This window comes from Microbacterium alcoholitolerans, from assembly GCF_050408615.1.
Classification (GTDB): Bacteria; Actinomycetota; Actinomycetes; order Actinomycetales; family Microbacteriaceae; genus Microbacterium.
This window is the reverse complement of record NZ_JBNTKD010000001.1, coordinates 792,036-903,354: the sequence shown is the minus strand read 5'-3', so window position 1 is coordinate 903,354 and position 111,319 is coordinate 792,036. Positions and strand designations below refer to the sequence as shown.

Sequence of the window (111,319 nt, the reverse complement as noted above, 5' to 3'; positions counted from 1 at the left end):
CTCTGGGCGCTGGCGCCGATGTTCCTCACTGCGCTCGTGCAGGGCAGGCCCGCTGCCGTCATGCTGCACCTGCTGCTGCCCTGGGTGCTGCACTCCGCGGTCGTCGCGCATCGTTCCTGGGGTGCGGCGGGTGCGGCCTCGCTGCTCACCGTCGCAGCTCTCGCGTGTGCGCCGTCCCTCGCGCCGGCCTTCGTGCTGCTGTGGTCGCTCGCTCTGATCCTGATGCTGGCCGCCGGCCGTCTGCGGGGCGCCGCACGCCTCTTCTGGCTGCTGGTCCCCTCGGCGGTGCTGTTCGGACCGCTGATCATCTGGCAGCTCCGAGACGGCGACCCGCGCGCTCTGCTCGCCGACCCGGGGGCGAGCCGGATCATCGAGCAGGCGGGTGAGGCGGTAAGCCGGGTGGTCGTCGCCGGAGGCTTCCCCTCAGCAGACCGGGCCGGATGGGAGTGGTTCGCCGGTGCGGAGTTCGCGGTCTGGGCGCCGCTCCTGCTGGCACCCGTCGCCCTCCTCGCCCTCGCATCCGCCCTGTCACCGCGCTGGCGCGCCGGTTTCGCTCTGCTGCTGACCTCGGTCGTCGGACTGCTGACCGCGATGATGGCCACGGGAGTGGTGGTGTCGTTCGTTCATGGCGCCGGTGTCGCAGTGTGGCCGGGGACAGGACTGAGCCTGGCTTGGCTCGGCGCCGTCGGGGCCGCGCTGGTGACGCTCGACGCTCTTGTCGCTCTCACTCCGCTGCGCGTCGGTGCGGCTCTGGTCGCCGGGATCGCGGTCGCAGTGTGTGCCCTGCCGGCGCTGCTGGCCGTCCACACCGCACACGCCGAGGTGCGCAACGGCTCGACCAGCACGCTTCCGGCTCTCGTCGTCGCGCGAGCGTCCGGTGACGACGACACGGGCACACTCGTGATGACGCCGCTGAACGACGGATCGCTGGCCGTCGAGCTGGTGTGGGGCCCGAGTGAGACCCTGGGCGCGCAGACCACCATTCTCAGCACCGCGACGCGCCCTCAGGGCGTCGACCTGTCGCAGAACGCGGTCGACCTGCTCTCGGCACGCGACTTCGAAGCAGCCGAGAGCCTGGCGGAGGAGGGCATCAGCTTCGTCCTGCTCGAGCGGACGCCGAACGAGAACGACCGGGCCCGGAGCATGCGCAACGAGGCTGTCACCGCGATCGATCAGCGCACCGGCTTCGTCAAAGCCGGCGAGACTCCGCACGGTCTGCTGTGGAGCATCGATGTGCCGATCGCTGACCGCATGAGCGCCACGGCGATGCAGCAGACGATCACGACCGTGGTCGTCACAGTGCAGCTCGTCATCGTCCTGGCGGCGCTGCTGCTCGCCATGCCGACGCGCGCCTCACGGCGCGCAGCGCGCAGCCGCTCGCGTGTCGTCGGACGCGCGCCGGAGGAGCCGATGGTGCTGCCACGTCGCGCCGCCCGCGACGAGGAGCAGCACCGCCCCGAGGAATCGGACACGCAGGATGCCGCGGCCGCACTCGAACCCGCGCCGATCCCCCCCGAACAACCTGACTCCGTTCCGACCGAGGTGCCCACGGCCGAGGCGACGGACACCCCCACCGACGCGACGGACATCCCCGCGGCCGATGCGGCGGACGCACCTGCAGCCGAGGCGACGGAGGACGAACGATGAAGCAGCGGACTCTCCGCCTGGCCGCCACCGGAGCGCGCGTCGCCACGGGGGCCGTCGTCGCGGCCGCGTGCGTCCTCGGCGTCGGGGTCGCCGTGGCGGCGCCGTGGCCGACTGTCGAGACTGAGCCGGCCGTGAGCACGGTGCGTCCGGTTCCCGGTGACGCGACTCTCGTCTGCAACGGATCCTTCCGCGTGCTCGGGCGGGACTCGAGTCGTGCCGACCTGATGGTCTCGGCGGCCGCGCCGCGCCTCAACGTGGCGGCGGACGACGATGCCTCCAGCATCGAGCCGCTGGAGATGCCTGATATGACCGGCGGGGACGGCGCGCAGACGATCACCGGGCATGTGAAGGACCGCGAGGCGCCGCTGATCGCGGCATCCGAATCCGCGCGCATCTCGGACGACGACCTGTACGGATTCGCGGCCGCGCCGTGCCGTCCGGCCGGACAGCACACCTGGCTGGTGGGCGGCGACGTGTCGATCGGAGCGTCCGACATCATCCTGCTGGCCAATCCGGGCAGCGTCCCGGCCACGGTCGACCTGAACATCTACGGATTGCAGCGCTCTGCGTCGACGAGGATCGTCCCGCCTCGCACACAGCTCGGCGTGCCCCTGGCATCCGTCTCAGGGGGCGAGCAGCGCCCTGTCGTCGAAGTCGTATCGACCGGTGCACCCGTGCGCGCCACCCTGCAGTCGGCACTGATGCGCACGCTCGATCCGGTGGGGATCGACCTGCAGGACGGCGTCAACGGGCCGCAGACCGATCTGATGCTCCTCGGGGTGCAGTCGACCCCGACTGCGACGACCGACGACGCCAGCGGCGTGGTGGTGCGGATGCTGGCGCCGCATGCCGATGCTCAGGCGACCGTCCGCGTGCGCGCGGCGGGAACGGAGGAGGTGCGGGAGGAGTACTCAGTGGAGCTCCTCGCGGCGACGCCGGCGGAGATCGCGCTGTCGGGTCTCTCGGCCGGCGCATACGACATCGAGGTCACGGCGACGGAACCGGTCGTGGCGGGGGCGAAGCAGACCGTGCGCGACGGAACGCGCGCCGACTTCGCCTGGATGCTGCCGGCGCCCGAGCTGAACGGCAAGACGATGTTCTCGGTGCCCTCCGGTGCGGAGAGCACGATGCATCTGCGCAACAGGGGATCCGAGTCGGTGACCGTCACATTGGACGGCGCGGAGCAGCGCACGATCGAACTCGCGGCATCCAGCGGTGCGGAGGTCTCCCTTCGCGCCGGCTCCTACACGCTTGAGTCAACCGCGCCCGTGCACGCCGCGATCACGATGCAGGGGGCGTCGGGTCAGGCGCTGATGGCCGGCTGGCCGCTGTGGGCACCGGCCGCGACACAGCAGCCGATCATCGTCCGACCCTGAGCGGAGCGCAGGTCCCTGAGCCGCTCGCAGTGGACGTCCGTGCTCCGGGACGAGTGCGCGTCAGTGGTCGCGTCCCTCCGGGCCGAGCTCCCACGGATCCCGCCCGACATACTCGGCAGCGGCGTGGAACACCGCGCTCTCGATGGCGGCACGCCGATGCAGTCCGTCGTCGTGCCCCTTGGGCAGCAGCCGCTCGATCGGCACGCGGAACAGCGTGACCCGCTGGGTGAGATGGTCCACGCGCCACAGCGGGATGCCATCGCCGCGGTCATGCGTCGGCATCGCGGCGATCTCGAAGCGAACCTCGCGGAGTTCCTCCCACGATCCGCGCAGGAACTCGACGGCGCTGCCGACCGTGATCTCGAATCGATCGATCCGGCCGTCCAGCGGTGGCAGGGGAGGGCGCACGACCTCGCTGCGTCCGAGTCTGCCGTGCCGCCCGTGACGCGCGCCGCGACGAGCCGGTGCAGAAGATGAACGAGGGCGGGGCATGCCGAAAGTCTAGGCGCTGCCGCGCGGCAGCGGACCAACCTGCCAGCCGCGTCCTACGCTGGAGGCGATGAACGATCGACTCGGCGTGGAAGAGCGCCTCTGCTCCAAGGTCGCCTGTGCGCGTGAATCCGTGGCCACGCTGACGTTCGACTACGGCGACCAGATGGCCGCGCTGGGGCCACTCGGACCGGGAGGCGATCCGCACGCGCACGATCTGTGCGCGCAGCACGCCGATCGCCTGTCCGTGCCCGCGGGCTGGCTGGTGGTCCGGCACGAGGCGCTTCGCGGCTGACGCGCGCAGCCGCTCAGAGCCGGATGCGACTCCCGGTGAGCCGTTCGGCCCGGTCGTCCGCGATCGTGAGCGCACGCTGCTCGCGCTCTCGCCGCAGCACGGTGATGCCCCGAAGCAGGTCCTCCGGCGCGACCGCCGGCACAGGCGAGACGAAGGCACTGGCCTCGGTCGCCAGCTCGTCCGCGACACTCAGCCGGGCGGCGGGGGAGAGCCGGTCGGCGTTGAGGAGGAACTGCGAGATGCGCCTGGCCAGTCGGTCCGGCAGCCGGGCGACGTCGGCCAGCGGAGCCCAGGTCACGAGGGACTGGGGCAGGTTCGGCGCATGCTCCGGCAGCCGCGGCGTGCGCACCCGCTGCGAGTAGGTGCCGGCGACCAGGTCGCCGAGGCGCTGTGAGCGTGCGGTGAGTGCGCCGACGATCACCGCGATCCCGCCGACGGTCAGGTAGATCTCGAGCACACCCAGCAGTGCACGGATGAACGAGTGCCGGAAGGTGATGGCGCCGCCGTCGAGCCGCACGATGCGTCCGCCGACGGCGAGCTTGCCTGCGCTTCGGCCGCGCGTCGCCATCTCGACCGTGAGCGGCAGGACGAGGAAGCTCACCACGGACGCCCAGATCGTGAGGATCCGGAACAGGTGCTCGTCCATCACACCGATCGACATCAGCCACACCTGCATCAGGATGAAGGCGATGAAGACCCCGAAGCTGATCAGCATGTCGATCAGCGCCCCGGCGGCTCGCAGCACGAACCCGACCGGCTGCACATCGATGGCGACGGCCTCGCCGGAGAGGATCTCCTGTTCATCGGCAATCGCATCGGACATGAGTACAGTAAATCAGGTGGATGCCGATGCTCTGACCGACGCCCGCCGACCCGAGTGGGCACGGCTGGACGCACTCAGCCGCAAGCGGCACCTGAGCGGCGCGGAGGTCGACGAACTGATCCTCCGCTATCGCGCAGCATCCGCCGATCTCGCCGAGCTGAAGACCTCGGTAGGCGACTCGCCTCAGGGAGCCTATCTGTCGACGATCCTCGCCGCGGCGCGCCTGCGCTTCACCGGCGCTCCGGACAACATCCTGGCCCAGGCCGCACGCTTCTTCACGCTGCAGTTCCCGGCCGCGCTCTACCGCATCCGGTGGACGACCGGCGTGATCGCTGTGCTGTTCGTGCTCACTGTGGCGATCACGGCCGCGTGGATCACGTCCGACCCTGCGCGCATCGCGGCCCTCGGCACGCCTGAGGTGCTGCGGCAGTACGCCGAGGAGGATTTCGTCGACTACTACGAGCCGATGGCCTCTTTCGCAGGCATGGTGTGGTTCAACAACGCCTGGATCGCCATGCAGTGCGTCCTGTTCGGGGTGACCGGCATCTGGCCGGTGTGGATGCTGATGCAGAACGCGTTCGGACTCGGAGTCTCCACGGCGGTGATGACGGCGTACGGCCATCTCGACACCATGATGCTGCACATCCTTCCGCACGGCCTGCTCGAGCTCACGGCGATCTTCGTGGCTGCGGCGGCCGGACTGCATGTGTTCTGGTCGTGGGTGGCGCCGGGACGACGCACCCGGGGCGAAGCGCTGGCGGCCGAGGGTCGCGCGCTCGCGACAGTCGCGATCGGCCTCGTCTTCGTGCTGTTCCTCTCGGGTCTGGTGGAGGGATTCGTCACCGGGTCGGCGCTGTCCTGGCCGGTGAAGATCGCGATCGGCGCCGCGGCGCTGGGCGTCTTCCTCTTCTACATGCTGGTGATCGGACGGCGTGCGGTGCGCCGAGGCGAGAGCGGCGACCTCGTCGAGCACGAGGCGGGCACGCCGACGCTGACTGCGGGTTAGGGCTTCCGCGTCACCGCCGTCGTGGTGTCGAAGAGAGCCCGGTAGGCGAAGCCGGCGAGCAGCGCGCCGATGATCGGGAAGACCAGGAACACCCACAGCTGTGCCAGCGCTTCCGATCCGCCGTAGATCGCGGCGGCGATCGAGCGGGCCGGGTTGACCGACGTGTTGTCGACGGGGATGGCGATCAGGTGGATGAGCGTCAGCGTCAGACCGATCGCGACACCCGCGAAGAGCGAACCGCGCTTCGGGTGCGTCGCGCCGAGGATCACCAGCAGGAAGAAGCCGGTGAGGATCACCTCGATGATCATGGCCGCCGGCATGCCGAATCCGCTGGGGGACAGCTCATCCCAGCCGTTGCTCGCGAATCCGGCGTCCTGGGCCGCGGTGAGCCAGCCGTCGGGACCGAACATGCCGATCAGAGTGAGCGCCGTCGAGGCGATCACACCGCCGACGATCTGCGCGATGATGTACGGCCCGACATCGCGCCACGGCGTGCGTCCGGCGGCAGCGGCGCCGAGCGTCACCGCCGGGTTGAAATGGCCGCCGGAGATCGGGCCGAAGGCGTAGACGCCCGCGAGGACCGTCAGGCCGAAGGCGAGCGCCACGGCGACGTAGACGGCTGAATCCGCTCCCGGGTCGGTGAAGTGGTTCGACGCGAACACCGCGGTTCCCACGCCGCCGAACACGAGCAGGAACGTGCCGAAGCCCTCGGCGGCGAGCTTCGCGCCCAGTGACGCCGTCAGCGGTGCACCGGGTTCAGGTGCGGAGGAAATGGAGGAATCGCTCATTGCCCAGCCCTTTCTCATCGGGTCGGCAGAGCGCCGGCCTGTGTCCGATGATCCTGCAAAAACCGGCGCGTCGCCATGCGTACACGCCGAAACCCCTCCATCGGCCGGCGATGGAGGGGTTGCGGGAGGACGGTCTTACTCGCCGACGCCTACGGGCTCGGGCTCACCGAGAGGTGCTCCTGCGAGCGCGCGGAGCGTGGCGCCCAGCTGTGCGTCGACCTGACCCCAGTACCAGAAGAAGCGCTCCTGGATGGCGGGGACGGTCAGCGCGTTGTACTGGCCGGTGAGCGTCTCGACGAAGCGAGCGCGCTCCTCGTCGTCGAACACCTCGCGATAGAGGATGCCCGCCTGGACGAAGTCGCCGTCGTCCTCGCGGAGCGTGGCGGCCGAGCGCACCAGCTCGCCGTCGGACTCCCAGCTGGCCTCGACGCCCAGCAGCGGGTCGGCCTCGGGGCCGCCGGCTGCGCCGTACGAGTTCGGGGTGTACACGCGGTGATCGGCCGGGGCGTAGTGATACTGCATCTGACCCTCGTGCATGTAGTTGCGCACCTCAGCCGCGTGCGGCTGGTTGACCGGCAGCTGGTTGAAGTTCGCGCCGATGCGGTAGCGCTGCGCGTCGCTGTACGAGAACACGCGGGCCATCAGCATCTTGTCGGGCGAGATGCCCGTGCCCGGAACCTGGTTGCCGGGCGAGAAGGCGGCCTGCTCGATCTCGGCGAAGAAGTTCTGCGGGTTGCGGTTCAGCGTGAAGGTGCCGACCTTGATGCGGGGGTAGTCCTTCTTCGACCAGGTCTTGGTCAGGTCGAAGGGGTTGTAGCGGTAGGTCTTGGCCTCTTCGTAGGGCATGATCTGCACGTAGACGTCCCACTTCGGGAATTCGCCCCGGTCGATCGCCTCGTACAGGTCGCGACGGTAGTGGTCGGAGTCCTCACCGGCGATGCGCTCGGCGTCCGCGGCGTCCATGCGCTCCACGCCCTGCTGGGAGAGGAAGTGGTACTTGACCCAGAAGCGCTCGCCCTCGGCGTTGACCCACTGGTAGGTGTGCGAGCCGTAGCCGTTGAGATGACGCCAGCTGCGCGAGAGTCCGCGGTCGCCCATCACGTAGGTGACCTGGTGCGCCGACTCGGGCGAGAGGGTCCAGAAGTCCCACTGCATGTCGGCGTCGCGGAGGCCGGAGGCGCCGAGGCGCTTCTGCGAGTGGATGAAGTCCGGGAACTTCATCGCGTCGCGCAGGAAGAAGGTCGGGGTGTTGTTTCCGACGATGTCGAGGTTGCCCTCGGTGGTGTAGAAGCGCAGGGAGAAGCCGCGCACGTCGCGCCAGGTGTCCGGGGAGCCCTGCTCGCCGGCGACCGATGAGAAGCGCAGCAGCGTCTCGGACTTGGCGCCGGGCTGGAACACGGCCGCGCGGGTGTATGCCGAGACGTCCTCGGTGACCTCGAACTCGCCGAACGCGCCGCCGCCCTTGGCGTGCGGGTTGCGCTCCGGCACGCGCTCGCGGTTGAACGAGGCGAGCTTCTCGACCAGGTAGCGGTCGTGCAGCGCGGTGACGCCGTCGGCGCCCACGGTGAGCGAATGTGCGTCGCTGGCGACCGGGGTTCCTGTCTGAGTGGTGGTTGCGGGCTTGTCAGCCATTGCCGTTCCTTTCGCATTCGGGACAGAGGGCTCGATAGGTGACCGCGGCTTCGAGGATCCGCATGCCGTGGTCATGGGTGGGATGCATGCAGGGCGCCGCGCCGACAGCGCAGTCCACGTCCTCGACGCGGCCGCAGCTGACGCACTGCAGGTGATGGTGGTTGTCGCCGCTCTGCAGCTCGTACAGGGCACTGCCGACGTCGGGCAGGCTCACCCTGCTGACGATTCCCGCGGCGGTGAGGTCGTTCAGGATGCCGTGCACCGTGGCCGGTGCGATGCCCGGGAGGCTGTCGCGGATGCCGGCATGGACGATGTCCGCCGAAGCGTGCGGACGCAGCCGGAGCGATTCGAGCACGTGCACTCGCTGCGTCGTCACTCGCAGCCCGACCGCGCGCAGGCGCGCGGGGAAGTCGGTGAGAGTGTCGGCGGGCATGGCCCCATTGTAGCTTATTCTGACTGATTCGTAAAACTGAGTCAGTTGGAATAAGTGGCTAAAGTCGGCCGGCTGCCTTCAGCTCGAGGTAGCGATCCGCGATGCGCGGGGGCAGCTGATCCGGGTCGGCCGCGATCGCCTCGCCGCCGGCACGGCGGATGGCATCCGCGACGACTTGCGCGTCGCGCATCGTCTGCTCAGCCGCCGCTGCCAGGTACACGTCGGCTCGCGAGTCGCGCTTGCGAGCGAGGTCGCCGATCGCCTCGTCCGTGACCGATCCGACCAGGACGGTGGTCGCCCTGGACGCATCGGGGAACGCGCCGAGAAAGCTGCGCGCCGACTCGGCCGCATCCTGCGCGGTGAGCACGACGATCAGTGAGGGGCGGGTCGTCAGCGAGCGGACCGCTGCGAACGCGCCCGCCCAGTCGGTATCGACCAGCTGCGCGTGCACCGGTGCCATCGCGTCGGTGAGCGCGGGCAGAAGGGATGCGCCGTCGACACCCGTCACCCGTGCGCGCGCCACCCGGTCGTACATGAGCAGGTGCACGTGGTCGCCGGCTCGCGCGGCCAGGGCGGCCAGCAGCAGGGAGGCCTCCAGCGATGCATCCAGCCGGGTGCTGTCGCCCACTCGGGCAGCCGCGGTGCGTCCGGTGTCGATGACGATGACCACCTGGCGGTCCCGCTCCGGGCGCCACGTGCGCAGCATCGTCGTGCCGGCCCGCGCCGTGGCGCGCCAGTCGATGGAGCGGATGTCGTCCCCGCGCACGTATTCGCGCAGCGAGTCGAACTCCGTGCCCTGACCGCGAACCTGGATCGAGGTGTTGCCGTCCAGTTCGCGCAGCCGCGCCAGCCGCGAGGGCAGGTGCTTGCGCGAGGCGAACGCCGGCAGCACGCGCAGCGCGCCGCGCGCATCATGGCGCGCCTGCCGGCCGGCGATCCCGAGCGGACCGCGCGAGCGCACGATGACGAAGTCGCTGCGCAGCTCTCCGCGCCTGCGGGGGAGTAGCGGCACCTCCACGCGGCGACGCTCACCGGGCGGGATGGTCAGCTGCTGCCTGCCGTCCGGTGCACCGGCGGTCGGCTGCCAGGCATCGCGCAGCCAGCCGCGCAGTGCGCGCGCGCCGAGGTTCTGCACCGCGACGCTGGTCGTCACCGGCTCGCCGAGGCGCGCTCGCGCCGGCACTCGGCGTGTGACGACCAGGGCGCGAGCGTCGGCCGCGAGCAGCACGTCGAGCGCCACCAGCACCGCGCACAGCAGCATCCAGACGCCGAACACCGCCCACGCGGCGAAGCCGATCGTGCTCAGCAGCACGATCGGGATGACACCCAGCGCGACGAGCGGCGCCAGCAGTGCGGTCACGAACATGTCAGATCGGCACCCGCGTCTGCTGCACGACGGACTGCAGCACCGCATCCGCCGACACGCCCTCCATCTGCGCGTCCGGACGCAGCTGCAGGCGGTGCCGCCACACCGGCATCAGCATGGTCTGCACGTGGTCGGGGGTGACCGCCGACGACGAGTTCAGCCACGCCCACGCCTTGGCGGCGGCGAGCAGTGCGGTCGAGGCGCGCGGGCTCGCGCCCAGCTCGACCGACGGCGACATGCGGGTCGCGCGGGCGAGGTCGACGACGTAGCCGAGCACGTCGTCGTTCACCTGGACGCGCGAAGCGGCGTCCTGCGCCGCGCGGATCTCGCTCTCGCTGACCACGGCTTCGATCCCGGTCAGCAGGCGCGGTGAGAATCCGCCGGCGTGCAGACGCAGCACCGAGACCTCGGCGTCGCGCTCGGGCATCCCGACGACGAGCTTCATCAGGAACCGGTCCAGCTGCGCCTCGGGCAGCGTGTACGTGCCCTCGTGCTCGACGGGGTTCTGCGTGGCGGCGACCAGGAACGGGTCCGGCAGCGGACGGCTCTCGCCGTCCGCGGACACCTGGCGCTCCTCCATCGCCTCCAGCAGTGCGGCCTGCGTCTTGGGAGGGGTGCGGTTGATCTCATCCGCCAGCAGGATGTTGGTGAACACCGGCCCGGCGCGGAACTCGAACTCACCCGTGCGCGCGTCGTAGACCAGCGAGCCGGTGACGTCTCCGGGCATGAGGTCGGGAGTGAACTGCACCCGCTTGGTGTCGAGGCCGACGGCACGCGCGAAGCTGCGCACAACCAGCGTCTTGGCGACGCCGGGGACGCCTTCCAACAGCACGTGACCGCGAGCGAGCAGGGCCACCAGCAGGCCCGTCACGGTGCCGGCCTGACCGATGACAGCCTTGTCGACCTCCGTTCTCACACGGTGCATCGCCTGGCGCAGCGCGTCGTCATCGATGGTGGGGGGAGTGCTCTCGTCGCTCACGGGAGTTTCCTTTCGGTGTGGACGGCGGCATCGACGGCCGTCTCGAGTTCGGCGAGTCTGCGGGCGAGGTCGATCAGGTCGCGGTCGTCGTGCGGAGGCGCGCCGTCGAGCAGCTCGAGCAGCGAGCCCCGCGGCACCCGCAGGCGATCGGATGCCGCGTCCGCGACCTCCTTGGCGGTGGCGCGCGGACTCAGGGCGAGGCGGGCCGCGAGCCTGCCGCGCGTTCCGGCGCGGATTGCGGCGGCCGCGTGCGGTGCATCCGCGGCCTTGGCCGTCAGCCGCGCTCGGCCGTGCATCGTCTCGGATGCCCGGACCGTGACGGGCAGCGACTCGGCCACGAGGGGGCCGAATTTCCGGCCGCGCCACCAGATCGCGGCGATCCCGGCCAGGAGCAGCAGCACGATTCCCGGGGTGACCCAGTCGGGTGTCATCTCGCCGAGGCCCACCGGCTGATCCCCGGTGCGGTCGCTGTCCTCGAACGAGGGCACGTACCAGACGAGGTCCTCGCCCTGGGCCAGCAGCGCCAGGCCGAGCGCCGCGTTCCCATCCTCGGCGAGATGCTGGTTCGACAGCAGCGCTCCTCCTTCGAGCAAGGTGACGGTGGTGCCGTCGACATCGCCGCGCAGCACTGCGGAGTCACCGATGTCGTCTCTGAAGCAGCCGGAGACGTCCGGACCAGGGGTGAAGAGCCGCTCGGCGTCGATGCTTCCTACGCGGGAGAACTCCCGCAGGCCGCATTCAGCCTGCACGCGGCCTGCGGCCGGGCCTGCCTCGCCCAGTTCGAGCAGACGCAGCATCCGCGTGCTGCTGGTGAGGATCACCGCTCTGTCGGCGCTGGTGATGAGTTCGAGCACGGCGTCGTCGCTCAGCGCGGGCGGATCGGTGAGGACGAGCGTGGCGTCCGAGGTCAGGGCCGCCGCCGCGGTCGCCCGGCTGCGGGTGGCTTCGATCTGCACGCCCTGCTCACGGGCCAGCTCCGCGATCGCCTTGGCGCCGTTCGGTCCGGGATTGTCGGGATGCAGAGTTCCGCCGAGGTTCGGCGAGGCCGTGGCCAGCGCCAGCGACAGCAGGGCGATTCCGATGAGCAGCACGATGACGAACACCCAGCCGAGCACACGGCCGATGCGTCCTCGCGGGGGCGCGGCGGCCGTCGACGCCGCAACTGCCTCATCGGATGCCATCGGGCCGATGACCGGCGCGATCGCGCTCATGCGTGCACCGCCGGAGGAGTGGTCGTCTGCGGATTCGACGCGCGAAGGGCGTCTTCTGTCTCAGCGAGCACGCGGTAATCGTGCTCGCTGGCAGGGGATCCGAGATAGCGCACGGCATCGAATCCGGTTGCCGCATCGTGCAGGCGCTCGAGGAACGCGGGGAACGGAACGACCGCCTGATTGGCGATGCCCTGCGCGGTCGCGCCCGGAGCGGGATCGATCAGGTCGCGCTCGAGGAGACTCCGGGCGAGGGCGCGGAAGCGCAGCACCACGGCGCCGTCCCAGTCCTGGGCCTTGGCTCGGCGCTCCGCCTCGGCGCGCAGCTGAGCCGCGGTGCGGTCGTCGCGCTCGCCGAGCAGGTCGGCGCGTCGGCGCACCGTTCGCGATGCGCGAGGACGGCCCCACACCAGCAGCGCCACGATCAGTGCAGCCACGATGACGATCACGATGACCGTCACAGCGACGGGTGCCGTGCCCGGGACTCCGTCGCCGGTGAACAGGCTCAGCAGCCACTCGAAGATGTCCGAGGCGAGTTGATCGAACCAGTTCGGCTTCGCGGCCTGGTACTCCGCTCTGCTGAGCTCCTCCTCCGCGCGCTGTCGGGTCTCGTCGCCATCGGGGATGAAGACATCGGCCGCGGCGAGGAGTCCGATCATGCGGATCCGCCGGGCGCGGCCCAGGGGTTCTGCTCCGCGTCCGCGGAGCCGGCCGGAGGCGCGGGGGGCGGGGGCACCGGGGGCTGCCCGGGTGCGGGCGCATACCCGGGATTCTGCGGGTACCCGGGTGCCGGAGCGTAACCGGGTGCCGGTCCATACCCGGGTGCCGGTCCGTACCCGGGCGGCTGTCCGTAGCCGGGAGCCGGAGCGTATCCGGGAGCCGGGGGCAGGTTCTGCTGCACCGGCGCGTTCTTCGACACCGCGCGCGCCGGATCGAGCGCGTACGGGTCGCCGAGGTCTCCGTGACCGCCCTGGGCGCTGCGTTCGACATGGCTGATCAGGGTCTGATCCAGACCCTCGTACCGCATCCGGCTGTCGAGGTAGATGAGCGTCGCGCCGGTGCCCTGCACGACGAGGGTGATCGCCTGTACGGCGAGCACCAGGATCTGGGGCAGGATCGTGGCCGCCAGGATCGCCACCACTGCGCCCGCGTCCGGATCGCCGGTCGGAGCGAGCAGTCCGGTCAGCACCGTCGTGATGAGCGAGCCGGGGATGCTGACGACCTGGGCGGCGAGGCCCATGATCGCGCCGATCAGGAACATCACGCCGAAGGCGGGCCAGAACCGTCCGCGGATCAGACGCCACGAGCGGACCAGAGCGCTGCCCAGCGTCGCGCGCTCGAGCACGAGGACCGCGGGCACGACGAGCAGTTTGGTGCCGAGCCACACCAGCAGCGGGATGCTGCCGAGCAGCAGCAGCACGCCGAGAAGCACACCGATGCCGATCGCGGCCGGATCGAATTGACTGGCGGACATGATCGCGAAGATGATCCCGAAGATCGCACCCAGCCACACGACCACGGCGAGTCCCTGCAGCAGCGCGTATCCGAACAGGCGCCAGAACGCGGGGCGCATCCTCGCCCACAGCATCCGCAGTGGGGCTTTGCGTCCCAGTGCGGCGTAGGAGACGTCGGCGGCGACGAGGCCCTGGATGATGGCCGTGAATGCCACGCTCGCCAGGGTGATGACGATCGTGATCACGATGCCGAGCGCCACTGAACCGGCGATGATCGGGCCGAGGTCGGGCGATCCGGCCGGCACGCTGGCGATGCGCGCCGCGGTGAATCCGGCGACCAGCACCATCACGGTGACCGCGATCGCGCTGATCGCGAACTGCACGACGACGGCGAAGCCGAAGAGCACCTTGGGATTGTGTCGCAGCGCGCTGAACGAGCGGCCGAGGATCATGCCGAACGTCATCGGATGCAGCGGAATCGCGCTCTTCTTCGGTGCGGGGGTCCAGGTCTGGCCGCTCATCCACACTCCCTCCCATGTGCCATCCCATCGTGTCATACCGCGGCACGCCGTCACGCGCGCAAACATGTCCGGGAAGTGATCGTCTTTCTCAAGTAGGCTCTGAGACACGTTGCGGCCGCGTGGGGAAATCGCCGTCGCATAGAAGAGAGAAAGCGGAGCTGGGCAGAAGATGACCTCTCGAATCCTCGTTGTCGACGACGACACGGCTCTGGCCGAGATGATCGGCATCGTGCTGCGCACCGAGGGATTCGAACCGCTGTTCTGCGCCGACGGCGCCAAGGCCGTCGACGAATGGCGCGAGACCCGTCCCGACCTGGTGCTGTTGGATCTGATGCTTCCCGGCATGGACGGGATCGAGATCTGTTCTCGCATTCGTGCCGAGTCCGGGGTTCCGATCATCATGCTCACGGCTCGCACCGACACCGCCGACGTCGTCCGCGGCCTCGAGGTCGGCGCCGACGACTACATCGTCAAGCCCTTCAACCCGAAGGAGCTCGTCGCACGCATCCGCACCCGGCTGCGCCCCGCACCGCAGAGCGCCGCCGAGGTGCTGCGCGTGGGCGATCTGACGATCGATGTCGATGCGCACGAGGTGCGCCGGGGCACCGCCCCCATCGCCCTGACGCCGCTGGAGTTCCAGCTGCTCGTCGCCCTCGCGTCCAAGCCGCAGCAGGTCTTCTCCCGCGAGATGCTGCTCGAGCAGGTGTGGGGCTACCACTACAAGGCCGACACCCGCCTGGTGAACGTGCACGTGCAGCGACTGCGCGCCAAGGTCGAACTCGACCCGGACAACCCCAGGATCGTCATGACGGTGCGCGGCGTCGGCTACCGCGCCGGGAGCGTCAGCTAGGAGACCGCGCGTGACCGCGACGAACCCGACGCGCGTGCAGGCGTCGTTCTGGCGCACGTCACGTCAATGGCCGGACTCCCTGGTGCTGGCCTGGCGCCGCTCCATGCGCTTCCGGGCGACGGCGATCACGATGCTGCTCACCGCATTGGCGATCTTCATCACCTGCGTCATCATGGCCCTGGTGATCCGCAACGACCTGTTCGAATCCCGCAAGGACGAGGCGCTGCACAACGCACGCATCTCGGTCTCGCAGGCGCAGAAGCTGCTTGACTCCGGTCAGGTCGGCGACGACCGTGCCGCCACCGCGGCGCTGTGGGGCGAAGCCCAGCGGGTTCTCGGGCGCGCGGCATCCACCGACCGCATCGTCGGGTTCTTCGCCGAGAGCGAGGGGGACGGCTTCGCGCCGTCCGGCTTCCGCAGCCTCCGGCCGTTCCCGACGCTGAGCACCGAGCTGCGGACCAGGGTCATCCAGGTGCCGGGGCGTCAGGCGTGGCAGTCCGTCGAACTGCCGCAGGATGACGGCACGAGCACCGCCGGCATCGTCGTCGGCCAGCTGCTGACCATTCACGACGTCGGCAGCTACGACATCTACATGGCCTACGACCTCGCCGACGCCGACGAGACCCTGCTGTTCGTGCAGCGCACGCTGTGGCTCGCCGGCATCTCGCTGGTGGCCATCATCGCCGGCATATCGTGGCTCGTGATGCGTTCGGTGTCGACCCCGATCATCGAGGCGGCCGAGACGAGCGCGCGCCTGGCATCGGGCGACCTCGAGGTGCGTCTGCCGGTGCGCGGCGAGGACGAACTGGCCACGCTCGGCCGATCGTTCAACGCGATGGCCGACAGCATCGAGAACCAGATCAGCGAGCTCGCCGAGCTCTCACTCGTGCAGCAGCGGTTCGTGTCCGATGTGTCGCATGAGCTGCGCACCCCGTTGACCACGATCCGGCTGGCGGCCGAGATGATCAACGACCAGAAGGACGGTTTCGATCCCACGACCGCCCGCACAGCCGAGCTGCTGCACACTCAGGTGCAGCGCTTCGAGACGCTGCTGTCGGACCTGCTCGAGATCAGCCGCTACGACGCGGGATCGGTGCAGCTCGAGGTCGAGGCGACGAGCCTCGCGCAGCTGGCGGAGGAGATCGTCGAGCAGCTGCGTCCGCTGGCGAGCGCACACCATTCGGAGGTCCGCATGGTCGCTCCCGGCGGATACTCGCCCGTCGACATGGATCCGCGGCGGGTGCGGCGCGTGCTGCGCAACCTCGTCGGCAACGCCATCGAACACGGCGAGGGCAAGCCCATCGTCGTCACGGTCGACAGCAACCAGTACGCAGTGGCCGTCAGCGTCCGCGACTTCGGGCTCGGGATGCGTCCCGAGGACGCCGTCAGGGTCTTCGACCGGTTCTGGCGGGCCGATCCGTCGCGCAAGCGCACCATCGGCGGCACCGGGCTCGGCCTGTCCATCGCGCTGGGTGATGCCAAGCTGCACGGCGGGAACCTGGAGGTCTGGTCCGAGCTGGGCGTCGGCACGAACTTCGTGCTCACCATCCCGCGCGGCGGCACCGTGCCCAGCGGGCAGGGACCCGTGCCGCTCGAGCCGCAGCCCATGCTCTCCGACATCGGCGACCTCACCCAGCCGATCGCCGTGCGCGCGGCATCCGATGCGGCGCCGCGCGGGCGAGGGGGGAGTGAGCGGACATGAGGCTGCGCACAGGCATCCGACTGCTCGCCATCGCCGTGGCGGGACTGCTGCTAGCGGGCTGCACCGGGCTGCCCACGTCCGGTCCGCCGAACGCCGGGCTGACCGTCGGGGAGGACGGCGAGGAACCCGACTTCACACCGATCGCGCCCGACCCCGAACCCGGAGCGGGGCCGGAGAGGATCGTCGCCGGATTCCTGGAGGCGTCGATGACGCCGGCGAACAACTGGGAGATCGCCCGCAAGTTCCTCACCGAGGACTTCTCGCGCGAATGGGACCCCGAGGTCGGCGTCGCGATCGACTCATCGGTGCTCAAGCGGGAGTTCGATCCGAGCGTCGAGGCGGATGACGAGGCCGCGACCACCGCCGAGGTGAACGTGCAGCTCGACCAGATCGCCAGCGTCGATGCCGACGGCGCCTACAGCGCGGCGACGGGACAGGCGAAGGCCACCTACCGGCTCGTGCGCGCCGAGGGCGGCGAATGGCGCATCTCGGAGGCCAAGGACGGAATCACCCTCGATATCGAGACGTTCGCGAAGGTGTACGAGAAGTTCTCGCTGAAGTACTTCGACCCGTCGTGGAGCCACCTGGTGCCCGACGTGCGCTGGTATCCGCGCCGCGCGGCGATGGCGACGACGATAACGCGAGCGGTGATCTCCGGCACGCCGACCGACTGGCTCGCCCCCGCCGTTCAGACGGCTTTCCCCGCAGATGTGGCGCTTGTCGGCGACGCGGTGCCCATCGATGCCGATCAGGTGGCTTCCGTCTCGCTCACGCGGTCCGCGCTGTCGGCATCCTCCGCCGTGCTGGCGCGGATGCGCACCCAGCTGGAGGCGAGCCTGGCCGGCGCTGGTGTCGCCGAGGTGCGATTCGTCGTGGACGGATCACCGCTGTCGGCCGATACCGTCTCACTCGACGAGTCGATCGTCGACCCCGGCGTGCTCGTGCTCACCGACGAGACGTTCGGCACCGCCGGCGCTGGTGGCGACATCGCCCCTGTGACAGGACTCACCGCGCAGATCGACAAGATCTCCTCACCCATCCAGGCGATGGACATCAGCAGGGATGCCCTGCTCGCCGCCGTGCAGCAGGGAGACGGACGCGTCTTCGCCGTCAGCGACGGCACCGCCAACGAGGTCGACAGCAGGTCGAACCTGGTCACGCCGTCGCTGGATCCGTTCGGATTCATCTGGACGGTGCCCCGGCACGAACCCGGTGAGGTCAAGGCGTGGGAGGCCCGGGTCGTCGAGCACAACGTCGTCGCGGATTGGCCGGAGACCGACTCGATCAGCCATCTGCGCGTGTCGGCGGACGGTGCGCGCGTCGCGGGCGTGGTCGCCTCCGGAGGACAGCACCGCCTGGTGGTCGCCTCGGTCGTGCGAGGCGAGGGCTCCGCGCCGGTTGAGCTCGGCGACGTGCAGGAGATCGCGCTGCTGTCGGGCCCTGCCGACGGGATCGCGTGGATCGGCGCCGATTCGATCGCCGTGCTCTCAAGCGCCCCCGGGACAGCGCTGACCACGTACATGGTCGGTGGCCCTGCGGCCGTGTCGCCCGCGCCGGAAGGTGCGACTTCGCTCGCCGGTGCCAAGACGACCACGGGACTGCGCGTGCTGACCTCTGACGGCGCCGTGTACGCGCTGCGCGGCTCGTCCTGGCAGTCGTCCGTGCAGGACGTGCTGGTGCTCGGCACCCGCGCCGGATACTGATCCTCCTGCACATCCGACCGCGACGTCGAGTTGTCCACGGTTGCCGCGCCGAGTGCTCGACCGCCCTCGTGCAGGCACGAAGATCAGCGGATGGATGCTGATCAGTGGATGCGGATCGGACAGGAGGCGCTCGCCTTCCTGCTGGCGGCGAGCTGCCCGGGCTGTGATCAGCCGGGAACGCTGCTGTGCGACCGATGCCGGCAGCTGCTCGAGCCTCAGCCGCAGCGGCTGACGACCCCGCAGGGGCTCGAGGTGCGCGCGGCGATGACGTTCGAGGGGGTGCCGGCGCGCAGCATCCGGCGTCTCAAGGAGGACGGCGCCACGATTCTCGCCCGACCGCTCGGATGCGCCGTGGCCGGCATCCTGGGCGAGGCGGCGCGCGGCGCCGTCATCGCGCCCGTGCCGACGAGCTGGGTGAGCTTTCGACGTCGGGGCTTCCGGGTGCCCGAGCTGCTGATCCGCCGCGCCGGATTCGAGTCGCGACGCACGCTGCGGCCGGTGCGGCGCACGGCCGATCAGCGCGGCCTCGGAAGGGCTGCCAGGGCGCGCAACGTCGACGGCAGCATGCGCGCGCATCCGGCGCCTCGCAGTCACGCCCGGGTCGTGATCTTCGATGACGTGGTGACCACGGGAGCGACGCTGGATGAGGCCGCGCGGGCGCTGCGCGCAGCCGGATGGCACCCGGTCGGCGCCGTCGCGCTCGCCGCGACCGCTCGTCTCCGCGGCACGGATCCGACACGCTCGGAACACACGGTGAACTGGTAGTGACATCCGCCGATTCGCCGACTAGCGTAGGGGGTCACAAGGCGACCACGGTCCGCCCTTGGCCGGGTGGACCGGGACAAGGAGGCAGTGATGGAAACGAGCATCGTCGGCGTCGGAGTGAGCATCTCCGATCGGTTCCGGACGGTTGTCGAGGAGAAGACAGCCCGTATCCAGACGCTCGCACCGCGAGCGCTGCGACTCGAGATCAAGGTCACGCACCGTGCCTATCGCAACGGGCGCGTCCCGGACGAGACGGTGGAGCTCACACTCCTCGGGAAGGGACCCGTCGTCCGCGCTGAAGCGGTCGACTCCGACAAGTTCACCGCGCTCGACATGGCTCTCGACAAGCTCTCCGAGCAGCTGCGCCGGGCGAAGGAGAAGCGCATCGACGGCCGCAACCAGGCTCGTGGCGCGCACTTCGAGAAGGGAAGCGGCGCTCTGGCCGGCATCGACGTGCAACCCGCATCCGTCGACGTGCTGCAGGCAGTCGCGACCGGTGCGATCCCCGTGCAGAACGATGAGGACGAGGCTTACTCGCCCGTCGTCATCCGCACGAAGAACTTCGATGCGGAATGGATGACCGTCGAGGAGGCCGTCGACCGCATGGAGCTCGTCGGCCACGACTTCTTCCTGTTCGTGGATGCCCGCAGCGACCACCCGAGCGTCGTGTACCGCCGCAAGGGCTGGGACTACGGCGTCATCTCGCTGACGACCGCGGCCCCGCCATCCGAGGCGCTCGCGTCCTGATCAGATCAAAGAGGCGCCCCTCTCAGGAGGGGCGCCTTTCTCTGCCCGCTGCGACGCAGGACGCCTCAGTCGAAGATGCCGTCGAGGATGCTGCCGATCACCAGACCGCCGAGCACACCGCTGACGATGTCACCGCCACCGCCGCCGCGTCGTCCGCCGGGGCCCCAGCTCTGACCGCCGCCGCCCCAGCCCTGATCCTGCGGGCGGGAGGAGTCGATGTCGCGCTGCGCGAGCTGCAGCGCTTCGGCGGCGAGCTGCGCGACGCGCCGTGCTGAGGACAGGGCGAGGTCGCGGGTCTCCTCCGCCGGGAGCATGGCCGGAACGTCGACGCGCAGCCGTTCTGCTTCGGCGAGGCGCGTGCGGGCGTCGGCGCCGATCCAGCCGCGATGTCCGGAGATGAGCCCGCGTGCGACGCCCAGCTGACGATCCGCGTCGTCGATCGCGTGCTGCACCTGGTCGAGGGAGGGGAGCGGATGCTGCGCGCGGTAGTGCGCCTTGTCGATCGCCGCGTCGAGCGCGGTGTTGGCGGTGCGCAGTTCGCTCAGCTCGGCGAACGGGTCGTTGCGGGCACCTGCGGGCGCGAGGGCACGCAGGGCTGTCTCCAGGGCCGCGGTGGCTGCCACCACCTCCGGCACCTGCGGTGCGTCGCGTGCGGCGATGATGTCACCGCGGGAATCGGCGACGACGTCCGCGAGGGTCGACTCGGCGCGCAGCGCCTCGATCTCGAAGTCCTCGACGGCGTCGAGGATGGCTGACGTGCGGCGCACCGCCTCGGTGGCGGTCTCCATGGCGAGGTTCGCCTCTTCGTTCTGCCCTGCAGCGCGACGTCGCTCGGACACATCGGCGCCGTGGGTGGCGAATGCGATCAGCTGCTCGGCCTCGTCCGCGGCCGAGGCGATCCGCCGCATCGCGGATTCCGCGTAGCGGGACGAGAGTCGCTCGATCGTGGTGCGCGCGTGCGGGACGCGGCTGCTCAGCGACTCGGCATCCCGTCGCACCTGTGCGACGATCTGCGGAGCCCGCCGCACCTTGGCGACGGCCTCTGCGAGCACCTCGGTCTTCTCGTCGAGCAGGCCCTCTGCCCACTCGCAGAGCTGCACGATGCGGGCGTTGCGGGTGCGCAGCTCCTCTTCGGTGTCGGGGATCTCGTCGTGATTCAGCTGGTGCAGCTGGAACGCCTCGCGCATGTGCGTGCGCACGGCATCGAGAGCGGCTTTCAGGTCACCGGTCAGCGACTCGCCGAGCTCGGCCTGCGCGAAGGCGAGCTCGTCCGTGGTCGTGCGGATGTGCTCGTCCGCCGCGACCAGCGACTGCTCGGCGTGGCGCGCGAGATCCGCGTCCTGCGCCTGCTGCGCTTCCTGCTCACGTTTGCGTCTGCCCCAGAATCCGGCCATTCCTCGATCCTACGGTCGACAGCCGATGCTCGTGCTGTGCATCGCATGCGCCTTCGGCGAACAAGATGCGCTCCGCGTCAGACAGCTGCTCCCAGAGCCGGCACTCCGCCCTTCGCGCGGGGTGGTCGCCCGCGACGCGGCGTCTGCGTGCTGATCTCCAGATGGAGGGTCTGCGGGGCGTGCGTCCCCAGCCGCGACTCCACATGATCGAGCCAGCGCAGCTCGGCCTCCGCCCGGAAGATGAGCGAATCAGCCACCAGCTGCCAGGCGAGCGCCTCGCCGCCCGGCGCTCCTCCGGACTCGCGCCGCCGCAGCTCATCCAGCGCGGCCAGGGACGCTTCCCGCTGTCGGTGCACGATCGTCTTGACGTCGACCCCGGGAAGCGTCGCAGCGAGTGCCAGCTTGATCGGCAGCTCGTCCCGCGTGCCGCTCTGCCTGGGCACAGGGGAGTCCAGCCAGTCACGCACCTCCGCACGACCGGCGTCGGTGATCTCGTAGTAGACATGCCCCTGGTCGTTCACGTCTCCCTTGCCCACCAGACCGTCGCGCTCCAGCCGCTCCAGAGTGTTGTAGATCTGGCCGACGTTGAGAGGCCACGTGGATCCGGTGCGGCGATCGAATTCGGCGCGCAGCTGGTAGCCGTAACACGGTCCCTGTTCGAGGATCGCGAGCAGGCTCTGGCGGACGGACATGTGCGCTCCGATCGTTTCCCGGTATTGCATTTCTGAGTATATGCAGAACCTGCTCGTCCACAGCATGCGCAGGTCACTGGCCGGTAACATGGCACGGTATGTCCGGCGTGGAACGTTCGCCGGGCCGAATACCCAAGGGAGACATCCGTGGCGAATCCTCTCGAGAAGCTGCTGCGCGCCGGTGAAGGTCGAATCCTTCGGCGCCTGAAGCAGGTCGCGAAAGCCGTGAACGCGCTGGAAGACGACTTCGAGAAGCTCACCGATGACGAGCTGCGCGGCGAGACCGCGGAACTGCGCGCGCGCTTCGAGAAGGGCGAGACCCTCGACCAGCTGATGCCCGAGGCCTTCGCCGCCGTCCGCGAGGCCGCGCGCCGCACGCTCGGAATGCGCGCCTACGATGTGCAGATCATGGGTGGTGCGGCGCTGCACTTCGGCAACATCGCCGAGATGAAGACCGGTGAGGGCAAGACCCTCGTCGCCGCCTTCCCCTCGTACCTGAACGCCATCGCGGGCAAGGGCGTGCACATCATCACGGTGAACGACTTCCTCGCCTCGTACCAGTCGGAGCTGATGGGCCGCGTGCACCGCGCGCTGGGCATGACCACCGGCACGATCGTCTCGGGTCAGAACCCCGAGGTGCGTCGCCAGCAGTACGGCGCCGACATCACGTACGGCACCAACAACGAGTTCGGCTTCGACTACCTGCGCGACAACATGGCGTGGCGCAAGGAAGACCTGGTTCAGCGCGAGCACTTCTTCGCCATCGTCGACGAGGTCGACTCGATCCTCATCGACGAGGCGCGCACCCCGCTGATCATCTCGGGTCCGTCCTCGGGCGAGGCCAACCGGTGGTTCACCGAGTTCGCCAAGATCGCGCGCACTCTCGAGGCGGGGGTCGACTATGAGGTCGACGAGAAGAAGCGCACCGTCGGCGTGCTCGAGCCCGGCATCGAGAAGGTCGAGGACTACCTCGGCATCGACAACCTCTACGAGTCGGCGAACACTCCGCTGATCTCGTTCCTGAACAACTCGATCAAGGCGATCGCGCTGTTCAAGAAGGACACCGACTACGTCGTGATGAACGACGAGGTCATGATCGTCGACGAGCACACCGGCCGCATCCTGGTCGGCCGTCGCTACAACGAGGGCATCCACCAGGCGATCGAGGCCAAGGAGGCCGTGCCGGTCAAGGCCGAGAACCAGACGCTGGCAACGGTGACGCTGCAGAACTACTTCCGCCTGTACGACAAGCTCGCAGGCATGACCGGCACCGCCGAGACCGAGGCCGCCGAGTTCATGTCGACGTATCAGCTCGGCGTCGTCCCGATCCCGACGAACCGCCCGATGATCCGCAAGGACCAGCCGGATCTCGTCTACAAGAACGAGCAGGCCAAGTTCGCCCAGGTCGTCGAAGACATCGCCGAGCGTCACGTGACCGGCCAGCCGGTCCTGGTCGGAACCGTCAGCGTCGAGAAGAGCGAGTACCTCTCGCGCCTGCTCGCCAAGAAGGGCGTCAAGCACGAGGTCCTCAACGCCAAGAACCACGCTCGCGAGGCCGAGATCGTCGCGCTCGCCGGAAAGCTCGGTGCCGTCACCGTTGCCACCAACATGGCCGGCCGCGGTACCGACATCATGCTCGGCGGCAACGCCGAGTTCCTCGCCGTGCAGGAACTGAAGTCCAAGGGCCTCGACCCGGAGGAGACTCCGGAGGAGTACGAGGCCGCGTGGGACGAGACCTACGAGGCGATGAAGAAGAAGGTGGCCGAGGATGGCGAGAAGGTCGCCGAGGCCGGTGGCCTTTACGTGCTCGGCACGGAGCGCCACGAATCCCGCCGCATCGACAACCAGCTGCGCGGACGCTCTGGTCGTCAGGGCGACCCCGGCGAGAGCCGCTTCTACCTGAGTCTCACCGATGACCTGATGCGGCTCTTCCAGTCGGGTGCGGCGGAGGCGATCCTCGCCCGCACCAACTTCCCCGACGACGTGCCGATCGAGTCGGGCCTCGTCAGCCGCGCGATTCGCAGCGCCCAGTCGCAGGTCGAGGCGCGCAATGCCGAGATGCGCAAGAACGTCCTCAAGTACGATGACGTCCTCAACCGCCAGCGCGAGGCCATCTACGCCGATCGGCGTCAGATCCTGCACGGAGACGACATCGCCGACCGTGTCCGGCACTTCATCGAGGACGCCATCGGGGGAGTGGTCGACGACCACACCAGCGAGGGGCACACCGAGAGCTGGGACTTCGACGCGCTGTGGACCGAGCTGAAGACCCTCTATCCGATGGATGTCTCCATCGACGAGGTCGTCGCCGAGGCCGGCGATCGCAAGGGCGGCATCAGCGCCGCCGGTCTCAAGCGAGAGCTGCTCTCCGACGCGCTGATCGCGTACGAGAAGCGCGAGGAGACGCTCGGCGAGGCCGCGACCCGCGAGCTGGAGCGCCGCGTCGTGCTGCAGGTGCTGGATCGCCGCTGGCGCGACCACCTCTACGAGATGGACTACCTGAAGGACGGCATCGGACTGCGCGCGATGGCGCAGCGCGACCCGCTGATCGAGTATCAGCGCGAGGGATACGCGATGTTCCAGTCGATGATGGGCCAGATCAAGGAGGAGTCGGTCGGCTACCTCTACAACCTCGAGGTCGAGGTGCGCCGCGCAGGCGACCAGCCCGAGGTCGAGGCGAAGGGGCTCATCGACGCCCAGCCCGAGCAGAAGCTCGAGTACTCCGCCCCGAACGACTCGGGCGACGTCGAGGTGCGCAACGAGCGCGGCCAGGTGCAGCAGGCGGCCACCGCGAGACTGCGCAAGGCCGGCGACGCAGGCGAGACACGCGGCGCGTTCGGACAGCCGACGGATGCCCCGGCCGACGCCCCCGCGGCGAACCGGCAGCAGCGTCGTGCGCAGGAGCGCCGGAAGAACTGACGCCCACTCCACGTGGACCGGGGCGCTCGCGCGCCCCGGTATCCTGGGCGAATGACCCGCCGAACCCTGGACCAGTCCTCCAAGCTGAAGAACGTTCTCTACGAGATCCGCGGCAAGGCACTGGTCGAGGCGGCGCGGCTGGAGGCCGAGGGCCACCAGATCCTCAAGCTGAACACCGGGAACCCGGCGATCTTCGGCTTCGAGGCACCTCACCAGATCGTCCGGGACATGCTCGCGGCGCTGCCGAGTTCGCACGGCTACAGCGACAGCAAGGGCGTCATCTCCGCACGCCGCGCCGTCGTGAGCCGCTACGAGGAGATCGAGGGATTCCCGCGCTTCGACCCGGATGACGTCTACCTCGGAAACGGTGTGTCCGAACTCATCACGATGGTGATGCAGGCGCTGTTGGACGAAGGCGACGAAGTGCTCATCCCGGCACCGGACTATCCGCTGTGGACGGCGATGACCTCCCTCGCCGGCGGCACGCCGGTGCACTACCTCTGCGATGAGGAGAACGGCTGGCAGCCCGATCTCGAGGACATCCGCTCGAAGGTGACGCCGCAGACCAAGGCGATCGTCATCATCAACCCGAACAACCCGACCGGAGTGGTCTACTCGCGGGAGGTCCTCGAAGGACTCGCGCAGATCGCCCGTGAGAATCAGCTGCTGCTGCTCTCCGATGAGATCTACGATCGCATCCTCTTCGACGACGCTCAGCACATCCCCACCGCGACGGTCGCTCCCGACCTGCTGTGCCTGACGTTCAACGGCCTGTCGAAGACGTACCGCGTCGCCGGCTACCGATCCGGCTGGCTCGTGATCACCGGTCCGAAATCGCACGCGAAGGGCTTCCTCGAGGGGATCACACTGCTCGCCTCGACCCGGCTGTGCCCGAACGTCCCGGCGCAGCATGCGGTGCAGGCCGCGCTCGGCGGCGTGCAGTCGATCGATGCGCTGATCGCACCGACCGGTCGGCTGCACGAGCAGCGCGATATCGCCTGGGAAGGCCTGGAAGCCATTCCGGGCGTCAGCTGTGTGAAGCCCGAGGGAGCGCTCTACGCGTTCCCGCGGCTCGACCCGAACGTGCACGAGATCCGCGACGACGCCAAGCTCGTCTACGATCTGCTGGTGTCGGAGAAGATCCTTCTGGTGCAGGGCACCGGTTTCAACTGGCCGACCCCCGATCACCTGCGCATCGTGACACTGCCCGAGGCGCGGGTGCTCAGCGAAGCCGTCGAGCGGCTCGGGAACTTCCTCGCGAGCTACCGGCAGTGACCGGCTGCCGTGCGCCGAGGCTGGCTGCCACGCGCCGCACGGCCGACACGAGCTGGGAGCGGGGCATCACATCCGCGATCGCTCTGGCGTGCAGCGCAGCAGCGTCCGCGGCGCGCTGGTCGTAGGGGACGAACGCGACGTCCTGGATGCCCGCGAAGCGGTCGAGCGTGCGGCGGATCTGACCTCGGGAGTCGATTCCCAGCGGCCCGGGGCGCACGCGGTTCGCGACGACGGTGACCGGGGTGTCGCCGACGAGATGGCGCAGCTCGGCTTGGCCGCGCAGGAACCTGCTCACGCCGAGCGGATCGGCTGACAGCACCGCCACGACCTCATCCGCCTCCAGCAGCGTCGCGGCGGTGGCGGCATGGCGGGCTGGTGCGAGCGGATCGAGCGGATCGTCATCCTCGTCGAATGCGGCAGACACGTCGACGACCGTCTCGTCGAGCGCGCTCCGGCATACACCGAGTGTCGTGCGCAGACGGCCGCCGGCGAGCTCGGGCCATCGGCTCGGGCGGTTCAGTCCGCTCAGGACGTCGATCGTGCCGCCCGAGGTCTCGACGGCGGTCGACAGTCGCGAGAGCTCTGCGACGTCGAGACTGCCGAGCTCGGCACGACGACACGCTGCGGCCAGGCCGGGCGATTCGTCGCCGAGACCGAGCTGCAGCGCCACCGACGGGGCCACGCTGTCGGCGTCGACGAGTGCGGTGCGCCGTCCCGCGCGGGCGAGTTCGACCGCGAGCTGAATGGCGAGGGTGGAGCGCCCCGGCGCCCCGTGCGGGCCCCATACGGCGATCACCCGAGACGGCCGCTGTGCGCCGGCATCGGTTGTGGAGGCCGGCTCACCCGCGGAGAGCGCCTGGACGAAGCGCGACGCGGGGGAGTCGTACGGCAGCGGATCGGCCAGGCCGAATCGCGCCGCCAGACGGCTGTCGGCGGCGCCGATGGGGATCAGGCGCACGCCGGCGCGATCACATGCACTGACCAGATCGGGCGTCAGCATGCCGCGGGTGGGCTCCAGAAGCAGGGCGTCCCGGCCGACGAGTGAGGTGTCGGTCAGCTGATCGGGGGCGATGAGGTCGACCTCGACGCCCTCCAGCTCGAGATCGGATGCCAGCATTCGCGCGTCATCACCGGCGGCTGCGATCAGAACCGATGTCACGAGCCCGATCCCGCCGGGATGATCGAGATGGCATCCTCGCCGGTGATCGCAGCGAGAACGGCGGCGACATCAGCGCGGTCGATCACGACCTCGACATCGGTGCGGCTCTGAGCCAGCATCCCATCCGCCTCCGCGACGGCGACGACCACGGCGTCGCCGACGAGGATCCGCGGTTCGTCGAAGGAGCGGCCGTCCTTGTGCAGCGGCGCGTGCCACAGCTCGACAACGGTCCCGGCGCCAACGCCATCGGGCGTCGTGATGCTGTTCACGACGACGGTGGTGGTGCGGGCGTCTTCGGCGGGTCCGACGGCGGACAGCGGTACGAGCTCGCCCGAGGACAGCGTCCTGATCGCCACGGAACCGGGCTCGAGATCCTGCGGGGCGAGGTACGCGTCCGTGAGCACACCCAGACCGACATCGACGACCTGGAGGTCTCCGGAGTCGATCGTCTCGCCCAGCACCACGGTTCGGGTCGCCTGCAGCACGGGCGTGGTCTGCCGCGAAGACGAAACGAGCAGCCAGACGCCGGCGACGGAAGCGATGACGAGGACGACGCCGATGATGAAGCGGACATCGCCGAAGACAGGCCTTCGGGCACGGGAGTGCATCATGCAGTCATCGTCACAGATCCACCGGAGTCGCGGAAAAGTTATCCACAGGTGCGGACACGGCTGGTCGCGCGCGGACCGGACGGGGGACAATGAGAACATGCCCGAAGCATCCGGAACGGCTCCTCGCTTCCTCGCGCCCGCGCAGGTCGCCGAGCTGCTCAGCATCGAGGTCGATGAGGTCATCGCCCTCGTGCAGGACGGGCGACTGCGCGGGTCGCAGCTCGGCTCACCACCCCGATGGCGGGTTGAGGAATCGAGCCTCGCCGAATACCTCGCCGAGCAGTCCGAAGAGGCCCGGCGCATGGCGCTGTGGCGGCAGGCGAACGAGGCGAGCTTCCCCGAGGTCTGGGGCACCACTCCGCTGCGCCGCGACTGAGCCACAGCTCACAGCTCAGAGGTCGGCTGCTCCTTCGAGCCGCACCCAGGCGACGGCCGTGAACGGGATGCTGCGGAAGCCGCGGACCGCACGGGCTCGGCGGACCTCGTCCGCGTCATGCAGCGCGAGATCGAGGTGATCCGCTCCGGCGCGGTCGATCGAGCCGTGCATCGGATCGCCGGAGCCGAGGCCGACGGTGACGGGAGTGCGGCGGCGCGCGATGTCCCGCAGGACGAACCCGAACGACATCCGTCCGCGCAGTCCCGCCTCGCCCGTCGGCGCAGTGAGGCTGGACAGCAGGGTGCCGTGATCCACGCCCAGCGACACGATCGCCGGAATCGGCACGATGCGCAGTCGGCTGTCGTCATCGGACCCGATTCCGATCCAGTCGGCGCCGACGGCGCGCACCGACGCGCTCCGACGTGATCCGTCGACGAGTTGCAGCTGCACGGGGCTGCCGGACGCGGCCATGACCCGCAGTCGGTCATGCAGGGTGAGCTTCGAGATGCGCAGTCGCTCGGACTCGGCATCGAGGGCGGCGCGCTCGGCCTCCCACTCCGCTGCGAGCTGACCTTCCAGGTCATCGAAGAGATGCTCCCAATCCACCCGTATGACAGTAGGGGACGCGGATGAGGCCCCGCGGGAGTTATCCACAGATCCGGTTTCGCTCTTCCGTCTCGCGTTTCACCGTGGTCTACTCTTCTGAAGTTCGCTACGCAATGGATCATCGATGAGCTGCACGGCCGGGGGCACGAGAATGACGACGACGTTGAGTGAGTACTTCGCTCCACAGCCCACTTCTGCCGCTGATCTGCCCGATCCCGTGCCGCTGCTGCGGAGTCTCACTCAAGGCGTGCTCGAAGTTCTCGCCGGCGTCCGAGAGGTCGACCAGCTCGCCCGCTGGTTCAGCGAAGAAGCCTTCCGGGCGCTCGTCACCCGAGCCAACCTGTCGGCCAGGGCGCGCAGCGCCAGGGGCCTCGCGCCGACGCGGCCCGCATTCCGCATCCTGTCCATCCATCAGAGCTCTCCGGTCGACAGCGCAGTCGAGGCGGCGATAGTGGTCGCCGGCCCGGGTCGCACGCGTGCGGTCGCCATTCGCCTGGAGGGTCTTGACGGGCGCTGGCGCGCCAGCTCGCTGGCGGTGCTCTGAGCGCGCGCATCCACGGCAGCGCGGCGGCACCACAGTAGGCTGAACAGGTGTCAACGCTCAGTGATCTCGTCCACGCCCAGGGCCTTCTGACCGAAGCAGACGTCGAATGGCTGCACCGGCTCGCCGGCGACGGACAGCTGCTCGCCGACCTCGCCTCGGCCGACATGGTCATCTGGATCCAGACGGCCGATGGATCGTTCATCGCCGTGACGCACTCGCGCCCCAGCGGGGCTGCGACGCTCTTCTACCGCGATCTGGTCGGCGAGAAAGTGCGCCCGCAGTGGCGCACACAGGTGCAGTCCGCGTTCGAGTCCGGCACGATCGTCGACTCATCCTCCCCGGATTGGTTCGAGGAGACCCCGACACGCGTTCGGGCGGTGCCGATCGTGCGCGTCGCGGGAAAGGACGAGCGGGAGGTCATCGGCGTCCTCTCGCGGCACACGAACCTCGGCGAGGTCCGCACGCCGTCACGTCAGCAGATCAGCTTCGATGAGTGTGCCAACGACCTGTTCCGGATGATCACGTCCGGGGAGTTCCCCGACCTCGCGGCACCGACGGCGCCGCGGCGCGGCGCACCCCGGGCATCCGATGGTCTGATCCGGCTCGACGTCGACGGCATCACCACGTTCGCCAGCCCTAACGCGCTGTCGGCGTTCAACCGGATGGGCTTCGACGATGAGCTCGAGGGGGAGTCCCTCGCCGAGGTGACCACGCGCCTGGTGCCGCCGGCGCGGCAGGTGGATGAATCCCTGCCGGTGGTCGTCACCGGGCGGGCGCCCTGGCGCACCGACATGGAGGCGCGCGGTGTCACCGTGTCGCTTCGCGCCATCCCGCTGAAGGATCACGGCACGCGCATCGGTGCGATCGTGCTGTGCCGGGACGTGTCAGAGCTGCGGCACCAGGAGCAGGAGCTCATCACCAAGGACGCGACGATCCGCGAGATCCACCACAGGGTCAAGAACAACCTCCAGACGGTGGCCTCGCTGCTGCGCATCCAGGCGCGCCGGACCCACTCCGAGGAGGCCCGCGAGGCCCTGACGCAGGCGATGCGCCGCGTCGAGTCGATCGCAGTCGTGCATGACACCCTCGCCAGCGGACTGGCGCAGACGGTCGACTTCGACGAGGTCTTCGACCGGGTGCTCAAGCTCGTGGCAGAGGTGGCCGCAGCGCCGAACACCCGCGCACGCACCCAGCGAGAGGGGCGATTCGGCGTGCTGCCGAGCGAGTACGCCACACCGCTCGCCCTCGCGCTCACGGAGGTCGTCACGAATGCCGTGGAGCACGGTCTGGCGGGTCAGGAGGGCATCGTCAACATCGAGGCGACCCGCACCTCGGAGCTGCTGCGCGTGACGGTCACGGACACCGGCCACGGGCTGCCCGAGGGCAGGGTGGGGCAGGGACTCGGGACCCAGATCGTCCGCACCCTCATCCAGGGCGAGCTCAGCGGCACCATCGAGTGGAAGGGCAACGAGGGCGAGGGCACACAGGTGATCATCGAGATCCCGATGCGGTGGATCCTCGCCTGAGGCGCGCTCGCCCGGCCCTGCGCGGGCTGAACGCAGAAGCGCCGGGTGGATCCTGACGGATCCGGCCGGCGCTTGTGCGTTCGTCTCTCGGTGCTTCAGCCTGCGCGGCGGGCGCGCGCTGCGCGGCGCTTGAGAGCGCGGCGCTCGTCTTCGGAGAGACCGCCCCACACGCCCGAGTCCTGCCCGGACTCCAGGGCGTACTGCAGGCAGATCTCGGTCACCGTGCAGGTGGCGCAGACGGCCTTGGCCTTCTCGATCTGGTCGACGGCCGGTCCGGTGTTCCCGACGGGGAAGAACAGCTCGGGGTCGACGGTCAGGCAGGCGGCTTTATCGCGCCAGTCCATAGATGGCTCCTCAAATAGGTGTTCGGTGTGGTTGCCGATTTCGCGGCACTCTAGTTAGGGCGCGGATCGGGGGTCAGCTACCCTGGTGATGCAGGCTGATGCCCGCCCCACTCCGATGTGGGAGCACATGGCTTTGTCTATTGTGTTACAGAAACAATCTGAGATCAAGGGTTTTGTGACAACTCTTGGGAGGAGTTCGCGTGCGCCCTTCCGGCCCCGCCATCGCCGCAGCAGCCGTGCTCACATTCGAAGCCATCGCCATCGCCGTCGTCGCGCTGATCGAGCTGTTCGCTCTCGGCTCGGGGGCGACGGGGAGCACGATGAGCGCCGTGGCGCTGATCGTGCTCACGCTGGTCGCCGCGGCTCTCCTCGGCGTGTTCGCGGTCGGGACGCTCCGCAAGGCATCCTGGGCGCGCTCCGGTGGGATCCTTGTCCAGGTGCTGGGTCTGGCCCTCTCCCTCGGTGCGCTGAGCATCGAGCCGAAGCCGTGGACCTTCATCCTCGGCGTCGGCGTCACCGCGCTGGTCGGCTTCGCGCTCCTGATCGCCACGACGCGCAGGGACGGGTCATCCGATCCGCGTCTGCAGCAGCGCGCCGCCGACAGCGAGGACTGATCAGGCGTCGACGCCGAGCGTCTTGCGCAGACGCGCGACGTGGCCGGTGGCTTTGACGTTGTACTGCGCCACCTCGATCACGCCGCCCTCGTCGATGACGAAGGTCGAGCGGATGACGCCCTCGACGACCTTGCCGTAGTTCATCTTCTCGCCCCACACGCCATAGGCGCTGTGCACGGCGTGATCAGGGTCGCTGAGCAGCGTGAACGGGAGCCCGTCGCGCTCGCGGAACTCGCGCAGCTTGGAAGGCTCGTCGCGCGAGACGCCGACCACCGTGTAGCCGGATGCCTGCAGCGAGGCGATGCTGTCGCGGAAGTCGCACGCCTGGGTGGTGCAGCCCGGCGTCATGGCGGCTGGGTAGAAGTACAGGATCACCTTCTGCCCGCGCAGCGATGAGAGCGCGACGGTCTCGCCGTCCTGGTTGAGCAGCGAGAAGTCGGGGGCGGGGGTACCGGGTTCGAGGCGCGTAGTCGTCACACCTTCACCCTAGCCGCCGAAGGTCGTCAGCAGCCTCTGCAGCGAGTCCAGCCTGGCCCTGCCCGTCTCGCCGAGCGTGCCGTCGGCCGCCGCCTCGTTGAGGGCGCAGTCCTCGGCATCTGCGAGGTGTGTGCACCCACGCGGGCAGTTCTCGGCGATCTCGGCGAGCTCGGTGTACGCGGCCAGGATGTTCGCCGGATCGACGTGCCCGAGGCCGAACGAGCGGACACCGGGGGTGTCGATCACCCAGCCGCTGCCGCTCGCTGAGGTGTAGCGCAGCGAGACTGTGGACGACGAGGTGTGCCGCCCTCGCCCGGTGACCTCGTTGACGTGCCCGGTGGCGCGGCGGGCATCCGGAACCAGCGCGTTGACCAGCGTCGACTTGCCGACGCCGGAATGGCCGACGAAGACCGTCGAGTGGCCGATCAGCGCGGCGCCGATCTCATCCAGCGGCATCTCGCCGCGGGAACTGGTGAACACCCGCAGATCGAGTCCTTCGAAGTGCGAGAGGAAGTCTGCGGGATCGGCGAGGTCGGTCTTCGTCACGACGAGCAGCGGACGGATGCCGGCGTCCAGAGCCGCCACCAGGTAGCGGTCCACCAGACGAGCGCGCGGTTCGGGGTCGGCGGCCGCGACGACGACGAGCATCTGGTCGGCGTTCGCGACGATGACGCGCTCCACCTGGTCGGTGTCGTCGGCGCTGCGTCGCAGCAGCGACGTGCGCTCGACGATGCCGACGATGCGCGCGAGGGTGCCCTCGTCGCCGGAGGTGTCGCCCACGATCCGCGCGCGGTCGCCGGTGACGATCGGGGTGCGGCGCAGCTCGCGGGCGCGCGCGGCGATGACGGCGCGCTCGTCGGGGCCGTCCTCGTCGAGCAGCACGCTGTAGCGACCGCGGTCCACGCCGAGGATTCGGCCGATCTGAGCGTCTTCATGGGCAGGTCGGCGCTTGGTGCGCGGGCGATTGGCCTTCGGATTCGGGCGAGTGCGGATGCTGCTCTCGTCGAACTCCTCGAAGTCGTCGAGCTCGTCGCCCAGCCAGCTCACGCGATGGCGCCCTTCAGCATCCGCTCCCACAGCTGGGTGAACTCGGGGAGCGTCTTCGAGGTGGTGCCGATGTCATCGACCTCCACGCCCGGCACCCGCAGACCGATCAGCACACCCGTCGTCGCCATGCGGTGATCGTGGTGCGCCGGCCACACGCCGCCGTGCAGCGGACGCGGGATGATCCGCAGCCCGTCCGGCAGCTCCTCGGCTTCGCCGCCGAGCGCGCGCAGATTGCCGATCAGAGCCGCGATGCGGTCGGTCTCGTGCGTGCGGATGTGGCCGACCCCGTGGATCGTGGTGGGGCCGTCGGCGAAGGCGGCGAGCCCGGCGATCGTCGGAGTCAGCTCGCTCGCCGCGGAGAGGTCGAGATCGAGACCTCGGATGCCGTCGCCGGCGCGCACCGTGAGTGCGCCGGCATGGCGACTGGTGTGGGCACCCATCGCGTGCAGGATCTCCGGCAGCAGCGCGCCGGGCTGGGTGGAGTGCAGCGGCCAGCCGGAGACGGTGACCTCGCCGCCGGTGACAAGAGCGGCGGCCAGGAAGGGCGCGGCATTGGAGAGGTCGGGCTCGATCGCGATGTCCTTGCCGCGTGGCGTTCCCGCCTCGACCAGCCATTCGCCGACGGCGGGACGCTCGATGCGGATGCCCCGGCGGCTGAGGCACTCGATGGTCATGTCGATGTGCGGCAGGCTCGGCAGCGACTTCCCGGTGTGCACGAGGTGCAGACCGACGTCGAAGCGGGGAGCGGCCAGCAGCAGACCCGAGACGAACTGGCTGGAGCCGGAGGCGTCGATCTCGACGCGTCCGCCCCGCACGCGGCCGCGACCGCGCACCGTGAACGGCAGCGACCAATTGCCCTCGTCGTCGACGTCGACGCCGAGGTCGCGCAGGGCGGTGATGATCGCGCCCATCGGGCGGTGCAGAGCATTCTCGTCTGCGGTGAGGTGCACGTCATCGCGTGCGATCCCGGCCAGAGGGGCGATGAAGCGCATGACGGTGCCGGCCTGACCGCAGTCGATCGTGACGCCCCCGCCGAGCGGTGCGGGCGTCACGAGCAGGTCGGGTCCGAATTCGCCGTCGGACGGCACCTCCTCGATGCCGACGCCGAGCAGACGCAGGGCGTCGATCATGCGGCGGGAGTCGTCGGAATGCAGCGGGCGCAGCAGACGGCCGGGACCATCGGCGATCGCTGCGATCATCAGCTCGCGGTTGGTCAGGGACTTCGAACCGGGGATGGTGACGGACGCGTGCACAGGCAGGTCGACGTCCGGCGCGAGGTACGAGCCTCGGGCTGGGGCGGGGGAATACCGTGGAGTGCTCATCGGTTCATAGCCTAGTGAAGCCTGCGACATCCGGAGAGGGGCGTGACCGATGACAGCGATACTGACTCGTGATCCAGTCGACTTCACCGACATCGCCGAGCTCGCGCACCTAGACTGGCCGGTGATGGACGAGACAGCATCCAGCGATCCTCGACGCGATTTCGAGGAGCAGGCGATCCCCTTCATGGATCAGCTCTACGCCGCGGCGATGCGCATGACGCGCAATCCCGCCGACGCCGCTGACCTGGTGCAGGAGACCTTCGTGAAGGCGTACGGGGCATGGTCCTCGTTCGCACAGGGCACGAACCTCAAGGCGTGGCTGTACCGCATCCTCACGAACACGTACATCAACATCTATCGCAAGCGTCAGCGCGAGCCGTTCCAGGGAACCATCGACGAGCTCGAGGACTGGCAGCTCGGCGGCGCCGAGTCGACGACCGCCACGCACGGCCGCTCGGCTGAGGCGGAGGCGATCGACCGCATGCCGGCATCCGTCGTCAAGGATGCGCTGCAGGAGGTGCCCGAGGACTTCCGCCTCGCGGTCTACCTCGCCGATGTCGAGGGATTTTCCTACCAGGAGATCGCCGACATCATGAAGACGCCCATCGGCACCGTGATGAGCCGTCTGCACCGTGGCAGACGGATGCTGCGGGAGCTGCTGGCAGACTACGCCGCCGAGCGAGGGATCGTCGCGGCTGAACCGAGGAGCAGGAAATGAGCGACTGCGGCTGTGAGAAGGCGCGCAAGGATCTGGAGGAGTACCTCCGCAACGAGATCTGCGCGACCGAGCACTCCGACATCCGAGAGCACCTGGACAACTGCGTGTCGTGCCAGGACGAGGCGCTCGTGGCGAAGACCCTGACCGAGGTCGTCGCCCGCGCCTGCAAGGAGACCGCGCCCGAAGAGCTGCGCGCGCAGGTCTTCGCGCGACTGCGCATCGTGCAGAGCACGTCTCACTAGGTAGGCATCGTGCAGAGCACGTCTCATTAGGCATCGTGCAGAGCACGTCTCACTAGGTGGGCCGGCGGCGCGCTGCCCGTAGTCTGGTTGGATGACCGCACCGGAAGAGACCATCGTCCCCGTCGACACCGAATCGCAGCGCCGCCTGCACGAGAGCGGTTTGGACTACCGCATCGCCGATATGACGGTCGATGCCGACGCCGAGGGCTTCCTGCGAGCGGACGCCCGTGGCTTCCTCGATGAGGATCCCACCGAGGCGGTCGTGGCGCAGATGCGCGAGACGATGCGGGAGCGCCGGAACATCGGCGTCTACGACGAGTCCGCAGGCAGCTGGCCGATCGCCACGGTGAACTCCTGGGTGACTCCGCTGACCGTGCCCGGCGGGGAGATTCCGATGTGGGCGATCAGCTCGGTCACGGTCTCGGGAACCCACCGCCGCCGCGGGATCGCACGCGCACTGCTGGAGGGCGAGCTGCGCGCCGCTGCCTCGACCGGTGTCCCGGTCGCGGGTCTCACCGTGTCCGAGGCGACGATCTACAGCCGCTACGGCTTCGGATCCGCCGTCCCGGTCGCGCGCGTCACGATCGACACCAGGCGAGCAGGATGGACGGCCGAGCCGACACTGGGCCGTGTGGTGTACTCCGACAAGCAGACTCTCGCCGACGACCTGGAGACGCTGCACGAGCGCTCGCGCACGAGCCGCGCCGGTCAGGTCGCCGGCTGGCGAGGACGCTGGCAGCGCATGGCGGGCCTCGCCGAGGGCGACAAGGAAGCCGCGGAGGTCCGCGGCATCCGCTATCTCGACGCCGACGGCGTCGTGCAGGGAGCCATGGCGTACCGGCTCGCGGAGATCCCCGGCGCCTTCCGGGCCGAACTGCGGATCCGCACCATGCAGGCCGCCACGGATGAGGCGTTGCGCGCGCTGTGGCAGTTCACGGTCCAGCACGACCTCGTCGATCGTGCCGTGGTCGACCTGCGCCCGGTGGACGACCCGCTGCCGTGGCTGGTCGCCGACCAGCGCGCCGTGACGACCGAGGTACACGATCACGGCTGGCTCCGCGTGCTCGACGTGCCCGCGGCGCTTCAGGCGCGCACCTACCGGGCATCCGTCGATGCCGTGCTGCGGGTCGAAGACGTCCTCGGCTTCGCCGATGGCGTCTGGCGGATCACGGTCGACGCCGAGGGACGCACGACGGTGACGGCGACGGACGCTGACCCGCAGGTCACGCTCGGGATCGTCGAGCTTTCTGCGGCCTACGCTGGGGGAGAGCCGCTGTCGCGCCTGGCGGCGGCGGGCCGGGTGCACGGCGAGGACACCGCGATCGCTGCGCTGAGCCACGCCTTCAGCACCGACCCCGCACCCGTATTGGGCATCTGGTACTGACTCACAGGAGATGACGGATGCCGTCGCCCCGGATGGGGAGCGACGGCATCCGTCATCTCTGAATTCGAGCGATCAGCCGAGCGTCAGCGCCTCCTTGAGCAGCGCGACCTGCTCGACCGCGTGCACCTTCGACGAGCCCGTCGCCGGCGAGGCGGCGGCGGGACGCGTCACAGCGCGGAACTGACGGCTTCCGGGCACCGGCGCGAACTCGAGCGCCAGGAACGGCCACGCACCCTGGTTCTCGGGCTCGTCCTGCACCCACACCAGCTCGGCATTCGGGTACGAGTCGGTGATCGCCTTGAGCTCGTCGATCGGCGTCGGGTACAGCTGCTCCAGCCGCACCAGGGCGATCTCGGGGTTCGGGTTCTTCTCCAGCTCGGTGCGCAGATCCCAGTGGATCTTGCCCGAGTGCACCAGAACGCGCTTGACCGCGTTGCGGTCGAGACCGCGGTCGTCGTCGATCACCGGCTCGAAGCGGCCCTGCGTGAAGTCCTCCACCGCGCTGGTCGCACCGCGCAGACGCAGCATCGCCTTCGGGGTGAACACGATCAGCGGCTTGCGCGGACGACCGTACGCCTGGCGGCGCAGCAGATGGAAGTAGGACGCCGGCGTCGACGGGCGCGCCACGAACATGTTGTCCTGCGCGCACAGCTGGAGGAAGCGCTCCATCCGCGCGGACGAGTGGTCGGGGCCCTGACCCTCGTAGCCGTGCGGCAGCAGCATGACGACGCCGGACTGCTGGCCCCACTTCTGCTCGGCGGCCGAGACGTACTCGTCGATCACGGACTGGGCGCCGTTCGCGAAGTCGCCGAACTGCGCCTCCCACAGCACCAGCGCCTCGGTGTTCTCCACCGAGTAGCCGTACTCGAAGCCGAGTGCGGCGTACTCGCTGAGCAGCGAGTCATACACGAAGAAGCGGCCCTGGCTGTCGGAGAGGTTTGACAGGGGGAGCCATTCCTGACCGTTCGCGCGGTCGTGCAGCACGGCGTGACGCTGCACGAACGTGCCGCGACGCGAGTCCTGACCGGCCAGACGCACAGGCGTGCCCTCGACCAGGAGCGACCCGAAGGCGAGCAGCTCGCCGAAGCCCCAGTCGATGTTGCCCTCGCGGCTCATCTTCACGCGCTTCTCGAGCTGCTGCTGGAGTTTCGAGTGCACGGTGAAGCCGTCCGGCTTGTTGGCGTGCGCATCGCCGATGAGGTGGACGACCTCGAGCGGGACGCCGGTGACCTCTGGTGAGCCGACCTGCTCGCCCACCGGGCTGAGCTCCGGAGCGATCGGGGTCGCGCCGGTCTCGACGGCGTGCGTCTCGGCGAACGCGATCTCCAGACGGTTCTGGAAGTCGGCGTTGGCCTGCTCGTACTCCTCCTCGGTGATGTCACCGCGGCCGACCAGGCCGTCGGTGTACAGCTTGCGAACCGAGCGCTTCGCCTGGATCAGGTCCGTCATCAGCGGCTGCGTCATCGACGGGTCATCGCCCTCGTTGTGACCGCGACGGCGGTAGCAGACCAGATCGATGACCACGTCGCGGTGGAAGCGCTCGCGGTACTCGAAGGCGAGCTTGGCGACGTGGATGACCGACTCGGGGTCGTCGCCGTTCACGTGGAAGATCGGGGCCTGGATCGTCTTGGCGACGTCCGTGGCGTACACCGAGGATCGCGAGTCGTTCGGCAGCGTCGTGAAGCCGACCTGGTTGTTGACCACGACGTGCACGGTGCCGCCGGTGCGGTAGCCGCGCAGCTGCGACATCTGCAGCGTCTCGACGACGACGCCCTGGCCGGCGAAGGCCGCGTCGCCGTGCACGAGGATCGGCAGCCAGGCGAAGGTGCCGATGGGCTTGCGGTCCTGCTTCGCGCGGACGATGCCCTCGAGCACGCCGTCGACGGTCTCGAGGTGGGACGGGTTCGCAGCCAGATAGATCGGCAGCTCCTCGCCGTCCTCGGCGATGAAGGTGCCCTCGTTGCCGAGGTGGTACTTCACATCGCCGGAACCGCGCTGATTGCCCGGGGTCAGAGAGCCCTCGAACTCGCGGAACACCTGCCCGTAGGTCTTGCCGGCGATGTTGGTGAGCACGTTCAGACGGCCGCGGTGCGCCATTCCGATGGCGGCGCCGTCGAGGCCCGCTGTGGCGGCGCCCTGCAGGATCTCGTCCAGCAGCGGGATCAGCGACTCGCCCCCCTCGAGCGAGAAGCGCTTCTGGCCGACGAACTTCGTCTGGAGGAAGGTCTCGAACGCCTCGGCCTCGTTCAGCTTGCGGAGCACCCGCAGCTGCTCGTCATGGCCGGGCTTGACGTACTTGACTTCGACCTTCTCCTGGAACCAGCGGCGCTGCTCCGGATCCTGGATGTGCATGTACTCGATGCCGAGCGTCCGGCAGTACGAGTCGCGGAGCACCCCGAGGATGTCGCGCAGCTTCATGACGCGCTTGCCGCCGAAGCCGCCGGTGACGAAGTCGCGGTCGAGGTCCCAGAAGGTGAGGCCGTGGCTCTCGATCTCGAGGTCGGGGTGCGAGCGCTGCACGTACTCGAGCGGGTCGATGTCGGCCATCAGGTGGCCGCGCACGCGGTAGGAGTTGATCAGCTCCTGCACACGCGACTGCTTGTCGACGCGCTCGGCGAGGTCGACGGCGATGTCGGGGTTCCAGCGGATCGGCTGGTACGGGATGCGAAGGGCCGCGAAGACGTCGTCGTAGAAGCCGCGCTCGCCGATCAGCAGCTCGTGCACCTTCTTCAGGAACTCGCCGGAGCCGGCACCCTGGATGACGCGGTGGTCGTAGGTGCTGGTCAGAGTGATCGTCTTTCCGATTCCGAGCTCGGTGAGGGTCTTCGTGCTCGAGCCCTGGAACTCGGCCGGGTAGTTCAGGGCGCCGGCGCCGATGATGCAGCCCTGGCCCTTCATCAGGCGGGGCACCGAGTGCACCGTGCCGATGCCGCCGGGGTTGGTGAGCGAGACGGTGGTGCCGGCGAAGTCGGCCGCGGTCAGCTTGTTGCCTCGCGCGCGAGCGATGATGTCCTCGTAGGCGGTGAGGTACTCGCCGAACGTCATCGTGTCGGCGCGCTTGATGCTCGGCACCAGCAGAGCGCGGCTGCCGTCGGGCTTGGGCACATCGACGGCGATGCCGAGGTTCACGTGCGCGGGGGCGACGACTGAGGGCTTGCCGTCGACCTCTGCATAGAAGACGTTCTGGCTCGGGAACTCCTTGAGCGTCTGGATCAGCGCCCAGCCGATCAGGTGCGTGAAGCTCACCTTGCCGCCGCGGGTGCGGGCCATGTGGTTGTTGATGACGATGCGGTTGTCGATCATCAGCTTCGCGGGGATGGTACGCACGCTGGTGGCGGTCGGGACCGTCAGCGACTGGTCCATGTTCGCCGCGAGGGTCTTGGGCAGGCCGCGCAGCGGCGTGACCTTGTCCTCGTCGGTCGATGCTTCTTCGGCATCCTTCGTCTGCGGCTTCGGTGCCTGCGCGGGGATCGGGGCCTGCTTGGCGGGCTTGGCCGTGGTGCGGGCCACGGGCTGCGCGCCGATCACCGGGATGGGAGCGGTCACGGGGTGCGAGGGCTGTGCCGCGGCCGTCTGGCCGCTGGACTCGGGCGTGTAGTTCTCGAGCACAGGCCACCACTCCTTGTCGACGGAGTTGCGGTCCTTCTTGAACTGCTCGTACAGCTCGTCCACGAGCCACGAGTTGGCTCCGAACCCCCCGTCGCCACCGACGCCGGTCACCTGGTTCGACACGCTTTATCGCCCTCTTTCGTCGCTGAAGCTGTGCACGCGAACCGATGACGAGTGTTCCCCGCCGGTCGCGCACGTATAACAGTCATCAAGCCTAACGCCAATCCGCCTGTGGGACGCGTGCGCAACGGCCACAGCGCGCCCTGCTGCGAGTAGCGTGACATGCATGAAGTTCTCGGGTGAGCGGCCAACGGTGGATCTGACCTACTCCGATGTCTTCCTGGTGCCACGGCGTTCGGCCGTCAGCAGCCGCCTTCAGGTGGATCTGACGCCGCACGACGGCACCCCCGCGACGCTGCCGCTGGTCGCCGCGAACATGAACTCCGTGACCGGGCCCCGCCTCGCCGCCACACTGGCCAGACGCGGCGGGCTCGGCGTGCTGCCCCAGGATCTGCCGCTGCAGGAGCTCGACGAGGCGATCCGCTGGGTGAAGCGCCAGCCCGCCCGATGGGACTCGCCGCTGGTGCTCTCGCCGAGGGCGACGGTCGCCGAGGCGCTGCGGCTGCTGCCGGCAACGCCGGGGCACGGCATCGTCGTGGCCGAGAGAGCCGGAAACGCCCCGCTCTCGCAGGACGAGATCGTCGGCATCCTTCCAGCGACCAGACTCGCGACCGCGTTGCCGGATGCCGCTCTCGGCGACCTCGTGCGAGAACGCGCCCACGCGGTGTCGGCCGAGGACATCGAGGAGGGACGCGCCGCGTTCGATGTGATCGACGCGGTGGACGCTGAGATGGTGCTCATCCTCGAGCGCGGCCACCTCGTCGGAACCCTGAGCGCACGCACGGCACTGCGCACGACGCTATATCGACCGGCGGTGGATGACAGCGGCCGGCTGGCCGTCGCGGCGGCGATCGGCATCAACGGCGACGTCACCGGCAAGGCCAAGGCACTGGCATCCGCCGGCGTCGACGCGCTCGTGGTCGACACGGCGCACGGGCACCAGGAGGGCATGCTGCGGGCGCTGGATGCTGTCGCGAAGCTGGATCTGGGCATCCCGCTGATCGCGGGCAACGTCGTCACCGCCGACGGCGTGCGCGATCTGGTGGGCGCCGGCGCGTCGATCCTGAAGGTGGGCGTCGGACCCGGCGCCATGTGCACGACCCGGATGATGACGGCTGTGGGACGACCGCAGTTCTCCGCGGTGCTCGAGACCGCAGAGGCGGCGCGAGCCATGGGTGCGCACGTCTGGGCCGACGGCGGAGTGCGCTACCCGCGTGATGTCGCGCTGGCGCTCGCCGCCGGAGCCGCCTCCGTGATGGTCGGATCGTGGTTCGCCGGCACCATCGAGGCTCCGGGCCGGCTGCTGCACGACGAGCACGGGCGCGCCTACAAGGAGTCGTGGGGGATGGCATCCACCAAGGCGGTGCATGCGCGATTCGAGCGTCTCGATCCGTTCGAACTGGCCCGCAAGGAGCTGTTCGCAGAGGGCATCTCGTCGTCGATGATCTACCTCGATCCGCTGCGCCCGAGCCTCGAGGATCTGCTCGACATGATCACCTCCGGTGTGCGGTCCTCGTTCACCTACGCCGGTGCGGAGACGGTGCCGGAGTTCCACGAGCGCGCCCTCGTGGGGCTGCAGTCCAGCTCCGGCTACGAAGAGGGCAAGGCGCTGCCCGTCAGCTGGTAGCGCGCGTCCGATCATTCGTCACTGGTCGTCCTGTTGCAGTTTCCTGCATCTGCCGCATCGTTCGATGGCGCAGATGCAGGAAACTGCAGCGGATGCCACGATCGATCGTTCTGCACAGCGAGCGGCATTCCAGGAGTTGTGCACAGCCTCCGTGATCCGCGGACCACTCACTGTCCGTGTTTGCCACGATTCCGGGATGATCGACGAAGAACGCCCAGCTATCGACATCCGACGTGTGCGTGATCAGCCCGACGATCGTCCCGACTACCGAAAGCTGCGTCGCGCGATCGAATCGGAACGGGTGCACAGAGTCGGTCCGGGAGCCTTCGTGCGCACCGCCGAATGGCAGAAGCTGTCGCGGATCGACCGGCACAGGCTGAAGGTCATCGAGGCTGCCGACCGCATGCGGCGTCCGGCCGTGATCTCGCACTTCGCCGCCGCCAGTGTGCACCGCATGGACATCCTCGGTGCCTGGCCGGAGCGAATCGACGTGCGCGTGAGCGCGAGCAGCGGCGGTCGCTCATCAGGCCTCATACGTCGCCACAGCATCGGCATCGATGATGTGGATGCCGTCGCCTGGCGCGATCACCTGATCACGACACCAGCGCAGACGGCCATCGACATCGTGGCCGTGACCGATCATCTGCAGGGTGTCGTCGTGCTCGATCAGGCGCTGTGGGCGAATCGTCCGGGAGGGCCGCTGGCATCCATCGAAGAGCTCCGCGCGCTTCTTGAGAAGCGGGCGTCTCCGAAGGGTCGTGCGCGCATCGAGCATGCTCTGTCCGACGCGACCGCGTTGTCCGACTCCGTCCGAGAGACGCAGAGCAGAGTGTGGATCAGGCGTCTCGGCTTTCCCAGACCGATCCTGCAGAAGCCGTTCGCGCTGCCGCATGGAACCGCGCGAACGGACTTCTACTTTCCCGATCATGACCACATCGGCGAGTTCGACGGTGTGGGCAAGTACCTCGATCCTGCGCTGCTGGACGGGCGGACGCCCGAGCAGGCGCTGATCGAGGAGAAAGATCGGGCGGATGCCCTGGCGCGGCTCGTCCGTCGCGTGTCTCGCTGGCGAACGCCGGCGCTGCGACGACCCCGCGAGCTGTACGACATCCTGACCGCTGACGGGCTGCCGAGCACGCAGCCACCGCCTCCACGCTCGCTGTACTTGCGTCGCTGACGATGCTCGAGGGCGTTCTGCTGCAGTTTCCTGCATCTGCCGCATCGTTGGATGGCGCAGATGCAGGAACGTGCAGCGCGAGTGATGAGGGCGGATGCCCGGGCATCCGACTCCGCGAAGCGAACTGCGAAGACGCAACTCACACGCGCGTGTCTCACATCAGGATTCTGTAAGATCGAGCGCACTATGGACGACCCTCCCTCTTGTAGTACATCGCCCCACTGCCCGCTCCTGGTTGAGGTCGAGGACTTCAGCTGATGGAATTCCTGATGCTGGGCGTGGGGCTCCTGCTCATCGTGGGGACGGGACTCTTCGTCGCCAGCGAATTCGCGCTCGTCAATCTCGACAGGGCTGAACTCGAAGCGCGTCAGGCCCGCGGCGAGACCCGCCTGGGAATGACGATCCGGGCGCTGAAGATCACCTCCACCCACCTGTCGTCCGCGCAGCTGGGCATCACGCTGACCACGCTCCTGACCGGTTACACGATGGAGCCGGCGATCAGCACGCTGCTCGCGCCCCTGATGGAAGCGTGGGGCGTACCGGATGCCGCTGCCGTGCCGATCTCGGTGACGGTGGCCATGTTCATCGCCACCGTGCTGTCGATGATCATCGGCGAGCTGGTGCCGAAGAACTTCGCACTCGCGCTGCCGCGGCAGACAGCGAAGCTCGTCATCCCGTTCCAGACAGTGTTCACCGCGGTCTTCAAACCCGCGATCCTGCTGCTCAACGGCAGCGCCAACGGCGTGCTTCGCGCCATCGGCATCGAGCCGAAGGAGGAGCTGTCCGGGGCGCGCAGCGCCGAGGAGCTCTCCTCGCTGGTGCGCCGCTCCGCCAGCCAGGGCGTCCTCGAGAAGGACACGGCGACCCTGCTCGACCGCAGTCTGACGTTCGCGCGCCTGACGGCGGACGACATCATGACCCCGCGCCCGAGCATGCACCCGATCTCGGTCGGCGACTCCGCCGATGACGTCATCCAGCTCGCCCGCCGGACCGGCCACAGCCGGTTCCCGGTGTACGGCGACGACCTGGACGACATCACCGGAGTCGTGCACGTGAAGGCTGCCGTGTCGGTCCCGCGTGAGAAGCGCGCCGACGTCCCAGTCGGCGCTCTGGCCACCGAGCCGCTGCGGGTGCCCGAGACTGTGCACCTGGACGGGCTCGTCGCCGAACTGCGCTCGAAGGGCTACCAGATGGCCGTCGTCGTCGACGAGTACGGCGGCACCGCCGGCATCGTCACCCTCGAGGATCTGGTCGAGGAGATCGTCGGCGAGGTCTCGGACGAACACGACCGCTCCCGCGCCGGCATCGTCCGCCGCGAGGGTTCGATCACCTTCCCCGGTGAGCTGCGCCCAGACGAGCTCCTCGCCCGCACGGGCATCGAGGTGCCCGAGGGCGATGTGTACGACACCGTCGGCGGCTACATGATGAGCCTGCTCGAGCGGGTGCCGATCCTCGGCGATCAGGTGCGCGTCGAGAACGGCACTCTCGTCGTGGTGCGGATGGACGGCCGACGCGTCGATCGCGTGCGGTACACCGCCGATCCTGTTGAAGACGAGACGGAGGTGGACCGATGAGCGACTGGATGGGACTCGTCTGGCTGGTCGTGCTTCTCGCGGCCAACGCCTTCTTCGTCGGCGGTGAGTTCGCGGTCATCTCCGCGCGCCGCTCGCAGATCGAACCGCTCGCCGAGCGCGGCTCCCGCGCCGCGAAGACCGCACTTTACGCCATGGAGCACGCGACGCTCATGCTGGCGACCTCGCAGCTGGGCATCACGATCTGCTCGCTGCTGATCCTGAACGTCTCAGAGCCGGCGATCCATCACCTCCTAGAGATCCCGATGCACGCGATGGGCTGGGACGAGTCGGTCGTATCGGTGACGTCGTTCATCATCACCCTCGCCCTGGTGTCGTTCCTGCACGTGGTGTTCGGCGAGATGGTGCCGAAGAACCTCGCGTTCTCGATCCCTGATCGCGCGGTGCTCGTGCTCGCACCGCCGCTGGTGTGGGTCTCGCGCGTGTTCCGCCACGTGATCTGGGCGCTCAACGGCATCGCCAACGCCGTGCTGCGCCTGTTCCGGGTGGAGCCCAAGAACGAGGCCGCATCGACATTCACGATCGAGGAGGTCGCGACGATCGTCGACCGCTCCCGCCGTGAGGGCGTGCTGGCCGACACCTCGGGCGCCGTCGCCGCGGCGGTGGAGTTCACCGACAAGAAGGCACGGGATGTCGCTGTGCCGTTCGGCGAGCTCATCACGCTGCCGGAGACCGCCACCCCCGACGACGTCGAGAAGGCGGTCGCGCGATACGGGTTCTCGCGGTACGTGATCGTCGATGCGGAGGGCGCTCCGGTCGGCTACGTGCACCTGAAGGACATCCTCCGGGCATCCGAGGGAGCCGACTCGAGCGGCGTCGTCGATCAGCCGCTGCCGTCCAAGCGCATCCACCACATGGTGCCGGTGCACGAGGACACCGACCTCGAGGACGCGCTCGCCGCGATGCGCCGCGCTGGCCGCCACCTCGCCAAGGTGCGCGACAGCAGGGGCGAGACGACCGCCGTGCTCTTCCTCGAGGACATCCTCGAGGAGCTCATCGGCGAGGTGCAGGACGCGACTCGTCGCGGATATCCGGGACGCTGAGTTCACTCCGGCATCCGGTGCTCACCGCATCGGATGCCGGGGTGCGCCGCTCAGCGCCAGCGGGCGCGCAGGTACTGCGAGGGCCACTGGACCGGCGCGCCCAGCTCGTGCGCAGCGCGCAGGGCGAAGTGCGGATCGCGCAGCCACTCGCGGCCGGCGAACACCGCGTCCGCCGCGCCTGAGGCGAGCACCTGCTCGGCCTGTGCACCCGAGGTGATCACGCCCACCGCTCCGGTGCGCACGCGCCCCTCGGCGCGCACGGCCGCCGCGAGCGGCACCTGATAGCCGGGATGGATATCGATGCTCTGGTGCGCGACGAGTCCGCCGCTGGAGACGTCCACCAGGTCGGCGCCGGCCTGGGACGCCCAGCCGGCGACCTGCGCGGCCTCCTCGGGGACGAACCCGCCGTCGGCGTGGTCGGTCGCCGAGATCCGCAGGAAGGTCGGGATGCCCTCGCCGGCGCTCTCGCGCACGCTGCGCAGCACGCGCAGCACCAGGCGGGCGCGGTTCTCCAGCGACCCGCCGTATTCGTCGGTGCGCAGGTTCGACAGCGGCGAGAGGAACTGATGCAGCAGGTAGCCGTGCGCGCCATGCACCTCCAGCACGTCGAATCCGGCATCCACTGCGCGCCGGGCGGCATCGGCGAATGCGGCGACGACCTGGTCGATGTCCTCGGCGTCAAGGGCCTCCGGCCGATCGAACCCCTCGTACGCGACAGCGGACGGCGCCTTCGTCACCCAGCCGCCCTGTGCATGCGGCACGGAGCCGCGCTGCTCGGCCCACGGCCACCACGTCGACGCCTTGCGGCCGGCATGGGCCAGCTGCACCCCGATCAGTGCGCCGCGCTCGTGCACGTCATCGACGATCTCGCTCCACGCTTCGCCCTGCTCATCGGTCCACAGCCCCGTGTCGCGCGGCGAGATCCGCCCCTCGGGCACGACGGCCGTCGCCTCGGCGAGGATCAGACCGGCACCGCCGGAGGCAAACTGCGAAAGGTGGGCGCGGTGCCAGCGCTGCGGCACGCCGTCGACTGCGCTGTACATGCACATCGGCGAGACCCACAGCCGGTTGCGGAAGGTGCGCTCGCGCAGGGTCATCGTGGAGAAGAGGAGGCTCACACGACGACGCTACCGCGCGTGGGCGCGGGCGGTCCGCGCTAGCGTGGAGGCATGCTCCGCGAGTGGACGAGGGACGACACCATCGGATTCCTGCGCGTGCCGACGGCCGCCGATGACAAGTACTCCCGCGGGGTCGTCGCGCTGCGCACCGGATCCGCCGCGTACCCGGGCGCCGCAGTTCTCGGTGTCGAGGCGGCATGGCGAGCGGGCGCGGGGTACGTGAGATATGTGGGCGACGCGAAGGATGCCGTGCTCGCGCGGCGCCCGGAGACGGTCGCGACGACCGACCTCGGCGACGCTCGCGTCGGTGCGTGGGTGATCGGGTCGGGAACGGATGCCGCCCATCGCAGCGACCATGAGCAGCTCCTGCTGCGGCGGGTCCTCAGCGGAAAGGCGCCCGTGGTGGTCGATGCGGGTGCTCTCGACCTTGCAGTCGACGCGAGCGCACCGGTGCTGCTCACACCGCACGCAGGAGAGCTCGCGCGCCTTCGCGAGCAGCTCGGCCTTCGCTCGCCCGACGTGACGGATGCCCCTGATGCCCGGAATTCGCTGCAGCGCGCGGACGCGGTCGCGGAGACCTCTGAGCGGGTGGGGGCAGCCGTGCTGCTGAAGGGGGCGCGGACGCTGATCGCCGCACCGCATGCCGTCACCATCGCCGTGAGCAACGCCCCGCACTGGCTCTCGACGGCCGGCACCGGCGATGTGCTCGCAGGCGTCCTCGGGGCGCTGATCGCCGCGAATCCCGACCGCCCGCTCGCTGAGACCGCCGCGGCGGGCGCCTGGCTGCACGGGCATGCGGCCGCGCTGGCATCCGGCGCCGTCGGCGGGGCGGTCGGGCATCCGATCGTGGCACTCGACGTCGCCGAGGCTCTGCCGCGCGCCATCGCGGACCTGCTGTCATGATCGCCGATCGCGGTCGACGGGCGACCGCATGAGGATGCGCGCCGCCGCACTGTGGATCTCGTTCATCGCGGCGCATGCCGTGGTGGCCTGGCTGGGCTGGGTGCTGCCGAATCAGCCGATGGGCGACGTCGTGCTCGTGTACGAGCCGTGGTCCACCGCCGCGGTCAGCGGCGGCGCAGTCATGGGCATCACCGCCGTGTGGGTGTATCCGCAGCTCGCCCTCGTTCCCATGCTGCTGGCCCGACTGCTCGCCGTGCCGCTCGTCCCGCTGCTCGGCCTCGATCAGGCCTATCTGATCGGCTGGGCGATGCTGGTGACGCTCTGCGACCTGCTGGGATTCGCCGTGCTGGTGGGGCGGGCTCGGGTGCGCCGACGCCGCGCGGCGGGGTGGTTCTGGACCGCCGGACTGGTGCTGCTCGGCCCGATCGCGCTGTATCGCCTGGACGCGATCACCGTGCCGATCGCGATCGTCGGCGGCCTGTGGCTGGCCCGGCGACCCGCGGTCGGCGCCGCGCTGCTCACCGCGGGCGCGTGGATCAAGATCTGGCCGGGCGCGATCGCGCTCGCCGCGATCGCCGCGGGGCGTCGATCCCTTCGCATCGCCGTCACGGCTGCGGCGGTCAGCGCGGCCCTGATCGTCGTCTTCTTCCTGCTCGGCGCCGATCAAGAGCTGTTCGGCTTCCTCACGACCCAGAACGACCGCGGTCTGCAGATCGAGGCTGTCGCGGCGACGCCCTTCCTGTGGATGGCTTCGGCGGGCGCGGCAACCATCGACTACAGCATCCACATCCTGACGTTCCAGATCGGCGCACCCGGCGTCGAGATCATCGCCTCCTGTCTCACGCCCCTGATGCTGATCGCCGTCGCGGCGATCGTGGCACTCGGTGTGTGGCGTGCACGGCAGGGCGCGCCCTGGCAGCGGCTGCTGCCGCCACTCGCTCTCGCCCTGGTCACGGCGCTGATCGTGACGAACAAGGTCGGCTCGCCGCAGTTCCAGACCTGGCTGATCGCCCCTGCCATCCTCTGGATCGTGTTCGATCGAGCGCGCGCACACATCGCGGCGGCACTGGTGCTGATGCTGTGCGCCCTGGCCTTCGCGGTCTACCCGCTCACCTACGACGGTCTGCTGCACGCCCACGTGCTGCCGATCGCACTGATCACTCTGCGCAACGTACTGCTGATCTTGCTGCTCGTCATCGCGGTGCGCGCCGCGTGGCGCGTCCGCCCGACGCGCGTGGCGCGTTCCGCACAGCTCACCCGTTCCCGCTGACCGAATCATCCCGCTCGACACCACGCACTCGAATCACGGAGGAAATCATGCTCGTCGCATTCTCAGTCGCCCCATCCGGAACCGGCCGCGAGGACGGCTCGGTCCACGATGCCGTCGCCGCCGCGGTGAAGATCGTCCGCTCCTCGGGGCTGCCGCACCGCACGACCAGCATGTTCACCGAGATCGAAGGACCGGACTGGGACACCGTGATGGATGTCGTCAAGCGCGCCACCGAGGCGGTCGCACCGTTCGGATCACGTATCTCCCTGGTGCTCAAGGCCGACATCCGCCCCGGCTACGAAGGGGAGCTGACGGGAAAGGTCGACCGTCTCGAGGCGGCGATCGACGCCTCCGAAGATCGATAGCATGGTGGGGTGACTCCCTCGACATCCTCGAGGGGTGCGGCGAAGAGGGCGCTCCTCTCTCTCGCCATCGGCAGCTTCGGCATCGGCATGACCGAGTTCGTCGTCATGGGCCTGCTGCCCGACATCGCCGCCGACCTGCTGCCCGCTGTGTGGGAGGTCAGCCCCGAGGATGCCCTGAGCCGTGCGGGCTGGCTGATCTCGCTGTACGCCCTCGGCGTCGTGATCGGCGCACCGACGATCGCCGGATTCGCCGCGCGATTCCCGCGGCACCGCGTCATGATCGTGCTCGCACTCGCCCTGACGCTGTTCAACGCGCTCACCGTGGTGCTGCCGACCTTCGAGCTGGTCGCGCTCTCGCGGCTGCTGGCAGGGCTCCCGCACGGCGCCTACTTCGGCATCGGCGCGCTCGTCGCCGCCGACGTGATGGGGCCGGGCAACCGCGCCAAGGGGGTGGCGTTCATCCTCACCGGGCTCACCCTCGCCAACGTCATCGGCGTGCCGCTCGGCACGTTCCTCGGTCAGCAGTGGGGCTGGCGCGCCGCGTTCGCGGTGGTGACGCTCGTCTTCGCCGTGGGTGCTCTCTGCATCGGGCTCTTCGTGCCGGCGCACCCCGGTTCGCCAGGGCGCACCATGCGAGAGGAACTCGGGGTGTTCCGCATCGGGCAGGTGTGGTTCACGCTCGGCGTCGGGGCCATCGGATTCGGCGGGTTCTTCGCGGTGTACAGCTACATCGCCCCACTGGTGACCGAGGTGTCAGGCGCCGACGAATGGGTCGTGCCGATCGTGCTGGTGCTGATGGGCATCGGCATGACCGTCGGCAACCTCGTCGGCGGGCATCTCGCCGACATCGATCTGCGCCGTACGCTGCTGTGGGGGCTCGCCGCGATGGCGATCGTCTTCGCGGTGCTTGCGCTGGTCTCGCCGTGGATCTTCACCCTCGGCCTGCTCGTGGTGGTCGTCGGTCTCGTCTCATCGGTGCTCAGCCCCACCATCCAGACGCGCCTGATGGACGTCTCCGGCGACAACCAGTCGATCGCAGCGGCGCTGAACCACTCCGCACTGAACGTCGGCAACAGCCTCGGGGCGCTGCTCGGCGGCTCGGTGATCGCTCTCGGCTGGGGTTTCACGGCCCCGGCGTGGGTCGGCGCTGGGCTGGCCGGCGCGGGGCTGCTGATCGCGGTCGTGTCGTACCGCGTCGAAGAACGCCGGGCGCGCACCGCGGTCCCGACCGGGCCGTCGCTCGTAGTGCGCGTCGTAGAGTGACGGGGTGAGCACCTCGCAGCATCCCGCGCCGGATCGACCGTCCGGTTCCGAGAGCGTCCGCACGGGCATCCGCGTCGCCGGCACCGCCGTCGTGCTGCGCGACGGCCGGGAGGGGCTGGAGACCCTGCTGCTGCGCCGTCCGTCGACGGGGTCGTTCGCCGGGGCGTGGGTCTTCCCCGGCGGCCGGGTCGATCCCGCTGATCGCGCGGGCGCGGACGCGGAGTCGGATGCCGCGCGAAACGCGGCAGTGCGCGAGACGGCCGAGGAGGTCGGCATCCGCGTGCATTCCCTGACGTCGCTGTCGTGCTGGGTGCCGCCAGCGGAGACACCCGTGAAGTTCCGCACCTGGTTCTTCCTCGCCCGTGAGCAGGGGGATGAGATCCGCGTCAACGTCGGCGAGATCGAGGACGCCACCTGGATCACTCCGGAGCGCGCGTTCGAGAAGCATGCCTCGGGTGAGCTGACACTCTTCCCTCCCACCTGGGTGACCCTGCACGGACTCCTCGCGCACCGTACGGTCGACGAGGCGATGGACGGCATCCGCGAGCCCGCGCGCTTCGAGACGCGCATGCTGCCGACCGCGGCCGGGATGCGGGCGATGTGGCTGGGTGACGAGGACTACCCGGATGCCCGCGGCGCGGTCGGTGCCCGTCACCGCCTGACGATGGACACGCTGCCCTGGCTCTACGAGCGCAGCTGAGCGGGCTCGCGCATCGGATCAGGACGCGAGCAGTCGCTCCAGATGCTCGCCGACCGGATCGGTCTCGATGAGGAAGCCGTCGTGCCCGAAGTCGCTGGCGAGCACGACCGCCTCGTCGTCGATGAGGTTCGGGATGCTGCGGGCGATGCGCTGCTGCCCATCGACGGGGAACAGGCGGTCGGTGTCGATGCCGAGTACCAGGGTCTTCGCGGTCACGGTGTGCAGCGCCTGCTCGACACCGCCCCGGTCACGGCCGATGTCGTGCGAGTTCATCGCCTCGACGACGGTGAGGTAGCTGTTCGCGTCGAATCGGCGGGTGAACTTGTTGCCGTGGAAGTCGAGGTACGACTCGACGGCGAAGCGCCCGCCGCGCCCCAGCGGTGACACCCCGGACTGCCAGGAGCGCTGAAAGCGCTGGTTCAGCTCGATCGGACTGCGGTAGTTCAGCAGCGCCATGCGGCGTGCGAGTGCGAGTCCGCGATGCGGTCCCTCGCCGAGGCCCGCGTCGTAGTACTCGCCGCCTGCGAAGCGGGGATCCATGCGCACCGTCTCGAGCTGCACGAAGTTCAGCGCGAGCTGGTCGGCTGTGGTGACCGGGGGAGAGGAGAGCACGGCCAGCCGCTCCACGCGCTCCGGTGCCATGACGGCCCACTCGAGCGCGTGCATGCCGCCCATCGATCCGCCGACGACCGCTGCCCAGCGATCGATGCCGAGGTCGTCGGCGAGGCGGAACTGCGCTGCCACCTGGTCGCGGATGGTGAGGTACGGGAAGCGGGATGCCCATTCGCGTCCGTCCGGGGCGATGCTGGCGGGGCCGGTCGATCCCTGGCATCCGCCGAGCATGTTCGGGGCGACCACGAACCAGCGATCGGTGTCGATCGCGGCGCCGGGGCCGACGACGTCGTTCCACCAGCCCGCCGTCGGATGCCCCGCGCCGGCGTCCCCGCGTACGTGGCTGTCGCCCGTGAGCGCGTGCAGGATGAGGATCGCGTTGTCGCGCGCATCGTTCAGCTCGCCCCATGATTCCCAGGCCAGGCGGGCGTTCGGCAGCAACTGGTCGTTCTCTGTGCGGAAGTCGCCCAGGAACGTGAATCGGCGATCTCCGGCGGGATCGCCGTCGCGCCAGGCGCCGGTGGCGGGCGGACGCGCACGCAGCAGGCGCACATCGGCTTCGGTCACGGGTGCCGAGGGCACCGTGTCCTCAGAGGTCGTCTGCCAGTCCATGCGTCCATTCTCGCCTGCCCGGTTGCGGTGCGCTGGCAGGTTACGCGCTCTCGCGTGTGGCGCGTCGGGGGTGGCGCGCGGGGACGTGCGCTTGCGTGCGCGCGTGGCGTGCGCGCTTGCGTGGCGTGCGCGCTTGCGTGCGTGCGTGCGTGTGTGCGCGTGACGGGGAGCCGGATGCTGGTTATGAAGGCCTCATGGACGACATCTGGCTCCCCGCCACGGAGACGGGGAGCCAGATATCGGTAGAGCACTCTTCCTGCACAGAACGGCGAATCGCACGAGTTGTGCACGGATGCTGGAATAGCGCCTTCACGGAGAGCCGACGGCACCCACGATGAGGGGATGCGTCGTTCCCAGCCTCTGCCCCGCCGACTCGGCGACCGATTCACCACGCGTGCCGCTGTTGCCGCGGGAGTGAGCAGGTCGAGGCGCGATGCCCGCGATCTCGCCCGTCCCTTCCACGGCACCCGTGCGGTGCGTGTCCCGGTGACCTTACGCGATCTCATCGACAGCTATCGCACGATAATGCTCGCGGGGCAGACGTTCGTCGGCCGGACGGCCATGCGTCTGTGGGGGCTGCCGCATCCCGTCCTGTGGAACAGATCCGAGCCGCTGCACATCTGTGTCGTGCCGCATGCCGCACCGCCGCGGGGAGCGGGAGTGCGCGGGCGCCGGCTGTCACCGCGGCGGGCGGGGCGGCGGGTGTTCACCGGCGCGGCGGTAGTGGACCCGGTCGCAGCGGTGCTGACGAGCATGCCCGACCTCACGTTCGCGCAGTTGGTGGCCGCGTTCGACGCGCTGCTCACCGACGCCGACAACTATCCGGGGATCAAGGCTCCACGACCATTGGCGACGCGCGAGCAGGTGCGTCAGCGGCTTGAGGAGTGGGGCCGGTTCAAGGGCTGCGCCACAGCGCGCACGGCATTCGGGCTTGCACGCGAGCATGTGGAATCGCCGAAAGAGTCCGAGACGCGAGTGCTGATTGTGCAGGAAGGACTACCGGAGCCTGTCGTGCAGTGGGACGTCTTCGACGGGTCGCGGCTCGTCGCCCGCGTGGATCTGGCATACCCGGACTTGAAGATCGCCATGGAGTATGACGGCGACGGTCATCGAACGGACAAGGAGCAGTGGCGCACGGACATCCGTCGACAGCGCGATCTCGAGCACCTGGGGTGGATCGTGCTCCACCTCACCGAGTCCGACCTCGAGGATCCGGCTGCGTTCATCGCGCAGCTCCGCCGCGCGCTCGCGATCCGTCAATCTTCCGTCGCGTGACGTGAACGCGCGCCTGGCGGGGAGCCGGATGCCGGTTATCGAGGCCTCATAGACGGCATTTGGCTCCCGGCTATGGAGCGGGGGAGCCAAACGCAGGCGCGTGGGGGCGCAGGCGCGTGGGTGCGGCGTGTGCGGAGGCGTGGCGCGGTGCCGGACGCGCAGATGGGGTGCGCGGCGGTGTGCGCGACGCCCGCGTGATGCGGCGCGTGGGTGACGCAGGTGGCCTGGCGGGGAGCCGGATGCCGGTCACGAAGGCCTCATAGACGACATCTGGCTCCCCGACAACGCGTCGGGGAGCCAGATGAAGGCTTGACGATCAGGCGCGAGCGGCCTCGGAGACGCGACGCGCGGCCGCGAGAGCCTGGTCGAGGTCGGCCTTGAGGTCTTCGATGTTCTCGAGACCGAGCGAGAGGCGCACCAGGCCGGGGGTGACCCCGGCGGTGAGCTGCTGCTCGGGGCTCAGCTGCGAGTGGGTGGTGGATGCGGGGTGGATCACCAGCGAGCGCACGTCGCCGATGTTGGCGAGGTGGCTGAACAGCGACAGGCTGTTCACGAATTCGCGACCGGCCTCGACGCCGCCCTTCAGCTCGAAGGACAGCACCGCTCCGACGCCCTTGGGCGCGTACTGGTTCGCCTTCTCGTACCAGGGCGACGTGGGCAGACCCGAGTAGTTCACCGTGGCGACGTCGTCGTGGTTGTCGAGCCACTCGGCGATCTCCTGCGCGTTCTGCACGTGGCGCTCGATGCGCAGCGACAGCGTCTCGATGCCCTGGATGAGGTTCCATGCGCTCTGCGGTGCGATCGCCGAGCCGAGGTCGCGCAGCAGCTGCACGCGGGCCTTGATGATGTATGCGAGTCCGTCGCCGACGGCGGTGGTGTAGCTGGCGCCGTGGTACGAGGGGTCGGGCTCGGTGAGACCGGGGAACTTGTCGACGTGCTTGGACCACTCGAAGGTGCCGCCGTCGATGATCGCACCGCCGATGGTGGTGCCGTGGCCGCCGAGGAACTTGGTGACCGAGTGGATCACGATGTCGGCGCCGTGCTCGAACGGACGGATCAGGTACGGCGTGGCGATCGTGTTGTCGACGATCAGCGGGACGTCGTTCTCGTGCGCGATGTCGGCGATGGTGCGGATGTCGAGCACGTTGATCTTCGGGTTGCCGATGGTCTCGGCGAAGAGCAGCTTGGTGTTCGGACGCACAGCGGCGCGCCACTCCTCGGGGTCGTCCTGGTTCTCGACGAACGTGACCTCGACGCCGAGCTTGGCGAGCGTGTACTTGAAGAGGTTGTAGGTGCCGCCGTAGATCGAGCTGGATGCCACGAAGTGGTCGCCGGCCTGCGCGATGTTCAGAATCGCGAAGGTGGAAGCCGCCTGGCCGCTGGAGAGCACCAGTGCCCCCGTGCCGCCCTCGAGCGCGGCGAGGCGCTGCTCCAGCACGTCCTGCGTCGGGTTCTGGATGCGGGTGTAGATGTTTCCGAACTCCGCCAGCGCGAAGAGGTTCGCGGCGTGGTCGGCATTGTCGAACACATAGGAGGTGGTCTGGTAGATCGGCGTCGCCCGGGACTTGGTCACCGGGTCGGGCGCGGCGCCGGAGTGGATCTGCTTGGTCTCGAAGCGCCAGTTCTCAGCTGCGGACATGAGGTTCTCCCGGAGGTCAGGGTTTCGGGTACGAGGTCGTGCGGCGGATGCCTTGTAGCGAGAGTACGGTTCGCCTTGAACGTCAACAAGCGCCCGGAAATGTTACGTAACACTTCGGTGAGCGGCAATCGCGGCGAAAAGTCGTACGGTGGATGCATGCTGAACAGACGTGCCGTTGTGACGGGAGCCAGTACCGGAATCGGGGAGGCGACAGTGCGTGCGCTGCGCTCCCAGGGGTGGGACGTCGTCGGCGTCGCGCGGCGTGAGCAGCGGCTGGCAGCGCTCGCCGCCGATACCGGCGCGTCGGCGATCGCATGCGACCTCACCGACCCGGATGCCGTGGATGCTCTCGTACAGGAGCTGGAGCGCACCGGGCCCGTGCATGCCCTTGTGCAGGTCGCCGGCGGCGCGCGAGGCACCGACAGCGTCGAGGGCGGTTCGACCGACGACTGGCAGTGGATGTACGACGCGAACGTGCTGTCGACGCAGCGCCTGGTCGCGGGGCTGCTTCCGCTGCTGCGCAAGGCCGCCTCAATCGACGGTCACGCGGACACGGTGTTCGTCACCTCGACGGCCGCGCAGACCCCCTACCCTGGCGGATCCGGCTACAACGCGGCCAAGGCCGCCGAGTCGATGCTGGTGAAAGTGCTCCGGCAGGAGTTGAACGGCGAGCCCATCCGCGTCGTCGAGGTGGCACCGGGCATGGTGCACACCGAGGAGTTCACCCTGAACCGTCTCGGTGGCGACAGTCTCGCGGCCGAGGCCGTGTATGCCGGGGTCGAGGAACCACTGCTCGCCGCGGACGTCGCGGACATCATCGCGTACGCGCTCAACGCTCCCCGCCGCGTGAACCTCGACCTGATCACGATGCGTCCTGTCGCACAGTCCGCTCAGCACCTGCTGGCCCGCGGCCCGCTGCACGTGCGCACCGACGTCGACTGATGCCGCAGAGCCTCGCCGAGCTGGCCGATGCCGGACTGATCGATCCCGGCTGGGCGAACGCCCTCGCACCGGCGCAGCCGCTGATCACTGCACTGGGCGAACGCCTGCGCGCCGAGCAGAGGGCCGGCGTCGGCTACTTGCCGGCCGGCGAGAACGTGCTGCGTGCCTTCCGGCGACCGCTCGCCGATGTGCGGGTGCTGATCACCGGTCAGGACCCGTACCCGACGCCAGGGCACCCGATCGGGCTGTCGTTCGCCGCCGAGCAGCACGTGCGTCCGCTGCCGCGCAGCCTCGGCAACATCTACAAGGAGCGCGAGAGCGATCTCGGGATCCCGTCGGCAGCGCACGGCGACCTGAGCGCCTGGAGCGATCAGGGCGTGCTGCTGCTGAACCGGGTGCTCACCGTCCGCCCCGGCGAAGCCGGATCGCACCGCGGCTGGGGCTGGGAGAAGGTCACCGAGCTGGCGATCCGCACACTCGTCACCCGCGACCAGCCACTGGTCGCGATTCTGTGGGGCCGGGATGCCGCGGGCGTGAAGCCACTGCTCGGCGACACGCCCGTGATCGAGTCGGCACATCCCTCGCCGCTCTCCGCTCGACGCGGCTTCTTCGGCTCGCGCCCCTTCTCGCGCGCGAACGCGCTGCTGCGCCAGCAGGGCGCCGCGCCCATCGACTGGCGGGTGCAGGGCGAGGCATGAGCGCCCCGCGGATTCGTCCGGTGGCGGATGCTGACATCCCCGCCATCCGAGACATCTACAACCACTACGTGCGCGAGTCGACCGTCACCTTCGACGAGGTCGAGTCGACGGACGCGTCCTGGCGGGAGAAGAGAGAGCGGGGCGCCCTGGCGGGCATCCCGTTCCTGGTCGCCGAATCGGATGCCGGTGAGCTGCTCGGCTACGCGACGGGCCACCCGTGGTCGCCGAAGTCGGCGTACCGCTTCACGATCGAGAACTCCATCTACCTGGCGCCGACCGCGGCGGGGCGGGGGATCGGGTCGGCGCTGCTCGCGGCGTTCTTGAACGGCTGTCGGCAGGCGGGTCTGCGACAGGTGATCGCAGTGATCGCAGACAGCGGAGCCGAGGCGTCGATCGGGCTGCATCGGAAGGCCGGATTCGTCGAGGCCGGGCGCCTGGTCGATGTGGGGGAGAAGTTCGGCGAGTCCATCGGAGTCCTCTTCCTGCAGAAGACGATCCCGCAGCCCCTCCTCACGGAATCGCCTACTGCGGTGGCCGTGGGATGACCGGGATCGCCGCGAGCAGCCTCTTCGTGTAGTCCTCCTGGGGGCGCTGCAGCACGGCATCCGTCGTTCCGCGCTCGACGATGCGGCCGTCCTTCATCACCGCGACCGTGTCGCTCAGGTTCTGGACCAGCCCGATGTCGTGCGAGACGACGATCAGGGTCAGTCCCTCCTCGGCGCGCAGACGCTCGAGAACCGCGAGCACCTGAGCTCGGACCGTGACATCCAGTGCCGACATCGGCTCGTCTCCGACGAGGATGCGGGGGCGGTGGGCGATAGCCCTTGCCAGCGCGATGCGCTGGCGCTGCCCTCCGGAGAACTCGTGCGGATGCCGGTCGGCCATGTCGGCTTCGAGACCCACCTGCTCGAGAACCTCGCGCACTCGCGCGCGGTGGTCGCCGGGGATGTCGAGCGCCCACAGCGGCTCCGCGATGATCTGCCCGGCGCTCATCCGCGGGTCCAGTGACGCGTACGGATCCTGGAAGACGAGACCGGTCTGCCGACGCAGCCAGTGCAGGGAGCGGGCGGATGCCCGGGCGTCCACCTCGCGGCCATCCACGAGCACGCGACCGGACGTGGGGCGGTCAAGGCCGAGCAGCAGCCGCACGAGCGTCGATTTGCCCGACCCCGATTCGCCGATCAGGCCGAGCGATTCTCCGTCCGCGATGGCGAGGTCGGTCGGGTGCAGCGCCACGTTCGCCCGTGCCCTCTCGAACAGGTGACGTCGCGGCACGGGGAAGCTCCGGCTCAGGCCCTCGGCGCGCAGCAGGCTCATGAGGCGCCGCCTTCCGGTCGCCACAGCGTGGTCGTCGCGTCCCTCAGCAGCGACTGGGTGATCGGCGAGGACGGCGCGCTCAGCAGCGTCGAGATCGGCGCCGACTCCACGACGCGACCCTCGTCGAGAACGACACCGTGCGTGGCGACCTGGGAGAGCACGGCAAGGTCGTGCGTGATGAAGACGAGTGACATGCCCTGCTCCGACACCAGCGAGAGCAGCAGCTGCAGCACTTCGGCCTGGATGGTCACATCGAGCGCCGTGGTCGGCTCGTCCGCGATGAGCAGATCCGGGCGGCATGCGAGCGCCATGGCGATCGCGACGCGCTGCCGCTGACCACCGGATAGCTGGTGCGGGTAGCGGTCGACGATGGACTCCGGGTCCGGCAGGCGCACTCGCGCGACCTCGGCGATCGCGCGCTCGCGCGCCTCGCGGCGACCGATGCGGTCGTGGATGCGCACGGATTCGGCGATCTGCCGGCCGACCGTGCGGATGGGGTTGAGCGCGGTTCTCGGCTCCTGGAAGACCATGCCGATCTCGTCGCCCCGGAGCCCTGCGAGCTCCCGATCGGGCATCCCGACCAGCTCGGTGCCGTTCCAGCGGATGCTGCCGCTGACCGTCGCCGATTGCGGCAGCAGCCCCAGCACAGCCATGGCCGTCAGTGACTTTCCGGAGCCCGACTCGCCGATCAGGCCCAGTCGTTCACCGTCGGCGACAGCGAACGAGATGCCGTCCAGGAGCCGCCGGCCGCCGATCTCGACGACGAGGTCGTTCACCTCGAGACTCATGCGACCACCTCCGGCACGTGCACCTGCGCGGCGCGCCTGGACAGGGTGGGGTCGGTCGCCTCGCGCAGCGCGTCGCCGAGCAGGTTCAGCCCCAGTACCGTCAGCGTGATCGCGAGGCCAGGCCAGACCACGGTGAGCGGGTGCACGCCGATGTAGCGCTGCAGATCGGCCAGCAGCGTGCCCCAGGAAGCCTCGCCGAGCGACGCGCCGAAGCCGAGGTACGACAGCCCGGCCTCGGCGAGGACGGCGACTGCCATCGACCAGGACAGCTGCACGATGAACACCGGTGCGACATTGGGCAGCAGGTGCCGCGCGAGGTTCTGTCCACTGGTGAGGCCGCTGGCGCGGCCGGCGAGAACGAAGTCGCTCTTCTGCACACGACGCAGCTCGGGCCGGGTGACGCGGGCGATGCTGACGCCGAAGCCGATGCCGACCGAGAACACGACCACCCACAGCGAGCCGCCCCACACCGCAGAGATCATCATCGCGATCATCAGCACGGGGAAGGCGATCAGGATGTCGACGAGCACGGCGACGGTCTCGCGCATCCAGCGGGCGGTGAGCGCGCCGAGCGCGGCCAGCAGCACGCCGACGATCGTGGCGATGATGCCGGCGCCGATCGCCACGAACACGGTCGTGCGGGCTCCTGCCATCAGCAGGCTGAGGATGTCCCGTCCGGTGCCGTCGGTGCCGAGCAGGTGCGGCCATCCGGGTGCTGCCCAGCGGCCCCGGATGTCGGAGATCATCGGGTCGAACGGCGTCCAGAAGATCGACACGACGGCGGTCAGCGCGATGAGCAGCACGATCACGACGCCGAACCATCCGGTCGCCGACGACAGCAGGACACGCAGCCAGCGGGGCATCAGGCGGCCTCTCTCTGCCGTGGGTCGATCGCGTGGTGCACCAGGTCGACGACGAAGCCGACGATCAGCACGAAGCCGGTGAGCACCAGCAGCTCGCTCTGCACCTTGATGAGATCCCGGGTGCCGACGTCGGCCACCAGCATCCGACCGATGCCGGGCAGGGTGAACAGCTGCTCGATGACGACTGAGCCGACGATGATGCCGGCCACCTGCAACCCGAGCACGGTGACGATCGAGAGCCCGACTGCCGGAATGCCGTGGCGCACCAGCGCCTGACGCCGTGTGAGGCCTTTCGCCGCGGCGGTGCGGACGAAGTCCTGATCGGATGCCTGGAAGGTGGCGCTGCGCACGAAGCGCATGAGCATCGCGCCCTCGACCAGGCCGATCGTCAGTGCGGGCAGCAGCAGCGCCTCGAACGCCTTATCGGGTGTCGCCCAGCCGCTGCGCGGGAAACCCTGCGCCGGCAGCCAGCCGAGCCAGTGCGCGAAGACGACGACGAGGATCATGCCCGCCCAGATGACCGGAACCGCGGCGACGGCCTGCGCTCCGACACTCATCGCGGTGCCGCCGGCGCGACCGCGCAGCATGGCCGAGAGGATTCCGAAGGGAACGGCGATCAGCAGCGCGATCGTCAGCGCCATCAGCCCGAGCGGGACCGTCACGCGGGACTTCTCCAGGAGCTCCTCCGTCACCGACGCACCGCTCAGCTGCGAGGTGCCGAGGTCTCCTCGGAACACGCCGCCGATCCAGTCGAGATACTGCGCGAACAGCGGCCTGTTCAGCCCGAGCGACTCGCGCAGCGCTTCGACGGTCTCCTTGCTCGCCTGCGTGCCCGCGATCAGCTGCGCCACGTCGCCGGGGAGCACCCGAAGGGTGAGGAAGATCACCACGCTCGACACGAGGAGCCCTGCGATCAGCAGGGCCCCTCGTACGAGCGTGTAGCGCAGCACCGGTCAGTCTGCGGACTTGGTGACGCCGGCGAGGTTGATGCGAGAGTTGATCGAGTCCTCCGGGAAGCCCGACACCGCGGGGGTCAGCGCCGTCAGGGTCGCGCCGTTGTAGAGCCAGTCGGCGGCGTGGTCCTCGGACACCATCCGCGCAGCCTCCGCGAGCAGCTCTGCGGACTTCTCCGGATCGATCTCGGTCTGCGACTCCTGGTAGAGGCGCTGCACCTCGGGGTTGTCGTAGTTGAAGTAGTAGTCGGGGTTCGCCCAGTTGCCGAAGTCGCGCGGCTCGACGTGCAGCACGAAGCTGAGCTCGTAGTCGTGGTTGGTGTAGACGTCCTCCAGCCAGGTGGCGAACTCCACGCGGTTGACCTCGAGAGAGACTCCGACCTTCGAGAGGTCCGAGATGAGGACCTGTGCGACGGTGGTCCCGTAGAACGACGGGATGGTCAACGTGAGATCGAGCTCTTCGTGACCTGCCTCGGCCAGCAGCTCCTTCGCCCTCGCCGGGTCGTACGGCGCGAGTTCGGAGAGGTCCTCGTAGCCGGGGTCGAGCTCCGGGATCGGGCCGTAGAGCGTCTGGCCCGCACCGACGGCCTCGACGAGTGCCTCGTGGTCGATCGCAAGGCGCAGCGCCTCGCGCACCTTCACATCGTCCAGCGGGGCCTTGGCGTTGTTGAACGCCAGGGTCGCCTTGTCGGTGGTGCGACCGGTGGTGATCCGGAAATCCCCCGAGTCCTCCAGCTGCGGAACGAGGTTCGGGTCGACAGCCGTCAGCACGTCGAGGGTGCCGTCGAGGGCCGCGTTCACGCCGGCGGTGAAGTCGGGGATGTACTGGAAGACGACCTCGCCGATCGTCGCAGGGTCGCCCCAGTAGGTGTCGAAGCGGTCGAAGGTGATCGCGCTTCCCTTGGCCCAGCGCTCGAGGATGAACGGGCCGGTGCCGTTCTCCGCGGTCTTCAGATCGGTGGTGTCGCCGTTCTTGAACACGAGACCCGCGGGCCCGGTGAGGACGAACAGGAAGTTCTGATCGGGCTGCGCCAGCGTGATCACGACGGTGGCCGGGTCGGGAGCGGTGATCGCGCTGACGCCGGCGAACTCGGCGTTGCCCTGCACCGTGGCATCCGACTTCACGGTCTGGTACGACGCGACCACGTCGGCGGAGGTCATCGCCGTGCCGTCGTGGAAGGTGACGCCCTCGTTGAGCGTGAAGGTGTAGGTGAGCCCGTCCGGCGAGATCTCGTAGGAGCTCGCCAGACGCTCGGTGATCTCGTTGTCCTGTGTGCGGGTCACCAGCCCCTCGTAGATGTTGTCCACGAGGATCTGCTCGAGCGCGGCGCCGCTGGTGTGGCGGATGTCGAGATTCGTCGGCTCGAGCACGAGGCCCACGCTGAGCGTGGCTTCCGGGTCGGGAGTTCCCGTCGAAGTGGCGGTGGGTTCGGGCGCGGAACCGCTGCAGGCGCTGAGTGCGAGCGCGCCGACGGCGAGCATGCCGATAGCGGCCAGTCGGACCGATCGGGTTGCGGTGATTCTGGAACGCAAGGTTCGTCCTCTCGAAGGATGCTGTGTCAGGTGTCGTGCGCCGCGCGGGTCAGCGGCGGTGTCGGGTCAGGGATTCGGCGGCGATCGAGGCGAGGGACGCCGGCTGGGTCTCCTGGACGTTGTGGCCGGCGTCGACGACGACGACGGATGCCGCAGGAAGCCTGCGGGAGAACTCGGCGACGTCGGCGTCCTGGAGGAAGCCATGCGTTCCGCGCACGAGCGTGACCGGTGCCGTCACGGTCGTGAGCGGTGCCCACGGGTCGGCGGATTCGTCGCGGCCGGTGCCCTTCAGCGCATCGAAGGCCCGACCGAGGATGTGCGCGAAGTGATGCTTCCATTCCACGCGCCCGTCATCGCGCACGCGCGTATTGAGATGGACGCCGCGTTCGGTGTCGGCTCGGCTGCCGCCGAACCCGAAGGCCTCGGCGCGCTCGACGGCGGCCTCGCGCGACTCGAAGTCGGTGACCTGGTAGAACTCGCGCAGGATGGCGGGTGCGGCGTCGGTGTCGAGGCCGGGGACGATGTCGACCAGCACGAGTTCGCGGACGAGATCCGGATGCTGCGCCGCGAGCACCGCGGCGGTGAGACCGCCGAGGGAGTGTCCGACGAGCACCTGCGGCTGCGTCGTCCAGGCGGACATCGCGACCGCGACGTCGGCGGCGAGGGTGGCGGGGGAGTAGTCGACGTCTTCGCGCCATGTCGAATCGCCGTGCCCGGCGAGGTCGATGGCCAGCGCGGGTCGGTTCAGCAGGAGAAGCACCGAGTCCCAGGTGTGCGCGTTCAGGCCGGCGCCGTGCAGCACCGTCACCTCGGGCGCCTCGTCGCCGAAGCGCAGGGCGCTGAGCATGCGCCCGTCGGCGAGCTGCATGGAGATGCGCTGCACTGCAGGTGCCGAGGTGCCCAGCGCGTCGGCCTGCGCAGGAAGGTAGCGGAACTCGCTGGTGTCGTGTGCCACGGCGATATTCTCCTATCGGAAAGGGTCAAGCGGGAAATGCGGGATCAGGTTGCCAAGTTCTAGCGCGTAATATGCAGCGAAATGGAAGATATGTTCCCTGCGGGCTTGGTCAAGTGCACTCGCGGCCGCCGGGGCCGTTCGGCTCAGGTCGCCTAGGCTGGAGGAATGAGAACGCCGCCGGGATCCCGGGTCACCCGATGAACGTCATCCGCATCCCCGGGGTCACCAACCTGCGCGATGTCGGCGGCATTCCCGTCGGCGCGTCCCGCGTTCGCACCGGTTCGCTGCTGCGCTCAGGCAAGCTCGCGCGACTGACTCCCGAGGGCGACCGCATGCTGCGTGAGCGTGTTCGGCGCGTCGTGGATCTGCGTGACGACGCCGAGGTGCGGGCCGAGCCCTCGGCGCTGACAGACGTTCCGACGGCGCGCGTCCCGCTGTTCCTCGGGTCGACCGCGTCGTTCTTCGCTGACGACATCGATCTCGCGGGCATGTACCGTCAGCTCATCGACGACTCGGCCGACAGGCTCGCGGAGGCGGTGCGGATCATCGCTGCGGGTGAGCCGACGCTCGTGCACTGCACGGTGGGCAAGGATCGCACCGGTGTCACAGTCGCGCTGGCGCTGAGCGCAGTCGGAGCCGATCGTGACGCGGTCGTCGCCGACTACGCGCTCACGGCGTCGCAGCTGCCGGAGGAGCGCACGCGTGCCGTCGTGGACTATTTCCGCGCCAACATGCCGGATTCCCGTCATGCGATCCAGCTCGCCACCGAGTCGCCCGCGCCCGTCATGGCCGCGCTGCTCGCCGAGATCGACGACCGCTTCGGCTCGGCTGCGGAGTACCTCAGAAGCGCAGGGATGACCGGGGTCGAACTGGACGCGCTGCGCCGCGGCCTCGTGGAGTGAGACCGCCTTGCGAGCATCGGCTCCCAGGCAAGGAAGGTAAGGCATGCCTTGGTTGGGTGTAGACTCGTTTCATCATGAGCACCATTGACGTCGTCGGCACCCGCGCCGCGCGTGGCACCCGCCGGGCCGCGCGCCGCCCGCAGGTTCAGCACCTCATCACCGCCGACGAGAATTCCCTCGCCGAGCTGGAGGCGCTGCTGACGACCCTGCCTCTGTGCGCGGTGGGACGCGTGTTCATCGAGGTCGCGGAGCCGGCGGATGTCAGTGTCATCACTGCGCCCCCGCGAATGACCATCACATGGCTGCCGCGCTCGCGGTCCGGCCGCGGACGGCTGCCAGCCGGCGAAGCGCTGACCCGTGCGGCTGTGGCCTGGGCGGATGAGATGCTCTGCGACGAGATCGAGTCGACGCTGCGCACCGAGGCGACACTGCTGGGCGGCTACCTGAGCACAGCCGACATCGTCGATCACCTCACCGAGCGGCACGGCCTCGATTCCGCGTCGATCCACGCACCGGCGCGCTACGGGCTGCTCGTCCGCTGACCCGGACGCCGGCGCACATATCCGCCGTCCTCGAGCCCTGCTTCGATCTCGAACCGATTACGCAGAGGGTTCCTTCCCGCGAACAAGTACAGCACCGGCATCAGGAAGCCATAGCGCTGCCATTGCGCCTTGTGCACCCGCTCGTGCCGCAGCACCGCATCTGACGGGCTCGCATCACCGGTGAGGAAGCACCCGCCCACGCAGACGCCACCGCGCATGAAGGTCGTCTTCGGCATGCCGCGGAACACCCACAGACCCTCGCGCCGCTCGACAGGGCCGGTGCTCCACAGCGAACCCCACACCCAGCCGACCGCTGTACCCCACCAGTAGCCGACACGGCTGATGGGGGAGCGCAGCAGGAAGGACGGGATCCGCCGGTCGAAGCGGCGTCCGCGCTGCAGGATGCGCTCGGCCTCGAGTCGCCACTCGTCGCTCACGCCACCGAGCCGATCAGACGCAGGATCGCACCCATGTCGTGCACGGCGTCCTCGACCTGGCGCGGTGCGAATCCGGCGATGGTGGCGCCGGCGATCGGCATCCGCTCTCGCACTCTCCTTATCGCGGCCACCAGCGCGGCCGCACCGACGCCGAACGGCGCGGCGTCCGAGACGCCGGCCAGCTCGGCGGGATCGAGCACATCCACGTCGATGTGCACCCAGACGCGGGCGGCCCCCGTCGCCTCGACCGCCGCGGCGACGGCATCCGCATCATCGACGTCGGCGGAGCTGAGACTCGTCAGCTTTGCGAGCTCATCCTCCTCGCGTGCATCGATGTTTCGCGCGCCGAGCACGACGACCCGCTTACGAGGGATGCCCGGCGACAGCGCGAGCTGCGGTTCGCCCTCGCCGAGCACCGCTCGCAGCGCCATGCCCGAGAACGCGCCGGAGGGAGAGGAACTCGGGTCATGCAGGTCGCCGTGCGCGTCGCACCACAGCACGGCGACGTCCGAGGCGTCGATCGCGGACAGGGCGAACACGCTCACACTGCAGTCGCCTCCGATGATCACGGCGGTCTGATCGGAGTGCGCCATCGCCTCGCGGACCAGTTCGCGCACTCGCAGCAGCGAGCTCAGCCGGTGCACTCCGGTCCCAAGCGATTCGCCGGCCTCGAGCGGGACGTCGAGGGTGACGGTGTCCTTGCGCGGCAGATCGCCGCAGATGGCAGTAGCACCGTCGACGAGCAGCATCGCACGCGCGGAGGGCGAGCCCTGCCACTGCGGAGTGATGAGGAATCGGGTCATGAGGTTCTCCGTGGCGAGAGAGGAAGGGCGGGAGCCGCTCGGCCCCCGCCCTCCGGAATCACTCTGCTTCGAGAGCGGCCTGCGGGCGTCCGCCGGCCTTCAGCTCGGCGAGGCGAGCCTCGACCTCGGTGAGCTCACCGAGGTCCTCCAGGCTCTCGAACTGAGCATCCAGCGACGAGGCGGCGATCTCCGCCTTGCCCTGGGCGAGTGCCTCCTGGCGGCGGATCTTGTCCTCGAAGCGTCCTAGCTCGCTGGTCGGATCGAGAACGTTGATCGAGCCGATGGCATCCTGCACCTTGGTCTGAGCCTCGGCGACCTTCGCGCGGGCGAGGAGCTCGCTGCGCTTGGTCTTCAGCTCGCCGAGCTTGTCCTTCATGCCGTTCAGGCCGGACTTCAGCTTGTCGACGATCTCGGTCTGCGTGGCGATCTGCGGCTCGGCGGATGACGCCTCGCGCTCGGCGCTGATCTGGCGCTGCAGGGCGATCTTGGCGAGGTTGTCGAACTTGTCTGCATCCGTCGCGTTGCCTGAGCCGCGCAGCGCATCGGCCTTGCGGCTCGCCGCGATGGCCTTGTTGCCCCAGTCCTTCGCCGCCTGAATGTCCTCCTGGTGGTCGCGCTCGAGAAGGCGCAGGTTGCCGATCGTCTCGGCGATGGCCGACTCGGCCTCGGCGATGTTGTTGGTGTAATCGCGCACGAGCTGGTCGATCATCTTCTGCGGGTCCTCGGCGGAGTCGAGGAGCGAGTTGATGTTCGCGCGGACGAGGGTCGAGATGCGCCCGAAGATGGACTGCTTGGTCATAGGTTGTTCCTTTCAGAGGGACTGTGGAGGTCGGTGGTCGTGTCTGCGTGGATGAAGCGGGAGCTGATCAGAAGCGACCACCTCCGGAACGGCCGGAGCGACCGCTTCGGCCGCCACCGCCACCGAAGCCGGAGCTGCGGAATCCGCCGCCCCCGCTGGATCGCCAGCCGCTGCTGCGCGAGGAGCTGCGGCCGGAAGAACCGCCGCCGGCCAGCAGCCCGCCGATGATGCCCCCGAGGATGTCGCCGGCGAGGCCCGAGCCGCCGGAGCCGCTCATCGAGCCCCCGAAGAGACCCCCGCCGCCCCAGCTGACATCCTGGTTCATCTGCCGGCTGTACGCGTCCACGTCGCTGCGCGCGTAGTACGACGCCTGGCGGGCGAGTTCGAGCGCGCGCTTCGACGCGGTCAGCGCAGCGGCCTCATCCGCCGTCTGCAGCCCGATCGCCTCGTTCAGCGCCGCCTCGGCCTGCGACAGGCGGGTGCGGGCGGAGGATCCGACCGTGCCGCGCCGCGTCTCGATGTACGAGCGTGCGGCGCGGACTTCGGAGTTCGCCTGGGTGAGCGTCTGCGCGAGCAGATCCTTCTGGCGCTGAGCCCTCGCGACAGCCTCGTGACCGGCGGCCAGCGCGGCATCGATCTGGCTGTTGGCGGCGGTGAGCGCCTCAAGCGCGCGCTGCGGGCTGCGCCCGGAGCCTTCGAGGTCGGCTTGCGCGCGCTGCAGCTGCTGCCGGGTGGCCGCCGCGGCGGCGGCCAGCGTGCCACCAGTGTCCGGCAGCGTGCCGGCCGTCGCGATGTCGGTCTGCAGCTCGGCGATCAGCGCGTGCGCCTGGGTCTCGATGGACTCGAGTTCGCTGCCGAGTGTCGTGATCGCCTCGATCAGCTGCGCGGACTGCGCGACGGACTGCTCCGCGGTGCGGATCGCGAAGGCTGCAGGCCCCGTCTCGCCGGAGGCGATGGATTTCGCGGCGGCGTCGATGGCGCGATCGGCCAGCGCTGCGCGCTCCTGGGCCTGGGTCGGGTTGTCTGCCACGGTGCTCAGCGCGTCCGCGTCGTACTGCGCCGTCAGCGCTGCCAGGGCCGGCGCTGCCTCGGCGAGAGTCGCATCGAGGGCAGCCCGCTCGCCGCGGACCCGCTCGAGCTCCTGGGGGGCGTTCTGCTGCAGCGCACGCAGTTCATCGAATGCCTCGGTGTTGTCGTCGAGGACGTCGTTGATCTCCTCGCACAGCCGGATGATGCGGATGTGCCATGCACGGCGATCGTGGATGGTGTCCTCGATCTCGTCGTCGAGCTTCTGCCTGAGGTCGAAGGCCTCGGACATCTTCGCCTTCGCGGCCTCGATCACCTGCGTGAAGCCCTCGGTCGCCTGATCGCCGAACTGCGCGATTGCGAAGCCGAGCTCCTCTCTGCTCGAGGTGATCGCGTCGTCGGCACGCACCAGCGCGGACCCTGCCTGGGCCTCGACCTGCTCGTCGGTGAGCGTGGAGAACGGGTCGTTCGGGTCCGGAGTGGCTGGCATCGCGCCCCTGGCGCGGATGGCTGCTTCTCGACGCCGCTTCGCGACCGTCCTGACGATCAGCCAGATCACGAGTGCGACCACCGCGATCGCGGCCAGCACCAGCACCATGCGCAGCATGCCGGCTCCGCCGTCGCCCTGGATCTCGTCGGCGGCCAGCGCGATCGCTCCGCTCCAATCGCTCTGTGCGAGCAGCGGCTGGATCTTCTCCTCGATGGCATCCAGCTGGCCGTCGCTTAGCGGACCGCCGGCAGCCGCGGAGATGTAGTACGCGCGCTGGTCTACTGCGACCGCGAGCAGGTACTGCTCGGGACCGAGGTTGTTCTGCTCGGCGACCGTGTCGGCCCACTCGATGCGATCGGACGGCGAGGTGAACTCATCGACGAACACGACGAAGAGGTCCGCGGAGGAGTTCTCGGTCAGCTCCTGCAGACGCGCCTCGGCGGCTGCTTCCTGATCGGAGGAGAGGACGCCCGCGGCATCCGTGACGTACCCGGCGTCGAGCTGGAGCGGATCCGTGGCCCAGGCGGCGGACGCCGTGAACGCTCCGATCATCGCCGCCAGCAGCACCGCCACAGGCGTCAGCCACCGTGTTCGCATAGTGTTCCCTCCACCGGCAGCCACGCCCCCGTGTGACGAGTCTATGCACTGCCGCCGACGCGCGACAGCATCCGCTGGCGGTTCTGCGTTCGCCGTCAGCGCAGGCACATACGCTTGAGGGCATGGACGACAGATACGGGACTGACGTTCTCGCCGACGGGTGGCGGGAGCGGGGCGCGGTGAAGGCGGCCGACGTTGCGGCAACCAAGGATCTCGTGGTCGAGGTGGCCGATGACGGCTACTGCGGCGCCGTGACCAGGATCGAATCGGGCATGGTCGAACTGGAGGACTGGAAGGGACGCCGGCGCAGCTTCCCGCTCGGCGGCGGCTTCATGATCGATGGCAGGCCGGTGCGTCTGGTGGTGCCATCGCGTGCGCAGCACGGGCGCCGGCGCACGGCATCCGGATCGTTCGCCGCAGCCGACGACCGCGCGCGCACCGCGCTGCCCAGCCGCATCCTCGTCGAGGGCCGCCACGACGCCGAGCTCGTGGAGAAGGTCTGGGGTGCCGACCTGCGCGTCGAAGGCGTCGTCGTCGAGTACCTGCAGGGCATCGACAAGCTCGACGAGCTGCTCGCCGAAGCGCCGCCGACCTCGACGCGCCGCTACGGCGTGCTCGTCGACCATCTGGTCGCGGGCTCGAAGGAGACCCGCATCGTCGAGCAGATCATGCGCGGGCCGCACGGCGCTCACCTGAAGATCGTCGGGCATCCGTACATCGACGTCTGGCAGTGCATCACGCCCGCCGCGATGGGCATCCGGGCCTGGCCACAGATCCCGCGCGGCACCGACTGGAAGACCGGCATCTGCCGGGCTTTCGGCTGGCCGGCCGAGGAGCAGGCGGACATCGCCCGCGCGTGGCAGCGCATCCTCTCGCGCGTGACGACATTCCGCGATCTCGAGCCGGCCCTGCTCGGCCGGGTCGAAGAGCTGATCGACTTCGTCACCGATCCCCACGCCCACTGAACCCAGGGGCCGCATCCGTCGTTCGCAGCGCCCGGCTACCCTGGAGGGATGCCAGAACCACGCACCTTCCGCGACGAGCCGGTCTCGTTCGTGCGCCGCAGCGGTCGCATGTCCGAGGGGCAGGAGCGCGCGTTCGCCGAGCTCTCCCCGCTCTACCTGCTCGACGTTCCCCGTGACGTCGCGTTCACCTCGGTGCACCCCGAGGCGCGGCTGGATCCGGCATCCGCCTACAAGCGCACCGCCCCGCTGATCGTCGAGATCGGCTCGGGTCAAGGCCACGCGATCATCTCAGCGGCATCCGCTCGACCCGACGTCGACTTCCTCGCCGTCGAGGTGTTCCGCGCGGGACTCGCGCGCACCATGCTGGATGCGGATGCCGCCGGCATCCGCAATCTGCGCCTGGTCGAGGCGAACGCCCCTGAGGTGCTCTCCACCTACCTTCCCGAGGCCTCGGCCTCGGAAGTGTGGATCTTCTTCTCCGACCCGTGGCACAAGAAGCGCCACGTCAAGCGCCGACTCATCCGTCCCGGCTTCCCTGCGACGGCCGCCAGGGCGCTCGAGGACGGCGGGATGCTGCGTCTCGCCACCGACTGGGAGGACTACGCGCTGCAGATGCGCGAGGTGCTCGATGAGGCGCCCGAGTTCGAGCGAGCGTTCGAGGGGGAGTGGGCCGAGCGCTTCGACGGACGCGTGATGACCGCCTTCGAGCGCAAGGGCATCGCGAAAGGACGGGAGATCCGCGACCTGACCTACCGCCGGGTTCCTCGCGCGTGACGAAGGGGGGCGCGGGAACGATCCTCGCCGCGTCGCTCGTCTGCGCCGCGGCACCGGCGTTCTTCGTGCTCGCCTGGACGTGGGCGGGGTGGGCGCTGCTGCTCGCCGGAGTGGGGTGCGCCGCGCTGATCGAGAGGCGTCGGATGCTGGCATCCGACCCTTCCCTCACTCGCGATCTCTCACTGATCGGTCTCGGGATGCTGATCGTGCACGCCATCTCGCTCGAGGCGCAGCTCGACAACCTGGCGATGCTGCGCTTCACGCTCGCGCTCGGCGGTGCTGTCGTCGTGCCGTACGTGGTGTCGCGCTTCGTGTTCCGCGACCGGGCGATCTCCTTCCCGTGGCGCACGCGGAAGCGCTGGGCCGCATGGCAGTGGGGCTGGCTGGTGGCCGTGCTGGTGCTCGGGTGGCTGATCCTGCCGTTCTATTTCATCACCAGCGGCGTCTACCAGAACTGGCCGGTCGTGGACGATCCCGACCTCATCGCGCGGCTCTTCGTCGGAGTCGGCGCAGTCGGGATCTGGGACGAGCTGTTCTTCATCTGCACCGTGTTCGCTTTGCTGCGCCGCCACATGCCGAACGTCACAGCGAACCTGCTGCAGGCCGTGGTCTTCGTGTCGTTCCTGTGGGAGCTGGGCTACCGCGAGTGGGGGCCGGCGCTGACGATCCCGTTCGCTCTGCTGCAGGGCTGGATCTTCCTGCGCACGCACTCGCTCGCCTACGTCGTCACGGTGCATCTGCTCTTCGACGCCGTCGTGTTCGCCGTGCTGGTGCACGCCCACAACCCGGGCCTGCTGCCGATCTTCCTGGTGTGACGAGCGCGGTGGGGCCAGACTTTCGCTGCCTCACCCCCGCAGGATGAGTTCCGCGCTGCGGGTGCGGGGGAGGTGCCACGATGCTACCGACGTGATCGTCACGAGGAAAGGTAGCCACATGTCATTCTGGGAATCCCTCTGGTCCATCTTCTGGTGGATGTTCTGGGCATACATCTTCGTCGCGTACCTGCTGGCGCTGTTCACCGTGCTGATGGACATCGTCCGCGACCACACGCTGAACGGCTGGGCGAAAGCCATCTGGATCCTGTTTCTGGTCTTCGTGCCGTTCCTCACGGTGCTGGTATACCTGATCGCCCGTGGCAGCGGCATGGGCGAGCGCTCGCGAAAGTCCTATCTCGATGACCGGGCAGCGTCCGATGCGTACATCCGCGATGTCGCGGGGTCGGCTTCGGATCCCGCTCAGCAGATCGAGAAGGCATCGCAGCTGCTCGCATCCGGTGTGATCACCGATGCCGAGTTCGCTCAGCTCAAGGCCAAGGCGCTCGCCTAGCCATCGGACGGACGGGGTCGCGATGAAGCCCTTCACGCTCGGTCCTGTCGAGCTCACGATCATCGCGCTGGAATCCGAGAATCCCACGCCGGCATTCCTGGCGGCGCTGGCAGCACAGGTGGATGCCGGCACCGTCCGGCTCATCGATTTCGTCGTCCTGGCGAAGTCGATGGATGACGAAGTGACGATAACCGAAGTCGATCGCGAGGAGTATGCGCTCGCCGGGATCGACCTCAGCGCATGCGGGCTCGCCGGTTACGAGGACCTCAGCACCCTGGCCGACCGCATGCCTCGCGGCACATCCGCCGCGGTGATCGCCTTCGAGCCTGTCTGGTCCCGCACGCTGGAGGCTCAGCTCGCGGAGGCCGGTGCCGCGGTGATCGGCACGGAGCAGATTCCGGCGGTGGTCGCGAATGCGATCGTGGAGCTCTCGGCCGATCTCTGACCTTCAACCGATATGACCGGAGGGAGACATCATGCTCACGCTGAGCCGGGCCGGACGCCCCGGGCTGATCGCGCTCACACGTCGAGCGCGGGCGATACCGGGCGTCTCGATCGAGCTGGAGAGACTGGCGCTTCTGCACGAGTCCGGCGGACTCAGCGACGACGAGTTCACCGCCGCGAAGAATCGGGTCATCGGCCACGTCAGCTGAGCAGGCGCAGCGCCTCACGACGGGAGGCCACGCCGAGCTTGCGATAGATGGCACGCTGATGCGTCTTGATCGTATTGATCGAGACCTCCAGCACCTGGGCGATCTCAGCCATCGTCCTGGTCGTGCGCAACTGGTCGAACACGGCCTTCTCCCGTTCGGAGAGCAACTCGAGCGGCGAGTTCGCCTCCTGCGGCCGCAGGCAGCCCGCGACGAAGTCCTCGTGGCGGGTGCCCCACGCCAGATGCTCGGTGAGCAGCTGACGCATCTCCAGATCTCCGTCGCAGAACGGACGGCGCACACCCTCCCTCGCGGCGATCTCCAGCGCCTGCTCGCAGAGACTGTGCGTGAGCTCGAGATTGTCGCGGCGGCGCTGCACCATCGCCGCCGTGGCCAGGGTCGCGATCTGGACGTAGGAGATGCTCTGATAGCCGACAAGGCGGCGGAGCATCTTCCACGCGGTCATCGGATCGCCTGCGCGCCGCACGATCCCGGCGAGGATGACGCTCACCAGAGGCAGGTTGTCGGATTCGGCGTATCGTGCGGCGATCGACACCGCACGATCACGCTGTCCGGCGGATTCGGCGAGGGCGGCCAGAGAGGCATGCCGAAATGCCGTCCACGACACACCCTGGGCCTCCCGTGGGGGCAGTTCCTGCAGTTCGAGCCCGGCACGGCGCCGAGCCTCGGGATCCTTCGAAGCAGCCGCCGTGAGTGCGAGGATCATCCGTGCCACACCCGCGAAGGTGCGCTTCCCGCTCCCACTTCCGATCACTCGCGCGCACGACTGGAATGCACCGGGGAGATCGTCGGAGAAGTAGGCGATCAACCCCGCTGCGGTCGAAGCGCCCCCGCCCGCATAAGAATGCCACGAGCCCTCGTCGTCCAGGTGCTCGCCGAGGCGGCTGAGGAGCTCTTTCGCCTGCCTCAGGTCTCCGGCCCAGGCGAGGACGAACGCGAGGTGGCTGAGCGCCCGGCGATGCAGCGCGTCCTCGCCGATCGCTTCCGCTTCCTGCGCGGCAGCCGAGAGCAGTTGAATGGTTCGCTCGGGATCGTTGCGGTGCCGCATGTGCGTCCATCCGAGCAGGTAGAGCAGGGCGGCGTGATCCTGAACGCTCTCGCGATCGAGGTTCTGCATCTGCGACTGCACGATCGCACTGACGCGGGTGACCTCGGCGCGATCGTCGAGCAGGAACAGCTGCGCGCGCGGCAGGCTCAGCGTGAACGCCGGGTCGTCCACGCCGGCCGAGGCGCGTGCCTGCGCACGTGCCTCGGCGCTGGCCAGCAGGAGCCTGGCCACGTCCTGCGCTCCGGCGATGTCCTGCGCACATGCGCGCACCAGCAGCACGGTCGGGTCCTGTGCGTACGGATCCGGAAGCGTCATGCAGACCCGTTCGAGCATCGCCGACTCCGCTCCCACCACGATGCCCACCCAGTGCGAGTGGATCGTGGAGACCGCGGCGTCGAAATCTCCGGCATCGATCCAGTGCAGCACGGCCGTGAGCGGATCGCTGGTCTCGAAGAAGCGCGCTGCGGCGCGATGCAGCGCCGTGGGCATTCCCGGCTGGTGCAGCTCGAGTATCTCGTTGCAATGGCGCGCGAACTTCGAGTGCCACCGGTACACGGGCCCGTGATCGGTGTCGAATCTGTCAAGGAACAGTCCCATCGCGACACATTCGTGGAGCAGCCGCTCCGCATCATCGCGATCCGCGAGCACTGCGGCGAGTTCGACCGTGAGATCCGGGCAGATGCTGGTGCGCAGCACGAACTCCGCCGTCTCGGGAGACAGGCCGCCGAGGACGTGTTCTCGGATGTAGTCGCGCATGAGCTCGTCATCGTGGCCGTCCCGCGAGATCGGACGCACACCGGTCAGCTGCACCACCTGGATGGCGATGGGCCATCCGCGCGTCTCCTCGAGGACGATCTCGGGAGTGACATCGGTATCGAGGCCGGAGAGCATGCCGGTGATCTCGTCGAGGTCGAACGCCAGCTGGTCGGCGCGGATGCAGGACTCCGGATGAGTCAGCACCCGCCTAGTCAGTGAGAGCTCGACGTAGCTGGTGCCGACGATGATGATGCGCAGTGGCTCAGGGCCGGTGTCGATCAGGGCGCCCAGCAGGCCAGCGCTGAGGGCCTCCCTCGCCCTGTGCGCATCGTCGATGACCAGGTAGACGGGCTCCCGCGCGCCATCGAGGGCATCCGAGAGCCGTTCCAGGGTATCGCCGGTGTCGTCCGAAGCCGTATCGATGTCCAGGATGCCGGTCAGCTCGGTGTCGATGGAGCGAGCCAGCGATTGGAGGGCCTGAGTGATCCCGGTGCCGAGCCGGTGCGGGTCGGCGTCGAATGCGCTGAGCGTGAGCCATGCGACCTGGCCGGCATTGGAAGCAGCCCATGCGCTGACCGCAGAGGTCTTCCCATAGCCGCTCGGCGCTGTCACCACGGTCACGCGCTCCTGGGAGAGGGTGGCATCGATCAGCGCCTGCACGCGCGGACGATCGACGTGCCCCGACGGCCGCTTCGGCGGCTGGAATCGCGCCCATCTGGCCGCGCGCGATGGCGAGCTGGGCAGCGACATACGAACAACGTAGCTTCGCGAAACGAGAATCGGAAGAACCTCGGCGCGCGGTGTGTCCCCGTCAGCCCTGCTCAGCCACCCAGCGCTGCGCATCCGCGTACGCGCGCCGAAGTGTCCTGCCGATCCACTGGTCGCCGCGGTAGATGTCGTCGGCTCGGATCTCCGTCAAGCCCACAGCGTCGATCTGCTGGAGGAGCCGCCTCTCGCTGACGACCAGCTTCAGCACGGAATCGGAATCGGCAAGCATTCGCGCGTAGCGCTGCAGGACATCGAGGTGGGCGAGGCCGATCTGGTCGGTGCCGCGCAGTCGGATGATGACCACCGAGTGCCGCGAGCCCTGGCCGACAGCGGGAAGCTGTCGCTCGACGATCGGAGCGCTCGCGAAGAACAGGCTGCCGTACGGCTGCAGGATGACGACGTCGGAGGGCGGAATGACCGGAGGGGGATCCATCTCGCGCATCCTGCCGTCTGCCGAGATCCGCACTTCGCGGACTCGCACCCGGTTGGAGGCCTGGGCGACGAAGAGGATGATGCCGAGGCCGACACCGGCGAGCACGGCGAACTGCAGCGGGATCAGCAGCGTCAGGGCGAAGGTCACGGCCATCACAGCAGTCTGCAGCGGGCCTGTCTTGACAACGGAGTACACGCGGGCGGGCTTGATGGCGCTGATGCCGACGACGATGAGGAGTCCGGCCAGCGCCGGCATCGCGACGTACGCGACCAGATCGGATGCGACGAGCACGACCAGCGCCATCACGGCGCCGGCGACGAACAATGCGAGCCGCGTCTTCGCACCGGCGGTGACGATCAGTGCCGAGGCCGACATCGATCCGCCGACCGGCATCCCTCGGAACAGCCCGGAGACGACGTTCCCGACGCCCTGGCCGATGATGTCGCGGGACGGGTCGGCGCGCGGTCTCCCCGCGGCGGTCGGGATGCTGGCGGACACACCTGCGCCCTGGACGATCCCCACGAACGCCAGCGAGCAGGCCGGCACGATCAGGTAGATGACATCATCGATCTCAGGCAGCACCGGTGTGGGAAGACCCCTCGGAACGTCGACGACGTCGCGCAGGAAGGCCACCGGAGTGTCCACCCACAGCGCCAGCATCATGCCGCAGATCGACGCCACGATGACCGCGGCGACGAGACCGAGACTGCGGAGTCGAGTCGGCTGCAGGCACATGATGATCAGGATGCAGATGGCGCCGACGATGAGGGCGGACAGGCTCCACTGCGGGACGTGGAACAGCGTATCGACGGTCCGTGCGAGGCGGTTGTCGCCCCGCGCCTGGTACCCCGTGAAGTTCGACAGCTGACCGAGCACGATGTTGACTCCGACCGCCGTGACGAATCCGGTCATCACGGCTGTCGGCACGAATCTCACGAGGCGGCCGGCGCGGAGCAGCCCGGCGACGATCATGGCCGCGCCCGACAGCATCGCGAGTGTGTACAGCGCACGGTCCGGATCTGCTCTGCTCTCGAGGTCGGCATCCGCGACGACCAGTGCCATCGCGCCCGTCGCCTGCACCGCCATGAATGAGCTCGACGTGAAGAACGCGGCGCCCACCATGCCGAACAGATAGGCGTACAGCCCCGCCAGGGGGTTCACCCCCGCGAGGAGGCCGGCGGCGAGGCCGTCCGGGACGCTCTCCACGCCGAGCACGGCGCCCGCGGCGAGGTCTTTGCCGAGCGTCTTGCGCGAGAACCAGCGTCTAGGAGCGATCCGCATCTGCCTCACGCTACCGCTCCAGGCGCGCGCGTCCGCTGCACTCACCCACGGCGGGTGAGCACCGCCGGTCGCTTCCGTGCAGCGCGATACTGTGCCACGCGAGCGACCCCTGGATGCAGCGCGATCGAAGGAGAGAAGATGTCGGAATTCAACTCGGATTTCGCAGGCGAGATCAGGCTCGATGTCCGTGATTCCGTTCCGGACTGGAAACCGTATGAGCTCAAGCGCGCGCCGGAGGGCGCTCCCAACATCCTGGTCGTCCTCTACGATGACACCGGACTCGCATCGTGGTCGCCGTACGGCGGACGGATCAGCATGCCCACGATGGACCGGCTCGCGCAGTCCGGCCTCACCTACACGCAGTGGCACACCACCGCGCTCTGCTCTCCGACGCGCTCGACGATGCTCACCGGGCGCAACCATCACGTGAATCGCGCCGGCGTCATCATGGAGGGCACGAACGGCTTCCCCGGTTTCGCCGGGCGCCTCCCCGCCGAATGCGCGACGATCGGACAGATCCTCCAGGACAACGGGTACTCGACGTTCTGGGTCGGCAAGGACCACAACGTCCCCGAAGTGGACAACGCGCCGGGCGGCAACCGGTCGATGTGGCCTGTCCAACTCGGGTTCGATCGCTTCTACGGGTTCCTCGGCGGAGAGACGAACAACTGGTATCCGGACCTCGTCGAGGACAACCATTTCATCGAAGCGCCGTACACACCGGAAGAGGGGTATCACCTCTCGAAGGATCTTGCCGACCAGGCGCTCAAGATGATCCGCAACCAGCAGGCTTCGAACCCCTCGAAGCCCTGGTACATGTGGTTCTGCCCGGGGGCCAACCATGCACCCCACCACGCTCCCGAGGAGTACATCGCGAAGTACAGGGGTGCCTTCGACGACGGATACGACGCCTACCGCGAATGGGTGCTCGCGCGCATGATCGAGAAGGGCATCCTGCCGGAAGGGACCGCCCTCACACCCATCAATCCGCTTCCGGACGACGTCTCGAACCCGGCCGATCATGTGCGCCCCTGGGAGACGCTCAACGATGACGAGAAGCGTCTGTTCGCACGATTCGCCGAGGTGTTCGCCGGATTCTCCGAATACACCGACGCACAGGTCGGGCGGATCGTCGACTACCTCGAGGAGACCGGCCAGCTCGACAACACGCTGATCTTCTACTGCGCCGACAACGGCGCCTCCGGCGAGGGATCTCCTGACGGATCGGTCAACGAGAACAAGTTCTTCAACGGATACCCCGACGACCTCGCCGAGAACCTGGCGATGCTCGACAAGCTCGGCTCCGCCGACACGTACAACCACTACCCGACGGGATGGGCGGTGGCCTTCTCGACGCCGTTCCAGATGTTCAAGCGCTACTCGCAGTTCGCAGGCGGCACCTGCGACCCGATGGTCATCCACTGGCCCAAGGGGATACGGGCGCAGGGCGAGCTGCGGCATCAGTATCACCACTCGGTCGACGTCGTCGCGACCATACTCGACGTGATCGGCCTGGAGATGCCGGAGACCTACCGGGGTGTGCGGCAGCAGCCCCTCAACGGCGTTTCCATGAAGGGCAGCTTCGATGCGGCGCCCGACGCGCCGACGGAGAAGAAGACGCAGTACTACTCGATGCTGGGCACCCGCGGCATCTGGCAGGACGGCTGGAAGGCCGCGGCCGTGCACGCGCCCCTGAGTGGGAAGGGCGACTTCGAGAACGATGTCTGGGAGCTGTACAACGTCGAAGAGGACCGATCGGAATCGAACGACCTCGCGGCGGAGCACCCGGAGAAGCTGAAGGAGCTGATCGCCGCCTGGTTCCAGGAGGCCGAGGCGAACTTCGTGCTCCCGCTCGATGACCGCTCCGCCCGTGATCTGCTCACGGTCGAGCGCCCGCAAGCCGAATCGCCGCGTGAGCGCTACGTCTATTATCCGGACACGGCAGCCGTTCCAGAGAGCGTGGCTGTCAACGTCCGCGGCCGCTCGTTCAAGATCGTCGCCGATGCCATCCTCGACGAGGCGTCGCAGGGCGTGCTGTTCGCGCACGGTTCGAGGTTCGGAGGACACTCGCTGTTCATCAAGGACAACAGGCTCACCTACGTGTACAACTTCCTCGGCATCCCGCCCGAGCAGACGTTCACCTCGGAAGAGCTGACGCCGGGGCCGCACACGTTCGGAATGGAGTTCATCCGCGAGAAGGCCGGCGAACACGGCGAATCGGTCGGCACCGCGAAGCTCTACGTCGACGACCAGGTCGTAGCCGAGGGACCGATGCGGGCTCAGGTGGGCAAGTTCACACTCTGCGGCGATGGTCTCTGCATCGGCTGGGACAGCGCCGACCCGGTGAGCAGGCAGTACTCGAATCCGTTCCCGTTCACGGGCGGAAAGCTGCTGGGCGTCGGCGTGGATGTCAGCGCGGAGCAGTACCTGGATCTCGAACTCGAGGCCGCCGCGCTCCTCTCTCGCGAGTAGGCACGCACATCGCGGCTCCCGGCGGTCGACTTCGGGTTCCGCTGTGCGCGCTGCTTCATCAGTTCATTCCGATGCTGTGAGCCCGCCTTCTACGCGCGCATGGACGCGACCTGCCGCCATCAGAGTCTGGAACCATTCCGTCCGCGCCGCGACCGTCGCGGCCTTCTTCGGCAGGGCTGCGAGGTGCAGCGTCACACCTGTCGCCGCGAGTTCGCGATCCAGATCGGTGAGCGCGTCGAGCACGGTGATGGTCATGACGGACAGTCGTCGCACATCCAGCACGAGCGTCTCGACCGGCTCTGGTCGCGCCGCGACGAGCTCGACGATCGCGCGCTTGTAGGCAAGGACGTTCGCCGTGTAGAGGCCGCGGCCGAGATGCACGCCGAGGCGGGGGCCGTGTTCTCCGATGACGTCCAGCTGCGGGACATTCAGCTCTCGGAGGACGAGGATCAGAGTGATCGAGACTCCGGCGGCCACGGCCGTCAGCAGTCCAGCGGTGAGCCCGAGCACTGCGACGACGAAGGCGACCCAGAAGTCCAGCGGACTGATGCGCGCCCAGCGCACCAGCAGCGGAACGTCGATCAGACTCGCGACCGCGACCAGCACCATGGCCGCGAGCGTCGCCTGCGGCAGCAGCGAGATGACCGGGCCGAGGAAGAGGGCGACCAGGACGGCCAGGCAGACGGTGACGATGGTGGCCAGCTGGGTCTTCGCGCCCGCGCTCTGATTGACTGCGCTCTGGGAGAAGCCGCCTGCTGCCGGCAGGGTGGTGAAGAATGCTCCGACGGCGTTGGCGGCGCCGACGGCGAGCAGTTCCTGGTCCGCATCGATCGGCGGTTCCGACAGCTTCCGGATTCCCCGGGCGACAGCTGCGGTCTCCAGGAAGACCATCACAGCGATCGCCAGCGCGCCGGGGATGAGGGCGACCACGTCGGTGAGATCGGGCAGCCCGGGAACCGGAAGCCCGGACGGCACCGGATCGATCAGCTCGACTCCCGCCTCGTCGAGGTCGGTCAGCCAGACCAGGACGATGCCCACCACGGCGACCAACAGCGTGCCGGGCACTCGAGGAGCGAAGCGCTTGCAGAGCACGATCACGATGATCGAACCGATCGACAGTGCAATCGTCGGCCCGTTCGCGCTGTCGAACGCGGCTACAGCCGCTCCGAGCGATCGGAAGAAGCCCTCGCCCGAGGCGTTCGAGGTCTCACCGAGCAGCTTCGGCAGCTGCCCGACTGCGACTGTGCCGCCCACCCCGATCTTCACGCCGAGAACCGTCGCGGAGCTGATGTTCTCCACGAGGGACCCGAGGCGCAGCAGCCTCGCGGCGAGCAGCGCGAACCCGACCAGCATGCTCAGCGCCATCAGCGTGCCGGCAGCGTCCTCGGAACCTGCCGCCACTCCCGCGGTGACGAGGGTCGTCGCGGTGAGTGTGGCGATGGTCGACGTGGTCGACACGCTCATCGCCCGAGCGCCGCCGAGGAGTGCGTAGACGAGCATCGGGAGGATGCAAGTGTAAAGACCCACCTGCACCGGGAGATTCGCGATGGTCGAGTATGCCATCGCCTGCGGCACGACCACAGCGCCCGCCGCGAGCCCCGCGACGATGTCCGGAGCGAGCGAGGAGCGCTGATAACCCGCGAGCGTGGGCAGCAGCCAGCGGGTTCGGACCGCCGACGGGGGAGTCATCGCGGGTGCTCGCGCGACGATGGCAGGCGGGGCGTGTGGGTCATGGCATCCTCAGATCTTCACCGGAAACGTGAGCAGGACGATGAACCCGGCGAGTCCCACGACGACCGCCAGCGCGAGCAGCGAGAGCCGGATGCTGCGAGCGACGTCGCGCTGCGACATGGCGGTGAGGAAGAGCACGAGGGCGAAAAGCACGGTCAGCAGCGAGTAGTCATCTCCCCGCTGGTTGTTCACGAGTGCCTCGTCGAACTTCGCATCGGCGAGCGCGGTCAGCTCCTCCGCTTCGCGGGTGCCCGGCGGCACGTACTCGGTCATGACCATCGGGCCGCGCTCGCTCCGTCCGCCCGCCTCCCACGCGTCGAACGCGGTCTTGAACTCCGGCGTGAATCGTTCCTCGATGAAGGCCACGAGCTCCTCGCGGCCGTCGGTCTCGGCCAGGACCCACTGCGTGTAGATGGTGAGGTCGTACTGCCGTGCGTCGCGCGCCTCGCCGTCGGCTGCGGCCGCCTGGATACGCGCGCTCGATGCCTGGCTGAACGCGATCGACATCTCGCCGCCCCACTTGGAAGCCTCGAATCCGCACCAGGCCGTGAGGACGGCGATGATCGACAGGACGAAGACCGTCACCACGTCGAACGCCCTGTGCCATGCTGATTCCTCTGCCATCACTCGTCCTCACCTCTTCGCACTCAAGGCAGCGTCACAAACTGCCGATCCCCTTGCCGATGACCACGATGCCGAGAACGAGGAGGAGAACGGTCATGATCACCGCGTTCTCCCGCGACAGCCACACGCGCAGCGCATCCATCGGCACGGCGAGTCGCGCGAACGCCACGAGATAGCCGATCACCGGGATGAGCACCGTGCACGCGGCCAGGAGCGTGAAGACGGTGACTGTGACCGCCACCTCTCCGGTGGCAAGGCCCGCGGTGCCGATGGTCGCGCCGGCGCTCGCCGCGAGCAGCAGGTTCTTCGGATTCACAGCGGCGAGAAGTGCACCGAGACCCAGAGCGCCGCCGAAGGAGATGCGATCGACCGTGTGCATCCACTTCGGCAGGCGCGGCTCATCGCCGGGCCGTGGCCGCCCCTGCCATTGACGCAGCGCCAAGGCCAGCAGCCCCGCACCGAGGACGATCTGGATGGTGCCAAGGATCGGCCTGGAACCTGACTCCGTCTCGTCGGGAAGAACCTGTGACAGCAGCACGAACACGGTCGTCGCCACGACGATGCCGAGGACCCATCCGACCAGGAAGCCGACGCTCGTCATTCGAGCCTTGGGAGAGAGCAGCATCAGCACGGCCGCGATGATCGGCACCGGGCTGATGGCGATTCCCAAGGCCAGCGGCAGCACCTGGCCGATTGCAGGGCCCATGTCGGCTCAGCCGAGCAGCTTCGCCTTGGCCGCCGCGAACTCGTCGGGGGAGAGCACTCCGGACTGCATGAGCGATGCGAGCTGCTGCAGCTGCGTGGCGACATCCGTCGAAGCTCCGGCTGGTGCAGCGACCGGCGCCGGCGGGGCAGCGGGTGCCGCTCCCGGGGGCGCGTACCGCGCTGCCGCCTGCTGCGCCGCCGCGTCGATCTGCGCCTGCTGCTGCGCGGCTTCGTACTGCTGCTGCTCGTACTGCTCCTGGCTCTTGCGCTGCTGCGACCGAGCCATGCCTCCGGATACGGCCGAGGCCGTACCCGCGACCACGGCCGTGCGTGCGGCGAGTCCGATCAGGCCGGGGCGGCCCATTCTGCGAAACGGCATCTCATTCTCCTTCCTGCTCGACCATGTCGAGCAGAGCGTTGACGATGGGGGCCGGCACTCGTTCGCTGCGGAGCACGACGCCGCCGCCGGCGGCGAGGTTCTCGGCGAGAGTGCGCACGAAGGCGAGTTCCAGGGCGATCAGCGCCGCCGCGGAACCCGGTGGGATCTGCTCGGCGAAGTCTTCGATGTCCTCCTCGCCGACGATGCCGGCCGAGAGGAGCTCGAGTTCGTCGAACCCGGAGCCGTCCTGGTCCTCCTCGACTTCGACGATCGAGACGGTGCCGTCCTCAGCCTTGCTGAGGATGATGAAATCGAGAAGGCGCACCAGCCCGCTGTCGAGGAGCTCGCTGAGCGCCGCGAGCGTTCGCGGGTCGGGGCGTTCGCCTTCGAAGCCGACGAGGTGAAGCTCGACCGGCCCGTATCGGAAGTTGGTCATGTGAATCTGATCCTCTCTTCGGTGGCATTGTCTGGGTGCATGTCGATCACGGGGCCGAATCGGTCGGGTGATCGGAGAGTTCGCGGACGGCAGCCCGGTTGGTGGGGAAGACCGGCTGACCGGCGATGATGCCGAGACGCTCGAGTCGCGGGCGCGCCTCGACGCGCATCCTGCTGAAGGCCAGTCGGATGCCGTTGTCATCGAGCCAGTCGGCGAGACTCTCGAACGATTCGGCAGCGGTGACATCCACGTCCGTGACCGCCTCCATGTCGATGACGACGGTGTGCACCGCGTCCCGGCCCGCCGTGGTGACAGCCGTCTTCACGGCCTCGGCGAAGACGGCGCCGTTCGCGAAGAACAGCGGGGCGGCCATCCGCACGACGACGATGCCGGGCGCGGTCATGGCACCCTGCGGTGCATCGACGAGCAGCGAGGCCTGCGGGTCGCCGTCCGCGGTGAGCACGTCGATCGCTGGAGCCGCGGCGCGCTTGGCGATGTTCACGAGTGAGAGCACGAAGGCCACGAGGATCCCTGGGATCGAGCCGATGAGCAGCGTCACGAGGAAGCACACGGCGCCGATGACGAACTCGAATCTGTCCTGCCGCCACAGTCGCGCGAAGTCCTTGATGCCGAGCAGCGGGAGGATGGCGACGGCGACGATCGCGCCGATCGCCGGCGACGGTATCTCCGCGAGCAGGCCCGTCCCGAACAGCAGCAGAAGAAGCGTTCCGACGGCGAGCACGAGCGAGGGAAGCTGGGTACGGGAGCCGGCTTGGTCCATGGCAGCCGTGCGGCTCGTCGATGACCCGACAGCGAAGCTGCCCTGCATCCCTGCGGCGATGTTGCCGAGTCCGAACGCGAACAGGTCGCGGTTCGGACTCGTCTGGTAGCCGCGCTTCTCGCCGTAGGCGCGCGACACCAGCAGGCCCTCGGCGGTGGTGACCAGTGTCAGCGCGATTGCGGAGGGCACCAGCGCCAGCCATTGGATCCAGGTGAGCACCGGCCACGTGAGGGCCGGCGGGCCGGCGGGGACCTCGCCGAGTACAGCCACGCCGGCCTCGTCCAGGTTCGCGACGACGACGAAGAGCGTGGCCGCCACCATGACCACGAGGGCCCACGGCACGGCGGCGATCAGGCGGCGGCCGCCGAGGAGGATGACGACACCGGCTGCCGCGATCAGGATCGACCAGCCGTTGGCCGTGCCGAGCCCGCCGACGAGTCCGGCGACCTTCTCCACGAACTCGCCGCCGGAATCGATCGAGACGCCGAGCATCTTGGCGATCTGGGAGACCAGGATGTCCAAGGCGAGGCCTCCGACGAAGCCGACGAGGATCGGCTTTGACAGGAAGTTCGCCAGGAAGCCGAGCTTGAAGACCGCGAGCAGCAGGAAGAGCACGCCGCAGATGATCGCCTGGGCGAGCGCCATCGTCGCGTAGGTCTCGGAGCCGGCTGCGGCCAGCCCCCCGATGGAGGAGGCGACCAGCGCCGCGGCGGCGGCATCGGGGGAGGCCACGACCTGCCGCGATGACACCACGAGTGCATAGACCACAGTCGGCACGATGAGCGCGTACAGGCCCGCTGTCGCGGGAAGACCGGCGATCTGTGCGTATCCGATGTTGAGGGGGATCGCGATCGCGAGCAGAGTGATGCCGGCGAGCAGCTCGGTCACGATGTTCGAGCGGTTCAGGCCCGTCAGCGGTCGCTGCACTGTCCGCTCCCGTCGTTCGAGATCACCTGGTGGTCGCGTTCATGCTGGCATCGCGGGCCTGCTCGGACGCTGCGCCGTTCACCCGCAGCGGGCGATGCGCGGCGGCGTCTTTCACCCTGTTCCGAGCACGCCGTCCAGCGCTTTCCACAGTTGGATCACGGCGACGACGAGCAGAAGTCCCGCGCTGAGCATTCCATTGTTTCGCGCGATCCAGGTGCGCAGGCGCGCCAGCATCGGATCCGCACGCGGTCCGCGAGTCAGCACGATGATGACTGGTATCGCTACCGGAGCTGCAGCAGCGATCACGAATCCGGTGATCAGCCACACGCGTTGAAACGTCGACGTCGATGACAGGGCGACCTCGAGAGCGGCCGCGACGACGAGCGAGATGTTGAGTGGATTGAGCAGGAAGATCCCTCCGCCGACGACGAAGGAACGACCCGGCGTGAATCGGGTGGCCGATTTCAGGATGCCGGGCAGCTGCGGAGTCGCAGCGGCGATCTCGTCCGGGGTACGTGCCTGCGCCATCCGGGTGAGGACTGAGCGAGCGCGCCGGTACGTCAGCGCAGCACCCGCTCCCAGTCCGAGAGCGAGCAGGAGGTGCACCATACGCACCCAGATCGGCGGCTCGCGTGGTCCCCCTACGGCCAGGGCGTCGAAGATGACGTACCAGACGAGGATCGACAGGACGACCGCGACCGTCCAGCCCGCCAGGTAAGAGGTCCCGTTGCGGCGCGCATCCTGCGAAAGGAGCACCCCGATCAGCGCCATCACGGCCATCGGGCTGGCGATCACCCCGAGGGCGATCGGGAGCAGCGTCCAGAGTACGGTCGTCATGGCACTTCATCGTCTGTCCCGACGACAGCGACCGCTGCCGGCCGCCGCACAAGCTCCACGATCACGAACACCACGGCCACACCGATGACCACCCCGACGACGCCGCCGAGGGTCGGAGGTCGATTCACGAAGATCAGCAGCGCGCCGATCGCCGCGACCGACACGAGGATGGCTGATCGCCATCGTTCGACGAGTTCGCCGAAGCGTCCGGTGCTGACGCCGTGACGATCGCCGGCGGCTCGAAGGGCGTCGGTGCCTCGTGTCGCGGCCTCCCGCAGCGTGCGCGCGGGCCTGGCGGTTCCTGCGAGCCAAGAGCCGATCGCGATCAGAGCTCCGAGCACCGCGAGCGCGACCGCGGTCGACTGGAGGAGCATCGTCAACTGCGTGAACAGCGCCATCGCCGCAGTCTCGGGCATCAGCGACGGACTCACCGCGGCGATGACGAACCTGCGCCCGATCCCGAGTCCGGTGGCGAGCAGGATGAATGCCAGAGCGAACAGCGCAGTCGTCCAGGTCAGGGCTCGCAGCGGACGTCGCGCGATGGCGACGCCCGCGACGAGCAGGGCCGCGACGACCCACGGCAGCCAGTAACCGGCCGCGACCGCCGTGTTGTAGACGGCACGCATGAGCACGAGAGCATCTGCCTGCAGAATCGGGATGTCACGATCGATCTCCGGGATCATCTCGGCGATGCCGACCTCGCGATCGGAGAGTTCCGCCTTCACCTTCTCGATCACGACGCCGAGCTGCAGGGAGAGGGTTCCGTCGTCCGCAAGCTGAAGCGCCGCAGCCGGGTCGCCCTGGATGACGGCGACGGCGCGCTCATGGGTGAGACGAAGGGAGTTCGCCCAGACCTCGGCGAACGCCGGCGACGCGATGACCTCCGCGACGACGTCGGCGATCAGCGTCTGCACGCCTTGAGCCGCAGGTCCCTCGAGCAGCCCGAGCGCGACCTCCGCCCTGGGCGGGAGACCGAGCTCGCGCACTCCATCGAACACGTCGCCGACCAGCGCTTCCACGTCGATCTGAGCGTTGATGGCGGTGGTCACCTCGTCGGCGACGAAGGCCTGCACGGCGGGATCCTGTGCCAGCGGCGAGAATGTCGCCACGAACTGGTCCGTGTCGACCAGCTGCGATCGTGCCCAGGTGCCGAGTGCCGCGACGGGCGCCAGCAGCAGGCCGACCGTGATCAGCAGCACCGCGATCACCGTTCTCGCCGCGCCTCCGGAAACCGGCTGAGACGGGGCGCGCAGGCGCTCGTTCTCGCGCTCGAGGTTGGTGATGCGGCGCCGGAGTTCGTCCACCTCGTTCATGATGCCCATTCGTCCGAGGAACAGTTGTCTGCTGCGTCACCGTAGATGCGGCATGCGGCGCTGGAAGTTGATTGCTCACCCGACGCGGGTGACCGATGCGCGGCAGACGAGGATCCCACCGATGAGCGCGGTGGGGGCAGAATCTGAACATGCTGATCATCGGGCTCGCCCTGGCCGCGCTCGCGGCAGCCGTGCATGTGTACATCTTCGTGCTCGAGTCGGTGCGATGGACGGCACCGACGACGAGGCGGATCTTCGGAGTCCGCAGCGAAGCCGACGCCGAGACCACGCGCCAGCTCGCCTTCAATCAGGGCTTCTACAACCTGTTCCTCGCCGTGACGACCGTCATCGGCATCATCTTGGTCGGATCGGATGCCGTCGGGATCGCGCTCGTACTCGCCGGCACCGGGATGATGCTGGCGGCCGCGCTCGTGCTGATTCTCTCGGATCGCTCGAAGTCGCGTGCGGCGGCGGTGCAGGGCGTGCTTCCGCTGCTCGCCGTGATCGCGATCGCGCTCTCACTGCGGTGAGGCGCGTCGCCTGATGGTCATCACGATCTTGTGACGGAGCATCGGGAGGCTTCGTGCAGACAGGACGTGCCGCTCGGCCTCGAGTACCGCAGCGGTCAGTGTTTCCTGCCCGCAGCGGTCACGGTGCCATAGAGAGAAAGTGTGCCCCCGACAGGAGTCGAACCTGCGACCTACGGTACCGGAAACCGGCGCTCTATCCACTGAGCTACGGAGGCGTACCGAGCGAGCCTATCATTCCCGGGGCGCTGCGATTGAATCGCGGTGCTACCGTCGGCGGTAGGAGCAAGCACACGAGAGGAGCACGCCATGACCGAGCGTTTCGAAGTCGGAGATCACGTGAGCTGGAACTCCGAGGCTGGTCGCGTCAGCGGGCACATCACGAAGGTGCACACCGCCGACTTCGACTACAAGGGTCACACGCGCCGCGCCAGTTCCGATGACCCGCAGTACGAGATCCAGAGCGACAAGACCGATCACGTGGCAGCCCACAAGGGCAGCGCGCTGTCGAGGCTCGACGACTGACGCGATGATCCTCACCGTCGGCCACTCGACGCATCCGCTCGAGGAGTTCATCGAGATCCTGCATGGCGCGCAGGTCCACGCGATCGTGGACGTGCGCCGCCTGCCGGGGTCCAACCGATACCCCTGGTTCAACGAGGATGCCCTTGCCGAGAGCCTTCCAGGTGCGCAGATCGCATACCGGCGCGCGGCATCGCTCGGCGGCCGGCGCAACGTGTCCCGTGACGTCCCGGACGCGGTCAACGCGTTGTGGCGCAATCGCAGCTTCCACAATTATGCAGACCACGCGCTCGGCGAGGAGTTCGCGCAGGGACTCGACGAACTGATCCGCCACGCCGAGCTGATCGGCGGAGACCGGGCATCCGACGCCACTACCGCGGTGATGTGCTCGGAGGCGGTCTGGTGGCGCTGTCATCGGCGCATCATCGCCGACCACCTCTTGGCGCGGGGCATCCCCGTCAGCCATCTCATGCCGGACGGACGCATCGTTCCCGCCGAGCTGACGCCCGGCGCGCAGGCGCGCGAAGGCACAGTCGTCTACCCGGGGCCACCGGAGGCTCCGACTCGGTAACTGCCGGCTACTTCGCGGGCTGCGTCGTCGAACCGTCCGCGGCCGTCACGGGTGCGTCGCCGAACTGTGCGAGGGCGTCGGCCACCATCTGGGCGAGGTACTCGTGCCCGACGTCAGAGGGGTGCTTCCGACCGGGGCCGACATCGATCATGGTGAGGTAGTTCTCGTCGGTGATCCAGTGCTCCTGCACGGGGGAGATGTACCACCAGTTTCGCGCCGCGGCCAGAGCGGCGAGGTCGCGGTCGATGCGCGCGGTCGACGCGCCGACGGGCAGCTCGTGCGGCGCGGGGCCGAGCACGACGACGGGAACCGCCGGGAACTTCGCAGTCAGGGCATCCCACACCGCGTTCACCGCCGGTCGGTACCCCGCGGCATCCTCGCGGCGGTCGTTGATCGATCCCTGGATGACGATGAGGTCGGGCGCGATCGCGGCATCCAGCGCGGCGACCCGCTCGCCGTACACCGGACCGATCCGGCCCGGCTGCTGATAGCCGCTGCCCGGAACGCCCCTGACGACGGTCTCGCCGTCGATCAGGTCGGCGAGCAGATACGCATAGCCGAGCGTCGGAACTGTCGCCGCCGAGCCGTACGTCCACGAGTCGCCGAAGACGAGCACCTTCGGGTGCTCCGGAAGCGACAGCGGAGCGGGGGAGACGCCGTCCTCCGCGGCCGCTATCGGAGCCGTCTCGGCCGGCGGCATCCACGGGCGTGTGACCCCGAGGGTCGCGGCGAGGACCACGGCCAGGGCGCCCACGACCGCTAAGGCCATGCGGCGCCGTCGGGTCGGCGGATGCAGGGTCATGGGGCGAGTGTAGGCGAACATCAGCCGCTGACGAATTCGGTAGACGCTCTCGCATGGAACGCCGATCGCCCCTGCGCCGCCGGAGCGGGCAGGGGCGATCGATGAAGTGCCATGGATGCTACTTGGAGGTGCCCTGAGACACCGAGCCCTGCAGCTGGCGCTGGAACATGACGTACACGATGAGCACGGGCACGATGGTGATGATCACAGCGGCGAACATGGCGCCGAAGTCCACCTGGTAGCCGGCCGCCGAGGCGAAGTTGGCCATACCCTGCGACAGCACGTAGTTGTCCTGGTCGGTGTTCAGCGAGATCGGCAGCAGGAACTGGTTCCACAGGCCGAGGAAGTTCATGATCGCCACCGCGGCCATGCCCGGCTTGGCCATCGGCAGCATCACCTGGAAGAACGTGCGCCACTCGCTGGCGCCGTCGACGTAGGCGGCCTCCTGGATCTCGTACGGCAGTGACTTGAAGAACGAGAACAGGAAGAACACTGTGAACGGGAGGGCGAACGCGACGTAGGTGATGATCAGGCCGGGCAGCGTGTTCAGCAGCCCCATACCCTGAAGGATGAAGAACAGCGGAACGATGGCGAGGAAGATCGGGAAGGTCAGCCCCGCCAGCATCAGGTAGTAGACCACACGGCTGCCGGGCAGCGAGAAGCGCGCCAGCACATAGGCGCACATCGCACCGAGCACCATCACCAGCACGAGCGCGACGCCCACGACGATGACCGTGTTCAGGAACATCAGTCCGAAGTTGTTCTTCACCCACGCGTTGACGTAGTTGTCGAAGCTCCAGTTCTCCGGCAGGCCGAACGGCGAGGCGAAGATCTCCTTGGTGGTCTTGAACGACCCGACAAGGGTCCACACCATCGGCAGGATGACGATGATCGACCAGATCGCCAGCACGACGTGCGAGACGCCGCCGACCCACTTGTCGCCACCGCTGTCCTTGGCTCTGGACTCCTTCGCAGAGCTCGTTCGGCGATCGATGGTGATCGCGGCGCGCGTGTCGGTGCTCATGCGCGTCCTCCTTCATCCTTGCCGCCGATGAGGCGGAAAATGCCGATCACGATGGCGGCGAACAGCAGGGTGAGCACGGCCAGGACGACACCCATGGCGCTGGCCAGACCGAACTGCCCCTTCTCGAACGCCGTCCGGAACAGGTACTGGCTCATCACCAGCGTGCTGTTGCCTGGGCCGCCGGTGGCGTTGAGACCTGCCATGTACACGAAGGCGTCGAGGGCGAGGATGCCGAGGTAGATGTACGCCGTCTGCACGTTGTCCCGGATCTGCGGGAGCAGGATCGAGGTCACCGTGCGGAGCCGGCCCGCGCCGTCGATGCGGGCGGCTTCCAGGGTCTCGGACGGGATGCCCTTGATCGCCGCGACGAACAGCACCATGTAGAAGCCGACCATGCTCCACACGATGACGAAGATCGTCGCCCCCATCGCGGTGCGCTCATCGCCGAGCCACGCGTACTGGCCGGTGTCGATGCCCACCAGGCTCAGCAGGCCGTTCACCAGACCGGTGGGCGTGTAGATCATGTTCCACAGGATCGCGATGACGATCGCCGGGATGACGTACGGGAAGAACGACACGACGCGGTAGAAGCTGGATGCGCGAAGACCGCGCACCTGTCCGTGGCTGGGTCCGCCGACGGTGATCATGCTCGCGAAGATCATGGCGATCGTCAGAGTGATCAGCGGCACGACGATCGCGAGCAGGGCGTTGTTGCCCATCGCCTGCAGGAACGTCGAGTCCTGGAACAGCTTGACGAAGTTCTCGACCCCGATGAAGTCCATGTTGGGCGAGAAGCCGGTCCAGTTCGTCATCGAGTAGTAGACGGCCTGGACGAACGGCGAGATCACGAAGATCAGGAAGATCGCCAGCGGGAGTCCGAGGAACACCAGCAGGAACGACACATAATCGAACGTGAGTTTGCGCGGGACCCCCGCACGGGGCGGCTTGCGCCGCCCCGTGCGTGCTGCAGTCACCGCAGCGGTCTGCAGCTGGGGACCACCAGTGGCGGTCGACGAGGTCACTTGATCTCGATCTTCTCGATAGAGCTGTCGTTGCGGATCTTGTCGACCAGCGCCTGCAGCTGCTTGGTGATCTCAGCGACCGTCATCTTGCCATCGAGGAACGAGTTCCAGATGGGCAGCTGGTCGGAGTTCATGCCGTAGAGGTTCGTCGACTTGATCGTGAACATGCCTGCGCCTGCTGCGTCGATCATCTCGACCTGAGAGACGAGCGCCGTCGAGCCGAAGCCGTCGTCGGGCACGGTGCCCTTGACGACCGTCGGAGCGAGCTTGTTCTTCGAGAACGCCGATGCGGCCTCCTTCGACAGCATGGTGCGCAGCAGCTCCTTGCCGCCGGCCGGGTTCTTCGAGTTGCTCGGCACGATGAACGGCTCGCCGGCCTCTGCGCGCATGTACCCGGCCGGGGTCGTGGCGTTGCCGTCGAGCGGCACTTCGCGCACGCCCTTCATCTGGAAGTTCTCGGCCGTGGTGTCCTTCATCTCGTTCTCGATCCACGAGCCCGAGGGGTACAGCAGTGCTTCCTGGTCGAGGCTCCACTGAGCCTGGGCCTGGGTGAACTGCGTGCCGCCACCGCCTGGCTTGACGTAGCCGGCCTGGATGAGGTCGTACAGCGCCGTGAGGATCGACTGGAGAGTGGGGTGCGACCAGCATCCCTCTTCCAGGTTCTCCAGCGGCAGCCGCACGTCGTCACCCGACTGGATGACAGCGGAGTCGATGACGAACGTCTGGTAGTACGTCGCCGCCTCCTTGCCCCACAGGAACAGGTACTTGCCCTTCTCCTTCGCCGCGGCGCCGAGGGTTTTGAGGTCCTCCCAGGTCTTGGGCGCCTCCCAGCCGTTCTCCTCGAACAGGCTGCCCGAGTACCACAGCGCGTATGTGGTGAACACGTAGTTGATGGCCGCGAACTTGTCGCCGAACGTGCCGGGAGCCTTCACTCCGTCGAACAGGGTGTCGGCGATCTTCTCGCCCTCGAGGTTGTTCGACTCGAGCACCTCGGTGAGGTCCTCGAGCTGGTCGAGGATGGTGTTCCAGCCGATCGAGTTCGCGCCCGAGTTGTCGATGAGGTCGGGCGGGTTGCCGCCGACGAAGCGGGGCTGCAGCTCCTGTGCGATCTTGGTCGAGGCGGAGACCTTGACCGTGACGCCGTCGAGGCCCTTGTTGCCCTCCATGATCTTCGCGGCGTTCTCGACGTAGTCGATGCCGTAGCCGCCGTCGAAGATGACCGCGTCGACCTTCGCGTTGGCTGCGACGCCGAACGGGTTGTCCGAGGTGACCTCGCCGCCGGGCTCGCCAGCGCCGCCACCGCCGCCGCCGGGCGCGGCGCACGAGGCGAGGGTCGCGCCGAACGGCAGCAGGATCGCTGCGGCAGCGGCGCCGCGGAGCAGGTTGCGCCGGCTGATGGATGCTTCGTTGAGTTCCATCTCTATACCTTCCGTTGTGATTGATCGGTGTTTGGGTTTTCGGGCCCTTCGACGAGCTCGGGGCCCAGGGGTGGGTTCAGAGGATCAGGCTCCCCGTCGGATGCGGCCGCGATAGCGGTCCTCGAGGACGGAGTTGTGGTCGTCGCCGCCGGGAATGTTGGCGGAGATGTACATCGGGGGAGTCTCACCGCGTGCGGCGATCGTGCGGGCGACGCCGAGCGTCAGCAGCTGCGCGATGAATGCGGCGGTGATCGATGAGATCGCACCGGCGCCCACGCTGTCCGCGACTTCGAGCGTGGCGTCGCCGTAGGGGGCGAGGTTGTCGATGACGATGTCGGCGACCTCGCTGAGTCGCTTTCCGCTGGGGTGCTTCGGCTCGACGCGCGCGGTGTGCGCGAGGCTGGTCACTGCGATGACCCGGTGACCGCGCTCCTTCGCCCACAGCGCGGTGCCGACGATCGAGCCGTTCACGCCCGAGTTGGAGGCGATGAGGAACACGTCGTGCTCGTGCACCGGCACCGTGGCCATCAACTCGTCGACGACCCACGGCTCGCGCTCGAGCGATCCGGTGAGCACATCGACCTCGCGATCGCCGTGCATCACGATGTCGCGCAGGCTGAACCTGTTCGTGGGGATGAGCCCCCCGGCGCGTCCGGCGATCTCCATCGCGAACGCCTCCGAGTGTCCTGTGCCGAAGGCATGCAGCACGCCGCCGCTGTCGAGCGCGTCGACGAGCACGGTGATCGCGGCGTCGAGGGCGCCTGCCTCGGCATCGGCGGCGAGCCGCTCGAGACGTGTCGTGGACTCGTGCAGCAGATCGTTGGGCGTGGCGCTCATCGGCTCTCTTCCTGAAGGACAGGCGCCTTCGCGGCGCGGGGGGTGCGTCGATGGGCCGAGACGGCCATCGCGCTGGCGGCCAGATGCGTGGAGGCGACGCCGAACATCTGCTGCGCGACCAGCAGGTAGAGCAGGTCGAGCACGAGCAACTGCGAGTGCTTCACCGAAAGGTCGTCCGGACGCAGGTACGGGGTGGGCTCCGCCGTGGCGAGTGAGACGTCGGCGAGGCCGGCGAGCCATGAGTCCGGATCGTGTGTGATCGCGGCAGTGAACGCCCCAGCCGCGCGCGCCTGGGACAGCATCTGCACGGTCTCCTCGGTGCGGCCCGTGCTGGAGATGCCGATCGCGACGGACGACGCGTCCTGCATCACCGCGCTGGTGAGACCTTCGTGCACGTCCGACCAGCTGTGCGCGTTGACGCCGATGCGGTACAGCCGCGCCTGGAACTCGCGCGCGATCACGCCGCTGCCGCCCACGCCGTAGATGTCGACGTGCCGTCCGGCGCTGATGGCATCCGCCACGCGGAGCACGGCATCGAGGTCGAGGTGCTCCGCGGTGGTCTCGAGGTTCTCCACGTGCAGCGCGACGAGGGTCTGCAGCACCTTGCCGGCCTCGTCCTCGACGCCGAACTCCTGCCCGATGTCGGCGTGCCAGCTCTCGTTGTCGTCCCCGCGGCCGATCTCGCTGGCGACGCCGACGCGGAACTGCGTGTAGCCGTCGAACCCGAGTGCCCGGCAGAACCGGGTGACGGTGGCGGGGGAGGTGCCGGCGCGCTCGGCGAGCTCGGTGATGGTCAGCTCGACCGGGGCGGCGGGATGCTCGGTCACGACATCGGCGATCTTGCTCATCGCCGCAGGCATCGCACGACGACCGGCCGCGATGCGACGCGCGATCGTCATGCCTTTGCTGCTGCCTGTTGTCCGTGGCACCATTGCCTCCAACTTCTTCCCAGCTGTTCCGGAGGAAATGCGTCTTCCGGAAATCCCTGTTGGAATGAAAACTATTCTCACGCGACGAAAACGTCAAACAGGACGAGATCACAAATGAATCACGAACCGCTTCTCATCGGCATCGACGCCGGTGGAACCTCCACTCGCGCGGTCCTCGCGGACCGACGCGGGACCTGCCTCGGCTACGGAGTCGGTGGACGGGGAAACCCCATCTCGGCTGGTGCCGATCGTGCAGCCGACGGGGTGCTGGATGCCATCGAGGCCGCTCTGGCGGCATCCGGCGCATCACTGAGCAGCGTCGAGGTGGTCGTTGCCGCCATGGCGGGGATGCGGGCGGCAGGCAGCGACGCCTGGCTGAAGGATCGCCTGGTCGCCAAGGGGTTCACGGGCCGGCTCGTGTTCGAGTCCGACCTGCTGGCGACGTACTTCAGCGGCGCGGCCGCGCCGTTCGGCTATGCGATGGTCTCCGGAACCGGCGCGTGCGTGATCCGCGTGGAGGATGGGCGGATCACGGGGGCCGGCGACGGGCTGGGCTGGCTGCTCGGCGACAGGGGAAGCGGCTTCTGGATCGGGCATGCCATCGCGCGCGCAGCGGTGCAGGATCTGGATCGCACCGGACCGCGGACCGGACTGACGGATCGAGTGCTCGCACACTACGGACTCGAGCGCACCACGGTGTATGAGGACGGGCGGCAGCAGGAGCTCGAGGAGCTGGTCGGCATGCTCTACTCCCACCCTCCGATCGAGCTGGCGGGGCTGGCGCCGATGGCGTTCGAAGAGTCGGATGCCATCGCACTCGGCATCCTCGCGGAGGCCGGCGAGCATCTCGCCGACACGCTGTCGGCGGTGCTCACGGGCCCCGGCCCCCTGGTCGTCGGAGGCAGCGTGCTCGCTCGAAGCGGCCCGGTCCGGGATGCGTTCATCGCGCGGCTCGGCGCTGCGGCCGATGGCCTGCAGCTGAACCCGGTCGGCGACGGCGCGACCGGCGCGGCGGTGCTCGCTCTGCGAGCCGCCGGCATACCTCCCGAAGAGACCATCCGCGCCCGTCTCGCCGATACCGTTGCCGCCCTGCGCTGACGATCGATTCACGGGTGTTGGCTCTAGACTGGAGCGGCTATGAGCCCAGAATCCCTCTCCGCCGCCCTCCTCGCCGCTCTCGTCCCGATCGCGGCCTCCCGGCGACCGGGGGATGAGCTCTCACTGACAGCATCCGACATCGTGCTCGAGCGCCCGCGCAACCGCGATCACGGCGACTGGGCATCGAACATCGCGATGCGTCTGGCCAAGCAGTTCGGTACCAGCCCGCGCGAGCTCGCGCAGCAGATCGCCGATGAGCTCGTGAAGGCCGACGGCATCGCGAGCGCCGAGGTCGCAGGCCCGGGATTCGTCAACATCCGTCTCGAGGCCGGCGCCGCGGGCGCTCTCGCCAAAGCGATCGTCGATGCCGGCGAAGCGTACGGCACTAACGACTCGCAGGCCGGTGTCTCGGTCAACGTGGAATTCGTCTCGGCCAATCCGACCGGACCGCTGCACATCGCGCACACGCGCTGGGCAGCCCTCGGCGATTCGATCGTGCGGCTGCTGCTGGCCAGCGGGGCGACCGCGGCTCGGGAGTACTACATCAACGACGCCGGCGCGCAGATGGAGCGCTTCGGTCGCTCGGTCCTGGCCGCGGCGAAGGGCGAGCCCACTCCGGAGGACGGCTACCCGGGGCAGTACATCGCCGAGCTCGCGAAGCGGGTTCTGTCGGAGCGCCCCGACCTGCTCGATCTGCCCGACGACGAACAGCTCGCGGTCGCACGCGACCAGGCGTACGTCTATCAGCTCGCCGAGATCAAGAACTCGCTCGAGCGCTTCAACGTCCCGTTCGACGTGTGGTTCTCGGAGCGCACCCTGCATGCGCCGGCAGCGGACGGATCGAGCCTGATCGATCAGGCCGTCGACCGCCTGCGCGCGCAGGGCCATGTGTTCGACGAGGACGGGGCCGTCTGGGTCCGGACCACCGATTTCACCGATGACAAGGACCGCGTCATCCGCCGCTCCAACGGCGAGTACACGTACTTCGCGGCAGACGCGGCGTACTACCTGAACAAGGGTGACCGGGGCTTCCAGAACAAGATCTACCTGCTGGGCGCCGACCACCATGGCTACGTCAACCGGCTGAAGGCCGTCGCGGGCGCGGCGGGCGACGACCCGCAGAAGAACATCCAGGTGCTGATCGGCCAGATGGTCTCGATCAACGGCGCGCGCCTGTCCAAGCGCGCGGGCAACATCATCGAGATGGATGACCTGCTCGACTGGCTCGGCACCGATGCGCTGCGGTACTCGCTGGAGCGCTCGCCCGCCGATTCGCCGCTGGATCTCGACCCGGAGCTGCTGCAGAAGCGCACCAACGACAACCCGGTCTTCTACGTGCAGTACGCCCACGCGCGCACCCACAACGTGGCGCGCAACGCCGCCGACTCCGGCGTCGACCGCTCGGAGTTCGCACCCGAGCTGCTCACCCATGAGACCGAGGGCGCGCTGCTCGGCGCGCTGCAGGAGTTCCCGCGCATCGTGGGCTTCGCCGCAGAGGTGCGCGAGCCGCACCGCGTCGCCCGCTACCTCGAGGAGCTCGCCGGCCTGTATCACCGCTGGTACGACAACTGCCGGGTCATTCCCAAGGGCGACGACCCTCTGGAGACCGTGCACCGCACGCGCCTGTGGCTGAACGACGCCACGGGCCAGGTGCTCCGCAACGGACTGGAGCTGCTGGGCGTCTCGGCGCCCGAGCGGATGTGACATGAGTGCCGCGACCGGTGGCGCCGCGACGCCGAGACGGGCCCGCTGGCCGTGGGTCGTGCTGATCATCGTCGTGCTGATCGCGGTGCTCGTCGTGGCAGCAGAGGTGATCGCCCGCGCCGTCGTGCCGAGCGTCGTGCGCGGGCTGGTCGTCGACGAGCTCGACCTGCCCGCGGATCAGCAGCTCGACGTCGAGACATCGGGCATCCTGCTGCCGCAGCTGATCGCCGGTTCGCTGGATGAACTCCGGCTCTCTTCCGACGAGATCACGATCGGGGGCATCACCGGTGCAGCCGAGGTGATCGCGACCGGTGTGCCGCTCGGTGCCGGAGAGCTGGGGTCGGCGGAGGGCACCGTCTCGATCGACCAGTCGCAGTTCGCCGCGCTCCTTGCGGCATCCGACCTTCCGATCTCCGAGATCAGCGTCGAAGAGCCGGACATCACCGTGCACGGCGGCATCCCCGTGCTGGGACGCGAGATCCCGCTCTCCCTCACGCTCACGCCGGGGGCCGACGGCGGCGATCTGATGCTCACACCGGTCTCGGCCGCGGTCGCCGGCAACGAGATCGACCTCCAGCGACTCGCCGCCATCTTCGGCGACGCGGGAGCGGCCCTGGCCGACACCCATCGGGTGTGCATCGCGGATCAGCTGCCCGCGGGGATCACCCTGACCGGCCTGCGCATCGACGGCACCGCCGTCGTCGCCGACATCTCGGCCGACGGGCGCATCGGCGTCGATGAGACGCTCCTCGAACCCGGCACCTGCCCGCGCTGATCGGCCGAGGCAGGCCACGGGGTCAGGACGCGCCGCGCTCCTCGGCGACCGTCTTCTGAGCTTCGCGCAGCTCAGCGGTGGCAGTCTGCACATCCTGCTCGGCGCGATGCAGGGCATCCTCGGCGAGCGTCGAGGCGCCGAACTTCGAGGCGACCCGATCCTGCTCCTCGCGGACCGCGATCGTCGTGAACGCGCTCGCGAGCAGGATCACCTGAGTCGAGAGGTTCAGCCACAGCAGCAGTGCCAGCAGCGATGCGAATGACGCGAGCAGCGGATTCGAACGTGCCCCGCCCACGAACAGTCCGGACAGCTCCTGCAGCACGAGCAGCGCGACGGCGCCGATCAGGGCTCCGCCCCACAGCGCCCCGGCCGAGGCGCGCAGACCCGACAGGATGCGGAACGCTGCGGCGACGAGCACCGCGTTCAGCGCCACGACCACCAGCAGCGAGACCACCCGGGTCACCCAGAACACCGCGCCCGAGTCGCTCGGCAGCCCCATGGCATCGGCCAGCGCGCCGACGATCAGCTCGCTCGAGAAGGTCAGCGCCGCGGCGGCTCCGAAGGCCCCGCCGATGAGTGCGGCGAGCAGCAGGTTGCGCAGGATCACCCAGTACCACGCCACGTCTGCCGCGATGGTGCCGGCGATCGTGCGGATGGCGGTGCGCAGCGAGCCGATCGCGCCCAGCGCGGACCCGATCAGACCCACCAGCGAGATGACACCGGCTATCGACAGCCCGGCGGGTGCGCGGATGCTGTCCGGATCGACGATCCCGTCTCCGCCGTCGGTCGTGAGGAGGCCCGGGACGGCGGCGTCGACCGCCGTGACGACGGCGTCCCAGGCGGCGTCGTCCTGCGAGAGCCAGAGGCCGGCGATCGAGAAGCCGAGCAGCACGCCGGCGAAGACGCTGAACAGGGCGCGGTAGGTCACGGCGTCGGCCAGCATCGGCCCACGCCTGGCGCTGTACAGCAGTGCCGCGCGGACCAGCCGCCAGCGCAGCAGTCTGCGGATGACGGCGGACGAGGTCCGCTTCACCCATCCTGGATCGGCGGAGCGCGACGTGGAATTGCCTGAGCTGTCCATCGGTCTCACTCTAATCAGAGAGGCGCTGCAGAGGCTGTCTTCCGCGCCGAGCGGGCCATCACCGTGCTCTAGAATCGGGGGCACGTGCGCATCCCGCCCGAAGCCCGATTACACGATTGGTGCCCTGTGCATTCCACTGCCTCCTCGCCTGCCCCCGAATGGCTGGTCGTCCCCGACGACGCCAACGACCTGGTGCCCTCGGTGTGGCCGGTCTCGGCGCGGCGCGCGGATGACGGCGAGCTCTTCATCGGCGGCGTGTCGGCAGGTGACCTGGCGCGCGAGTACGGCACTCCGCTGCAGGTGCTCGACGAGGCCGAGGTGCGGCGGCGCGCCGCCGGACTGCGCGGAGCATTCGACGCAGCGGCGGCAGCGCACGGAACCACCGCGCGCATCTACTACGCGGGAAAGGCGCTGCTGAACACCTCGATCGTCCGCTGGGTGCGCGAAGAGGGACTCAACGTCGATGTCTGCACGGGCGGCGAGCTCGAGGTCGCGCTGGCGGCGGGGGCGGATGCCGCGAACCTCGGCTTCCACGGCAACAACAAGTCGGCCGCCGAACTGGAGCGCGCCGTCGAGGTCGGGGTCGGCACGATCATCATCGACAGCACGATCGAGATCCAGCGGCTCGCCGAGATCGTCGTCCGCACCGGCGCGCAGCAGCGCGTCATGCTGCGGGTCAACAGCGGCGTGCACGCCGAGACCCACGACTTCCTGGCCACCGCGCACGAGGATCAGAAGTTCGGCTTCCCGCTCACCGAGGCGCCGGCCGCGGTCGCGCGCATCCGTGAGACGCCAGGGCTCGTCTTCACCGGGCTGCACTGCCACATCGGCTCCCAGATCTTCGGCGTCGCCGGGTTCCGTGAGTCCGCAGCTCGAGTGCTGGACCTGCATCAGCAGCTGCTGGCCGGAGGGGACATCCCGCAGCTGAACCTCGGCGGAGGCTTCGGCATCGCCTACACGAGAGTCGATGACCCTGTGCCGATCACCGAGCTCGCCGACGGCATCGTCGCCGCGGTCGCTGAGGAATGCGCCCGGCGCGGCATCAGCGTGCCCGCGCTCGCCTTCGAGCCCGGTCGGGCCATCATCGGCAACGCCGGCGTCACCCTCTACGAGGTCGGCACCACCAAGGACGTCGCGCTCGGCGTCGGCACCAGGTGCTACGTGAGCGTGGACGGCGGCATGAGCGACAATGCCCGGCCGGCCCTGTACGGTGCGCAGTACTCGGCTCGGATCGCATCCCGCACGAGCGCGGCCGACCCGGTGCTGGTGCGCGTCGTCGGCAAGCACTGCGAGTCGGGTGACATCGTCGTAGACCACGAGCACCTTCCCGGCGATGTGGCGCCGGGCGATCTGCTCGCCGTCGCCGCCACCGGCGCGTACTGCGCCCCGCTGTCGAGCAACTACAACCATGTGCCGCGGCCGCCGATCGTCGCCGTGCGCGACGGCGCCTCGCGCGTGATCGTGCGCGGCGAGAGCATGCGCGACCTGCTGGCGCGCGATGCGGGCATCACGCAGTGACGCGCCGCGGGACACAGTCGGCGACGCCGCCCATCGACAACCATGACACCGACGTGCTGAGGAGCGCAGATGACTGACTACCGACGACTTCGCGTGGCGCTGCTGGGCGCCGGAGCCGTGGGCTCGCAGGTGGCATCCCTGCTGCTGCGTCACGGGGACGAGCTCGCCGACCGTGCCGGCGCGCAGCTGGAACTCGCCGGAATCGCGGTCCGGGACGTGGACGCCAGGCGCGACGTCGAACTTCCCCGCGAGCTCTACACGACGGATGCCGAGGCGCTGATCACCAGTGCTGACATCGTCATCGAGCTGATGGGCGGCATCGAGCCGGCGCGCTCGCACATCCTGCTCGGGCTCGGCTCGGGCGCTGACGTCGTCACCGCCAACAAGGCCCTGCTGGCCACTCACGGACCGGAGGTCTTCGAGGCCGCCGACCGGGTGGGCGCATCGGTGTACTACGAGGCCGCAGCTGCCGGCGCCATTCCGATCATCCGCCCACTGCGCGACTCGCTTGCCGGTGACCGGGTGGTGCGCATCATGGGCATCGTCAACGGCACCACCAACTACATCCTCGATCGGATGGATTCCGAGGGCGCGGACTTCGCCGACGTGCTCGCCGACGCGCAGCGCCTCGGCTACGCCGAGGCCGACCCGACGGCGGACGTCGAGGGCTACGACGCCGCGCAGAAGGCGGCGATCCTGGCATCCCTCGCGTTCCACACCGCCGTGCCGCTGGACGCGGTGCACCGCGAGGGAATCACCTCGATCACCGCCTCGATGATCGAGGAGGCGCGCGAGGCGGGCTTCGTGATCAAGCTGCTCGCGGTGTGCGAGCGCCTGAACGGCTCCGACATCGACTCGATCTCAGTCCGCGTGTACCCCGCGCTGGTACCGCGCTCGCACCCGCTCGCCTCGGTGCACGGCGCCAACAATGCCGTGTTCGTGGAGGCGGAGGCCGCTGGATCGCTGATGTTCTACGGCGCAGGCGCCGGTGGCGTGCAGACAGCATCTGCAGTGCTGGGCGACGTCGTCTCGGCCGCCCGTCGTCACATCGCCGGTGGCACCGGCGTCGGCGAATCGACCAGAGCCAACCTGCCCGTCGTGTCGATCGGCCACGTGTTCACCCGCTACCAGATCACCCTCGAGGTCTCGGACGAACCGGGTGTCCTCGCCACGATCGCGAGCCTGCTCAGCGAGGGCGGCGTCTCGGTCGCCACGCTCGTGCAGACGGTGATCCCCGCCGAGGACGGCACCGAGGGGACCACGGCGCGACTCATCGTCGGCACGCACCGTGCTGCCGACAGCGCCCTCAGCGCCGCGGTCGACCGACTCACGGCGAGCGACGTCGTCGAGCGCGTGGTCTCGGTGCTGCGCGTCGAGGGGGAGTGAGGGTGGGCGTCACCGTCGTCCCCGCCGACATGGAGCCCGTCGTCGCGGAGGCGCCGACGAGTCACGGCGCTGTGCGCACCGTCACGGTCACCGTGCCGGCTACCAGTGCGAACCTCGGACCCGGATTCGACACTCTCGGCCTGGCGCTGAGCATCTACGACACGCTCACGGCGTCGTCCTTCGACGACGATCGCCTCGAGATCGAGGTCGCAGGGTCCGGTGCGGACGAGATCCCTCGCGATGCCGGGAACCTCGTGGTCCGCTCCATCGCGCACGTGTACGCCGACGTGGGACGAAAGATGCCCGGTCTGCGCATCTTCGCCGAGAACGGCGTCCCGCACGGCCGCGGACTCGGATCCTCGGGGGCGGCGGTGACCGCGGGCATCCTCATCGCGAAGGGACTGCTCGCCGACGACGTGGAACTCGATGACGATGCTCTGCTGCGCCTGGCGACGGAGCTCGAGGGGCATCCCGACAACGTCGCCCCCGCGCTGTTCGGCGGACTGACGATCGCGTGGACGGGGGAGCGCGGCCCGCAGCACAAGAAGCTGCTCGTGCACCGCGGCGTGGCGCCGGTGGTGTTCGTCCCCGGTTTCACGATGTCGACATCGCTCGCCCGCTCGCTGCAGCCGCCGCAGGTATCGCGCGAGGACGCCGTGTTCAACGTGTCGCGCTCAGCGCTGCTCGTGGCCGCGCTGACGCAGAGCCCTGAGCTGCTGCTGGATGCGACGGACGATCGCCTGCATCAGGACTACCGAGGCCCGGCCATGCCCGAGACTCTGCGCCTGGTGCAGGCGCTGAGAACCGAGGGGTTCGCCGCCGTCGTCTCCGGCGCCGGTCCCAGCGTTCTCGTGCTCGCTGACGGGCCGGGGGCCCGTCAGCAGGCGGTGGATGTGGCGGATGCCATCACTGACACCCCGTGGGAAGCGCACATGCTCGCCGTCGACGTGCGGGGTGGTACAGTAAGGGAACGAGCGGAGGGCTCCACGTAATTTCGTGAATCTCGCCCTGATCGCATCTCTGCGAAATCCGCACGCGACCCCCAGAATCATCCCGGTCCTGCTGGCAGACGCTCCGCGTCGGCGCGTGTGATGCGCGCAGCATCCGCTGTGCGCGCTCCGGATTGCTCTGTTTTTCCCACGACATATGAGGGAGTACTCGTGGAGAACTTCTCCGAGACCCAGAACGACAACCAGACCGCCCAGGCGGTCGCATCCGAGGGCCAGGCCGCGGAAGCCGCCCCTGCGCGCAAGCGCGCACCGCGCCGCGCCACCACGGCATCCGCCGCGGCTGCTGCCGCCGCCGAGACCGCGCCCGAAGCGGCCTCGACTGAGGCCCCTTCGACGTCCGAGTCCGTCGACGAGGACAAGCCCAAGGCCAAGGCGCCGCGCCGCAGCCGTGCGAAGAAGGCCGACGCCGAGACGCTCGACCTGCCGGTGAGCGACGCCTCTGCACAGCAGGCGACGGCCGAGGTGCCGGCGAAGCCGGTGCGCAAGCGCGCGTCCCGCGCCAAGGCGAGCACCGCCGACGCAGCGGACCAGCCTGCCGATGAGAAGGCCGAAGGCGGCGACAAGAGCGCTGAGGACACCGCGCCCCGCGCCACCGAGGACGCAGCCGTCAAGGACGCAGCATCGGATGAGGGCAACGGCTCTGACGGAGCCAAGCGCGGCAAGGGCGCGAAGACCGCAAAGAAGAGCGATGACGCCACTGACGGCGGTGACGCGGACGAGTCGGGCCAGCAGACCAAGCGCCCGTCGCGCGGACGTCGCGGGGCCAAGGCCGATGACGCGGCTTCGAACACCGACGACGACGCATCCGCGGCATCCGATTCGGCGCCCGCTGAGCAGAACGGTCAGAACGGCTCGTCCGATTCGGACAGCGACTCGGACGGCGAGGGCGGCGGCCGCGGCCGTGGCCGCAACCGCAGCCGCAGCCGTGGACGCGGCGGCAGCCAGGGCGGCCAGAACGGCGGCGGCCAGGGCAGCGGCGGCCAGAGCGACAGCGATGACGACAGCGGCTCCGGTCGCACCCGTCAGCGCAACAAGCGTCGCGGCGGCAACAACACGACCTCCGACGAGTTCGAGACCGAGATCGGCGAGGACGACGTCCTGATCCCGGTCGCCGGCATCCTCGATGTGCTCGACAACTACGCGTTCGTGCGCACCACCGGCTACCTCGCGGGACCCAGCGACGTCTATGTCTCGCTCGGCCAGGTGAAGAAGTACAACCTGCGCAAGGGCGACGCGATCGTCGGCGCCATCAAGCAGCCGCGCGAGGGCGAGCAGCAGGGGCGCCAGAAGTACAACGCCCTGGTCAAGGTCGACTCGATCAACGGACTGTCCGCCGACGACGCCGCCACCCGCGTCGAGTTCGGCAAGCTCACGCCTCTCTACCCCCAGGAGCGCCTGCGCCTGGAGACGGCGCCGGAGAAGCTGACGCAACGCATCATCGATCTGGTCGCCCCGATCGGCAAGGGCCAGCGCGGCCTGATCGTCGCGCCGCCGAAGGCCGGGAAGACGATCGTCCTGCAGCAGATCGCCAACGCGATCGCGCAGAACAACCCCGAGGTGCACCTGATGGTGGTCCTCGTGGACGAGCGTCCCGAAGAGGTCACCGACATGCAGCGCACGGTCAAGGGCGAGGTCATCGCCTCGACCTTCGATCGCCCCGCAGAGGACCACACCACCGTCGCCGAGCTCGCCATCGAGCGCGCCAAGCGCCTCGTGGAGCTCGGCCGCGACGTCGTCGTGCTGCTGGATTCGATCACGCGTCTCGGCCGTGCCTACAACATCTCCGCACCGGCCTCGGGCCGCGTGCTCACCGGCGGTGTCGACGCGTCGGCCCTGTACCCGCCGAAGCGCTTCTTCGGCGCCGCGCGCAACATCGAGAACGGCGGCTCGCTCACCATTCTCGCCACCGCGCTGGTGGAGACCGGCTCGAAGATGGACGAGGTGATCTTCGAGGAGTTCAAGGGCACCGGCAACAGCGAGTTGCGCCTGTCGCGTGCGCTGGCCGACAAGCGGATCTTCCCCGCCGTCGACGTGAACGCGTCGAGCACCCGCCGCGAGGAGATGCTTCTCTCGCCCGACGAGGTGAAGATCACCTGGAAGCTGCGTCGCGCCCTTGCGGGCCTCGACCCTCAGCAGGCGCTCGAGGTCGTGCTCGGCAAGCTGAAGGAGACCAGCTCGAACGTCGAGTTCCTCTTCCAGATGCAGAAGTCCATCCCGGCGCCCACGTCGACCGGCTCGTCGCACGCGCACGAGAACAGCATCCGCTGACCCAGCGCCGAGCGGAGCCATCGATACAGGGAACAGAGTCGTGTTCGAATCCGTGCAGGCCCTCATCGAGGAGCATCGCCGGGTGCAGGAGGAGCTCTCCGACCCGGCGGTGCACGCCGACGCCGCTCGTGCGAAGCGGGTCAACCGCCGCTATGCAGAGCTGAACCGGATCGTCGCCGCCCATGAGGCGTGGACCGCGGCATCCGACGACTTGGATGCGGCGCGCGAGCTCGCCCGAGAGGACGAGGCCTTCGCCGAGGAGGTGCCCGCCCTCGAGGAGGGGCTCCGCGTCGCGCAGGAGAAGCTGCGCCGACTGCTGATCCCGCGCGATCCCGACGACGCCCGTGACGTGATCATGGAGATCAAGGCGGGGGAGGGCGGCGCCGAGTCCGCGCTGTTCGCCGCCGACCTGCTGCGCATGTACGTGCAGTACGCCGCGCACAAGGGCTGGAAGACGGAGCTCCTCGAGCGCAACGAGTCCGACCTCGGCGGCTACAAGGACGTCCAGGTCGCGATCAAGGGCTCCAGCTCCGACCCGGCCCAGGGCGTCTGGGCGCATCTGAAGTACGAGGGCGGCGTGCACCGCGTGCAGCGCGTGCCGGCGACCGAGTCGCAGGGGCGCATCCACACCTCGACCACCGGTGTGCTGGTCTTCCCCGAAGTGGATGAGCCCGAGGAGATCCAGATCGATCCGAACGATCTGAAGATCGACGTGTACCGGTCATCCGGGCCCGGCGGACAGTCGGTGAACACCACCGACTCGGCCGTGCGCATCACGCACGTGCCGACCGGGATCGTCGTGTCCATGCAGAACGAGAAGTCTCAGCTGCAGAATCGCGAGGCGGGCATGCGCGTGCTGCGCGCCCGCCTGCTGGCGAAACAGCAGGAGGAGCTGGATGCCGCGGCATCCGACGCCCGCCGGTCTCAGATCCGCGGCATGGACCGCTCAGAGCGCATCCGCACCTACAACTTCCCCGAGAATCGCATCGCCGATCACCGCACCGGGTACAAGGCCTACAACCTCGATCAGGTGATGGACGGCGCCCTCGGGCCGATCATCGAATCGGCGATCCACGCCGATGAGGAGGCGCGGCTCGCCGCGGTGGGCGGTGCCGACGCCTGATGCGTCGGCGCGCGCGGATCAGCGCGCGGAATGCTCGGCGCGCTGACCGCCGATCGCTATGCTCAGCAGGTGATCAACCTTCTCATTCGCGGCGTGCTGTTCGTCATCTCCGCCGCGCTGGGTCTGCTGGCCGCAGACCTGCTGCTCCCCGACTTCGACATCCTCTGGGACGAGTGGTGGGGCTTCGTGCTGTGCGCGCTGATCTTCGCGGTGCTGCAGAGCGTCCTGAGCCCCTGGGTCTTCAAGATCGCACGGCGCTACGCACCGGTGCTGATGGGCGGCATCGGCATCTTCTCGACGCTGATCGCGCTCATCATCGTCGTCCTGCTCCCCATCGGCGGTCTGCAGATCTCCGGTTTCCTGGCATGGATGCTCGGCGCAGTGATCGTCTGGGCGGTGACCGCACTGGCCGCGCTGCTGCTGCCGCTGCTGTTCCTGCGCAAGGCCGTGCAGAACCGCAGGGCGGAGCGCGACTGAGCGCTCAGATGACGTAATCGGGGGCGGCCAGCAGAGCCCGCGTGCTCTCGTCCTCGCGGCGCGGGCGGGGCTTGGCGGGAACCCCTACGAGAACGCTGTCCGACGGCGAGTTCTTCGTGACGACCGCATTCGCGCCGACGACGGAGCGCGCACCCACGCGAATCGGCCCGAGGATCTTCGCCCCCGCGCCCACCGCGACGCCGTCGTCGAGCGTGGGATGCCGCTTGCCGTGCGAGGGGCCGCGCCCTCCGAGCGTCACGCCGTGGTAGAGCATGACGTCGTCGCCGATCTCGGCGGTCTCTCCGATCACGACGCCCATGCCGTGGTCGATGAAGAAGCGGCGTCCGATCCGCGCGGCGGGGTGGATCTCGATCCCCGTGAGCCAGCGCGTCAGCTGGGAGCCGACGCGGGCGGGGAAGCGCAGGTTCCAACGCCACAGCCTGTGCCACAGCCGATGCGCCCAGATCGCATGCAGCCCCGGGTACAGCAGCGCGACCTCGAGGTTCGTCCGAGCAGCGGGGTCGCGTCGCCGCGCTGCTCGGACGTCCTCGCGCATGCGCGCGACCGGGTTCACGCTCGCTCAGTCCTTCGGAGTGTCGCGCAGGTCCTCGAACAGCGCGGTCGAGATGTAGCGCTCACCCGTGTCGGGCACGACGGTGACGATCGTCTTGCCGGCGCTCTCGGGTCGCGCGGCGACCTGGAGGGCTGCCCACACAGCGGCACCTCCCGACATCCCGACGAGGAGGCCTTCCTTCGCGGCGAGGTCACGGGCGGTGCGGAGGGCGTCGTCGAACTCGGCGGTGATGACCTCGTCGAGCACGTCGCGGTCGAGCACGTCGGGCACGAAGTTCGGTCCGATGCCCTGGATCTTGTGAGGGCCGGGGTGTCCCTCGGTCAGCACGGGGGAGTCCTTCGGCTCGACGGCGATGACGCGCACGTCGGGCTTCACAGCCTTGAGCGCCTGACCTGCGCCGGTGACCGTGCCGCCGGTGCCGACGCCCGCGACGAGAACGTCGACGTCGCCGTCCGTGTCGCGCAGGATCTCCTGGCCGGTGGTCTCGCGGTGGATGCGCGGGTTCGCCTCGTTCTCGAACTGGCGGGCCCACACGGCGCCGGGGGTCTCGTCGATGATCCGCTTCACCTCTTCGATCGATCCCGACATGCCCTTGGTCGGGTCGGTGAGGACGATCTCGGCCCCGAACGCGCGCAGCAGCACGCGGCGCTCCTTCGACATCGACGCCGGCATCGTGAGAATCACGCGGTAGCCGCGCGCTGCGCCCACCATCGCGAGGGCGATGCCGGTGTTGCCGCTGGTCGCCTCGACGATCGTGCCGCCCGCCTTGAGCTGTCCCGACTCCTCGGCCGCGTTGATCATCGCGATGCCGATGCGGTCCTTCACGCTGGATGCCGGGTTGTAGAACTCGAGCTTGACGAGGACGGTGGCGTTCAGGCCCTCGGTGACCCGGTTGAGTCGCACCAGGGGTGTGTTCCCGAACGCGGAGGTGATGTCGGAGTGGATGCCGGGCATGGCGGACCTTTCGTCGACGGCTTCAGAATGCTCAGCCTACGTGCCTGCGCCGCCAGGCAGCGGGAATATGACTGAACCCGCGTAACGCATACGCTGAGAAGATGCCCGTCACCCTCTCCGCGCGCCTGCGCGCCGATGCGCAGCAGCTCGCCGACGCGGGGGTGCCCGATCCCACTGTGGATGCAGAGCTCCTGCTCGGCCACGTGCTGGGGGTGAGCAGGGGAGAGGTGCAGGCGGCGGCGATCAGCGGGGCCGGCCTGAGCGAGGACGCTTGCGAGCGCCTGGATGCCCTCATCGCACGCCGTGCGGCGCGCGAGCCGCTGCAGCACCTGACGGGCGTGGCGCCGTTCCGGCAGCTCGAGCTGGCAGTCGGACCAGGCGTGTTCGTGCCCCGACCCGAGACCGAGACCGTGGTGCAGTTCGCGATCGACGCGCTGCTGGAGATGGCGGCACCCTCGCCGATTGCGATCGACCTCGGCACCGGCAGCGGGGCGATCGCGCTCGCCATGGCCACCGAGGTGCCGCATGCCCGGGTGCATGCCGTCGAGCGCTCCGCCGAGGCCCACGCCTGGGCCGCGCGCAACGCGGCGGGCGTCGAGAACCTCACGCTGGTCCACGGCGACCTGGCGACGGCGTTCGAAGAACTGGTCGGGACGGTCGACGTGGTCATCTCCAATCCTCCGTACGTCCCGGATGATGCGATCCCGCGCGACCCCGAGGTGCGCCTGCACGATCCGGCGCAGGCGCTCTACGGCGGCGCCGACGGACTGGACGTCGTGCGCGTGATCAGTCAGCGCGCCCGCAGGCTGCTGCACAGCGGTGGCATGCTCGTGCTGGAGCACGGCGAGCTCCAGGGAGCCGCGATCCGGGGCATCCTCGAATCGGACGGATGGCGCGCCGCAGCCACGCATCAGGATCTGACCCGTCGCGACCGCGCCACCACCGCGCTGCGCGACTGAGCGCTCGTCCGGGGAACGCCGGAACGACCACCGTAGAATGGGCACGCCATGTCAACTGTTTTCGATTGCCGCGACGACTCGCAGATCCTCGCCGGCATGCGTCACGCCCTCCAGGCCATCGCCCGCGGCGAGCTCGTCGTGCTCCCCACCGACACCGTGTACGGCATCGCGGCGGACGCGTTCTCGCCCGCCGCCGTGCAGCGACTGCTCGATGCGAAGGGCCGCGGACGCGACATGCCGCCACCCGTGCTCGTCGCAGGTCAGGACATGCTGGCGGCCCTCGTCGAAGAGATCCCTGCGCCCGTTCAGCAGCTCGTCGACGCCTTCTGGCCCGGCGGACTGACCATCGTCCTGCCCGCGCAGCCGTCGCTCACGTGGGATCTCGGCGACACCCTCGGCACGGTCGCCGTGCGGATGCCGGATCAGCGCATCGCACTCGAGCTCCTCGCCGAGACCGGACCGCTCGCCGTGTCGAGCGCGAACCTGACCGGTCGGGATGCCGCGATCATCGCATCCGACGCGCAGGAGATGCTCGGCGAGTCGGTCGCCGTGTACCTCGAACAGGGTTACAGCGAGAACGGTGTGCCGTCGACCATCATCGATGCCACGTCGCTTGTCGGCGCTGCACAAGACGAGACCCCGCTCGTCCGGATCCTTCGCGAGGGGGCTGTCACCCGCGAGCAGCTCGAGGAGGTCCTCGGCGACCTGCTCGAGCCTGCGGAGCAGCCCGGTGATGTCCATCCCGCAGAAGCGGATGGCGAGGCGGCAGCGGACGATGCAGGGCCGGTCGACGAAGAGTGAAGCAGTATCTGTTCACGATCATCCTGACGGCGTCGATCACCTTCGCGCTGTCATGGGCGGTCTGGCGGCTGAGCCTGAAGTTCAAGCTCTACCCGGGCATCCGTGAAC

107 protein-coding genes and 1 tRNA gene (2 of these 108 only partly in view) are annotated in these 111,319 nt (G+C 68.8%); 55 read left to right on the top strand and 53 right to left on the bottom strand.

Annotation, left to right across the window (positions count from 1 at the left end):
• Together ACQUSX_RS04390 and ACQUSX_RS04385 are read left to right on the top strand one after the other, a co-directional pair.
• Positions 1-1,647, top strand: partial view of a glycosyltransferase gene (locus ACQUSX_RS04390; RefSeq protein WP_428905743.1) — the 3' portion only. Its footprint begins 1,392 nt before the window's first position; 1,647 of the gene's 3,039 nt are visible here — the last part of the coding sequence; its start codon lies off the left edge, out of view; the stop codon is at positions 1,645-1,647.
• Positions 1,644-3,023, top strand: coding sequence for a DUF5719 family protein (locus ACQUSX_RS04385; RefSeq protein WP_428905742.1), 1,380 nt, complete (start codon positions 1,644-1,646; stop codon positions 3,021-3,023). Before ACQUSX_RS04390 ends, ACQUSX_RS04385 begins: the two co-directional genes overlap by 4 nt.
• Before the next feature lie 60 nt (positions 3,024-3,083).
• On the opposite strand, the gene ACQUSX_RS04380 is transcribed toward ACQUSX_RS04385, so the two are convergent.
• Positions 3,084-3,515 (bottom strand): hypothetical protein, encoded by a 432-nt coding sequence (locus ACQUSX_RS04380; protein ID WP_428905741.1) that lies wholly within the window; start codon positions 3,513-3,515, stop codon positions 3,084-3,086.
• 85 nt (positions 3,516-3,600) lie between these two features.
• On the opposite strand from ACQUSX_RS04380, the gene ACQUSX_RS04375 reads away from it, so the two are divergent.
• Entirely contained in the window at positions 3,601-3,807 is a 207-nt protein-coding gene (locus ACQUSX_RS04375; protein ID WP_428907585.1) for a DUF3499 family protein, read from the top strand.
• 13 nt (positions 3,808-3,820) lie between these two features.
• Here the strand turns inward: ACQUSX_RS04375 and ACQUSX_RS04370 are convergent, their stop codons facing one another.
• Positions 3,821-4,630 (bottom strand): RDD family protein, encoded by an 810-nt coding sequence (locus ACQUSX_RS04370; protein WP_428905740.1) that lies wholly within the window; start codon positions 4,628-4,630, stop codon positions 3,821-3,823.
• A 16-nt stretch (positions 4,631-4,646) separates the two neighbouring features.
• Between ACQUSX_RS04370 and ACQUSX_RS04365 the strand changes: the two genes are divergently transcribed.
• The gene (locus tag ACQUSX_RS04365) at positions 4,647-5,636 is read left to right on the top strand and encodes a stage II sporulation protein M (protein WP_428905739.1); all 990 of its coding nucleotides are present in this window, start codon (positions 4,647-4,649) and stop codon (positions 5,634-5,636) included.
• Here ACQUSX_RS04365 and aqpZ read toward each other — a convergent pair.
• The 8 genes from aqpZ to ACQUSX_RS04325 form a co-directional block, all read right to left on the bottom strand.
• Entirely contained in the window at positions 5,633-6,424 is a 792-nt protein-coding gene (gene aqpZ, locus ACQUSX_RS04360; protein ID WP_428905738.1) for an aquaporin Z, read from the bottom strand. The genes ACQUSX_RS04365 and aqpZ overlap by 4 nt on opposite strands.
• 135 nt (positions 6,425-6,559) lie before the next feature.
• Positions 6,560-8,056 carry a catalase gene (locus ACQUSX_RS04355; RefSeq protein ID WP_428905737.1) on the bottom strand — a complete coding sequence of 499 codons (1,497 nt, stop codon included), beginning with the start codon at positions 8,054-8,056 and terminating at the stop codon, positions 6,560-6,562.
• Positions 8,049-8,489 (bottom strand): Fur family transcriptional regulator, encoded by a 441-nt coding sequence (locus tag ACQUSX_RS04350; RefSeq protein ID WP_428905736.1) that lies wholly within the window; start codon positions 8,487-8,489, stop codon positions 8,049-8,051. Before ACQUSX_RS04350 ends, ACQUSX_RS04355 begins: the two co-directional genes overlap by 8 nt.
• A 58-nt stretch (positions 8,490-8,547) precedes the next feature.
• Positions 8,548-9,855 carry a DUF58 domain-containing protein gene (locus ACQUSX_RS04345; protein ID WP_428905735.1) on the bottom strand — a complete coding sequence of 436 codons (1,308 nt, stop codon included), beginning with the start codon at positions 9,853-9,855 and terminating at the stop codon, positions 8,548-8,550.
• 1 nt (position 9,856) lies between these two features.
• Positions 9,857-10,780 carry an AAA family ATPase gene (locus ACQUSX_RS04340; RefSeq protein WP_428907584.1) on the bottom strand — a complete coding sequence of 308 codons (924 nt, stop codon included), beginning with the start codon at positions 10,778-10,780 and terminating at the stop codon, positions 9,857-9,859.
• A gap of 50 nt (positions 10,781-10,830) precedes the next feature.
• The gene (locus ACQUSX_RS04335) at positions 10,831-12,045 is read right to left on the bottom strand and encodes a DUF4350 domain-containing protein (protein ID WP_428905734.1); all 1,215 of its coding nucleotides are present in this window, start codon (positions 12,043-12,045) and stop codon (positions 10,831-10,833) included.
• Positions 12,042-12,701, bottom strand: a complete 660-nt coding sequence (locus ACQUSX_RS04330) for a DUF4129 domain-containing protein (RefSeq protein WP_428905733.1) — start codon at positions 12,699-12,701, stop codon at positions 12,042-12,044. The genes ACQUSX_RS04335 and ACQUSX_RS04330 overlap by 4 nt, the downstream gene beginning before the upstream one ends.
• A complete protein-coding gene (locus ACQUSX_RS04325) occupies positions 12,698-14,017 on the bottom strand; it encodes a glycerophosphoryl diester phosphodiesterase membrane domain-containing protein (protein WP_428905732.1) in 1,320 nt (439 codons plus the stop codon). The genes ACQUSX_RS04330 and ACQUSX_RS04325 overlap by 4 nt, the downstream gene beginning before the upstream one ends.
• 169 nt (positions 14,018-14,186) lie before the next feature.
• On the opposite strand from ACQUSX_RS04325, the gene mtrA reads away from it, so the two are divergent.
• The 5 genes from mtrA (at position 14,187) to hpf (ending at position 19,784) form a co-directional block, all read left to right on the top strand.
• Positions 14,187-14,867, top strand: coding sequence for an MtrAB system response regulator MtrA (gene mtrA, locus ACQUSX_RS04320; RefSeq protein WP_428905731.1), 681 nt, complete (start codon positions 14,187-14,189; stop codon positions 14,865-14,867).
• Between the two features lie 10 nt (positions 14,868-14,877).
• Positions 14,878-16,569 (top strand): MtrAB system histidine kinase MtrB, encoded by a 1,692-nt coding sequence (gene mtrB / locus ACQUSX_RS04315; protein ID WP_428905730.1) that lies wholly within the window; start codon positions 14,878-14,880, stop codon positions 16,567-16,569.
• On the top strand, positions 16,566-18,272 hold the full coding sequence (locus ACQUSX_RS04310; RefSeq protein ID WP_428905729.1) for an LpqB family beta-propeller domain-containing protein: 1,707 nt from the start codon (positions 16,566-16,568) through the stop codon (positions 18,270-18,272). The genes mtrB and ACQUSX_RS04310 overlap by 4 nt, the downstream gene beginning before the upstream one ends.
• A 90-nt stretch (positions 18,273-18,362) precedes the next feature.
• Positions 18,363-19,037 (top strand): ComF family protein, encoded by a 675-nt coding sequence (locus tag ACQUSX_RS04305; protein WP_428905728.1) that lies wholly within the window; start codon positions 18,363-18,365, stop codon positions 19,035-19,037.
• Positions 19,038-19,127: 90 nt separating this feature from the next.
• Positions 19,128-19,784 carry a ribosome hibernation-promoting factor, HPF/YfiA family gene (gene hpf, locus ACQUSX_RS04300; RefSeq protein ID WP_428905727.1) on the top strand — a complete coding sequence of 219 codons (657 nt, stop codon included), beginning with the start codon at positions 19,128-19,130 and terminating at the stop codon, positions 19,782-19,784.
• 65 nt (positions 19,785-19,849) lie between these two features.
• Here hpf and ACQUSX_RS04295 read toward each other — a convergent pair whose 3' ends face one another.
• Together ACQUSX_RS04295 and ACQUSX_RS04290 are read right to left on the bottom strand one after the other, a co-directional pair.
• Positions 19,850-21,178: a coiled-coil domain-containing protein gene (locus tag ACQUSX_RS04295; protein ID WP_428905726.1), complete on the bottom strand. Its 1,329-nt coding sequence runs from the start codon at positions 21,176-21,178 to the stop codon at positions 19,850-19,852.
• A gap of 77 nt (positions 21,179-21,255) precedes the next feature.
• Positions 21,256-21,870: a PadR family transcriptional regulator gene (locus ACQUSX_RS04290; protein WP_428905725.1), complete on the bottom strand. Its 615-nt coding sequence runs from the start codon at positions 21,868-21,870 to the stop codon at positions 21,256-21,258.
• A 147-nt stretch (positions 21,871-22,017) separates the two neighbouring features.
• Here ACQUSX_RS04290 and secA point away from each other — a divergent pair, with 147 nt between their 5' ends.
• Together secA and ACQUSX_RS04280 are read left to right on the top strand one after the other, a co-directional pair.
• Entirely contained in the window at positions 22,018-24,789 is a 2,772-nt protein-coding gene (gene secA / locus ACQUSX_RS04285) for a preprotein translocase subunit SecA (RefSeq protein ID WP_428905724.1), read from the top strand.
• 51 nt (positions 24,790-24,840) lie between these two features.
• Positions 24,841-26,064: a pyridoxal phosphate-dependent aminotransferase gene (locus ACQUSX_RS04280; RefSeq protein ID WP_428905723.1), complete on the top strand. Its 1,224-nt coding sequence runs from the start codon at positions 24,841-24,843 to the stop codon at positions 26,062-26,064.
• Here the strand turns inward: ACQUSX_RS04280 and ACQUSX_RS04275 are convergent.
• Both ACQUSX_RS04275 and ACQUSX_RS04270 read right to left on the bottom strand, forming a co-directional pair.
• Positions 26,012-27,223, bottom strand: coding sequence for a CpaE/TadZ family protein (locus ACQUSX_RS04275; protein ID WP_428905722.1), 1,212 nt, complete (start codon positions 27,221-27,223; stop codon positions 26,012-26,014). The genes ACQUSX_RS04280 and ACQUSX_RS04275 overlap by 53 nt on opposite strands.
• Positions 27,220-27,834 (bottom strand): CpaB family protein, encoded by a 615-nt coding sequence (locus tag ACQUSX_RS04270; protein ID WP_428905721.1) that lies wholly within the window; start codon positions 27,832-27,834, stop codon positions 27,220-27,222. Before ACQUSX_RS04270 ends, ACQUSX_RS04275 begins: the two co-directional genes overlap by 4 nt.
• Positions 27,835-27,931: 97 nt before the next feature.
• Here ACQUSX_RS04270 and ACQUSX_RS04265 point away from each other — a divergent pair, with 97 nt between their 5' ends.
• Complete coding sequence (locus tag ACQUSX_RS04265; protein ID WP_428905720.1) at positions 27,932-28,210, top strand: helix-turn-helix domain-containing protein; 279 nt, start codon at positions 27,932-27,934, stop codon at positions 28,208-28,210.
• Between the two features lie 15 nt (positions 28,211-28,225).
• Here the strand turns inward: ACQUSX_RS04265 and ACQUSX_RS04260 are convergent, their stop codons facing one another.
• Positions 28,226-28,816 carry a hypothetical protein gene (locus ACQUSX_RS04260; protein WP_428905719.1) on the bottom strand — a complete coding sequence of 197 codons (591 nt, stop codon included), beginning with the start codon at positions 28,814-28,816 and terminating at the stop codon, positions 28,226-28,228.
• Positions 28,817-28,967: 151 nt separating this feature from the next.
• On the opposite strand from ACQUSX_RS04260, the gene ACQUSX_RS04255 reads away from it, so the two are divergent.
• Together ACQUSX_RS04255 and ACQUSX_RS04250 are read left to right on the top strand one after the other, a co-directional pair.
• Entirely contained in the window at positions 28,968-29,360 is a 393-nt protein-coding gene (locus ACQUSX_RS04255; RefSeq protein ID WP_428905718.1) for an Rv3235 family protein, read from the top strand.
• Positions 29,361-29,407: 47 nt separating this feature from the next.
• On the top strand, positions 29,408-30,886 hold the full coding sequence (locus tag ACQUSX_RS04250; RefSeq protein WP_428905717.1) for a sensor histidine kinase: 1,479 nt from the start codon (positions 29,408-29,410) through the stop codon (positions 30,884-30,886).
• 95 nt (positions 30,887-30,981) lie between these two features.
• Here ACQUSX_RS04250 and ACQUSX_RS04245 read toward each other — a convergent pair whose 3' ends face one another.
• Positions 30,982-31,230 (bottom strand): WhiB family transcriptional regulator, encoded by a 249-nt coding sequence (locus ACQUSX_RS04245; RefSeq protein ID WP_071641453.1) that lies wholly within the window; start codon positions 31,228-31,230, stop codon positions 30,982-30,984.
• Between the two features lie 200 nt (positions 31,231-31,430).
• Between ACQUSX_RS04245 and ACQUSX_RS04240 the strand changes: the two genes are divergently transcribed.
• Positions 31,431-31,844, top strand: a complete 414-nt coding sequence (locus ACQUSX_RS04240; protein ID WP_428905716.1) for a hypothetical protein — start codon at positions 31,431-31,433, stop codon at positions 31,842-31,844.
• On the opposite strand, the gene bcp is transcribed toward ACQUSX_RS04240, so the two are convergent.
• Genes bcp through aroA form a run of 3 tightly spaced genes read right to left on the bottom strand, consistent with a single transcriptional unit; the run spans position 31,845 to position 34,690 of the window.
• On the bottom strand, positions 31,845-32,321 hold the full coding sequence (bcp, locus tag ACQUSX_RS04235; protein ID WP_428905715.1) for a thioredoxin-dependent thiol peroxidase: 477 nt from the start codon (positions 32,319-32,321) through the stop codon (positions 31,845-31,847).
• Between the two features lie 9 nt (positions 32,322-32,330).
• Complete coding sequence (gene rsgA, locus ACQUSX_RS04230; RefSeq protein ID WP_428905714.1) at positions 32,331-33,368, bottom strand: ribosome small subunit-dependent GTPase A; 1,038 nt, start codon at positions 33,366-33,368, stop codon at positions 32,331-32,333.
• Complete coding sequence (aroA, locus tag ACQUSX_RS04225; protein WP_428905713.1) at positions 33,365-34,690, bottom strand: 3-phosphoshikimate 1-carboxyvinyltransferase; 1,326 nt, start codon at positions 34,688-34,690, stop codon at positions 33,365-33,367. Before aroA ends, rsgA begins: the two co-directional genes overlap by 4 nt.
• A gap of 49 nt (positions 34,691-34,739) precedes the next feature.
• Between aroA and ACQUSX_RS04220 the strand changes: the two genes are divergently transcribed.
• The 3 genes from ACQUSX_RS04220 (at position 34,740) to ACQUSX_RS04210 (ending at position 37,034) form a co-directional block, all read left to right on the top strand.
• Positions 34,740-35,408: a sigma-70 family RNA polymerase sigma factor gene (locus ACQUSX_RS04220; RefSeq protein WP_428905712.1), complete on the top strand. Its 669-nt coding sequence runs from the start codon at positions 34,740-34,742 to the stop codon at positions 35,406-35,408.
• Positions 35,405-35,650, top strand: a complete 246-nt coding sequence (locus ACQUSX_RS04215; protein WP_428905711.1) for a zf-HC2 domain-containing protein — start codon at positions 35,405-35,407, stop codon at positions 35,648-35,650. The genes ACQUSX_RS04220 and ACQUSX_RS04215 overlap by 4 nt, the downstream gene beginning before the upstream one ends.
• 91 nt (positions 35,651-35,741) lie before the next feature.
• On the top strand, positions 35,742-37,034 hold the full coding sequence (locus ACQUSX_RS04210; RefSeq protein WP_428905710.1) for a GNAT family N-acetyltransferase: 1,293 nt from the start codon (positions 35,742-35,744) through the stop codon (positions 37,032-37,034).
• A 72-nt stretch (positions 37,035-37,106) separates the two neighbouring features.
• Here the strand turns inward: ACQUSX_RS04210 and ACQUSX_RS04205 are convergent, their stop codons facing one another.
• Positions 37,107-40,766 (bottom strand): multifunctional oxoglutarate decarboxylase/oxoglutarate dehydrogenase thiamine pyrophosphate-binding subunit/dihydrolipoyllysine-residue succinyltransferase subunit, encoded by a 3,660-nt coding sequence (locus ACQUSX_RS04205; protein ID WP_428905709.1) that lies wholly within the window; start codon positions 40,764-40,766, stop codon positions 37,107-37,109.
• A gap of 163 nt (positions 40,767-40,929) precedes the next feature.
• On the opposite strand from ACQUSX_RS04205, the gene guaB1 reads away from it, so the two are divergent.
• The 4 genes from guaB1 (at position 40,930) to ACQUSX_RS04185 (ending at position 46,202) form a co-directional block, all read left to right on the top strand.
• Positions 40,930-42,390 (top strand): GMP reductase, encoded by a 1,461-nt coding sequence (gene guaB1, locus ACQUSX_RS04200; protein ID WP_428905708.1) that lies wholly within the window; start codon positions 40,930-40,932, stop codon positions 42,388-42,390.
• A gap of 196 nt (positions 42,391-42,586) precedes the next feature.
• Entirely contained in the window at positions 42,587-43,567 is a 981-nt protein-coding gene (locus tag ACQUSX_RS04195) for a hypothetical protein (RefSeq protein ID WP_428905707.1), read from the top strand.
• Positions 43,568-43,824: 257 nt separating this feature from the next.
• Positions 43,825-45,141, top strand: coding sequence for a hemolysin family protein (locus tag ACQUSX_RS04190; RefSeq protein ID WP_428905706.1), 1,317 nt, complete (start codon positions 43,825-43,827; stop codon positions 45,139-45,141).
• The gene (locus ACQUSX_RS04185) at positions 45,138-46,202 is read left to right on the top strand and encodes a hemolysin family protein (protein WP_428905705.1); all 1,065 of its coding nucleotides are present in this window, start codon (positions 45,138-45,140) and stop codon (positions 46,200-46,202) included. The genes ACQUSX_RS04190 and ACQUSX_RS04185 overlap by 4 nt, the downstream gene beginning before the upstream one ends.
• Before the next feature lie 50 nt (positions 46,203-46,252).
• Here ACQUSX_RS04185 and ACQUSX_RS04180 read toward each other — a convergent pair whose 3' ends face one another.
• Positions 46,253-47,320 (bottom strand): NADH:flavin oxidoreductase/NADH oxidase, encoded by a 1,068-nt coding sequence (locus ACQUSX_RS04180; RefSeq protein WP_428905704.1) that lies wholly within the window; start codon positions 47,318-47,320, stop codon positions 46,253-46,255.
• Between the two features lie 51 nt (positions 47,321-47,371).
• Here ACQUSX_RS04180 and ACQUSX_RS04175 point away from each other — a divergent pair, with 51 nt between their 5' ends.
• Genes ACQUSX_RS04175 through ACQUSX_RS04155 form a run of 5 tightly spaced genes read left to right on the top strand, consistent with a single transcriptional unit; the run spans position 47,372 to position 51,821 of the window.
• Positions 47,372-48,223 carry an ADP-dependent NAD(P)H-hydrate dehydratase gene (locus ACQUSX_RS04175; RefSeq protein WP_428905703.1) on the top strand — a complete coding sequence of 284 codons (852 nt, stop codon included), beginning with the start codon at positions 47,372-47,374 and terminating at the stop codon, positions 48,221-48,223.
• Positions 48,224-48,251: 28 nt separating this feature from the next.
• On the top strand, positions 48,252-49,493 hold the full coding sequence (locus ACQUSX_RS04170; protein WP_428905702.1) for a hypothetical protein: 1,242 nt from the start codon (positions 48,252-48,254) through the stop codon (positions 49,491-49,493).
• Between the two features lie 47 nt (positions 49,494-49,540).
• The gene (locus ACQUSX_RS04165; RefSeq protein WP_428905701.1) at positions 49,541-49,858 is read left to right on the top strand and encodes a thiamine-binding protein; all 318 of its coding nucleotides are present in this window, start codon (positions 49,541-49,543) and stop codon (positions 49,856-49,858) included.
• Between the two features lie 9 nt (positions 49,859-49,867).
• Positions 49,868-51,121 carry an MFS transporter gene (locus ACQUSX_RS04160; RefSeq protein WP_428905700.1) on the top strand — a complete coding sequence of 418 codons (1,254 nt, stop codon included), beginning with the start codon at positions 49,868-49,870 and terminating at the stop codon, positions 51,119-51,121.
• Between the two features lie 4 nt (positions 51,122-51,125).
• A complete protein-coding gene (locus tag ACQUSX_RS04155; protein WP_428905699.1) occupies positions 51,126-51,821 on the top strand; it encodes an NUDIX hydrolase in 696 nt (231 codons plus the stop codon).
• Positions 51,822-51,839: 18 nt separating this feature from the next.
• On the opposite strand, the gene metX is transcribed toward ACQUSX_RS04155, so the two are convergent.
• On the bottom strand, positions 51,840-53,045 hold the full coding sequence (metX, locus tag ACQUSX_RS04150; protein WP_428905698.1) for a homoserine O-acetyltransferase MetX: 1,206 nt from the start codon (positions 53,043-53,045) through the stop codon (positions 51,840-51,842).
• A 342-nt stretch (positions 53,046-53,387) separates the two neighbouring features.
• Here metX and ACQUSX_RS04145 point away from each other — a divergent pair, with 342 nt between their 5' ends.
• Positions 53,388-54,320 carry an endonuclease domain-containing protein gene (locus ACQUSX_RS04145; RefSeq protein ID WP_428905697.1) on the top strand — a complete coding sequence of 311 codons (933 nt, stop codon included), beginning with the start codon at positions 53,388-53,390 and terminating at the stop codon, positions 54,318-54,320.
• Between the two features lie 316 nt (positions 54,321-54,636).
• On the opposite strand, the gene ACQUSX_RS04140 is transcribed toward ACQUSX_RS04145, so the two are convergent.
• Positions 54,637-55,959: a bifunctional o-acetylhomoserine/o-acetylserine sulfhydrylase gene (locus ACQUSX_RS04140; RefSeq protein ID WP_428905696.1), complete on the bottom strand. Its 1,323-nt coding sequence runs from the start codon at positions 55,957-55,959 to the stop codon at positions 54,637-54,639.
• A gap of 156 nt (positions 55,960-56,115) precedes the next feature.
• Here ACQUSX_RS04140 and ACQUSX_RS04135 point away from each other — a divergent pair, with 156 nt between their 5' ends.
• From ACQUSX_RS04135 to ACQUSX_RS04125, 3 genes are read left to right on the top strand one after another with little or no spacing between them, the layout of a single operon-like run.
• On the top strand, positions 56,116-56,901 hold the full coding sequence (locus ACQUSX_RS04135) for an SDR family oxidoreductase (protein WP_428905695.1): 786 nt from the start codon (positions 56,116-56,118) through the stop codon (positions 56,899-56,901).
• Positions 56,901-57,599 (top strand): uracil-DNA glycosylase, encoded by a 699-nt coding sequence (locus ACQUSX_RS04130; RefSeq protein ID WP_428905694.1) that lies wholly within the window; start codon positions 56,901-56,903, stop codon positions 57,597-57,599. Before ACQUSX_RS04135 ends, ACQUSX_RS04130 begins: the two co-directional genes overlap by 1 nt.
• Positions 57,596-58,144, top strand: coding sequence for a GNAT family N-acetyltransferase (locus tag ACQUSX_RS04125; protein WP_428905693.1), 549 nt, complete (start codon positions 57,596-57,598; stop codon positions 58,142-58,144). The genes ACQUSX_RS04130 and ACQUSX_RS04125 overlap by 4 nt, the downstream gene beginning before the upstream one ends.
• Here the strand turns inward: ACQUSX_RS04125 and ACQUSX_RS04120 are convergent.
• The 6 genes from ACQUSX_RS04120 to ACQUSX_RS04095 all read right to left on the bottom strand — a co-directional run bounded on the left by ACQUSX_RS04120 (position 58,122) and on the right by ACQUSX_RS04095 (position 64,008).
• Positions 58,122-58,916, bottom strand: coding sequence for an ABC transporter ATP-binding protein (locus ACQUSX_RS04120; protein WP_428905692.1), 795 nt, complete (start codon positions 58,914-58,916; stop codon positions 58,122-58,124). The two genes, ACQUSX_RS04125 and ACQUSX_RS04120, sit on opposite strands and share 23 nt — an antisense overlap.
• Complete coding sequence (locus ACQUSX_RS04115; protein ID WP_428905691.1) at positions 58,913-59,704, bottom strand: ATP-binding cassette domain-containing protein; 792 nt, start codon at positions 59,702-59,704, stop codon at positions 58,913-58,915. Before ACQUSX_RS04115 ends, ACQUSX_RS04120 begins: the two co-directional genes overlap by 4 nt.
• A complete protein-coding gene (locus ACQUSX_RS04110; RefSeq protein WP_428905690.1) occupies positions 59,701-60,567 on the bottom strand; it encodes an ABC transporter permease in 867 nt (288 codons plus the stop codon). The genes ACQUSX_RS04115 and ACQUSX_RS04110 overlap by 4 nt, the downstream gene beginning before the upstream one ends.
• Positions 60,567-61,517, bottom strand: a complete 951-nt coding sequence (locus ACQUSX_RS04105; protein ID WP_428905689.1) for an ABC transporter permease — start codon at positions 61,515-61,517, stop codon at positions 60,567-60,569. The genes ACQUSX_RS04110 and ACQUSX_RS04105 overlap by 1 nt, the downstream gene beginning before the upstream one ends.
• Before the next feature lie 3 nt (positions 61,518-61,520).
• A complete protein-coding gene (locus tag ACQUSX_RS04100; RefSeq protein ID WP_428907583.1) occupies positions 61,521-63,002 on the bottom strand; it encodes an ABC transporter substrate-binding protein in 1,482 nt (493 codons plus the stop codon).
• A gap of 100 nt (positions 63,003-63,102) precedes the next feature.
• Positions 63,103-64,008, bottom strand: a complete 906-nt coding sequence (locus ACQUSX_RS04095) for an alpha/beta fold hydrolase (protein WP_428905688.1) — start codon at positions 64,006-64,008, stop codon at positions 63,103-63,105.
• 197 nt (positions 64,009-64,205) lie between these two features.
• Here ACQUSX_RS04095 and ACQUSX_RS04090 point away from each other — a divergent pair, with 197 nt between their 5' ends.
• Entirely contained in the window at positions 64,206-64,910 is a 705-nt protein-coding gene (locus ACQUSX_RS04090; protein WP_428905687.1) for a tyrosine-protein phosphatase, read from the top strand.
• 74 nt (positions 64,911-64,984) lie between these two features.
• On the top strand, positions 64,985-65,452 hold the full coding sequence (locus tag ACQUSX_RS04085) for an SIP domain-containing protein (protein ID WP_428905686.1): 468 nt from the start codon (positions 64,985-64,987) through the stop codon (positions 65,450-65,452).
• Here the strand turns inward: ACQUSX_RS04085 and ACQUSX_RS04080 are convergent.
• From ACQUSX_RS04080 to ACQUSX_RS04065, 4 genes are all read right to left on the bottom strand, one after another.
• Entirely contained in the window at positions 65,431-65,889 is a 459-nt protein-coding gene (locus ACQUSX_RS04080; protein ID WP_428905685.1) for a Fe-S oxidoreductase, read from the bottom strand. The genes ACQUSX_RS04085 and ACQUSX_RS04080 overlap by 22 nt on opposite strands.
• Entirely contained in the window at positions 65,886-66,692 is an 807-nt protein-coding gene (locus tag ACQUSX_RS04075) for an arginase family protein (RefSeq protein ID WP_428905684.1), read from the bottom strand. The genes ACQUSX_RS04080 and ACQUSX_RS04075 overlap by 4 nt, the downstream gene beginning before the upstream one ends.
• Before the next feature lie 58 nt (positions 66,693-66,750).
• Positions 66,751-67,491 (bottom strand): PspA/IM30 family protein, encoded by a 741-nt coding sequence (locus ACQUSX_RS04070; RefSeq protein ID WP_428905683.1) that lies wholly within the window; start codon positions 67,489-67,491, stop codon positions 66,751-66,753.
• A 67-nt stretch (positions 67,492-67,558) separates the two neighbouring features.
• Positions 67,559-69,604 (bottom strand): TPM domain-containing protein, encoded by a 2,046-nt coding sequence (locus ACQUSX_RS04065; RefSeq protein WP_428905682.1) that lies wholly within the window; start codon positions 69,602-69,604, stop codon positions 67,559-67,561.
• Positions 69,605-69,726: 122 nt separating this feature from the next.
• Here ACQUSX_RS04065 and ACQUSX_RS04060 point away from each other — a divergent pair, with 122 nt between their 5' ends.
• The 6 genes from ACQUSX_RS04060 (at position 69,727) to ACQUSX_RS04035 (ending at position 73,322) form a co-directional block, all read left to right on the top strand.
• A complete protein-coding gene (locus ACQUSX_RS04060; protein WP_428905681.1) occupies positions 69,727-70,569 on the top strand; it encodes a DUF3097 family protein in 843 nt (280 codons plus the stop codon).
• A gap of 48 nt (positions 70,570-70,617) precedes the next feature.
• The gene (gene trmB, locus ACQUSX_RS04055; RefSeq protein WP_428905680.1) at positions 70,618-71,343 is read left to right on the top strand and encodes a tRNA (guanosine(46)-N7)-methyltransferase TrmB; all 726 of its coding nucleotides are present in this window, start codon (positions 70,618-70,620) and stop codon (positions 71,341-71,343) included.
• Complete coding sequence (locus ACQUSX_RS04050; RefSeq protein ID WP_428905679.1) at positions 71,340-72,158, top strand: CPBP family intramembrane glutamic endopeptidase; 819 nt, start codon at positions 71,340-71,342, stop codon at positions 72,156-72,158. Before trmB ends, ACQUSX_RS04050 begins: the two co-directional genes overlap by 4 nt.
• 118 nt (positions 72,159-72,276) lie before the next feature.
• Positions 72,277-72,669, top strand: a complete 393-nt coding sequence (locus ACQUSX_RS04045; protein ID WP_428905678.1) for an SHOCT domain-containing protein — start codon at positions 72,277-72,279, stop codon at positions 72,667-72,669.
• A gap of 22 nt (positions 72,670-72,691) precedes the next feature.
• Positions 72,692-73,114 carry a DUF6325 family protein gene (locus ACQUSX_RS04040; RefSeq protein ID WP_428905677.1) on the top strand — a complete coding sequence of 141 codons (423 nt, stop codon included), beginning with the start codon at positions 72,692-72,694 and terminating at the stop codon, positions 73,112-73,114.
• A 31-nt stretch (positions 73,115-73,145) separates the two neighbouring features.
• Entirely contained in the window at positions 73,146-73,322 is a 177-nt protein-coding gene (locus ACQUSX_RS04035) for a hypothetical protein (protein WP_428905676.1), read from the top strand.
• Here ACQUSX_RS04035 and ACQUSX_RS04030 read toward each other — a convergent pair.
• Both ACQUSX_RS04030 and ACQUSX_RS04025 read right to left on the bottom strand, forming a co-directional pair.
• Positions 73,315-75,894 (bottom strand): winged helix-turn-helix domain-containing protein, encoded by a 2,580-nt coding sequence (locus ACQUSX_RS04030; protein WP_428905675.1) that lies wholly within the window; start codon positions 75,892-75,894, stop codon positions 73,315-73,317. The two genes, ACQUSX_RS04035 and ACQUSX_RS04030, sit on opposite strands and share 8 nt — an antisense overlap.
• A gap of 61 nt (positions 75,895-75,955) precedes the next feature.
• A complete protein-coding gene (locus ACQUSX_RS04025; protein WP_428905674.1) occupies positions 75,956-77,626 on the bottom strand; it encodes a SulP family inorganic anion transporter in 1,671 nt (556 codons plus the stop codon).
• Between the two features lie 138 nt (positions 77,627-77,764).
• Between ACQUSX_RS04025 and ACQUSX_RS04020 the strand changes: the two genes are divergently transcribed.
• Positions 77,765-80,098, top strand: coding sequence for an arylsulfatase (locus ACQUSX_RS04020; protein WP_428905673.1), 2,334 nt, complete (start codon positions 77,765-77,767; stop codon positions 80,096-80,098).
• A 63-nt stretch (positions 80,099-80,161) separates the two neighbouring features.
• Here the strand turns inward: ACQUSX_RS04020 and ACQUSX_RS04015 are convergent, their stop codons facing one another.
• The 8 genes from ACQUSX_RS04015 to ACQUSX_RS03980 all read right to left on the bottom strand — a co-directional run bounded on the left by ACQUSX_RS04015 (position 80,162) and on the right by ACQUSX_RS03980 (position 87,831).
• Complete coding sequence (locus ACQUSX_RS04015) at positions 80,162-81,787, bottom strand: SulP family inorganic anion transporter (protein ID WP_428905672.1); 1,626 nt, start codon at positions 81,785-81,787, stop codon at positions 80,162-80,164.
• A gap of 51 nt (positions 81,788-81,838) precedes the next feature.
• Complete coding sequence (locus ACQUSX_RS04010; RefSeq protein ID WP_428905671.1) at positions 81,839-82,453, bottom strand: hypothetical protein; 615 nt, start codon at positions 82,451-82,453, stop codon at positions 81,839-81,841.
• 34 nt (positions 82,454-82,487) lie between these two features.
• Positions 82,488-83,159, bottom strand: coding sequence for a GAP family protein (locus tag ACQUSX_RS04005; RefSeq protein WP_428905670.1), 672 nt, complete (start codon positions 83,157-83,159; stop codon positions 82,488-82,490).
• A 6-nt stretch (positions 83,160-83,165) separates the two neighbouring features.
• Positions 83,166-83,537: an SHOCT domain-containing protein gene (locus tag ACQUSX_RS04000; RefSeq protein ID WP_428905669.1), complete on the bottom strand. Its 372-nt coding sequence runs from the start codon at positions 83,535-83,537 to the stop codon at positions 83,166-83,168.
• 1 nt (position 83,538) lies between these two features.
• Positions 83,539-83,973 carry a DUF6325 family protein gene (locus ACQUSX_RS03995; protein WP_428905668.1) on the bottom strand — a complete coding sequence of 145 codons (435 nt, stop codon included), beginning with the start codon at positions 83,971-83,973 and terminating at the stop codon, positions 83,539-83,541.
• A 46-nt stretch (positions 83,974-84,019) separates the two neighbouring features.
• Positions 84,020-85,681 (bottom strand): SulP family inorganic anion transporter, encoded by a 1,662-nt coding sequence (locus ACQUSX_RS03990; RefSeq protein ID WP_428905667.1) that lies wholly within the window; start codon positions 85,679-85,681, stop codon positions 84,020-84,022.
• 111 nt (positions 85,682-85,792) lie between these two features.
• Positions 85,793-86,518 (bottom strand): GAP family protein, encoded by a 726-nt coding sequence (locus ACQUSX_RS03985; RefSeq protein ID WP_428905666.1) that lies wholly within the window; start codon positions 86,516-86,518, stop codon positions 85,793-85,795.
• Positions 86,515-87,831, bottom strand: coding sequence for a hypothetical protein (locus ACQUSX_RS03980; protein WP_428905665.1), 1,317 nt, complete (start codon positions 87,829-87,831; stop codon positions 86,515-86,517). Before ACQUSX_RS03980 ends, ACQUSX_RS03985 begins: the two co-directional genes overlap by 4 nt.
• Positions 87,832-87,980: 149 nt before the next feature.
• Here ACQUSX_RS03980 and ACQUSX_RS03975 point away from each other — a divergent pair, with 149 nt between their 5' ends.
• Entirely contained in the window at positions 87,981-88,361 is a 381-nt protein-coding gene (locus ACQUSX_RS03975; protein ID WP_428905664.1) for a DUF1304 domain-containing protein, read from the top strand.
• A gap of 142 nt (positions 88,362-88,503) precedes the next feature.
• Here ACQUSX_RS03975 and ACQUSX_RS03970 read toward each other — a convergent pair.
• Positions 88,504-88,576 (bottom strand) — tRNA-Arg (locus tag ACQUSX_RS03970).
• A 91-nt stretch (positions 88,577-88,667) separates the two neighbouring features.
• Between ACQUSX_RS03970 and ACQUSX_RS03965 the strand changes: the two genes are divergently transcribed.
• Together ACQUSX_RS03965 and ACQUSX_RS03960 are read left to right on the top strand one after the other, a co-directional pair.
• Positions 88,668-88,883 carry a hypervirulence associated TUDOR domain-containing protein gene (locus tag ACQUSX_RS03965; RefSeq protein ID WP_428905663.1) on the top strand — a complete coding sequence of 72 codons (216 nt, stop codon included), beginning with the start codon at positions 88,668-88,670 and terminating at the stop codon, positions 88,881-88,883.
• Between the two features lie 4 nt (positions 88,884-88,887).
• Positions 88,888-89,451 (top strand): DUF488 domain-containing protein, encoded by a 564-nt coding sequence (locus ACQUSX_RS03960; RefSeq protein ID WP_428905662.1) that lies wholly within the window; start codon positions 88,888-88,890, stop codon positions 89,449-89,451.
• Between the two features lie 7 nt (positions 89,452-89,458).
• On the opposite strand, the gene ACQUSX_RS03955 is transcribed toward ACQUSX_RS03960, so the two are convergent.
• The 6 genes from ACQUSX_RS03955 to ACQUSX_RS03930 all read right to left on the bottom strand — a co-directional run bounded on the left by ACQUSX_RS03955 (position 89,459) and on the right by ACQUSX_RS03930 (position 95,453).
• Complete coding sequence (locus ACQUSX_RS03955) at positions 89,459-90,253, bottom strand: SGNH/GDSL hydrolase family protein (protein ID WP_428905661.1); 795 nt, start codon at positions 90,251-90,253, stop codon at positions 89,459-89,461.
• A 118-nt stretch (positions 90,254-90,371) separates the two neighbouring features.
• Positions 90,372-91,277: a carbohydrate ABC transporter permease gene (locus ACQUSX_RS03950; RefSeq protein ID WP_428905660.1), complete on the bottom strand. Its 906-nt coding sequence runs from the start codon at positions 91,275-91,277 to the stop codon at positions 90,372-90,374.
• Positions 91,274-92,251, bottom strand: a complete 978-nt coding sequence (locus ACQUSX_RS03945) for a carbohydrate ABC transporter permease (RefSeq protein ID WP_428907582.1) — start codon at positions 92,249-92,251, stop codon at positions 91,274-91,276. The genes ACQUSX_RS03950 and ACQUSX_RS03945 overlap by 4 nt, the downstream gene beginning before the upstream one ends.
• Positions 92,252-92,295: 44 nt before the next feature.
• The gene (ngcE, locus tag ACQUSX_RS03940) at positions 92,296-93,717 is read right to left on the bottom strand and encodes an N-acetylglucosamine/diacetylchitobiose ABC transporter substrate-binding protein (protein WP_428905659.1); all 1,422 of its coding nucleotides are present in this window, start codon (positions 93,715-93,717) and stop codon (positions 92,296-92,298) included.
• 84 nt (positions 93,718-93,801) lie between these two features.
• Entirely contained in the window at positions 93,802-94,554 is a 753-nt protein-coding gene (locus ACQUSX_RS03935) for a sugar isomerase domain-containing protein (protein ID WP_428905658.1), read from the bottom strand.
• Complete coding sequence (locus tag ACQUSX_RS03930) at positions 94,551-95,453, bottom strand: MurR/RpiR family transcriptional regulator (RefSeq protein WP_428905657.1); 903 nt, start codon at positions 95,451-95,453, stop codon at positions 94,551-94,553. The genes ACQUSX_RS03935 and ACQUSX_RS03930 overlap by 4 nt, the downstream gene beginning before the upstream one ends.
• Before the next feature lie 144 nt (positions 95,454-95,597).
• Here ACQUSX_RS03930 and ACQUSX_RS03925 point away from each other — a divergent pair, with 144 nt between their 5' ends.
• From ACQUSX_RS03925 to ACQUSX_RS03915, 3 genes are read left to right on the top strand one after another with little or no spacing between them, the layout of a single operon-like run.
• Positions 95,598-96,581 (top strand): N-acetylglucosamine kinase, encoded by a 984-nt coding sequence (locus ACQUSX_RS03925; RefSeq protein ID WP_428905656.1) that lies wholly within the window; start codon positions 95,598-95,600, stop codon positions 96,579-96,581.
• A 39-nt stretch (positions 96,582-96,620) separates the two neighbouring features.
• Positions 96,621-98,285, top strand: coding sequence for an arginine--tRNA ligase (argS, locus tag ACQUSX_RS03920; RefSeq protein ID WP_428905655.1), 1,665 nt, complete (start codon positions 96,621-96,623; stop codon positions 98,283-98,285).
• 1 nt (position 98,286) lies between these two features.
• Positions 98,287-99,060 carry an LmeA family phospholipid-binding protein gene (locus ACQUSX_RS03915; RefSeq protein ID WP_428905654.1) on the top strand — a complete coding sequence of 258 codons (774 nt, stop codon included), beginning with the start codon at positions 98,287-98,289 and terminating at the stop codon, positions 99,058-99,060.
• Between the two features lie 22 nt (positions 99,061-99,082).
• Here ACQUSX_RS03915 and ACQUSX_RS03910 read toward each other — a convergent pair whose 3' ends face one another.
• A complete protein-coding gene (locus ACQUSX_RS03910) occupies positions 99,083-100,141 on the bottom strand; it encodes a YhjD/YihY/BrkB family envelope integrity protein (RefSeq protein ID WP_428905653.1) in 1,059 nt (352 codons plus the stop codon).
• A 126-nt stretch (positions 100,142-100,267) separates the two neighbouring features.
• Here ACQUSX_RS03910 and lysA point away from each other — a divergent pair, with 126 nt between their 5' ends.
• The 6 genes from lysA to ACQUSX_RS03880 all read left to right on the top strand — a co-directional run bounded on the left by lysA (position 100,268) and on the right by ACQUSX_RS03880 (position 107,923).
• The gene (gene lysA, locus ACQUSX_RS03905) at positions 100,268-101,659 is read left to right on the top strand and encodes a diaminopimelate decarboxylase (RefSeq protein ID WP_428905652.1); all 1,392 of its coding nucleotides are present in this window, start codon (positions 100,268-100,270) and stop codon (positions 101,657-101,659) included.
• A 69-nt stretch (positions 101,660-101,728) separates the two neighbouring features.
• The gene (locus tag ACQUSX_RS03900) at positions 101,729-103,045 is read left to right on the top strand and encodes a homoserine dehydrogenase (protein WP_428905651.1); all 1,317 of its coding nucleotides are present in this window, start codon (positions 101,729-101,731) and stop codon (positions 103,043-103,045) included.
• A 29-nt stretch (positions 103,046-103,074) separates the two neighbouring features.
• A complete protein-coding gene (gene thrB, locus ACQUSX_RS03895; protein ID WP_428907581.1) occupies positions 103,075-104,037 on the top strand; it encodes a homoserine kinase in 963 nt (320 codons plus the stop codon).
• 168 nt (positions 104,038-104,205) lie between these two features.
• Positions 104,206-106,323: a transcription termination factor Rho gene (gene rho / locus ACQUSX_RS03890; protein WP_428905650.1), complete on the top strand. Its 2,118-nt coding sequence runs from the start codon at positions 104,206-104,208 to the stop codon at positions 106,321-106,323.
• A 40-nt stretch (positions 106,324-106,363) separates the two neighbouring features.
• The gene (gene prfA, locus ACQUSX_RS03885; RefSeq protein ID WP_428905649.1) at positions 106,364-107,446 is read left to right on the top strand and encodes a peptide chain release factor 1; all 1,083 of its coding nucleotides are present in this window, start codon (positions 106,364-106,366) and stop codon (positions 107,444-107,446) included.
• 69 nt (positions 107,447-107,515) lie between these two features.
• Positions 107,516-107,923: a hypothetical protein gene (locus tag ACQUSX_RS03880; protein WP_428905648.1), complete on the top strand. Its 408-nt coding sequence runs from the start codon at positions 107,516-107,518 to the stop codon at positions 107,921-107,923.
• Positions 107,924-107,927: 4 nt separating this feature from the next.
• Here ACQUSX_RS03880 and epsC read toward each other — a convergent pair whose 3' ends face one another.
• Both epsC and cysK read right to left on the bottom strand, forming a co-directional pair.
• Complete coding sequence (epsC, locus tag ACQUSX_RS03875; RefSeq protein ID WP_428907580.1) at positions 107,928-108,479, bottom strand: serine O-acetyltransferase EpsC; 552 nt, start codon at positions 108,477-108,479, stop codon at positions 107,928-107,930.
• 24 nt (positions 108,480-108,503) lie between these two features.
• A complete protein-coding gene (cysK, locus tag ACQUSX_RS03870; RefSeq protein WP_428905647.1) occupies positions 108,504-109,451 on the bottom strand; it encodes a cysteine synthase A in 948 nt (315 codons plus the stop codon).
• 101 nt (positions 109,452-109,552) lie between these two features.
• On the opposite strand from cysK, the gene prmC reads away from it, so the two are divergent.
• The 3 genes in view from prmC to ACQUSX_RS03855 are tightly spaced (at most 48 nt apart) and all read left to right on the top strand, a layout consistent with a single transcriptional unit that may run on beyond the window.
• Entirely contained in the window at positions 109,553-110,410 is an 858-nt protein-coding gene (gene prmC, locus ACQUSX_RS03865) for a peptide chain release factor N(5)-glutamine methyltransferase (RefSeq protein ID WP_428905646.1), read from the top strand.
• 48 nt (positions 110,411-110,458) lie between these two features.
• On the top strand, positions 110,459-111,211 hold the full coding sequence (locus tag ACQUSX_RS03860; protein WP_428905645.1) for an L-threonylcarbamoyladenylate synthase: 753 nt from the start codon (positions 110,459-110,461) through the stop codon (positions 111,209-111,211).
• Positions 111,208-111,319: the 5' end (the start) of an MraY family glycosyltransferase gene (locus ACQUSX_RS03855; protein WP_428905644.1), read on the top strand. 1,085 nt of this gene lie beyond the right edge of the window; 112 of the gene's 1,197 nt are visible here — the first part of the coding sequence; its start codon is at positions 111,208-111,210; its stop codon lies beyond the right edge, outside the window. The genes ACQUSX_RS03860 and ACQUSX_RS03855 overlap by 4 nt, the downstream gene beginning before the upstream one ends.

What these genes read in the sequence shown, in the direction of transcription:
- ACQUSX_RS04330 (WP_428905733.1), bottom strand. Translation starts at nt 12,701, where the DNA reads ATGATCGGACTCCTCGCCGCGGCCGATGTCTTCATCCCCGATGGCGAC.
- ACQUSX_RS03900 (WP_428905651.1), top strand. Translation starts at nt 101,729, where the DNA reads ATGACTGACTACCGACGACTTCGCGTGGCGCTGCTGGGCGCCGGAGCC.
- ACQUSX_RS03915 (WP_428905654.1), top strand. Translation starts at nt 98,287, where the DNA reads ATGAGTGCCGCGACCGGTGGCGCCGCGACGCCGAGACGGGCCCGCTGG.
- ACQUSX_RS04270 (WP_428905721.1), bottom strand. Translation starts at nt 27,834, where the DNA reads ATGATGCACTCCCGTGCCCGAAGGCCTGTCTTCGGCGATGTCCGCTTC.
- ACQUSX_RS03925 (WP_428905656.1), top strand. Translation starts at nt 95,598, where the DNA reads ATGAATCACGAACCGCTTCTCATCGGCATCGACGCCGGTGGAACCTCC.
- ACQUSX_RS03980 (WP_428905665.1), bottom strand. Translation starts at nt 87,831, where the DNA reads ATGAACGAGGTGGACGAACTCCGGCGCCGCATCACCAACCTCGAGCGC.
- ACQUSX_RS04015 (WP_428905672.1), bottom strand. Translation starts at nt 81,787, where the DNA reads ATGACTCCCCCGTCGGCGGTCCGAACCCGCTGGCTGCTGCCCACGCTC.
- ACQUSX_RS03935 (WP_428905658.1), bottom strand. Translation starts at nt 94,554, where the DNA reads ATGAGCGCCACGCCCAACGATCTGCTGCACGAGTCCACGACACGTCTC.
- ACQUSX_RS04070 (WP_428905683.1), bottom strand. Translation starts at nt 67,491, where the DNA reads ATGACCAAGCAGTCCATCTTCGGGCGCATCTCGACCCTCGTCCGCGCG.
- ACQUSX_RS04085 (WP_428905686.1), top strand. Translation starts at nt 64,985, where the DNA reads ATGAGCACCATTGACGTCGTCGGCACCCGCGCCGCGCGTGGCACCCGC.
- ACQUSX_RS03860 (WP_428905645.1), top strand. Translation starts at nt 110,459, where the DNA reads ATGTCAACTGTTTTCGATTGCCGCGACGACTCGCAGATCCTCGCCGGC.
- ACQUSX_RS03975 (WP_428905664.1), top strand. Translation starts at nt 87,981, where the DNA reads ATGCTGATCATCGGGCTCGCCCTGGCCGCGCTCGCGGCAGCCGTGCAT.
- guaB1 (WP_428905708.1), top strand. Translation starts at nt 40,930, where the DNA reads ATGAAGTTCTCGGGTGAGCGGCCAACGGTGGATCTGACCTACTCCGAT.
- ACQUSX_RS04090 (WP_428905687.1), top strand. Translation starts at nt 64,206, where the DNA reads ATGAACGTCATCCGCATCCCCGGGGTCACCAACCTGCGCGATGTCGGC.
- ACQUSX_RS03985 (WP_428905666.1), bottom strand. Translation starts at nt 86,518, where the DNA reads ATGACGACCGTACTCTGGACGCTGCTCCCGATCGCCCTCGGGGTGATC.
- aqpZ (WP_428905738.1), bottom strand. Translation starts at nt 6,424, where the DNA reads ATGAGCGATTCCTCCATTTCCTCCGCACCTGAACCCGGTGCACCGCTG.
- ACQUSX_RS04355 (WP_428905737.1), bottom strand. Translation starts at nt 8,056, where the DNA reads ATGGCTGACAAGCCCGCAACCACCACTCAGACAGGAACCCCGGTCGCC.
- ACQUSX_RS03955 (WP_428905661.1), bottom strand. Translation starts at nt 90,253, where the DNA reads ATGACCCTGCATCCGCCGACCCGACGGCGCCGCATGGCCTTAGCGGTC.
- hpf (WP_428905727.1), top strand. Translation starts at nt 19,128, where the DNA reads ATGGAAACGAGCATCGTCGGCGTCGGAGTGAGCATCTCCGATCGGTTC.
- metX (WP_428905698.1), bottom strand. Translation starts at nt 53,045, where the DNA reads ATGGACTGGCAGACGACCTCTGAGGACACGGTGCCCTCGGCACCCGTG.
- ACQUSX_RS04035 (WP_428905676.1), top strand. Translation starts at nt 73,146, where the DNA reads ATGCTCACGCTGAGCCGGGCCGGACGCCCCGGGCTGATCGCGCTCACA.
- trmB (WP_428905680.1), top strand. Translation starts at nt 70,618, where the DNA reads ATGCCAGAACCACGCACCTTCCGCGACGAGCCGGTCTCGTTCGTGCGC.
- ACQUSX_RS04030 (WP_428905675.1), bottom strand. Translation starts at nt 75,894, where the DNA reads ATGTCGCTGCCCAGCTCGCCATCGCGCGCGGCCAGATGGGCGCGATTC.
- ACQUSX_RS04020 (WP_428905673.1), top strand. Translation starts at nt 77,765, where the DNA reads ATGTCGGAATTCAACTCGGATTTCGCAGGCGAGATCAGGCTCGATGTC.
- ACQUSX_RS04135 (WP_428905695.1), top strand. Translation starts at nt 56,116, where the DNA reads ATGCTGAACAGACGTGCCGTTGTGACGGGAGCCAGTACCGGAATCGGG.
- ACQUSX_RS04075 (WP_428905684.1), bottom strand. Translation starts at nt 66,692, where the DNA reads ATGACCCGATTCCTCATCACTCCGCAGTGGCAGGGCTCGCCCTCCGCG.
- ACQUSX_RS04185 (WP_428905705.1), top strand. Translation starts at nt 45,138, where the DNA reads ATGAGCGACTGGATGGGACTCGTCTGGCTGGTCGTGCTTCTCGCGGCC.
- ACQUSX_RS04290 (WP_428905725.1), bottom strand. Translation starts at nt 21,870, where the DNA reads ATGTCCGTCCGCCAGAGCCTGCTCGCGATCCTCGAACAGGGACCGTGT.
- ACQUSX_RS04145 (WP_428905697.1), top strand. Translation starts at nt 53,388, where the DNA reads ATGCGTCGTTCCCAGCCTCTGCCCCGCCGACTCGGCGACCGATTCACC.
- ACQUSX_RS04385 (WP_428905742.1), top strand. Translation starts at nt 1,644, where the DNA reads ATGAAGCAGCGGACTCTCCGCCTGGCCGCCACCGGAGCGCGCGTCGCC.
- ACQUSX_RS04210 (WP_428905710.1), top strand. Translation starts at nt 35,742, where the DNA reads ATGACCGCACCGGAAGAGACCATCGTCCCCGTCGACACCGAATCGCAG.
- ACQUSX_RS04380 (WP_428905741.1), bottom strand. Translation starts at nt 3,515, where the DNA reads ATGCCCCGCCCTCGTTCATCTTCTGCACCGGCTCGTCGCGGCGCGCGT.
- ACQUSX_RS04215 (WP_428905711.1), top strand. Translation starts at nt 35,405, where the DNA reads ATGAGCGACTGCGGCTGTGAGAAGGCGCGCAAGGATCTGGAGGAGTAC.
- ACQUSX_RS04305 (WP_428905728.1), top strand. Translation starts at nt 18,363, where the DNA reads ATGGATGCTGATCAGTGGATGCGGATCGGACAGGAGGCGCTCGCCTTC.
- ACQUSX_RS04025 (WP_428905674.1), bottom strand. Translation starts at nt 77,626, where the DNA reads ATGCGGATCGCTCCTAGACGCTGGTTCTCGCGCAAGACGCTCGGCAAA.
- ACQUSX_RS04130 (WP_428905694.1), top strand. Translation starts at nt 56,901, where the DNA reads ATGCCGCAGAGCCTCGCCGAGCTGGCCGATGCCGGACTGATCGATCCC.
- ACQUSX_RS04065 (WP_428905682.1), bottom strand. Translation starts at nt 69,604, where the DNA reads ATGCGAACACGGTGGCTGACGCCTGTGGCGGTGCTGCTGGCGGCGATG.
- cysK (WP_428905647.1), bottom strand. Translation starts at nt 109,451, where the DNA reads ATGCCCGGCATCCACTCCGACATCACCTCCGCGTTCGGGAACACACCC.
- ACQUSX_RS04265 (WP_428905720.1), top strand. Translation starts at nt 27,932, where the DNA reads ATGCCCGAAGCATCCGGAACGGCTCCTCGCTTCCTCGCGCCCGCGCAG.
- ACQUSX_RS04100 (WP_428907583.1), bottom strand. Translation starts at nt 63,002, where the DNA reads ATGCTCGCCGTCGGCGCGCTCGCACTCAGCGCCTGCAGCGGTTCCGCG.
- ngcE (WP_428905659.1), bottom strand. Translation starts at nt 93,717, where the DNA reads ATGGAACTCAACGAAGCATCCATCAGCCGGCGCAACCTGCTCCGCGGC.
- ACQUSX_RS04175 (WP_428905703.1), top strand. Translation starts at nt 47,372, where the DNA reads ATGCTCCGCGAGTGGACGAGGGACGACACCATCGGATTCCTGCGCGTG.
- ACQUSX_RS04370 (WP_428905740.1), bottom strand. Translation starts at nt 4,630, where the DNA reads ATGTCCGATGCGATTGCCGATGAACAGGAGATCCTCTCCGGCGAGGCC.
- thrB (WP_428907581.1), top strand. Translation starts at nt 103,075, where the DNA reads ATGGAGCCCGTCGTCGCGGAGGCGCCGACGAGTCACGGCGCTGTGCGC.
- ACQUSX_RS04220 (WP_428905712.1), top strand. Translation starts at nt 34,740, where the DNA reads ATGACAGCGATACTGACTCGTGATCCAGTCGACTTCACCGACATCGCC.
- ACQUSX_RS04190 (WP_428905706.1), top strand. Translation starts at nt 43,825, where the DNA reads ATGGAATTCCTGATGCTGGGCGTGGGGCTCCTGCTCATCGTGGGGACG.
- argS (WP_428905655.1), top strand. Translation starts at nt 96,621, where the DNA reads ATGAGCCCAGAATCCCTCTCCGCCGCCCTCCTCGCCGCTCTCGTCCCG.
- ACQUSX_RS04340 (WP_428907584.1), bottom strand. Translation starts at nt 10,780, where the DNA reads ATGCACCGTGTGAGAACGGAGGTCGACAAGGCTGTCATCGGTCAGGCC.
- mtrA (WP_428905731.1), top strand. Translation starts at nt 14,187, where the DNA reads ATGACCTCTCGAATCCTCGTTGTCGACGACGACACGGCTCTGGCCGAG.
- ACQUSX_RS04115 (WP_428905691.1), bottom strand. Translation starts at nt 59,704, where the DNA reads ATGAGTCTCGAGGTGAACGACCTCGTCGTCGAGATCGGCGGCCGGCGG.
- aroA (WP_428905713.1), bottom strand. Translation starts at nt 34,690, where the DNA reads ATGAGCACTCCACGGTATTCCCCCGCCCCAGCCCGAGGCTCGTACCTC.
- ACQUSX_RS04040 (WP_428905677.1), top strand. Translation starts at nt 72,692, where the DNA reads ATGAAGCCCTTCACGCTCGGTCCTGTCGAGCTCACGATCATCGCGCTG.
- ACQUSX_RS04295 (WP_428905726.1), bottom strand. Translation starts at nt 21,178, where the DNA reads ATGGCCGGATTCTGGGGCAGACGCAAACGTGAGCAGGAAGCGCAGCAG.
- ACQUSX_RS04045 (WP_428905678.1), top strand. Translation starts at nt 72,277, where the DNA reads ATGTCATTCTGGGAATCCCTCTGGTCCATCTTCTGGTGGATGTTCTGG.
- ACQUSX_RS04010 (WP_428905671.1), bottom strand. Translation starts at nt 82,453, where the DNA reads ATGGCAGAGGAATCAGCATGGCACAGGGCGTTCGACGTGGTGACGGTC.
- ACQUSX_RS04170 (WP_428905702.1), top strand. Translation starts at nt 48,252, where the DNA reads ATGAGGATGCGCGCCGCCGCACTGTGGATCTCGTTCATCGCGGCGCAT.
- ACQUSX_RS03910 (WP_428905653.1), bottom strand. Translation starts at nt 100,141, where the DNA reads ATGGACAGCTCAGGCAATTCCACGTCGCGCTCCGCCGATCCAGGATGG.
- ACQUSX_RS04000 (WP_428905669.1), bottom strand. Translation starts at nt 83,537, where the DNA reads ATGCCGTTTCGCAGAATGGGCCGCCCCGGCCTGATCGGACTCGCCGCA.
- ACQUSX_RS04245 (WP_071641453.1), bottom strand. Translation starts at nt 31,230, where the DNA reads ATGGACTGGCGCGATAAAGCCGCCTGCCTGACCGTCGACCCCGAGCTG.
- ACQUSX_RS03960 (WP_428905662.1), top strand. Translation starts at nt 88,888, where the DNA reads ATGATCCTCACCGTCGGCCACTCGACGCATCCGCTCGAGGAGTTCATC.
- ACQUSX_RS04125 (WP_428905693.1), top strand. Translation starts at nt 57,596, where the DNA reads ATGAGCGCCCCGCGGATTCGTCCGGTGGCGGATGCTGACATCCCCGCC.
- epsC (WP_428907580.1), bottom strand. Translation starts at nt 108,479, where the DNA reads ATGCGCGAGGACGTCCGAGCAGCGCGGCGACGCGACCCCGCTGCTCGG.
- ACQUSX_RS03950 (WP_428905660.1), bottom strand. Translation starts at nt 91,277, where the DNA reads ATGAGCACCGACACGCGCGCCGCGATCACCATCGATCGCCGAACGAGC.
- ACQUSX_RS04325 (WP_428905732.1), bottom strand. Translation starts at nt 14,017, where the DNA reads ATGAGCGGCCAGACCTGGACCCCCGCACCGAAGAAGAGCGCGATTCCG.
- ACQUSX_RS03930 (WP_428905657.1), bottom strand. Translation starts at nt 95,453, where the DNA reads ATGACGATCGCGCGTCGCATCGCGGCCGGTCGTCGTGCGATGCCTGCG.
- ACQUSX_RS04110 (WP_428905690.1), bottom strand. Translation starts at nt 60,567, where the DNA reads ATGCCCCGCTGGCTGCGTGTCCTGCTGTCGTCGGCGACCGGATGGTTC.
- ACQUSX_RS04350 (WP_428905736.1), bottom strand. Translation starts at nt 8,489, where the DNA reads ATGCCCGCCGACACTCTCACCGACTTCCCCGCGCGCCTGCGCGCGGTC.
- ACQUSX_RS04280 (WP_428905723.1), top strand. Translation starts at nt 24,841, where the DNA reads ATGACCCGCCGAACCCTGGACCAGTCCTCCAAGCTGAAGAACGTTCTC.
- ACQUSX_RS04255 (WP_428905718.1), top strand. Translation starts at nt 28,968, where the DNA reads ATGACGACGACGTTGAGTGAGTACTTCGCTCCACAGCCCACTTCTGCC.
- ACQUSX_RS03995 (WP_428905668.1), bottom strand. Translation starts at nt 83,973, where the DNA reads ATGACCAACTTCCGATACGGGCCGGTCGAGCTTCACCTCGTCGGCTTC.
- ACQUSX_RS04120 (WP_428905692.1), bottom strand. Translation starts at nt 58,916, where the DNA reads ATGAGCCTGCTGCGCGCCGAGGGCCTGAGCCGGAGCTTCCCCGTGCCG.
- ACQUSX_RS04345 (WP_428905735.1), bottom strand. Translation starts at nt 9,855, where the DNA reads ATGTTCGTGACCGCACTGCTGGCGCCGCTCGTCGCGCTGGGTGTCATC.
- ACQUSX_RS04060 (WP_428905681.1), top strand. Translation starts at nt 69,727, where the DNA reads ATGGACGACAGATACGGGACTGACGTTCTCGCCGACGGGTGGCGGGAG.
- prmC (WP_428905646.1), top strand. Translation starts at nt 109,553, where the DNA reads ATGCCCGTCACCCTCTCCGCGCGCCTGCGCGCCGATGCGCAGCAGCTC.
- ACQUSX_RS04195 (WP_428905707.1), top strand. Translation starts at nt 42,587, where the DNA reads ATGATCGACGAAGAACGCCCAGCTATCGACATCCGACGTGTGCGTGAT.
- ACQUSX_RS04335 (WP_428905734.1), bottom strand. Translation starts at nt 12,045, where the DNA reads ATGAGCGCGATCGCGCCGGTCATCGGCCCGATGGCATCCGATGAGGCA.
- ACQUSX_RS04140 (WP_428905696.1), bottom strand. Translation starts at nt 55,959, where the DNA reads ATGTCCGCAGCTGAGAACTGGCGCTTCGAGACCAAGCAGATCCACTCC.
- ACQUSX_RS04310 (WP_428905729.1), top strand. Translation starts at nt 16,566, where the DNA reads ATGAGGCTGCGCACAGGCATCCGACTGCTCGCCATCGCCGTGGCGGGA.
- ACQUSX_RS04005 (WP_428905670.1), bottom strand. Translation starts at nt 83,159, where the DNA reads ATGGGCCCTGCAATCGGCCAGGTGCTGCCGCTGGCCTTGGGAATCGCC.
- ACQUSX_RS03965 (WP_428905663.1), top strand. Translation starts at nt 88,668, where the DNA reads ATGACCGAGCGTTTCGAAGTCGGAGATCACGTGAGCTGGAACTCCGAG.
- ACQUSX_RS04165 (WP_428905701.1), top strand. Translation starts at nt 49,541, where the DNA reads ATGCTCGTCGCATTCTCAGTCGCCCCATCCGGAACCGGCCGCGAGGAC.